This window comes from Arenibaculum pallidiluteum (assembly GCF_017355985.1).
Lineage (GTDB): Bacteria > Pseudomonadota > Alphaproteobacteria > Azospirillales > Azospirillaceae > Arenibaculum > Arenibaculum pallidiluteum.
Genome location: NZ_JAFIQU010000004.1, coordinates 1 through 113715, shown reverse-complemented (window position 1 = coordinate 113715; position 113715 = coordinate 1). Strand labels below are relative to the sequence as shown.

Sequence of the window (113715 nt, the reverse complement as noted above, 5' to 3'; positions counted from 1 at the left end):
CGTCGACGATCAGTGTCAGCTTCTTGGCGCGCAGCTCCGGCGAGAGCAGGACCTTGAGCGGCACGATGGCCGCATCCTGCGCGCGCTTCGGGGCCTCGAGCCCAAGCAGTTGCCCGGCATCTTCGATGGCGCGATCGGCGAAGTAGGTCGCGCGCAGCAGCTCCCAGCGCTCGTCCTCGACCGGATCCGCGGCGGCGGCGCCGGCCGCGGTCAGAAGCAGCAGGGCACCGAAGGGAGCCGCGCCGCGCCGATACCGGATGCTTGAGGGATCTCCGCTCATCCTCTCCTCCTGGGTCATTCCCATTCCAGCTCGGCGTAGACCGCCGTCACGTTCCGCGGGTGATAGGTCTCGAACAGGGCCCAGCCCAGCCCCTCGGCGGTGGCGGCCCGCTCCACCGTCTCGGACAGGCCGCGACCCGCCTTGAGGGCTTGGCGGACCTCGGTCACCAGCGAGTCAAGGTAGCGCCGCTGCGCGGCGAGCGACGCGGGCCAGCCCTCGAGCGTCGGGCCGTGGCCGGGCACCACGCGTGCGGCCGGCTGCGCCGCAAGCGCGTCCATGGCGCGCAGCCAGCCGAGCGCGCTGCCGTCGACGGCGGGCACCCGCTCCACGAAGAGCAGGTCTCCCGTGAACAGCGTGCCCGTTGCGGGATCGAGGACCGTCACGTCGTTGTTGGTGTGCGCGGTCGGGAAAGCCTGGATCTCCAGGGCGCGCCCGCCGAGGTCCAGGCGCAACCGGTCCGCGACCGCGACATCGACCTCGGGTGCTCCGATGCCGGCCGCGGCTTCGGGGCCCAGCTCCTCCGCCAGCCGCGCCTTGTAGGTTTCGAGCCGGCGCGCGAGCGCATCGGCCAGATTGGCGTGGCCGACCAGCTCGGCCTCCGGAAAAGCGCCGTTCCCGAAGACATGGTCGGGATGCATGTGCGTGTTCACGACATAGCGGACGGGCTTGCGCGTACGGCTCTCGACGGCCGCACGCAGGCGGCGGCCGATCGCGGGCGATCCGCCGGTATCGATCACCGCGACCGCATCCTCGCCGACGACAAAGCCGATATTGGCGATGTCGCCGCCATTCCCCGGCGCCGTCTCCTCATGCGCGCCCTCATGGACGAAGACGCCGGGCGCCACCTCTCGGACCGGGAGCTCCTGGGCTGCACCGGCGCCGGCCCAGAGCAGCGCCAGCGCCGCAGCGGCGAGCGTCGGAGCCGCCCGGGCGGCGGTCATGGCCGGTGGAGGCCGCATCGCGTTCGGCTCCGTTGATGGCGCGCTCGCCGCCGGATGCGCGATGCGCGGCGTTCCGGCCGCTGATGCGACGGCAGACGATTGGTCATACTGATGATGGTGCCGGGCGGCCGGCTATGCAAGCGTTCGGGCAGGCGCCCGGCGCCGCGGGCATCATGTGCCCGGAGCGCCATGCGCGCTCTCCGCCGCCAGCATGGCCACGGCGACGGCCGGCGCGCAGCGCCCGGCCTCCTCGTGCAGGTCGGGCGTGATCGCGAGCAGGTCCGCGTAGTCCAAGTAGGGCCGCCTGGCGCGATCGGCCAGGCGGCGTGCCAGGAACCGGCCGACCCCCGCTCCGACGACCGGCGCGTCCTCTGCCGCATCGCCCCTCGAAGTCACCTGCGCAAGCCCGTCCTCGATCGCACGCAACTGGCAGTCCGCGAGATACCTGGCCAGGCGTGCCCAGTCGGTCGCGCTGCCCTCGGCCTCGTCCGCGCCGATCATCCGCGCAAGGCGCCGTGCGCTCGACAGGCGGCTGCGGTCGCGGCCGTCCGCGGTCGGGTGCTGGTCCGCGTCGGCCGGCAGCTCGCCCGTCAGGCGGTGCACGTCCGCCATAGTGGCGAAGTACTCGGCCATCACGCCGCGCCACAGCCCGCGAAGCGGGACCTTCGGCGTCACGGCCATGACCGGCGTGCGGACGACGCCGGTATAGACGAGCTCGCCACGCTCCAGGCGCTCGGCGTCGCTCGTCCCCGCATGGCGCGGCATTCCCGCGGCGAAGGGTACGATGTCGGTCGTCGTGCTACCGATGTCCACGAGGATGCCCTGGTCTGCGCGCCGGGTCACCACATGCGCCGTCGCAAGCCAGTTCGCCGAGGCGATCTGCGCCTCCATCCCCCGCGTCTCGGCGATGTCCAGGAAGCCGGCGACGCCGCGGTAGACCGCCACATCCGCGCCGCGCAGCGTTGGCCCCAGCACCTCAAGGATCCCGGCCACGCCCGCAGCCCGGTCCTCGAACAGGTCGACCAGCTCGCCGGTCATGGTGACGGCGACGCGCTGCGGCGTGGTCCGGCCGCCCAGGATGGTCGAGAGACCCTCCCGAAGATGGCCGAGCCCTTGCCAGAGCGGCGTCGGGACCTGCGCCGCCGCGATGAGCCTGCCGTCCCGGCGGACCCATGCCGCCTTGAGATGGGCGCCTCCGATATCCAGTCCGAGGATCATGCGCGCACCAGGTCGATCTCCACGGGAACCGGGGCACCGCGCCGCTGCGGCAGGGCAGGGGGGCCGTCCAGGAGGTCCAGGACGAGCGAGGCGACGTTCAGCCCCGTGGCGCGACCCAGCGCCGCATAGGAGGTGGTCAGGCGGGGGTTCACCTCGATCACCACGGGGCCGGCCGGCGTCTCCACGAAGTCGACGCCGACATGGCCCCAGAGGCCGGGCAACGCTGCCGCCACCGCCGATGCGAGCCGGGCATGGGTCTCGGTCACCGGCAGGCCTGCGACGGTGCCGCCCGCATAGACGAAGCGGTCGTGGTCGAGGCGCACGGCCTGCCGGTTGACCGAGAGCAGCCAGCCGGTCCCTTCGCGGCAGATCATGGAGAGGCTGGCCGGAACACCCGGGACAAAAGGCTGCAGCACGAAGCCGCGCCGGTCGCGCGTGGCGCGCCAGCGCGCCCATGCAGCAAGATCCTCGAGCAGGACCGTCTCCTCGCACCCGGCGCCGTCGTCCGGTTTGGCGACCCACGGGCCGACCCCGGCCGGCGGCTGGGACGCCGCGCTGGTGGGCGCCACGGCGATGCCTGCGGCGCCCAGCCTTTCCGCGGTGCGCGACTTGCGCGCGGTGACGGCCACGGCGTCCGGCCGGCTGTTGAGGAGCAGTGCGCCCGCGGCAAGGGTCAGGCGGCTCAGCCGCTCGAGCTCGCCGGCGGTCTCGGGCGCCACCGGCCAGACCGCGTCCACGGTCCATGCGAGCCGGGCCCAGGCATCCCAGGCATCGCGGCCGCCGGTCACTTGGTGGACGGTGCCGGCGGAAAGGCGGGGCAGGCGCGCGTCGCGGGTGGTCACGACCTCGATGCCGGGGACCCGACCGAGGTCGCGCAGCAGCGAGGTCAGCATCAGCTCGCCTTCGCGTGCCAGGGACGGCGGCAACGGGTCGCTGGCCGGTATGCCGCCGCCGGTGATGAACTCGACGACGAGAACGCGCATCATCCGCGGCCGGAGGTGAAGCTCATGGACGTCATTCCGGTCATCGACCTGCGTGGCGGGGTCGCCGTCCATGCCCGACGCGGGCAGCGGGACCTCTACAGGCCGCTCGAATCCCCGCTGTGTCGCGGGAACGACGCCGCCGCCGTCGTCGAAGGCTATCTCGGCCTGCATCCCTTCGGGACGGTCTATCTCGCGGATCTCGACGCCATCGAGGGCCGGGGCGGCCATGCCGTGGGCGAGCTCGCGCGCGGCTTCCCGGATCTTCGATTCTGGGTCGATGCGGGATTCGCCGATATCGAGGCGGCCGTGGCCTTCCTCGCAGATGGTCCCCCGAACCTCCGCGCCGTACTCGGCACCGAGAGCCTGCGTGCCGACGGGGCCTTGTCTTTCCTTTCCGCACATGACGGACGCCTCGTGCTGTCGCTGGACCATCGGGATGGTGCCTATGTGGGGCCTCCCGGGCTTCCGGAACGGCCGGACCTGTGGCCGGACGACGTGATCGTGATGACGCTCGCGCGCGTCGGCTCGGGCCTGGGACCCGATATGGAGGCGCTGCGCACCTACCGGGCCAGGGCCCCGCGGACCCGCCTTTTCGCGGCGGGCGGCGTTCGCGACGGCCGGGATCTGGCGGTGCTGGCGGCCCTGGGCATCGACGGCGCGCTCGTGGCCACCGCCCTGCACGAGGGCCGGATCACCGCCGGCGATCTGGCTGGGCTCGGGCAGGCGCCGTGACGCCGTCCCCCGCGCCGGAGCGCGGGGGACGGGAGCGGTTGTCAGGCGGCGAAGGGGTGCTTCACCTTGTCCTTCTGTTCGACCATCTGGCGGGCATTGGGGAAGCCCGAGACGGCGCGCTCGATGGACTCCTTGGTCGCACGGTAGTTGTAGTCCTGGATCTTCGCGTCGTCAGCGGCATCCCAGTGGATGAAGACACCGACGCAGATGAAGATGTTGTCGGCCTCGTCGGCGGGGATCGTGCCGTTCTCGACGCAATCCGCCACCGCCTTGGCGACGCCATGTTGGGCCGGGCCGAACATCTGCACGGCCTGCTTGGCGCCCTTGATGGTGACCTTGTTGAACAGGATGGTCGCCGGCTTGCACATCAGGTTCGGGGCGACCACCGCCAGCAGGGACGTGAATCCGTCCTTGTTGTTGGTCAGGGCGTTGCAGAAGGCCGTCTCGGCGGCGCTTCCGCGCGGGCCCATGATCAGGTCAATGTGGGCGACCTCGTTGCCGTCTCCGACGAGGGACTCACCGACCAGCACGCGATCGATCTTTGCCATATGATCCTCCCTTAGGGATGTGAAGGCGTTGCCGAGGAAAGCCTGTCCTCGGCGAAGACCGCAAACAGGGCGCAAACCGCCAGGTCCGCCGACGTCCCGGGATTGATCCCGCGGCGCTTCAGGTCCTCGTCGAATTCCAGGGCGATCCTCTTCCGTTCCAGGGGCGACGCGGTCTCGTCGAGCCGCCCCCTAATCTCCCGAGCGCCGCGGAGGAGCCAGGCGGCCGTCGCATTGCCGTGCTTTCGGGCCACGTGGCTGTCCTCGAAGGCGGTCAGGAAATCCCAATAGGCGGCCTCGACCGCGCGGACCGGATCCGCTGCGGCCTGCCGACTGTCCTCGACTGCGCGCATGCCGATCTCGAAGACATCGGCATAGTGCCCCGCATACTGCGCGGCGATCCGGTCCCGTCCGGCTGCTTCCTGCATGGCGGCGAGCAGCGTCACCCGCGGCTTCTCCGCCACGTCGTGGTTCCCGCTGCGGCCAAGCCCGCCCGGCGACGCGATGCGGATGGCCTCGTAGGCCTTCTCGGCGGAGCCGACCGTGAGCCCGTCGAGGACCCGTGCCAGCGGCTGCCGCAGCGCCTCGCCGGGCCGCGCCTCCTCGAGGGCCTGCGCGACAGGCGCCGTCAGCAGGACGATGCCGAGATTGGTGTTGCAGCCCGCGACCGCTCGCGTGGCCCTGACGGCGTCCAGGATCCGCTCGCCGACCGTGCGGCCGGGTGCTGTCAGGGGCGGGGCGGCTGCCTCGGCGCTGTCCAGGAACTGCTGCGCGGTCATGCCGTGGCCGTCCGCGTGCACATGCACGTTCCCGGGCTTGAGGGCCAGGATCTCCGCCCTGCATGAGGCCACGAACAGCTCCGCCACCGGCGCGTCCGCATCAGGCCAGCTCAAGAGGTCGTCGTGCGGCACGTATCACCCGTTCCACGAAGTCCTCGGCCAGCGCCTCGGCGACGTCGACCGGGGCGACGCCCTGAAGGCCCTGCCAGGCCGGCATGCTGTTGACCTCGAGCACGAGCCATCCGCCGCGCCCGTCCTCGATCAGGTCGACGCCCGCATAGTCCGCGCCCAGCACGGACGCCGCGGCCACGGCCAGCTCGGCATGGGCTCCGGATGCGGGGGCGGGCTCGCAGGCAGCCCCCTGGTGCACGTTGGTGATCCAGTGGGTTCCCCGCCGGGTCATGGCGGCAATGGCGCGCCCGCCGACGACGAAGACGCGCCGGTCGCGCCATGCGTCAGCGGAGAGCGGCGGCACGAAGCGCTGGAGATGATAGACGCCGGCGACCTCCTCCTCCGGCGGCAGGTCCCCCGGGGTCGCGATGCGCATCAGCCCCCGCCCCTGGGCGCCGAAGAGCGGCTTCAGGACGAACTCGCCGCCGAGTTCGGCGATGACGGCCGCCGCACCCTCCCGGCCCTGCACAGTCACGGTGTCCGGCGTCGGGATGCCCGCCCGGGCAAGCAGGAAGCTGGTCGTGCTCTTGTCGACGCAGCGCTCGATCGCGCGCGCGTCGTTGTAGACCGGAACGCCCAGCGTCCCGAAGGCATGCAGGACGCCGAGCCGGAGCGTGACCTCCTCGAAGCTGCCCTTGCCGACCGCGCGCACGAAGACCGCGGCGGGCAGCCGGCCCCCCATGCCGGGCACGATCACGCCGCCCCCGTCAGCACCGCCGACGAGAGCGCATTCCCGGGGCGAGGCGATCCGGCACGCGATGCCGCGCGCCTCGATGGCCCGGTGCAGCCGAGGCGTGTGCCAGTCCGGCCGCTCGGCCAGGAGCAGGGCGGTCCGGTGCTCAGCCATGGAAGGACCGGTCGAGCACGTCGGGATCGAGCTTCCCCGCATGGAAGCTCCGGCCGCTCTCCACCGCCGTCACGATCACCCGGCCGGGGCTGAAGAGCATGGGATCCACTGCGTAGAAGTCGCACTTGTAGTCCGCGAAGACCTCCGCGAAGGGGCGGCCGTAGTCGCGCGAGGCGGAGCTCGGAAGCTTGAGGGCGAGTTCCTCTGCCGCGTCGTCGGGCCCCTCGACGAACAGGTGCACCGTTCCGCCATAGAGAATCGCATCGTTGGTGCGGCCCATGGCGGGCAGGAAGCCTGCGCCGGGCGGCGGAACCGGGGCGGTGCCGACGCCATCGACCACGCGCTCCAGCGGGAAGCCCAGGCTGTGGGTCTTGTGCAGCGCCACCTCCAGGACCCGCGCGACAATCTGCACGGTGCCGGCCAGGCTGCGCGTGGGCGTCAGCACCAGCGTCAGGCGCTCCGGCGCGACGCCGCAATCGGCGGCGATGCGGGCGATCAGCGCTTCCGGCGGCACCTTGTCGGTTTCAAGGACGATGGCGGCGGCATCGCCGGTGTCGCCATAGCCGATCTCCTCGAAGATCTTCTCCTTGCCGGCCAGGGCGCGGCCAGGCCCCGAGCCCAGGGCGAAGAACTTGCCCTCCGGGCCCTCGTGCGACAGCGCCCAGCCGGCATACTGGCTGCCCAGGCAGGCGAGGACCGGATCAGTGCTGTGCACCGTCAGCGAGACAGGCCAGCGGCCGGTGGCCTCGCCCGCGACGCTGACGCGGCCGAGGCCGCCCATGCAGAGCTCCGCGATGCGCCGCCCGGCCTCGATTCCGCCCCGGTGCCGGATTCCGGCGTCGACCACGGCGGCGCCGCCGACGCGCTCGATCCCGATCCGCAGGACTTCCGCATCCGCGAGCAGTCCGCGGGTGATCGGCCCCGCCAGCGTTGCGAGGCTGGGCCGGCTTTGCGCGGTCATTGCGCGAACTCCTGCGCGGCCAGGGAATGCCCGCGGGGCCGCGGCCGCGCGCCGCGCGGTCCCCCGAGCTGCACCCTCAGACGGTCCAGCCGCTCCCGGACCAGCCGCCGGGCATCGCGTCCCTTGGCCATCACCGTGCAGACCGGGGCGCCAGCCGGGATCGTGGCGCCGGGCGCAGGCCAGTCGGCCGTCCATGCGGGCAGGCGGTCCGGGGCCAGGAGGCTGCGCCTCGCGTAGAGGATCGCCGCCGCGCGCTGCGGACGGGCGTCGGTCGCGTCGGGCAGGTCCGGGATTCTGCCGTCCCTGCAGGCGATCACATGAAGGCCGAGCAGGGGCAGCGTGCCCCCGTCCAGGACGTCCAGCGTCGCCCCCGGCCGCGGGTTCACCTCGACGAGGTGGAAGGACGGCCCGTCGACCAGGAAATCCGCCGCGTTGAGGCCGACCAGGCCGAACTCCCGCGTCACGGCACAGATTGCCGCCGCAAGCGCCGCGCCGAGGGTTTCCGGGACGCGTACGGGGCCGAACGCTCCGCCATACCGGAAGGGCGCGCGGGCCGTCGGCGCATGCCATTGCGCGCTGAAGCCGAGCAGCCGCGCCCGCTCTCCGTCGGCGACGAAAAGCGCCGAGAGCGGGCGACCGCCCACCCGCGCCTGGAGGTATCGGCCCGAGCTCGCGGCCGGGGCGCTGGCAGGGCGGACATGGGCGCCTCCGCTCGCGCCGATGCTCTTGGACAGCCAGCCCGCGGGATCAGCGACGCGCCGGGCCACCGCGGGATGCGGGATCCCGTGACGCGCCAGCGCCTCGGAGAAGGCGAAGGGGTCCTTGAGGCGCGAGACGGTCGAGGGCGTGTTGCCGATCACGGGGCGCCCGCGCGCCATCGCGGCCAGGAGGTCCGGATCGTGCTCGAACCCGGCTCCGTAGACCAGGGGCAGCCCTCGGAGCTCCGGCCGGTCGAGGATGCGCAGCAGCGCATCCCGGCGGAACGCGGCGCCGTCGCCCTCCACCCGGAATGCCGGGACCGCAAGCGCGCAGGTGTCGAGGTCGCCGAAAAGATCGATGGCGACCGGCGCGAAGCCGGCCCGCCGGGCCGCCGCCGCCAGAGCGCGCGCGGAGAGGGCGACCACGAGCATGCTGGCCGGCAGCACGCCGCCGGGCCCGGATTCAACGGACGAGTTCCCGGGCGGCATCCAGGGCCTCCTGATGACCGAAATGGACGGCCTTCTCCGCCTTGCCCATGCGCTCGAGCAGGGCATGCTGGACCCGGAACTTGACGTTGCCGACTGCCAGGGCGCCGATCCCGATGCCGTTTCCGGCCGGCAGCGGCTTGCCCTCGTCCTTCACGCCCACGCCCTCGATCCCGAGGGGCGGCACGGCGTTGACGTCGGCCGCGACGCGCAGGTTGCGGGCCTGCGCGAGCTCGGTCGCCGAGATGGTCATGACGCCTGCCTTGCCGCAGGACAGGATGACCTCGACATCCGCCATCAGCGCGTCCTTGCCGCCGGAGCTGTCGGCCGTCCCGAGCGGCACGCCGAAGCGGGTGCCGAGATCGGCCGCGGGCTTTTGGACGGCCTCGATGCCGCGGTGGCTGACCATGGTGACATCAGCACCGGACTGGGCCGCCATCACCGAGACGATGCCGCCCACGATGCCGGTCGCGCCGTAGACATGGACCTTGCGGCCCTTCAGCCCGTCGGCACCGGACTTCGTCAGGGCGTTCTCGACCACCGCCACCATCGCGGCGGCGGTGGTGAAGGCGCCGGACGGGTCCGCGAAAACCGAGATCATGAAGGGCGGGAACATCGCCTTGGTCGCGGCATCGAGCATGTCGATGGCGCCCAGCGCGTCGCGCCCGCCGATGAAGATGCCCGTGCGCACGGCGTTGCGCGGCTCGCGCGAGAACATCGCGTCCTGCGTCAGCGCCGTGACCTCGTCGAGCTTCACGTGAGTGTAGGGCACGATCACCGTCATGCCGGCATCGGCCGCCATGTTCACGTCAAACGGGCTCATGTTCCCGAGCGGCGTGATCATGTGCAGCACATAGGGTGCGTTGCCCGCGCTCATGCCCGTGCCCTCATGGCCAGCGGCCCGTAGGCCATCACCTCGGCGCCGGCATTGCGGCCCCGGCAGACCTGCACGCGTAGCGGCGTTCCGTCCCAGAGCCGCCGCGCCTCGCCAGCCAGCCTCTCGGCGTCCGCCTCCTCGACCACGGCGAAACCCGTCGGGCCCCAGGAGCTCTGCCCGATGCCCGAGACACCCTGGCGCTCCAGCCAGCCAAGGGCCTCGGCGACCAACGGACTGGTGAAGCGGCCGCCCTGGGCGGGGGCGAAGTGGTCGCCGACGACGCGCTGGACTTCGCCGATCGCATCCCCGAACCGGCGGAGGTCCGTCTCCGCCAGCGCGGGAAGCGCCACCATCAGCACCATCCGGCAGAGATGGCCGGCGCGCTCGGCGGGGAAGGGGGGCAGGGCCCGGAAGGCCTCGATCTCCTGCGTGCCGTGAAGGCCGCTGCCGCCCTCGTGATGCAGCAGCAGGATGCGCCAGCGCTCCGGAAAGGGCATGCGCGCGATCACCGGCGGAACCTGGGGCGTCGGGCCGACGCCGCCGTCGACGATCAAGCCGCCCAGCTCGAAGGCGCCGATGCCGATACCCGAACGCGCGCCCCGGCCGAGATGGCGCGCGAGGTCGCGGCTGGATTCCGCACGGCCGGTGAGACCCGCCATCACCGTCGCGACGGCAAGATCCATCTGCGTGCCTGAGCCGAGGCCCACATGCTCGGGAATCGCCTGCTCGACGGTGACGGCGATCTCGCCGGGCAGGCCTGTTTCCCGCTGCAGCCGGTCGATGCTGCGCAGGACGCGCTCCGCCGAGGGGCCCTCGGCACGCGGCCGCGAGCCGGGCGCCCGCGATCCACGCAGCACGGTCGCAACGTCGTCCAGCGTGATCCCGATGCTGCCGAAGCGACGTCCCAGCCCGCCCTCGAGGTCCAGGAACCCGGCATGCAGCCGCGCCGGAGCCCGGACGCGGATGGTGGTCGGGCTGTCAGCGGTCCCTGGCATGGCCCCCCTTGCCTTTCACGATTACCCAGGGGAAACGATCCCATGGATGTGGGGGGGCGCAAATTGTACGAGAGGACAATTTGCACCCCTCCCGACGGCGCCTTTACTGAAGCAAACCCTGGGGAGGTCGGCGCCATGGCCGAGGAAGCGGCGCGGGTCTACGGCGAGGAAGAGGCCGCTGCCCGCCTGAAGGCGGAACTGCCGCATTGGACGGTGCGCGACGGCTGGCTGCGCCGCAAATACAAGACCAGCAGCTGGAAGGGCACGCTGATGGTCGTGAACGCCGTCGGCCACCTGGCCGAGGCCGCCTGGCACCATCCCGACATGACGGTCTCCTATGCCTGGGTGGAGGTGCGGCTGATGACGCACACCGCCAAGGGCATCACGGACAAGGATTTCGAGCTCGCCCGCAAGATCGAGGAGGTCGTCCAGTGGCGTCCGGCCGCGGGCGGCGCGCTCGAGGGAACCCCGCAGGGCGACCTGCGCTTCGCATATATCAAGTACGACTGAGGTCCGCGGCATCATGGCGCTGCACGAGGACGTGACCTGCCCGCTCTGCGGCCTCGGCTGCGACGACCTGGCGATCGAGGCGGACGGGGCGACGACCTCGCCGGTGCGCACCGCCTGCGCGCTCGCGGACGGCTTCTTCCGCCGCGGCGCGCCGGCCGTGGGTCCGCGGGTAGCCGGCAAGGCGGCCACGCTGGACGAGGCCATGGACGCCGCGGCCGAACGGCTGGGCCGCAGCCGCTCGGCCCTGATCGGCGGGCTTGCGGCCGATGTGGACGGGATCCGGGCGGCACTGTCGCTCGCCGAGCGCATCGGGGCCACGGTGGATCACGGCGGATCGGCCGCGCTGTTCCGGAACCTTGCGGTCCTTCAGCGCACGGGCTGGAGCGTCACGACCTTCGCCGAGCTGCGGAACCGCTGCGATCTCCTGGTCGTGGTGGGCCCCGATCCGACCCCGCGCCACCCTCGCTTCTTCGAGCGCTGGGTGGCGCCCCCGCTCGCGCTTCTGCCGGAGGGCGCCCGTCGGCGCGTGGTCTTCCTGGGAGGGGCGCCGAGCGCGGAGGCACGCCAGCAGCTTGCCGGGGTGGATGTGTCCGAGGTTCCGCTCGCCGGCGGGGACCTCCCCGATGCGATCGCCGCGATCAGGGCCGCCCTGCGCGGTCATGGCGCGGAAGGGCCGGCCGCCGCGCTCGCGACCGAGCTTCGCGAGGCGCGCTATGGCGTGATCGCCTGGTCGGCGGGGCAGCTCGACACCCTGGGGGCGGACCTCGCCATCGAGGCCGTCATGCGCCTGGTGCGCGAGGTCGACCTGATCACCCGGTGCTCCGGGCTGCCGCTCGGTGGCATGGCGAACGCGATGGGAGCCAACCAGGTCTGCGTCTGGCGCACGGGCTTCCCGCTGCGCACGAGCTTCGCCGGCGGCACGCTGCGGCACGACGCCGGCGCGCTGTCCTGGGAGCACCACATCGCCGAATGCGATGCCGCCCTGTGGATCTCGGCCCTGGGGGCCGGTCCGCCCGACCAGAATCCCGACGGGCCGCTGATCCTTTTGTGCGGGACCGGCGAGGAGCCCCCGACGGAGCCCGACGTGCTGATCCCCGTCGGCACCCCCGGGATCGATCATCCGGGTCATGTCTTCCGTGGCGACGCGGTGGTGGCGCTGCGGGTGGGGGCGCTGGTCTCGCGAGGCCTGCCGAGCGTCGAGACGGTCCTGCAGGGGATCGAGGCGCGGATTGCATCGGTTCCTGCCGCGGGCGGGGCGGCATCATGAGGATCCGCTTCAGGAACGGGCGCGTCTATGATCCCGCCAACGGACGCGAGGACGCCACCGCGGACATCCACGTGCTGGACGGGCGCGTCGTCGAGGCGCCCGGGCCGGGCGAACGGATCGACGAGGAGCACGACCTCGGTGGCCGCATCGTGATGCCCGGCGCCATCGACATCCACAGCCACATTGCCGGCGGCAAGATGAACCTGGCGCGGATGCTGATGTCCGAGGAGCATCACGCGACGATCGTTCCCGCCGAGGGGGCTTGCCTGTGCGGCAGCGGCATCGTGACGCCATCGACCCACGTCACGGGATGCCGCTACGCCGAGATGGGCTACACGGCCGCCTTCGAGCCCGCCATGCTGGGCTCGAACGCGCGCCATGCGCATCTCGAGATGGCTGACATCCCGATCATCGACACGGGCGGCTATCTCGTGCTCGGCAGCGACGACCTGCTGCTGGACCTGCTGGCCAGGGGCGAGCGGCCGGAGACCATCCGCGACTATGTCGGCTGGATGCTCACCGCGACCCAGAGCATGGCGATCAAGACCGTCAATCCCGGCGGCATCAATGCCTTCAAGTACAACGCGCGCCGGCTCGATCTGGACGAGGCCGGGCCGCGCTACGGGCTGACGCCGCGCGCGATCCTGACGGCGCTCGCCCGCGCGGTGCACGACCTCGGCCTGCCGCACCCCCTCCACGTGCACGGCTGCAACCTCGGGGTTCCCGGCAACGTCGCGACCACGCTGGACACGATCGGCGCCGCGGCGGGGCTGCCCCTGCACCTGACCCATGTGCAATTCCACAGCTACGACACCGAGGGGGACCGGCGCTTCTCGTCCGGCGCGGCGCGCATCGCCGAGGCCGTGAACCGCACGCCGACGCTCTCGGTCGATGTCGGGCAGATCGTCTTCGGCCAGACGGTGACCGCCTCGGCCGACACCATGACCCAGCGGGGGACGGCACCGCTCGCTCATCCCCGCAAATGGGCCGCCATGGACATCGAATGCGACGCCGGCTGCGGCGTCGTGCCCTTCCGCTATCGCGACAAGTCCTTCGTGAACGCCTTGCAATGGGCGATCGGGCTGGAGCTGTTCCTGCTGATCGAGGATCCCTGGCGCGTCTTCCTAACGACCGACCATCCCAATGGCGGCCCGTTCACGAGCTATCCCGAGCTGATCCGGCTGCTGATGGACCGCGACTACCGTCTCGCGCGGCTGGCGGAGATCCATCCCGAAGCATCTGCGCACACCACCCTCGGCTCGATCGCCAGGGAATATACGCTGGCCGAGATCGCGATCATGACGCGGGCGGCACCTGCGCGCAGCCTCGGGCTGCGGGACCGCGGGCATCTCGGGCCGGGGGCGGCGGCGGATGTCGTGGTGTACGACGACCTGCCGGATCGGCGCGCCATGTTCGAGAGGCCGCGAATGGTCTTCAAGGACGGTGTCCTGGTCGCGCGGGACGGGCGCACCGTGACGGTGACGAAGGGCAGCACCCACGTGGTCCGGCCGGGGTTCGACGATGCCATCGGGCGCGTGGTGGCCCGGCATTTCGAGGAGCGGATCGGCATCAAGGCGAAGCACTTCGCGATCTCGGACGACGAGATCCGGGGCGGCGACGGCCCGGTCCGCCACGGCGCACGGGGACAGGGCTGAGGCCATGGAGATCAACGGCGTCACCATCGTCGACACCTTCGCCGAGGCCTTCCCGATGAAGTTCACGCGGCTGGTGGTGACCGCCGACACGCCCGAATGGGTGGCGGCGGCGACCACAAGCATGACCGGCTTCGCGACCTCGGTGATCGCCTGCGGCTGCGAGGCGGCCGTCGACGAGATCCTGCCGCCGGAGCGCACGCCCGACGGGCGCCCGGGTGCCTCGGTCCTGATCTTCGCGGTCTCGCGCGACGAGCTGGCCAAGCAGGTCCAGCGGCGGGTCGGTCAATGCGTTATGACCTCGCCGGGATCGGCCTGTTATGCCGGCCATCAGGAGGGCAAGCGGATACCGCTCGGAGACGGGCTGCGCTATTTTGGCGACGGCTGGCAGATCGCCAAGCGGCTCGGCGGGCGCCGCTACTGGCGCGTTCCCGTGATGGACGGCGAGTTCGTCTGCGAAGGCTCGGTCGCCGTGGGCGAGGGCATCGGCGGCGGCAACTTCATCCTACTCGGCCGCTCGCGGCCCGAATGCCTGCGGGCGGCCGCGGCGGCCGCGGCCGCCATCCGGGACGAGCCCGGAGCCATCCTGCCGTTCCCGGGCGGCGTCGTGCGCTCGGGGTCCAAGGTCGGGTCCAAGTACAAGGGGCTGATCGCCTCGACCAACACCCGTTTCTGCCCGACGCTCAGGGCCGTCGAGCCGGAGACGCGCGTGCCCGATGGGGTCGAGGCGGTGCTGGAGCTCGTCATCGACGGCATCGACGAGGAGGCCGTGCGCCGCGCGACGCGCGCCGGCATCGCGGCGGCGGCGGCCCTGGGGCCGGCCGGCGGGGTGATCGCGGTCGATGCCGGGAACTACGGGGGCAAGCTCGGCAAGTACCATTTCCGCCTGCACGAGGTGATGGCATGACCGGCTTCACGCTGCAGCCGCGCGCCGGCGTGGCGGGTCCGGTGGAGCTATTGGCGCTGGCGCCTGGGCGCCTGCGGGGCCTCGGCGCCGATGCAGTGCGCAGGATCGTCGTCACCGTGGGCGGGCTGCCGGTTCCGTTGGGCGACGCGTTCGACGTCGCCGAGGGCGGGGACGAGGATACGCTGGTCCTTCGCACCGAGGGGTTTCGCGCCGATGGGATCGGCCAGGGCATGGCCGAGGGGCGGATCGTCGTGCAGGGCGATGCCGGCGACAGGCTAGGCGCGCGGCTGCGTGGCGGGCAGGTGACGGTCGAGGGGCGCGCGGGATCCCATGCGGGCGCGGCAATGGCCGGCGGCATCGTGGAGATCCTCGGCGATGCCGGAGATTTCCTCGGCGCGGCGATGCCGGCGGAGCCCCGCGGCATGACGGGCGGGTTGATCTCGGTGCGCGGCTCGGCCGGCGCACGGGCTGGGGAGCGGATGCGGCGCGGCACGATCATTGTCGACGGTGCCGCCGGCGAGTTCTGCGGCGCGTTCATGGTGGCGGGGACCGTGGCCGCCGGTGGCGCCTGCGGGGCCCATGCCGGCTATGGCATGCGCCGGGGCACGCTGTTGCTCGGGCGTGCCCCGGCAGCCGCGCCCGAAGGATTCGTGGATGCCGGAAGCCATGACTGGGTCTTCCTGTCGCTCCTGCAGCGCCATGTCGGCGAGCCGTCGGGATGGCTGGGCTCACGGCCGCTCGCGCGCGCCCGGCGGCTGATCGGCGACATGGCCGAGGGCGGGCGCGGCGAGATCCTGATCCCCGAGTGACGGACGGTGCCCGCCGCGCGGGGCGCCGCGGTCCCGGCGATTGGCCCGGGACGGGAGGGCGGCATCGGGAGCCTCGGCGTCGGCGGCGCGCCCTAAAGCGTCGTCAGGTCACGAGCGCCAGATCCCGCACGCCCGCGCCGGGGCCCCTCGTGCCGACGTTCAGGCCTGGCGGCCCTTGTCGGCGTCGGACTGCGGCGAGTTCTCGCCCATATGGCCGATCTCGTCCTTGGCGTTCTCGTGCGGGCCCTTGCCCGCCGGCGCGTCATGCTTCTCGAAGCTCTCGGGATTGCCGAGGACGCTGTCTTCGCCCTGCGGCCTGTCGCGGTCCGGCTTGTCGGACATGCGGTTTCCTCCTTGGCTGGGCGCGGAGGATGTACGCCACCGCGCCCCCCGTTCAACCGGCCGGGCGGGTCGCGGTTCCGCCACGCAGGAAGCGTTGGATCTCGGGCAGGAAATCGGCGACCCGGTCGGTCACGAAGCGCTCGAAGGCCGCGGTTGAGGGGGATGGCGTCCGGTCTGCCCTGCGCACGACGAACCATTCCCGCATCACCGGCGTCCCGACCACGTCCAGAACTGCGAGCCGCCCGCTTTCCAGCTCGGCTCCGATCGTATGGCCCGACAGAAAGGCGACGCCCAGCCCGGCCATCACCGCCTGCTTGATGGTCTCGTTGCTGCCCATCTCCGAAAAGCGCAGGCCCGCCGCCAAGCCCAGCGCCTCTGCCAAGAACCCCTCGAAGGCGGTCCGGGTCCCGGATCCGGTCTCGCGCAGCAGGAAGGTCTGCCCGTGCAGCGACTCGCGGGGGATCGCCTTTGCCGCGGCCAGCGGGTGGTCGGGATGGGCGATGACCACCAGCGGGTGCGGTCCTAGCAGCGCGTGGACGAGATCGATGTCGGCTGGCGGCCGGCCCATCAGCACGATATCGGCGCGGTGCGTGCGCAGCGCCTCGAGGATCTCCAGTCGGTTGCCGACCAGGAGGCTCGTCTCGATGCCCGGATGCATCTGGGCGAAGGCTGCGATCGCGCGCGGGGCAAAGTACTTGGCCGTGCTCACCACGCCGATGGAGACATGCCCGGCGTCGAGCCCCTTCAGCGCGGCGAGGCGGTCCGCGCATTCGGATAGAAGCCCCTCCACCTTGGCGGCAGTCTCGATCAGCGCGCGCCCGGCCTCGGTCGGCAGCATGCCTGCGCTCGTGCGGTCGAAGAGCGGCAGGCCGACCTCCTCCTCGAGCTGGCGGATCTGGAGCGTTACTGCGGGTCCCGTCAGATACAGGTCGCGCGCGGCGTGGGCGACGGTACCCCGCCGCGCGATCGCAAGCATGCTCCTGAGCTGACGGAGGGAGACGTTTCGCACGAGGCCACAATAAGGAAAACTTACCGTGATGGGAAGTTTAATTGCTTTTTCTAAGTGATAGTTGGCCTGCACACTCGATGTGCAGCCGAAACATTGGCCAAGCCCCGATGCGGGGCGGCAGACCTCCGGCCCGGTGCCGGTGAGCAGCCACAGAGCCAGGAACGGCGGGGGGAAAGTACATGGAACCAGCCCAGTCGCTCGATTTCCACCTGGAGGGCTTCGCCGCGGGAGACCCGCAGCGCCTCGCGCTTGTTCGGACGGTACGTGCCCTCGCCGATGCCAGCATCGTGATCCGCGCCGCCATTGCCGGCCGGCATCCCGAGGGCACCGACGGATCGCCGTCCCAGCGCAACCTCGACGGCGACGTCCAGAAGCCGCTCGACCTCGTCGCCGACGCCGCAATCCTGCAGGCCCTGCGCGGGGCGCCGGTGGCGCTCTATGCCTCGGAGGAGCAGGCCGGGCCCGTTCTCCTCGATCCGGCGGCGGCGCTGGCCGTGGCGGCGGACCCGCTGGACGGATCGGCCAACCTGGAGAACGAGGTCTCCGTCGGCACGATCTTCTCGGTGCTGCCCTGCGCGGGGACGGAGATCCCCGAGAGCACTTTCCTGACGCCGGGCAGCGGCCAACTCGCCGCCGGCTTCGTGGTCTACGGGCCGCGGACGGCCCTGGTGCTGACGCTCGGGCAGGGGACCCGCGTCTTCATCCTCGATCCCGACGGCGTCTACCGCCTTACCGGCGCCGGCCGGGCCGTGCCCGACCGGACCTCGGAGTTCGCCATCAACGCTTCGAACTACCGGCATTGGGACGACTGCATCCGGATCTACGTGGACGACTGCCTGAAGGGCGAGGACGGACCGCGCGGACGCGACTTCAACATGCGCTGGATCGCGTCCCTGGTGGCCGAGGCCTACCGCATTCTCGTGCGCGGCGGCGTCTTCCTGTATCCCGCCGATTCCCGCAGGGGCTATGGCCGCGGCCGGCTGCGCCTGGTCTACGAGGCCAATCCCGTAGCCATGGTGATGGAGCAGGCCGGCGGCATGGCGACCGACGGGAACACGCGCATCCTGGACCTCCAGCCACTCGCCCTGCACCAGCGCATCCCGCTGGTCTTCGGCTCGGCCCGCGAGGTCTCGCGTATCCGGCGCTATCACCTCGATCCCAGCTGCATCGGGGAGCGTGCGCCGCTCTTCGGCCATCGCAGCCTGTTCCGCGCCTGAGGAGGAAGATCATGTCCGCCAGGCACCCAATCATTTCGGTCACGGGCTCCTCGGGCGCCGGAACGACGACCGTCCGCGGCACCTTCGAGCAGATCTTCCGGCGCGAGCGCGTCAACGCTGCCTGCGTCGAGGGCGACGCCTTCCATCGGTACGACCGCGCCGAAATGAAGGTGCGGATGAAGGAGGAGGAGGCCCTCGGCAACCCGAACTTCAGCCATTTCGGACCGGCCTCGAACCTCTTCGAGGATCTCGAGGAGCTGTTCCGGAGCTACAGCGAGACCGGCACCGGCCGCTTCCGCCACTACATCCACAACAACGACGAGGCCGAGCTCTACGGGGCCAAGCCCGGCACCTTCACGCAATGGGAGCAGCTCCCGGAGGGCAGCGACCTGCTGTTCTACGAGGGCCTGCACGGCGCCGTCGTCACTGACACGGTGGACGTCGCGCGCCACGCCGACCTGAAGATCGGCGTCGTCCCGGTCATCAATCTCGAATGGATCCAGAAGATCCACCGGGACCGCTCGACCCGCGGCTACTCGACCGAGGCGGTGATGGACCTGATCCTGCGCCGGATGCCGGACTACGTCCGGTACATCTGCCCGCAGTTCACCTGGACGAACATCAACTTCCAGCGGGTGCCGGTGGTCGACACCTCGAACCCGTTCATCGCCCGGTGGATCCCGACCGCCGACGAATCCATGGTCGTGATCCGCTTCGCGAATCCCAGGGGCATCGATTTCCCCTATCTGCTGTCCATGATCCACAACAGCTTCATGTCCCGGGCGAACTCCATCGTGGTCCCGGGCGGCAAGCTGGACCTGGCCATGCAGCTGATCCTGACGCCGATGATCCTGCAGCTGATCGAACGCAAGCGCCGCGCAAGCTGAGCGCGCGAGCCCCGGCGCGCCCGGGGAAGGAGATGTGACGTGACCGCGACCATCGATATCGACGCGCGGCGCCCCGGCGCCGCCGAACGCTCCCACCTTGCCAACGCGATCCGCGCCCTGTCCATGGACGCGGTGGAACGGGCGGCCTCCGGCCATCCCGGCATGCCCATGGGTATGGCCGACGTGGCGACGGTGCTCTTCACGCAGTTCCTGAAGTTCGACCCCTCCGATCCCCAATGGCCGGACCGCGACCGCTTCGTGCTTTCCGCGGGGCACGGCTCGATGCTGCTCTACGCGCTCCTGTACCTCACGGGGTACAAGGGGGTGACGCTCGACGACCTGAAGTCGTTCCGCCAGCTCGGGTCCAAGGCGGCAGGGCATCCCGAGTACGGCCACATGCCCGGGGTCGAGGTCACCACGGGCCCCCTGGGGCAGGGCATCGCCACCGCCGTCGGCATGGCGCTGGCCGAGCGGATGCTGAACGCGCGCTTCGGCGACGCGCTGGTCGACCACCGGACCTTCGTGATTGCCGGCGACGGCTGCCTGATGGAAGGGTTGAGCCACGAGGCCATAGACCTTGCCGGCCACCTGCGCCTGTCGCGCCTGATCGTCCTGTTCGACGACAACGGCATCTCCATCGACGGGTCCACGGCGCTCTCGACCTCCATGGACCAGGCAGCACGCTTTCGTGCCGCCGGCTGGTCGACGCGCACCGTCGACGGCCATGATCCCGAGGCGGTGGCCGCGGCCATCGCCGCCGAGCTGGAGACGGACCGGCCCTCGCTGATCGCGTGCCGGACCGTGATCGGCCGCGGCGCGCCGGGCAAGCAGGGCACCTCCGCAGCGCATGGCAGCCCGCTCGGCGAGTCCGAGATCGCCGCGGCGCGCGCCGCGCTCGACTGGCCGCACGGGCCTTTCGAGGTGCCCGAGCCGGTGCTGTCGGCCTGGCGCGCCGCGGGTGCGCGGGGCGCCGCCGACCGGGACGCCTGGGCGGGCCGTCTGGCCCAGTCCGCGCTGGGCGATGCGTTCCTCTCGGCGCTTGCCGAGCCGCTGCCGGCCGGAACCGTGGAGACCGTCAACGCGCTGAAGGCCGCCTTCGCCGAGACCCGGCCGAACCTCGCGACCCGCCAGTCCTCCCAGCGGGTGCTCGAGGTGCTGGCCGGGTCCGTGCCTCAGCTCGTCGGCGGCTCCGCGGACCTTACGGGGTCCAACGGCACGAAGGTGAAGGCGCAGCGCCCCGTCACCGCGGACGACTTATCGGGCGCCTACATCCATTACGGCGTGCGCGAGCACGGCATGGCCGCGGCCATGAACGGCTTGGCGCTGCATGGGGGGCTCATCCCCTATGGCGGCACCTTCCTGGCCTTCGCCGACTATGCGCGGCCGGCCATCCGCCTGGCCGCGCTGATGGGGATCCGTGTCATCCACGTGATGACCCACGATTCCATCGGCCTCGGCGAGGACGGGCCGACGCACCAGCCCGTCGAGCATCTGGCGAGCCTGCGCGCGATGCCGAACCTGCTGGTCTTCCGGCCCGCCGACGCCGTCGAGGCGGCCGAGAGCTGGCTGTGCGCCCTGGGCCATGCGACCGGTCCCTCGATCCTCTGCCTGTCCCGCCAGGCGCTGCCGACGCTGCGGACCGAGCACACGGCCGTCAACCGCGTCGCACAGGGCGGATACGTGATCCGCGGACCCTTCACGGGCAGGGAGGTCACGCTGATCGCGACGGGTTCCGAGGTCGCGATCGCCTGCGAGGCGGCCGACACGCTGGCGGGCGAGGGCATCCGGGCGGCGGTGGTCTCCATGCCCTGCCGCGAGCTGTTCCGGCGCCAGCCGAAGGCCTATCGCGAGACGGTGCTGGGCCCGGCGCCCCGCATCGTGGTGGAGGCCGCGGTCGAGGACGGCTGGTGCCGCGAGCTCGGCCCCGACGGCGTCTTCATCGGCATGGACGGCTTCGGCGCATCGGCGCCGGCGGAGGCGCTCTACGAGCACTTCGGACTGACCGCAGCGCGGGTCGCCGAGACGGCGCTCTCGCTGGCCCGCTGACCCCTTCGAGACAGAGGACAGACCCATGGCCCGCATAACCCTGCGCCAGCTCCTGGATCACGCGGCCGAGCACGGCTACGGCGTTCCCGCCTTCAACATCAACAACATGGAGCAGGGCATCGCCGTGCTCGAGGCGGCGCGCAGCATGGACGCGCCCGTGATCCTCCAGGCCAGCCGCGGCGCCCGCTCCTATGCCGGCGACGTCATGCTCGCCAAGATGATCGAGGCGCTCGAGACCGCCCACCCGCAGATCCCGATCTGCGTCCACCAGGACCACGGGAACGACGAGGCGACCTGCATGACGGCGATCCAGCACGGTTTCACCTCGGTGATGATGGACGGATCGCTGCTGGCCGACGCCAAGACGCCGGCACCCTTCGACTACAACGTGGCCGTGACCCGCCGCGTCGTGGACATGGCGCACTGGGTCGGCGCCTCGGTCGAGGGCGAGCTCGGCGTGCTGGGCTCGCTGGAGACGGGCAGGGGCGAGGCCGAGGACGGGCACGGCGCCGAGGGAACGCTGTCCCGCGGCCAGCTCCTGACCGACCCCGACCAGGCCGTGGAGTTCGTGCAGGCCACGGGGGTCGATGCCCTCGCCATCGCCATGGGCACAAGCCACGGCGCCTACAAGTTCGCGCGGGAACCCGATGGCGAGATCCTCGCCATGGACGTCGTCGAGGCGATCCACGCACGGCTGCCGCACATTCACCTCGTGATGCACGGCTCCTCCTCGGTCCCGGAGGAACTGCAGGAGATCTTCAACGCCAATGGCGGCAGGATGCCCAGGACCTGGGGCGTGCCGGTCGCCGAGATCGTGCGCGGCATTCGCCACGGCGTGCGCAAGGTCAACATCGACACCGACTGCCGTCTGGCCATGGCGGCCGCAATGCGCCGGGTCGCCCACCGCGACCCCGCCGAGTTCGACCCGCGGAAGTTCCTGAAGCCCGCCATGGAGGCCATGCGCGACCTGTGCCGCGACCGCTTCGAGCAGTTCGGCGCCGCCGGCAACGCCTCGCGCATCAAGGTCCTGCCCATGGCGGAGATGGCGCGGCGATACCGCAGCGGGATGCTCGATCCCGCCGAGGCGGGCGCACGCGCCGCCTGAGCGATCGAGGCACCGTCCAGGACCGAAGTTCGCGAAGCAGAAGCCTGCAAAGCCCAAGCCACGCGCGACCGGCTCGCGCCCCACTTCACCCGAAGGAACCCGATCATGAAGACCGCGACCACCACCGTCACCGGTGCCGACCGCTACCGCTCGGGCGTCATGGAATACCGCAAGATGGGCTACTGGGAGCCCGACTACGAGCCCAAGGACACGGACGTGATCGCGCTGTTCCGGGTCACGCCCCAGGATGGTGTGGATCCCGTCGAGGCCTCCGCGGCGGTCGCCGGAGAATCCTCCACCGCCACCTGGACCGTGGTCTGGACCGACCGGCTGACGGCCTGCGAAAAGTATCGTGCGAAGTGCTACCGCGTCGATCCCGTGCCCAATGCACCGGGCCAGTACTTCGCCTACATCGCCTACGACCTGGACCTGTTCGAGCCGGGCTCGATCGCGAACCTCTCGGCCTCGATCATCGGCAACGTCTTCGGCTTCAAGCCCCTGAAGGCGCTGCGGCTCGAGGACATGCGCCTGCCCGTCGCCTATGTGAAGACCTTCGACGGCCCCGCGACGGGAATCGTGGTCGAGCGCGAGCGGCTCGACAAGTTCGGCCGCCCGCTCCTGGGCGCGACGGTGAAGCCGAAGCTCGGCTTGTCGGGCCGGAACTACGGACGCGTCGTGTACGAGGCGCTCAAAGGCGGGCTCGACTTCACCAAGGACGACGAGAACATCAACTCGCAGCCCTTCATGCACTGGCGCGAGCGGTACCTGCACTGCATGGAGGCGGTCAGCAAGGCGCAGGCGGAAAGCGGCGAGGTCAAGGGGACCTACCTGAACGTCACCGCCGCCACCATGGAGGACATGTACGAGCGGGCAGAGTTCGCGCGCGAGCTCGGATCCGTGATCGTCATGATCGACCTGGTGATCGGCTACACGGCGATCCAGTCCATGGCGAAGTGGGCGCGCCGGAACGACATGATCCTGCACCTGCACCGCGCCGGCCACTCCACCTACACGCGGCAGAAGACCCACGGAGTCTCGTTCCGCGTGATCGCCAAATGGATGCGCCTCGCCGGCGTCGACCACATCCATGCCGGGACGGTCGTCGGAAAGCTGGAGGGCGATCCGGCGACGACGCGCGGCTACTACGACGTATGCCGGGCCGACTTCATGCCGGCGCGGCTCGAGAACGGGATCTTCTTCGACCAGCACTGGGCCAGCCTGCGCAAGACCATGCCGGTGGCATCGGGCGGGATCCATGCGGGCCAGATGCACCAGCTTCTGGACCTGCTGGGCGAGGACACGGTGCTGCAGTTCGGTGGCGGCACCATCGGGCACCCGATGGGCATCCAGGCCGGCGCCACCGCGAACCGCGTCGCGCTCGAGGCCATGGTTCTCGCCCGCAACGAGGGCCGGGACTACGTGAACGAGGGGCCCGAGATCCTGCAGGCTGCGGCACGGCACTGCCTCCCGCTCCGCCAGGCTCTGGATACCTGGAAGGACGTCACCTTCAACTACGCCTCTACGGACACGCCGGACTTCGTGCCCACCGCGACCGCGGCCGAGTGAACGCCTCGCAGCCCCACCGATCGACCGAACTTGCGGGGCCGGCGCACCTGCCGGCCCCGACCAGACAGAGGAGAGCGCCATGCGCGTGACACAGGGAACCTTCTCCTTCCTGCCCGAACTCACGGACGCCCAGATCGCCGCCCAGGTGCAGTACTGCATCGACAATGGCTGGGCCGTGAACATCGAATTCACCGACGACCCGCACCCGCGCAACACCTTCTGGGAAATGTGGGAGCTGCCGTTGTTCGACGCCAAGGACGCGGCCGGCGTGATGCTGGAGCTGGACGCCTGCCGCAAGGCCTATGGCGACCGCTACATCCGAATCTCGGCCTTCGATGCCAGCCATGGATGGGAGTCCGTCCGGCTCTCCTTCATCGTGAACCGGCCCGACGAGGAGCCGGGTTTCCTCCTGGAGCGCCAGGAGATCGCCGGGCGCGCCATGCGCTACACGCTGCGCCATCGCTCGGCGACCATCTGACTGCTGGAGGGGAAGGACGACATGGACGGAGCCACAGCCGAGCCGGTCGCCGATCAGGGTCCGCCGCCCGTTGCCGTCGATCTGCAGGCGGAGTTCGAGGCGACCGGCGTCGCCGGGATCCTGCGCGAGTTCGACCAGGACCTGATCGGGCTCGGACCGGTGAAGCGGCGCGTGCGCGAGACGGCGACGCTGCTGCTGGTGGAGCGCGCGCGGCGGCGCATGGGCCTCGCGCACGAGACGCCGACCCTGCACATGAGCTTCACCGGCAATCCCGGCACAGGCAAGACGACGGTGGCCCTGCGCATGGCCGAGCTGCTGCACCGGCTGGGCTATGTGCGGCGCGGCCATCTCGTGGCAGTCACCCGCGACGACCTGGTCGGGCAGTACATCGGCCATACCGCGCCGAAGACCAAGGAGGTCCTGAAGCGCGCCATGGGCGGCGTGCTCTTCATCGACGAGGCGTACTATCTCTACCGGCCCGAGAACGAGCGCGACTACGGGCAGGAAGCGATCGAGATCCTGCTGCAGGTCATGGAGAACCGCCGGGACGACCTGGTGGTGATCCTGGCCGGTTACGGGCCGCGCATGGACCGCTTCTTCGAGAGCAATCCGGGCTTCCGCTCCAGGATCGCGCACCACATCGACTTCCCGGACTACGGCGACGACGAGCTCCTGGCCATCGCCGAGCGCATGCTGGAGCGGCAGAACTACCACCTAGACCCCGGAGCCCGAGAGGCGCTGGCACGCTATGTCGGCCTGCGCAGGACCCAGCCGCATTTCGCCAATGCGCGTTCCATCCGCAATGCGCTGGACCGGGCGCGGCTTCGGCAGGCCAATCGCCTGTTCGAGACGGCGTCCGGCCCCCTCGGTGCCACGGAGCTCTCGACCATCTCAGCGGAGGACATCCTGGCGAGCCGCGTCTTCGCCCAGGGCGCCGAGGGGGCGCGCTCCGCCATCGGAGACCAGCCATGAGCCGTTCCGATCTCCTGATTGCGCCATCGATCCTTTCGGCGGATTTCTCGCGGCTCGGCGAGGAGGTCCGTGCCGTGGACGCGGCGGGAGCCGACTGGATCCACCTGGACGTGATGGACGGGCACTTCGTGCCCAACATCACCTTCGGTCCCGGTGTGGTGAAGGCGATACGCGGCTGCAGCGCCAAAGTCTTCGACGTCCACCTGATGATCGCGCCGGCCGATCCCTATCTCGCGGCCTTTGCCGAGGCCGGGGCCGATGTGATCACCGTGCATGCCGAAGCTGGCCCGCACCTGGACCGATCACTCCAGGCGATCCGCGGGCTCGGCAGGAAGGCTGGGGTTTCCATCAACCCGGCGACGCCGGAATCCGCGATCGAATACGTCCTCGACCGCGTCGATTTGATCCTGGTGATGACTGTCAATCCCGGCTTCGGCGGCCAGAGCTTCATCGGGCCACAGGTCGAGAAGATCCGGCGGATCAGGACGATGATCGGCCGCCGTCCGATCCTGATCGAGGTGGACGGGGGCGTTTCGCCCGAGACGGCCGGGGTCGTCTCGGGGGCGGGAGCGGACGTGCTCGTCGCCGGCTCGGCGGTCTTCCGAGGAACCGGGATGGCCGACTACGCCGCCAACATCGCGGCGATCCGGCGTGCGGCTGGCGCCGTTGCCCGCAGCTCCGCAGCCTGATAGCCTCGAGGCCTTCACCGCTACAGAGGTCGAAGCCAGACGCGATGTAATCCCGCCGTGCTGCCGGCGTTTCGAAAGGACCGCCGGGTTCGGACCCGACACTTCCGATAGGGTTCTTCTTGGCCGAAAGGTCCATTGTCCTGACAGGACTCTGCCGGCACGCTGAACGATGGCGCCGAGGTCACGAGCCTGAAGCAGCCGGCGTCCAAGACGGGAGGTCATCGCCGATGGGTTACATCATGGAGGCCGCGCAGCGGGCGGCGGCTCTGATCCGCAATGCGATCGCCGGGTCGCCCGCCGCAAAGCCGCAGGCGCCGGAGCCGGCGCAGTTCTCGCCCACACCCTCGACACCCGCCTCGACCCCACCCTCGACCACTGCGGCGAAACCACCGGTTCGTAGCGCAGCGGATGACGGGCAGGAACGGGCACGCAGGCAACTCGCGGAGAGCATCGTGCGCCAGCATCGCGCAGTCTTCGTGCAGCTCTTCTCGGAGGGCCAGGCGGGTGCCGTGCGGAGTTCCGTGACGGGCGCCGCCATCGAGCGGGCCTTCTCGGCCGGTGCGGGCGGCAACCTCTCGCCCCATGCCTTCCGCATGGTCGTGGTCGGAAGCGGGATCGGCAGCGCGCCGAACGACGGCATCACGCTGACAGAGATGGGCGCCGCCGTGCTGCGGGAGCAGCTTGGGAAGGGCAGCTCGACCGTTCATTGATCCGGTCATTGATCCCTTGGGCGCCGGCGCGGAGCGCGCCGGCGCCTCATCCCGCGCGGAGCCGTGTGCCGTGGGCGCGGACGGCCGCCGCCACGGCTGCAACGGCAGCGGGGTCGATGGCGGCGGTGCGCCCGGACGCCCCGCACAGCGCGCCCCTGAAGCCGAGATAATCCGCCCCGCATTCCGCCAGGACCGGCACGTCGGTAAGGCTCAGCGAGCCCGCGAGCCCAGTCATCAGGCCCCGGTGCCGCGCGTCGTCGACGAAGCGGCGAAGCTGGTCCGCCGTGCGGTGGGCGGGCAGCCCGCGCCCCTTCATCGCGGTGTCCAGCATCACCCCGGTTAAGCCCGCCTGCTTCGCCGCGGCAACTGGGACGTCCTCCGGCCAGAAATCGGCGAAGAGGACCGCGACCACCTGGACGCCCGTCGCGCACAGCGGCGCCAGCTCCGCCAGGCAGCCGAGAGGATCGCCCGAGGGAATCAGGCCGACCTTCACGTAGTCGACCCCCGTCCGCGCCATTTCCGAGACGGCAGCCGCGACACGTGCGGGCTCCATGGGGAGGTCGCCGACCGTCGCGCTCGCCAGCGGCGCTGCTGCCCGGGCGCGCAGGTCCCGCACGGCGCGGGCGACTGCGGGAACGGGCCAGGCGCCCAGCGCGCCCGCCGAGGGATCCTTGAGATCCAGGATGTCCGGGACAGCGGGCAGGACCGTCGCGATCTCCTCCGCCGAGGCGACGCTCGCAAGCCAGCGCATCAGACCGCCACCTGGCCGCGGTGGCGCGCCAGCATGTCCATGATCCAGCCCCAGGCCTCCGCCTCTAGGGGGCCGGCCGTCTTCTCGACCGCGATGGTCAGGTAGGCGACCTCGCGCTCCACTTTCTCGGGCGGCAGCAGGTGCAGGCGCGTCGCGAGGATCGCGGCCTCGATCACGGCGGCCTGGGCCCTGTTGTGGCCGGTCGCAGCCCGATGCACCTCGACATGGCGGAGGCGGCAAGTCAACCGGGGGCGGGCCGGGTCCTCTTCGATGCCGACGACCTCGACCTCCTCATGGGACAAGGCGCCCGCCAGCACGGGTGCCGCCACGTGCCGCGCGGCTCCGGTCGGCCAGTCCCGGCGCCGCCCGGTGACGCATCCGGCGAAGACGCGCACGTCGTCGGTGTGATTGATCACCGCGCACCGCGTCTCCAGCAGGTTGTCGAGCGTGCGCGATGGCCGGAACGGTGCCAGGAGGTAGACGCCCTCGTCCAGCACGGTGACTCCCATGGGCGCCACGTGGACGATGCCCGCGGCGCTGCGGGTGGTGACGATGGTCTCGCGGATCAGGGGCATTCCATAGGGTCCTCAGGGCTTTGCCTTGGTCGCTCCGACGGCGTGGAACCCGCCGAGATCCTCCTCCGGCGCCTCGACCGCGACGCCCCAGCGCAGGGCCGTGTCCTGGGCGTAGCGCTTGCCGAGCTGCCAGGCGATCTGCGCGCGCGCCGTCTCGACGCCGAGATAGAAGGCATGGCCGGTGTCGCCATTCAGCGCCAGATGCGGATACAGGGCGAAGGGGTCTGTCGCGCGATGGTGGCCGTCGCGGTTGTAGAGATGGATGCCGTCGTCGCTGACCTCGACCCGATAGTTGCGATCACGAATCATGGCGGCCGTCGCCGCGATCTCGTCGGGCGGGACGGGGAAGGGGCGGCGGTCCCGCAGGCACAGCAAACCCGTTCCGACCCCCCGGGGCGTGCTGCCGATCTCTCGCGCGGCAAGGAACTGCCGGCGCGCCGCGTCGAACTCCCGGATCGCCCGGCGGCAATGCGGGCTGACCTGCACCGCCAGGACGTGCTGGATGCCGAGCTCCGAGATCACGCCCATCAGCACGGCATTCACGCCGGGGGTGTCGGCGTCGGTCAGCTCCGTGACGTTGCCGATCCCCATCAGGATCTCCGCGTCGGGCAGGCGCGCGCGGACGGCGTGGTAGCGCAGCAGCGAGGCCGTGAAGCCGTGATGGATCGGATCCAGGACAGGGTCGACGATGCAGCGCCGGCCCTTCGCGGACAGCGCCTCGACGGCACGGAAGAGCGAATCCATGTCGCCCGGCGTCGCGGGGATCACCACAGGCGTGGCGGGTCCCTCTCCGGCGATCCAAAGCGTGTTCTCGGTCAGGCTCAGCAGGTAGTCGACTTCAGCCCTCTGGGCGCGGACCAGGTCGTCGGGCTCCAGGGAATCGACGCTGACGCGATGGCCGGCGGCCTTCAGGGCGGCAATCGCCTCCTCGAGATGCGGGAAGGGCGTGTCCGGAAGGCAGCCAAGGTCGATCACGTCGGCCCCGTCCGCCCGGTACGCAGCGGCGGCCTGCAGGATGCCGTCGACGTCGCGCCGCGGGGCGTCCACGACCTCCGCGAAGATGGTGGTCTCGTACCGGTCGAGGGCGATCGGCGCGGCTTGGCGCTTGAAGTAACCGGGAAGGTCGTCGATCTCCTCCGGGCCGCGCTCGAAGGGGATGCCGAAATGCGCGCCAAGCCGGTCCAGGTCCCCGCGGAAGCGACCAGGCAGCATCACAAGGTCGGCGTCCTGGGTCGATCCGAGGCGGCGAAGCACGATCTCGGTCGTCATCAGCGCGGCGACCTTCACGCCGATGTTCACGATGCTCGTCCGGAAATCGAGCGGGCCGAGCGCTTCCAGCATACGCCTGAGCCGCGGCTCGGCGAGATCGCCGGTCAGGAGCAGGACGTGCTGTGGCATTCCTGCCTTGCCTCAGGCTTCGTTGCGCGCCCCGGAAGCACCACCGTGCCAAAGGCCGTGCCGGCCTGGCAAGCCTCTGCGAAGCGCGCCGCGTCATGGCTCCCGACGCAGCGCGTCTCGAATGCCGCATGCGCGATGAGGTCAGGCATCGCCGCGTCGACGATCCCCGCCGCCGCGAGGTCGGCCGCCTTGATGGGGCCGGGCGGCAGCGCCGCCGACTTCACCAGGACCAGCCTCCGGGCGCCGAGCTCCCCTGCCAGCCATGCGGCCAGGCTGTCGGAGGTGACGGACCAGCTTTCGGGCACCCGCGCCGCCGTGGCCAGCGCGGCCGGCAGCCAGACGAGGGTTCCGTCGGCAGTCGCCAGTGCGTGGCGGGTTGCAGCGGGCGAGAGGCGGGGCTCCAGATCGAGGAGGGCGTGGGCGTACTGTTCCATGCCGAGTATCGCCATGCGATGGGCCGCGGCGTCGCCGAACCCCATGGGCACCTGGGCCTCGCGCACGGCGTCGGCGAAGGGGCCGCCGCCGGGAACGATCGCGATACGGGCCGCCCGGACCTGCGCCAGCGCGGCGAGCCAAGCCTTCAGGTCGGGTCCGGACCAGAGGCTGCCGCCGATCTTGACGACCCAGAGCGGCCGGCCGGAGCCATTGTCCGGGGTCAAGACCATTGCTCGCGGGTGCGCTCGATGCGGATGCCGACGCCGGCGGCTTCGGGGACGACCTCGGGCTTCTCGACGGTGACGCTGGCCCGGGTGACCCTGGGCTCCGCGAAACAGAGATCCAGGATCCTGATCGCCAGGGTTTCCACCAGCTCGACATGGCCGCCCGATGCAAGGCGGCGCACGCCGTCCACGAGGTACTCGTACGAGACGACCTCGCGCAGATCGTCCGCGACCGGCCTGCGCGGCAGGCTGACCGAGGCCACGATGTTGATGCGCACGCGCTGGCTGCGCAGCTTCTCGTGGCCGTGGACGCCAATGCGGCAGTCGAGTTCCAGATCGCGGACCACGAGGTCATAGACCCAGCAGACCTCCTTCATCCAGGATCCCGCGCTCCAGGCGTCGTCGAATTCCGCAGCATCGGCGTGGTGGCGCATGTCCATGTCGTCCATGGGGAGTTCCTCGTTACCGTCCGGCGCGCGGCACGATGCGGCCGCCGTCACGACGTCCTTTCAACCCGGTCAGCCTTCGCCGGGGTACCGGGCCGGCAGCAGCCTGTGGCGCACCAGCCATTCGGTGCCGCGGACCCACGAGCGGTCGTTGTCGCCGCGGATGTCCGCGGACGCAACCAGCGCCGTGCGTCCCGATGCGGCGTCCACAACGGTCATGGTGATCGAGAGGATCAGCGAGCTGACCTTGTGGACCATGCTGGTCAGCGCAAGGTCGGCGCCAATACGCCGGGCAATGTCGACCTCGCATCCGTTGCAGGTCCGGATCCGCGGCGGCAGTTCGCCGGCAGGTGGGGCCGGCGGCCCCACGAGATCGAACCGTCCGCTTGCCGCCAGGCCGTCGCGGAGCGCCCGGGTGGCTGCCGACAGACGGGCCGCATGCCCCGGCGCCTCGCCCTCGCCGCTGGTATCCAGGATCTCCATTTCGAAGACCAGCAACTTGGGTCGCGCTGTCGCCGGCGTCGCGCCGATGCTCCATGCCAGGGCGAAGATTGCGAGGCTGCAAAGCCGGTGCGCCATTGGTGATCCTTCTTGGACGAAGGCATGAATGCCGCGGGCGTGTGGCCGTCGTATCCTCGGCGGTCGTATCACGCGCGCCCTGTCCGCGGCCCGGGAGAGGCACGGGCGCGCCGAGCCGGAGAGGGGTCATGAAGCCAGGATCGATCTGCATCGCCGCTGCGCTCGCAGCCGGATTCATGACGGCGGCAGCCGCCGGCGCCCAGCCGGCGAAGGATCCCGACTGGCCATGCATCCAGGTTCTCGTGCCGGCATTGTCGCCGGGCCAGCTCTGGGCCGGCCCGCCCATCGACGAGGCCGACGCGACCTGGGCGCAGGACCCGCGCATTGCCTCGCTGCGCGAGCGGGCGACAGGGCGCGCCGTGAAGCCTGACGCGATCGAGAACGATGTGCAGGCCCTTGCAAAAGAGGCCGGACCGGACAAGGACAAGGCGCTGACGGCTCTCTTTGCGGGCGTCTTCGAGACCATGGACAGTCGGCGCGCGAAGGAGATCGCCGCGATCAAGCGGTACGCGCGCCAGCAGCGCGAAATCCAGGCCGAGATCGCCGCCACCCTGCACGAGCTGGACGGGGCGCCGAAGGACAGTCCCGAGGCGGCGCGCATCACCGACCGGCTGACCCTGCTGCGCCGCGTGCTGGACGAGCGCCGCAGGTCGCTGACCGCCGTCTGCGACCTTCCCGTCGAGACGGAGCGGCGGCTGGGCGAGATGGCGCGGGTCATCGCCGCCTACCTGGAGTGAGGCTCAGCTCGGGAAGTCTTCGTGTGGCGCGACCGGCTCGAGCGTGAGGCCGGCCTCGCGCCAGCCGTCCGTCCCCTCGGGATACCAGTGGACGGCGCGATATCCCCATTCGACGGCACGCTTGGCGGCATTCCAGGACATCCAGCAGTCGCGCTGGCAGAAGAGAACCACAGGTCGGTCGGGGTTTCCGCCCGTCAGCCGGTCCAGGCCGCGGCGCAGCAGCGCCTCCTGTTCGGGCGACGGGGCACCGTAGCCGACATTGGGCAGCCAGATCGCGCCCGGCAGACTGAGATGCGTCGGCGGCAGCCACAGGCTGCCCGGGGCGAGCCCTGAAGGCCTGGGCGGGGAGGGCAGGACGTCGATCAGCACGGCCCTGCCCGACTCCGAAAGGGCGCGCACCTCCTGCGTGGACGCGACCTGGGCGCCGCGCAGGCTTGCTGGAACGGCGGCCCGGTAGGCATCCATGCGGTAGCCATCGGGCTCCGCGACCGCGGGCGGCTCCAGCGCCGCCTTCCGCTCGGGCGACGGACGCATCGTGCCGTCTGCGTTCACGACGGGGATGTTGTATTCGGCCAGGAGCCGGTCGATGTCGCCCTGGCGACGGACGATGAAATCGTTCAGCCAGTGCTTCCAGGCGGTCTCGCCGGCCCGGATGCCCATGGAGATGTAGTACTGCAGCCGCGCGCCCGGCAGCTCGGGCAGCGGCGTCAACGCCAGCGGCACGTCCTGGCGCGCGGCGTAGTAGCCGGCGATCGGGCCCCAGATCGCGGCGGCCTCGGTCTCGCCCGAGGCGACGTCCTCGATGGCCTGGCGTGCCGGCTGCTCGGCGCGCGTGTCGACGTGCAGCTGGTAGGGCGCGATGTTCAGGATGCCCCGGCGCGGCAGCAGGTTGGCCGGCGGCGTGGCCGCAACGACGCCGATGCGCGCCCCCTTGTACGCGGGATCGTCCAGCCCCTTGCCCGCAAGTGCCGAGTCCTTCCGGGTCACCAGCACATAGGTCGAACGGTAGTAAGGGTTCGTGTTCTGCATCAGGTCTTCGCCGGCGGCGGCCCCGACGACGAGATCGCACTGGCGCGCCCGCAACGTGTTGCGCACGAAGCCGATCGTCTGCGGCCACCAGAAATAGGTCACCGGCAGCTTCAGGTCGTCCCCGATCATCTGCGCGATCTTGTTCTCGAACCCCTCGAGCTTGTCGTTGGAATAGGGCAGGAGGTTCGCGTCTGCACAGACACGGAGCGAGCCGCTGGGCATCCATTCGTCCGCCCGGGAATCGGAGGCCGCCAGCACGGACAGCGCCGCGGTGGCGAGGATGGTTGCCAGGGCCCGCACCATGTCATTTCCCTCCGTCAGGAACCGATACGCTGCGGACGGCCACGCTCGAGGGCGCCATCCGAGCGCGCCTTGAGATAGCGGTAGATGTCGTCCAGGTGGCTCATGACGTTGGCATCGGTGCCGAAGCTCGGCATCACCCGGTCTCCGCTGGCACCTTCGGACTTGCGTCCGGCCGCGACGGTCTCCGCGAACTTGTAGTAGTCGAGGCGCTTGAGCGAATCCGTCAGGTTCGGCGCGAAGGTGGAGCCGAGCCCGTCCGGTCCGTGGCATACGTGGCAGGAGTTGTGATAGCGCCGGTAGCCGTTGTACGTGCCCCTGTCGACCTTTCCGCCCTCGACTTTGTAGGTCGGGAGCCCCTCCTTGTCGACGAGCGCCTCCTCTTCGGCCGGCTGGTTCTGTGCATGCGCGGGACGCGAGGCCACCTGCCATGCCATGGCCGCGATGAAGGCTGCGAGCAGCGCCGCTCCCGTCCAGTTCCTCACCATCGTTCTCACGATCTCTCCTTCGATCTGTTCTCTTTGGACGGCGCGGCGTGCCGTCGGCTCCCGTGAACTTGAAGCGAAAAATTGGCCGGCGCCCCCAGGGGAGCGCCGGCCTTCGTTTTCGAAGATTACCGGGCGGGCAGCTCGAAGACGGTCAGGACGCCGCCGAGCTGGGTGTACTCACCGAGCGACTTGTGTGCGCCCACCGCGCCGAGGCCGGCGGTCGAAACCGCGTCGCCGGATCCGGAACGGCCCGGGTGCACGGCCTCATGCCATCCGGCGGCGCCGCTCTCCTGCGTCAGGCCGGCAGCGAGACCGATGCCCGCCCATCCGCCGACGCCCGAGAGCACCGCCACGTACTGCTTGCCGTTCTGCATGTAGGTGTTGACGTTGCCGATGATGCCGGAAGGCGTCTTGAAGCTGAACAGCTCCTTGCCGTCCTTCACGTCGACCGCCTTCAGGTAGCCTTCGAGCGTGCCGTAGAAGACGATGTCGCCGGCCGTGGCCAGAGCACCGCTCCACACCGCGAAGCGCTCGGGCTTGGACCAGACGATCTTGCCTTGGGCCGCGTCGAAGGCGATGAAGTTGCCCATCCCGCCGTGGGAGTTCGGCGTCGGGTACATGGCGACCGTGGAGCCCACATAGGCCTGGCCGGCGGAATACGAGACCTGGAAGGGCTCGTAGTCCATGCAGATGTGGTTGGTCGGGACGTAGAACATGCCGGTCTTCGGGCTGAAGGCGGCCGGCTGCTGGTCCTTGCTTCCGAGCGCGGCCGGGCAGATGCCGGTCGTGTTCGTGTCCTCGCCCTGGGCGAAGGTGCTGTAGCGGTCGACGACCTTGGGCCGCCCCGTCTTCATGTCGACCTCGGACGCCCAGTTGACCTTCGGGTCGAACTTCTGAGCGACCAGCAACTCGCCGGACTCGCGGTCGAGGGTATAGGCGAAGCCGTTGCGGTCGAAGTTGACGAGAACCTTGCGGTTCTGGCCGTTGACAGGAATGTCGGCCAGGATGTTCTCGTTGACGCCGTCGAAGTCCCACTCGTCGAAGGGGGTCTTCTGATAGACCCACTTCGCCTCGCCCGTGTCCGGGTTGCGCGCGAAGATGGTCATCGACCACTTGTTGTCGCTCTTGGCGCGGTCGCCGTCGACGGCGCGCTGGACCGGGTTCCAGGTTCCGGGGTTGCCGGTGCCGTAGTAGATCAGGTTCAGCTGCGGATCATAGGTGTACCAGCCCCAGGTGGTGCCGCCGCCGATCTTCCACTCCTCGCCCGGCCAGGTCTTGACGCCCAGGTCCGCCTCGCCGATGGGCTTGCCCATCATCAGCGTCTTCTGGGGATCGATCTTGACGTCCTTGTCGGGGCCCGTGGAGTAGGCGCGCCAGACCTGCTTGCCGGTGTTGATGTCGTAGGCCGTCAGGTGGCCGCGCACGCCGAACTCGCCGCCCGAGATGCCGACGAAGACCTTGTCCTTGACGATCAGCGGCGCCGCGGTGAGCGTCTCGCCCTTGGTATGATCGCCGTTCTTGGCCTTCCAGAGCTCCTTGCCGTTGTTCGCGTCAAGGGCGACCAGCGTGTTGTCGGCCTGAGCCAGGAAGACCTTGCCATCTGCGACGGCGATGCCGCGATTGACGGTATCGCAGCACATCACGGGGATCACGGCGGCATCTTGGCGCGGCTCGTATTTCCACTTGACCCGGCCCGGCTCCTTCAGGTCGAGCGCGTAAACGATGTTCGGCACCGGCGTATGGATGTACATGGTGTCGCCGATGACGATCGGGCCACCCTCGTGGCCGCGCAGCACGCCGGTCGAGAACGTCCAGGCGACCCGAAGATCCTTGACGTTGTTCTTGTTGATTTGGTCATGCGGGCTGTAGCGCTGCCCTTCGTAGTTGCCAAGCTGCGTCGCCCAGTTGTTGGTGTCCTTTATGTTCTTCATGACGCTGTCGTTGGCGTATGCAGTGCCGACCAGGGCAACTGCGGCGCCCCCCATCAGAGCGCTCACCAAATACTTCATAGCGTCTTCCTCCCATCGATTAAAAACGGGGTACCACCTCGTGGGCCGCTCCGCCTTTTCGGCAAGACGTCCAGCAAGGCACGCTGCTTCCTGTACTGAAAACGCTATCCAACACATGCGGTATTGGCAAGACGGGCTCCCGCGCGGATTCTACGATTTCGTTCAAAGGTACAATGCCGCGTTTGTCTGTATTGCGCTGCCGCATGGCGCATCCAAGCAAAGAAGCCGTTTTCGGATAAAATGCAGTGCGGTGCAGCACGATTTTACGGCGTTTTTACCACCGTCCGCCAACGCAGGATGCCATGTATTCGGAAAATGAAAGCTCGGGAGAGCCACGAACCGGCCGGTCGTAATCGCAGTTTCAATCGGATGATCCGATGAGGATCCATACAGAGCGCTAAGTCATCGCGCACGCTGCGTGTGTGCTTTACATTGCTGGCAGTTGGTGCATCTGGACTGGCCGACGATGGCCGGCCACCCCGGTCCTCCGGGGGGACTGCCGATAGTTGGGGTGGCTGATTACGCAGGCGAGCGGCGCTGGGACGGTTTGGCGGTCGGGCTGTTCATCCCCCGAGGGCCCCGGGCGAACGAGCGGCCAGGACTACCAGCCATCCGCTCCCGGCCGCGGCACGGGGTTGCAACCGGGATGGCGGAAATGGAGACGGGATGATGAAGACAGCTTTTGTAGCGGTCCTGTTCGGCTCCCTCGCGCTTGCTGTGCCGGCCTTTGCTCAGACGGCCGGCTCCCAGGGGCAGGGGGGTGCATCCGGCAGCACGACCGGCAACCTGCCCCAGGGCTCTCTGGCGAAAGAGCGCCAGGGCGCCATCGGCGACACCCCGGCCGGCGTGCGACAGGGTAACCAGGACGACGACCAGGCGGCGGCCGACAGCGCGGCCACCGGCAAGCTTCCGCAGAACAGCCTCCCGGCACAGCGCGAAGGGGCGATCGGCGACCAGCCGGCGCCGGTCCAGCAGGGCGGCGGGCAGTCTTCGAAGTAGCCCCAGGCGAACAGCCTCGGGGCGACGGGGGCGGGCAGGGCCGGACACTGGCCGCCGCCCCCGTCATCGCGCAGCGGAAAGCTTTGTCACCACCGTTCTCAGCTGCGCCGGCCGGATCGGTTTGCTGAGGACCGGAAGCCCCAGTTCCTCGGCCTCGTCGCGCAGCTCGGCGGTGCGGTCCGCCGTCACCAGAACCGCCGGCACCGCCCGGCCGAGGCGTGCCCTCAGGCTCTGGATCGCCTGGATCCCCGTCTCGCTGCCCTCCAAGTGATAATCCGCGATCACCAGATCCGGGCCGAGCGGGCTGCCGCAGGCCTCGAGCGCGGTCAGCGCCCCCATGGTCCCGGTCGCCGTCACGATCTCGCAATGCCAGCGCCCCAGCAGCGCGCGCATCCCGTCGAGGATCTGTTCGTCGTTGTCGATCACGAGCATTACCCGCCCGGCGAGGGAGAGATCCGGCCTCGGCGCCGCGGAGGCCTGCTCCGGAGCTGCCGCCGCGCGGTTTCCGCGCGGTACGGCGACGGAAAAGACGGACCCCTGGCCAATGCTGGAGCGGAGCTGCACGGGGTGCCCGAGCATCCGCGAGATACGCCGTACGATCGCCAGGCCAAGCCCCATGCCCCGGTCCGCGCCGCCGGGGTGGTTGTCCAGGCGGCGGAACTCCTCGAACACCTCGTCCCGCTTCTCGTCGGGGATTCCGGGGCCGGTGTCCCAGACCTCGAAGCTGAGCGTGTCACCCCGGCGCCGGCAGCCCAGCAGCACGCGGCCGCGGCGGGTATAGCGCAGGGCGTTGGACAGGAAGTTCTGGAGGACCCGGCGCAGGAGCTGCGGGTCCGAGCGCACCACCTCGGAGCAGGACTGAACCTTCAGGACGAGGCCGCGCTCGGCGGCTACGGGCGCGAATTCGCGCTTGAGATCCCGGAGCAGCGTGCCGACCCGGAAATCGGAGATCGCGGGCTCGATGACGCCGCTGTCGAGCTTGGAGATGTCGAGCAGCGCGTCGAGCAGGCCCTCGACCGAGCGCAGGGACGCGTCGACATTCTCGAGCAGCCTGCCAGCCTCGGCCGCGAGCGGTGCCTCCTGAAGCGCGGCCACGAAGAGGCGCGCGGCATTCAGCGGCTGCAGCAGGTCGTGGCTCGCTGCGGCCACGAAGCGGGTCTTGCTGAGATTGGCTTGGTCAGCCTCTACCTTCGCGTGACGCAGCCGGGCGTTCATCTCAACGAGCTCGGTCGTCCGCTCGGCCACGCGCTGCTCGAGGCGTTCGTTGATCTCCTGCAGCGCGGCCGCCGCCCGGCGCCGCTCGGTCACGTCGGAGAAGGTCAGGACGAAGCCGCCGCCCGGCATCGGGGCGCGGCGCGCCTCGAGTGTGGTGCCGTTCTCCAGGGTCCGCTCAAGGGCGGAGGGCATGCCTGAGCGCTGCTGGACGAGCTGCACGACCAGGTCGCCGTTGCGGCCCACCGCCGCCTCGTGGGCGACGAGGTCCGCGAAGCGCAAGCCGCGGTAGACGAGATCCGGCGGCAGGTCGAGCAGCTCGATGAAGCGATCGTTCCAGGCCACGAGCTCCAGCCTGCGGTCGTACACGCAGATGCCCTGCGCGATGCTGTCGAGCGTCGCCTGGAGAAGGGCCGACTTCTCGGCGAGTTCGCGTTCGCGCCGGCGCGTCTCGGTCTGCTTCACGGCCGTGATGTCCGTGTAGACGCCCACGGTTCCCCCGTCGCGCGTGCGATGCTCGCTGATCTGGATCCAGCGCCCATCGCTGAGGGCATGGACCGAAGGGGTGCCGGGCTGCGCGTGCTGGGCCAGGCGTTCGCGCAGCCATTCCTCGGGGCGCCGATAGGCGTCCAGCACCGTGCCTGAGGTGACCGCCAGCCGGGCAATCTGGGCATAGGGCACGCCGGGGCGGATCTGCTCGGCGGATTCGTGCCATAGCTGAAGATAGCGGCTGTTGCAGAGCACGAGCCGGTCCTCGGCGTCGAACAGCGCGAAACCCTCGGTCACCGCTTCGATCGCCTCGGCAAGCCGCGTCTGCGCGGTCAGCGCGGCCTCGGTCGCGAGTGAAAGGTCTCGGTTGGTCTGTTCCAGGCGCCGCAGTGTCTCCTCGAGCTCGCTGGTGCGCTCACGGACCTTCTCCTCCAGCACGATGGCGGTCTGGAACAGCGAGTAGGCGTTCCCCTGGAAGTCCATCGACCGCTCGACCCGGTCCATCAGGACTCGGTTCACGCGGGTCAGCTTGGCGTTCGCCTCAAGAAGCGCCGCCTTTTCGGCCTCCAGGGCGCGGCAGCGCTCCTCGGCGTCCAGGCTGCCGGGACGCATCACGCGGATGCGGTTCGTCATGCAGCACCTATGGCGACGCCGGTGATGGTCTGGCTCAGATGCATGCCGTTGTACTGCTCGCCATAGGTGCTGAAGCCCATCACCGCGTTTCGCGCAAGCACCCTCGAGACCACGCGCGTGAGCTGCTTCTGCTCGATTTCGATCCGCCGCAGGATGCAGTCGAAAGCCAGGATCGCGTCCGCGCTGCCGATCTCGGCGTGAAGCGAGGCCAGCAGGCTCTCCAGGTTCTCCACCAGGTCGCCGCCCTGCGCCACCGTCAGCACGACGCCGGTGTCGATGGCGCAGTAGAAGGTCAGGCTCCCGTCCGTATTCACCTTCTGGATCGCGCGCACGAAGTACTTGCCGCCGACCCTCACCACCACCGGGTGGTTCGCGAAGGCCGAGGGCGTCAGCTCGGTCCCCGCGAGTCCGACCAGGCGGGCGTACTCCTCCGCGGCCGGTTCGGCGTTGATCTCGCGCACGATGCGCCGGATCGGGTCGGCGTCGGTGACGACCATCTTCTGGGCCGTCGGCACGAAGTGCTGGGCCTGGAAGACGCGGAACGGGCGAGGGGTCGTCAGCAGGAGCGCCAGGGCGGCGTCGGAATGGAGCTGGCCGTCGCGCAGCACGAAGCTCCGTCGGAAGTCGAGCCCGTCGCCGGCCGATCCGCCCACCAGCGGGATGTCCCCGAGCTCGGCGTGCATGGCGCTGACGAACATCTCCTCCTTGGTGCTTGTCCCATCGACCAGCAGCACGGCGAAGCTCCGCGGATCTCCCGCCGAGCGCATCGTCGGCCCGTGCCAGGCCGAGCCGAGCAGCTCGTGCACGATGGCGCGGCCGTTGGAGACCTCGAAGCCCGACAGGTTCTCGACAAGGGCGACGCGCGCGGCGAACCCGTCTTTGGGAAAGCCGAGCCCGGAGATCCCGCCGTTCAGATAACCCTTGGAGCCGATCTCTCCGGCGGTCGTGCAGCCGATCACCGGGACGTCGCCGAAGGCCTCGACCAGCGCGGCGGCCAAGGCGGGGAGGTCGTAGTCCGGCGAGAAGAAGACCAGCGCGATCTCGACCCCGGCCCCGCCGATCAGCGCGGCCATCGCCGCAGCCGCGCGCCTGGGGTCGTTTTCGACGGTCGAGCCGCGTCGGATGCGGGCGCCGGACGGCCTCTGCGCCGGCTGCACGTCGGGATCGCTGATGGTGCCGCCCTGCGCCGTCATTCGTCCTACCCTCGAACCTCTCCGCCACGCGGTCTTCTGAACTATTCGTGATCACGATGAAAGTAGGAACCGCCATAAAGTACGATATCGGCGAGCATGTCCGGACCCTAGGATTTCGCGAGGAGTGACGAAGCTGCGCGCGATTCCATGGAAGCGGACCGTTCCGGCCGCGGGACGACACGCGCGTGCCGGCGTCTGCGCCTTCCGCGCCCTCGTCGCGTCTAGCGCCGTTTGATAGCGTGCGGCAAAAGGGCAGGGGAACTCGGGCGGATGGGGCGATGTCGGAACCGGTGATCGAGATCCACGGGCTGCGCTATGCCTACGGAAAGCGCGCCGTGCTGCACGGCGTGGACCTGACGGTCGCCCGCGGCGAGTTCGCGGTCCTGCTCGGGCCCAACGGGGCAGGGAAGACCACGCTGATGGCCCTGATGACCGGCCTTTTCAATGCGCGCGACGGCCGGATCATGCTCGAGGGCTCCGATATCCGGCGCGACCCGACGCGGGTTCTCGGGCGCCTCGGTGTCGTCTTCCAGCAGCCGACGCTGGATCTCGACCTGACGGTTCGGCAGAATCTCCGCTACTTCGCGGCCCTTCAGGGCCTGACGCCGCGCCGTGCCGAGGAGCGTGCCGCCGAGGAGCTGGAGCGGCACGGGCTCGCCGAGCGCCTGGGCGACCGCGTGCGCGACCTCAGCGGCGGGCAGCGGCGGCGCGTCGAGCTCGCCCGCGCCCTGCTGCACGAGCCCACGATGCTGATCCTCGACGAGCCGACCGTGGGCCTCGACCTTCGGTCGCGCCGCGCCATCGTGGAGCATTGCCACGACCTTGCGCGCGACCGCGGCCTGACGGTGCTCTGGGCGACCCACCTGATCGACGAGGTCTGGCCGACCGACACGGTCGCGGTGCTGCACCAGGGACGGATCGTCGCCCGCGGCGGGGTCGATGCGATCAAGGACTCCATGGGCTCGTCCTCGCTGGTGGAGGCGTTCGAGCACCTGACGAGGACCGCGGCATGACGGAACGCAGGAGCTGGTGGCTGCCTCTCAGGGGTATCGTGGCCAGGGAGGTGCTGCGCCTGGTGCATCAGCGCGAGCGGCTCGTCGCGGCGCTTGTACGGCCACTGATCTGGCTGCTGGTCTTCGCTGCGGGCTTCCGCGCAGTGCTCGGGATCTCGATCATCCCGCCCTACGAGACCTACATCACCTACGAGGTCTACGTCCTGCCCGGCCTCGTGGGCATGGTGCAGCTCTTCAACGGGATGCAGAGCTCGCTGTCCATGATCTACGACCGCGAGATGGGCAGCATGCGCGTGCTGCTGGTCAGTCCGTACCCGCGGTGGTTCCTGCTGAGCGCCAAGCTGCTGGCCGGCACGGTCCTTTCGATCCTGCAGGTCTACGCTTTCCTTCTGGTGGCCGCGGCCTTCGACGTGGTCGTCCCCCCCTCTGGCTATGCCTTCGTCCTTCCCGCGCTGCTGGCGACGGGGATGATGCTGGGCGCGCTGGGCATGCTGCTGTCCTCGCTGATCCGGCAGCTCGAGAACTTCGCGGGGATCATGAACTTCGTGATCTTCCCGATGTTCTTCCTGTCCTCCGCCCTCTACCCGCTGTGGCGGATGCGGGAATCGAGCGAGCTGCTCTACGCGATCTGCTCCCTCAATCCGTTCACATACGCGGTCGAGCTGATCCGCTTCGCGTTTTATGGCCGGCCCGAGCCGCTGGCCACCGCCGTGGTGCTCGGCTGCCTGTTCGTCCTGCTGCTGCTGTCGTTCCGCGCCTACGATCCGGCGCGCGGCTTCCTGCCCATGCGGCGCGGGGCCCCGGAGTAGCCTCGATCCCGAGCGACATCATCCTTTCGAAAGGGTATCGGCTGGAGGTCATAAGCTTGCCGCGCCGGGCAGTGATTGTTGTCGCGGCGGATGTTCCGCCCTATCATCCGTAGCAAGGCGGCGGGACCACCCCGGATGACTTCCGGTCCCGGGCGATGCCAACGAAGCCCGCCGCGGGAGGATGACGGAATGAAGTTCCTGGTCGCCGACGATCACCCGATGTTCAGGGAGGCGCTGAAGACCGCTCTGTTCGGGGCCTACGGTGAGGGCGAGGTCTTCGAGGCGTCCTGCCTGCTGGAGGCGCTGCGCCATGCCCGGCGCCATGATTCGTTCGAACTCGTGCTGCTCGACCTCGACATGCCGGGGATGAATGGCTTCGCGGGGCTCGTCGAGCTCCAGAACGCCAGCCGTATCTCGCCCATCGTGGTGGTGTCGGCATACCAGGCCTGCACCCATGCCCGCGATGCGTCGATCTACGGAGCCATCGGCTACGTCCCTAAGTCGCTGGGGCGTGCCCAGATGATCGAGGCGTTCCAGACGATCCGCGACGGCGAGCCGTATTTTCCGACGCTGGCCGGAAAGACGCCGCGGGATGTGCCGGTCCGCAGCGAGCGCGACGAGGTCATCGAGCGTCTTCGCACGCTCACGCCCCAGCAGCGCAAGGTGCTGGAGCTGCTGGTGGCGGGCCGCTACAACAAGCAGATCTGCGAGGATCTCGGCATCACCGAGACGACGGTGAAAGCCCATGTCTCGGCGGTGCTGCACAAGCTCAACGTCACCAGCCGAACACAGGCGGTGATCCTCGCCAACAAGATCCATTTCGGTGCGATGAGCAGCGTCGGGTGACGCGACACGCGCTTCTGCCTTCCATCCCCGGAAGCGGGGACGGGCAGGGGCGCGCACTTCACCTTGCGCCGGTGCGTCCGGCGCCTTCATCAGGAACGGCATCGACCCGCCGGCCGGGCTCCTCCTGCCCGCTGCCGACGGGTGACGTCCTCAGACCTTCGCGCTGGCGTAGCAGTTGATCTCCATGCCGCACGCGATCTCGACGACCTTCGGGGACTTCCAAACCTTCATGGGGCTCCTCCTTCTGCAAGGTCCGGCGCCGGCAGGGCGCCGGCGTCGGCTTCAGACTTGGGAACGCTATCGGCTTCCTGCAAAGGGGTGACTTGCCAATTAGTACCGAATCGTCAGCGGCGCGGACGATCAGGCCGCCTGGCCGGGCGCGGGCACTCCGATTCAGGCGACTTCAGGCGACCGGGTCGCCATGCCCGTGTGGGGCCGGATCGAGCGGCTCAAAGCGTGCGAACCACTGCCCGGTTCCCTCGGGCGCCGAGGAATCGTAGCGCAGGGCCGATAGCCTCATCCGCCCGGTGGCGCCCAGGGTCGGGCCGGTGATCATCGTGTGGAAGCCTTCGCCCCCGATCAGGCGGTGCGCGATCGTAAGATAGAGCCGGGAGAGCGCGCCCGCACGCAGCATGGTCTCCAGCATAAGCGGGCCGGCCATAAGGTAGGATCGCACCAGGCCGCGATCGGCCAGCGCTTGGACCAGTGCGGCGCCCTCTACCAGCGTCTCGCCCGCGACGAAGACGTCAAACCCCTGCGCGCGCAGCTGCGCGACCCGGGCCCCGGGCGCCTGCGCGACGGTTGCGATCATCACGCGCTGCCCATGGGCGGAAAGGGAGGCGGGCAGGGGGAAGTCGAGGCTGGCGCTCGCCACCACCACGGCCGGCTGGGGCGCAAGTCCGCTGGCCAGGCGCCATTCGGCGAGATCGCGCGTCGCCTCGCTGATGCCGACCTGCAGTATGTCGTCCAGGTGCCCCGCAGCGACGGCGCGCAGATAGCCGCCATGGGTGATCAGGCAGTCGGCCTGGGCCTGCAGCTCCAGGAAGAGGCGGAAGTCGTTCCCGCTGTTCAGCCCGGGCGGAAGAATACTGGCCTTCCGGTCGGGATCGTCGATGGCGATGCGGCCATCGAGGCTCGTGACGAAGTTCGCATAGACGAAGGGCTCCGTCGTCGTGCCCAGCGCATGGATGCCTTCGGCGAGATAGGTTCCCCGCAGCGGAGCCTCCTGTGGCGGCCCGGGAAACAGCTTGAGAATACGCGTTGCCATGGAGCGATCCTAGTGCAGCTTGCGCCGGGCAACGAACGGCAAATCGCTTCCGGGTTCGCGGGCCCGGATGATGAGCTGCAGGTCGGCGGCGGGGCCGGGCAGGGGGCCGGGCAGGGGGCCGGGCAGGGGGCCGCGTCGGTTCAGCCGCAGCGATGGACCTCGACGCTGAGGTGCCGGACGGCGAGATGCGGGGGAACCAGACCGTGGTAGTGTCCCGGCGGCCTTGGATCATGCGTGACGATGCTGACGATCGCCGCGTGGATTCCGGGACCGATGGACCAAACATGCAGGTCGGCGACGCGGTCGCCGTCGCGTTCGACGGATCGGCGCAGCGCCTCGCTGACGTCCGGAGGGGCCTGCCAGTCCAGCAGCACGCGGCCGCTGTCCCGGAGCAGGCCGCGCGACCAGTTGGCGACCAGGACCGCGCCGACGACACCCATGAGCGGATCCAGCCAGTCGGCGTCCATGTACTTGCCCCCGAGCAGCGCCGCGATTGCTAGGACCGAGGTGACCGCGTCGGCGACGACGTGCAGATAGGCCGAGCGCAGGTTGTGATCGTCATGCTCGGCCGCTCCATGGGAATGACGATGTGCGTGTCCGTCGTCGTGATGGTGAGCGTGATCACGATCATGATCGTGGGCATCGTGATGATGGCCGTGACCGTGTCCCAGGATCAGCGCGCTCGCGACATTCACGGCAAGCCCGAGCACCGCGACCATGATTGCCTGGTCAAAGGCGATGTCGGAGGGCGCATAGATCCGCGCGGCACTCTCCCACAGCATGCCGAGCGCTATGATGCCGAGCAGCAGGGCGCTCGCGAACCCCGCCAGCGTGCCGACCTTGCCGGTGCCGAAGCTGAAGCGGGCGTCCCGCGCATGCCGTCGCGCGTAGACATAGGCGAAGACCGAAATCCCCAGTGCGAGCGCATGGGAGGCCATGTGAACGCCGTCGGCGAGCAGGGCCATGGATCCGAAGGCGAACCCGCCCGCGATCTCGGCCAGCATCGTTGCGAGCGTCAGAACGACGACTGCCAGCGTGCGCCTTTCCCCGGCGGACTGACGCTCCTGCCCGAAGCTGTGCTCGTGCTGCCAGGGCTGCAGCGAATGTGTGTGCATGACGTAGCCTCATTCTGAAGCAACCGACGCCGGTAGCGTGGGCTCGCGCGCAGTGTCGCGGCGTCAAGCCGCGAGATGCTGGACCAGGATCTGGGTGCCCATGCCGATCAGGACCAGCCCTCCGGCGATCTCGGCGCGGCGCCCCATCAGAGGGCCGACGAACCGCCCGATCAGCACGCCACAGGTCGCCATCAAAAGTGTCGCGATCCCGATCGCCGCCGCGGTGTGGATGATGTCGACGCCGAGCAGGCCGAGCCCGGCGCCGGCCGCCAGCGCGTCCAGGCTGGTTCCAATGGCGGTGGCGATCAGCAGGCCGAGGGGATGGCGGCTGCGCGTCGGCGCCTCGTCGGACGTTCGCCGCGTGCCCGCGTGGATCATGCGGCCGCCCAGCGCCAGGAGCAGTACGAAGGCCAGCCAGTGATCCCAGTCCGCGACGTGCTCGCTCGCGGCAGCGCCGAGCGCCCAACCGAGAACCGGCGTCGCGGTCTCGATGGCGCCGAAAACCATTCCGGTCCTCAGGGCCTCGGTGAGGCGAGGGCGGTGTAGGGCGGCGCCCTTGCCGACGGAGGCCGCGAAGGCGTCCATCGACATGCCGAATGCGAGGACGGCGGTCGCGGCCATGTTCATGGCTGAATTTCCCAAAGAGCTCGGCGGCTTGTAGCCCTCGCACTTAGAAAAGTCAAATTCCGTAGCGATCTCAAAGGGTTGTGAGCCATTCCTTCATTGTTTAGCCCAGGCTGGGTTTGAAAGCCAGGGATTGCCGGGGTCACCTTTGGGAGCCCGCGTTGCGATAAGGAAGCGGCCAGGCACGAAGGAAGCGGTCAAGCACGGGCTCCGCCCAAGAACCTTGTTGTGAGGCTCGCTGGGCGACGAGGTCGAACCGGGATTGCGGCGCCGGCATCTGCGCGAAATTCGGGGCGGGATGTGCGCCACAACGGAGACGGTCAGGTGTGCGCGATGGGGGGCCGGACAGAACCCGGAAACGCAGGTCCGGCAACAAGGGAGCGCGCCCGCAAGTCCGGAAGGGCGCCTAACGGAGATCGCATAAGATATATTATGGAAAATAAATGGTGCGGGTGAGGGCTGGGCTTTTCCGATCGCTCAGGCCGGCTGCTGGCGGCTCTTATCCCAAGCCCGCCGCTACGGCATCCACGCCTGGATGCCGCTCCCTCCGGTCCAGGAGCCCGGCCCGAAGATCCCCGGTTGGAGGATCCTGCGCGTTCCCGGCGGTGACAGGCCGCCCATCCTGCACCTGGGCCGGATGAACGCAGGGGCATCTTAACGGCGGCGGCGTACGGGAGCCAGCGCCGGCTCCCTTCGTGCGACGCGACAGCGGGCATCGCCGCAACTCGGTGTTTATGGCCCAAAGCCAAGAACTTGCCGGATTATCCTGAAACGCCGCGTCCGGTTAGGTGGACCGCATGCTGGGCATACGGGGACTAGTCTGCCCTGCTCCGCCCGCGATCGATCCCGACCGTGAGCGCACGTGCTCGATAAACGCGGCGAACGTGCGGGTTCGATGTCGGCTTCGGGGATAGTAGAGGCAGTGCCCTTCAAAGGACGGAGAGAACTCCGCGAGCAGCTGAACGAGCTCACCGGATTCAAGGAACGGCCTGACATGGTGGGATGGCGCGAAGCCGATCCCAAGGCCGCGCAGCGCCGCCAGCACGATTAGACCGAGATTGTTGCAGGTCAGCGGTCCCTGCGGGTCAATCGCGACCGCGCGTCCGTCGCATTCGAACTGCCAGCGGTATATGGCGCCCGTCGCCAAGCGTTGACGTATGCACCTGTGGGTCAGCAGGTCACTCGGCACGGCGGGATGGGTTCGTCCGTCGAGATAGCCCGGCGAGGCGAAGGCCACCATCGAGACCGGTGGGCCGATGGGAACCGCGACCATGTCGGGCGGCACCTGGTCGCGAAACCGGACGCCGGCGTCACATCCGCTCCCGACGATATCCACGAGCGCATGATCCACGCAGATCTCGAACTCCACCTCCGGATGGCTGGCCTGGAATTCTCCGATGACGTCGCCGATCAGGAGCCGGCCGCCATACTCCATCGTACTGATGCAGATCCTTCCCACGAGCCTGTCGCCGTCTTCGGCAAGCTCGGAGATCGCCTCGGCGATGCTCGTGACGGCGGGCCTGAGCCGCTCCGCCAACCGCAGCCCGGCTTCCGTCAGCGCCACGCTCCGCGTCGTCCGGTTGATCAGCGGCGCGCCCAGCCGCGCCTCGAGCCCCCTGATTGTGTGGCTCAGGGCGGAGGGCGACAGCCCCAGCGCAACGGCTGCCCGACGAAAGCTCAGGTGCTCCGCGACGTGGAGGAACGCTGTCAGCTCGGCAAGCGTGGGCTGCTTCATAGATGCAGGATCCTCATGCGAGGGGCGGCGTTGCGGCCGATCATGCGAATGTGACCAACAATCTGCACGTCGATCCGGCGCCGGCTCGGGGACGAGGCCGGCCTCGGTCGCCCGCCGACGCAAACTGGTTCCGGGACGGAACTCCGGCTGGAGACCCGAGCATCAGGATTCCTGCGCCCGAACCCGTCGCATTGATGAAAAGTGCTCAACTGGGTGTTGGAGCCATCGCCGATTGTTCATGAATGTCGCATGGGCCAGATCGGTCATGGGCCGGCATGAAGGCGGAGAGGTTCTTCGGCGCTCAATGCTGCCCACCCTTCGATGACGTGACGAAATGAGGAGCAGATGATGTCCGCCCGTCCTTTTGTCCTGGCCGTCCTGATCGGCGCATCGGCGGCGAGCGCTCATGCGCAGGTGCCGCCCCGCAACCAGGTTGTGGGGACCTGGCGCTTGGTCTCCGCGCAGATCGACCCTGAAGGACGGAACCAGCCGGCTTACGGCGAGCGGGCCGACGGCCTGCTGACCTTCACGCCGGACATGCGCTTCGTCGAGGTGCTGGTGGACGGCTCGCTTCCGAGATTTGCCTCGGATGTGCGCGGGGAAGGCACCGACACGGAGAACCGCGCCGCCATGTCCCGCAGCCTCGGCCTGTTCGGCACCTACACCATCGATGAGAACGGCGAGTTCAGCGGCAATCGCATCGAGGGTTCCACCTTCCCGAACTGGGTCGGCAGCGTCCGCACGCGCAACGAACTGACCTTTACCGTCTGGGGCGACCGGATGACGGAGAGCTTTCGGCGCCCCGAAGGAACCAGGATCCTCGTCGAATGGCAGCGCGTGAGGTGAAGAGCATGTCGATCCGCCCTATCCTTCCCATCCTCCTGGCCGTTCTGATCGGAGCGGCCGGCACCGCCTCCCATGCTCAGTCGCCGGCGCGCAATCAGGTCCTGGGCACTTGGCGGCTGATCTCGGCGCAGATCGATCCCGAGGGACGGAACCTGCCGGCCTATGGTGAGCGGCCGAACGGCCTGCTGACCTTCACGCCGGACATGCACTTCGTCATCGTGCTGACGGATGCCAGCACGCCGAAATTTGCGTCCAACGTGCGGGGCGAAGGCACCGATGCCGAGAACAGGGCTGCCATGGCGCGCAGCATCGGCTTCTTCGGCACCTACACCGTCGATGAGAACGGCGAGTTCAGCGGCAATCGCGTCGAGGGTTCCACCTTCCCGAACTGGATCGGCAGCGTCCGCACGCGCAACGAACTGACCTTTACCGTCAGGGGCGACCGGATGACGGAGAGCTTTCGGCGCCCCGAAGGAACCAGGATCGTCGTCGAATGGCAGCGCGTGAACTAGCGCGGTGACGCGCGGGCGGGACCGTCGCCTCCATTGCCGCGTGCGCGGCCGTCGCGGCCCGCCCCTGCCCACCGTTGGGCGCCGAGCGGTCCAGGCCCCTGCCCTGCCCTGCTCCGCCCGGTTGGTTCGCGGGGCCGGGTATCCGACCTGCGATCCGGCGGGATCACTCGTCCTGCGGGATCCAGGTCTTGATGATCCGGGCGAGCGTGCCGTCGGCCTTGATCTCCTCGAAAGCGGCCTGCAGCATCTCGGCCTTCTCCTTGCGCTCCTTCGGGACCGCGATGTAGCGGGGCGTCACGTTCAGGGGCTTGGGGAGAATTCGCACCGCATCGGCATGCCCGTCGGATTCCGCCTGGAACTTCAGCACCTCGCGGTCGCCGACGATCGCGTCGACGCGGCCGAGCATCAGGCGGCGGAAGTTGATTACGTTGCCGCTGGAGACCAGGCGCGTGAAGACGTCGGACCTGTCGAATTCCGGCGAATAGTCGAAGCCGCTGACGACGCCGATCTTGAGCCCGCGCAGATCCTCGATGCTCTCGAAGACGATGGGCGAATCCTTGCGCGTCATGATGACGGTCGTGCTGTCCCGGTAGGGGCCGATCATCGTGTGGATCCTGGCGCGCTTGCCCGAGCCCAGGAACTGGAAGGCGATGTCGGTCTGGTTCGTGTCGAGGTCCTTGACGACGTCCGACCAGGCCCCGGGCCGGTGGACCGGTGTCTTGCCGAGACGCGCCAGCATCGCCTCGACGATCTCGGTATCCATTCCCGTGCGCTTCCCTTTGAGGGTGAAGTTGTAGGGCGGGAAGTAGGATTCCGACGAGACGGTCCAGAATTCCGCCATGGCCGGGCCGGACGCGAAGCAGGCGAGGACCGCCAGCAGGAGCGCCAGGAGGCTGCGGTTCCGGGATGAGCGGGCTTCCCGTCTGCGGGAGGTCCCTTCAATCATTGTCGTGTCCATTCTCTGAAGGAGGCCATGAATGCGTTGCGGCAGGCTTATCCGGGGAAGCGGTCCGGGAAGACCGGGAGCCGTGTCGCTGCGGGCTCGCGCCCCGGGAGGTCGGCCAGCAGGCGGATCCCAAGGAAGACGATCGTATCCGGTGCCGGCGCACCCGAGAGCATGCGGGTCGGGATCGCGATGCGGACCAGGTCGCCGCCGCCGTCTCTGCTGCCGGCCCCTGCCGGCCGCTGCCGCATCAGGCGCAGCAGCGCCCATGGCCCCCGCTCGGAGATGACCGCGGTGTCGTCCGAGACGGAGGTCGAGCCCGCATCGCCATATCGGCCCGGCCGGTAGCGCGATCCCGCGGCCCAGCGGAAGGAGAGCTGGATCCGCTCGCCGGGCGTCCAGTCGAGAACCCCGTCGGTCCCAGAGCCGGTCGTCGCCTGCCCTGCCCGGATCGACCAGTCTATGATCTGGCTGGCGCCGGTGGCGCCGGGGTGCCCTGCCTCGAGGGCGAACCTGGCGCGCAGCGGCCGCGGCGCGCGTCCGCCCGAACCCAGGATGCCGTCCAGGAGCGGACGCGTCGCCTCGATCCGCTCGAAGAACAGGCGGAGCTCGACGGCCCTCTGCGGCCCGCTTGCGGCGATCTCCTCGCGGAGCTGCGGCTTCAGCGAGTCGTACAGGCGATAGAAGCGCCGAACCTCGTCGGGATCCGCCTCGGACGCCGGAGCCGGACCTGCGGAGGCGACGAAGGGGAACCTGCCCGACAGCGGCCGGAACGCGGTCGCGATCCTTGGCAGCGCAGCCTCGACCGCCTGCGGCGGCTGTGCGGATCTGGGCGGGGTCGTGCAGCGGTCTAGAAGGCTGGCCAGCGCCTGGCCATGCGTGCGCGCGAAGACGTCAGTGCCCCCGGGGCTCCGAAGCTGCGCAAGGCGCTCGCCGCAATTGTCCGCGGTCAGGCCGTCGGCCGTGGAGACAAGGCGTTCCAGCGCGGCGAGGCTGCCGCCGGAGGCGTCGAGTGCCGCCAGGGTGGCGCGCCATCGCTGCGCGGCCTCGGGTTCGCCGTCGCCCTTGCCGAGGAATTCGAGCGCCGGTCCGACGAGCGGCCGGATCTGCCGGCCGAGGCGGTCGCGGATCTGGGCAAGATGGGCTGGCAGGTTTCCGGCGGCGCCGACCTCGAAGGCCTTCGCCATCGCCCCCGCCTCGCCGTTCCATGCCTTGGCGCCGGCCAGGGCCGGGGCGTAGGCGGCGTCCAGGCCTGTCGATGCATCCGCCTTGGCGAGCAGCTTGGCGGCCAGGGTCCGAAGCTTCCGGTCGATCGCGACCGGAGCGTCGGTGCCGGCAAGAGACCGGACCTCGGCGGAAAGCGCATGTGAGCGCGCCATGATGCCTGCCAGCACGGAGGGATCCTCCCCGGCCGGCTGCTGGTCCCCCAGGAATGCCTCGATGCGGGCGAGCACGTTCTCGGCCATGCGCCGCCCCGCCGTCTCGCGCAGGCTTCTGCCGAGCGGCTCGGGAAGCCGGATGGCGGCCATGAACTCGCGGTGCTCGGCCCTGATCCGCTCGGCCGCCTCGATGCCGGCAGCGCCACGGGACGCGCCGGCCTCGGCCATGAAGGACTGGCGCGGCAGCGCGTCCATCACGCGCCCGAACGAGACCAGCTCCTCGGAGAGGCGGTACGCCCCCGCTGCCGTCCTGGTGAAGAGCGGCCCGGCAAAAGGCGCCTCCGACCCAAGCAGGTCGGACCGCAAGACGCGCCCTGCCCCGCCGAGCAGCTCGCGGACCTCGGCCACAGTGCCGGGCCCCGGCAGGTCCGCATTCGCGGCCCGGTCCAGGATCGCCGCGACCGGCGGCGGGAGGTCCGGTCCTGCCGCGAGGGCCATGGCGCCGGCGGGGTGCTGCACGGAGGCCTCGAGCTCCCGGACCGCGTGAGCGACGGCCTCCATCGCCTCGAGCGAAACCGGTCCGCGGCTCGCCTCCTCGCCGAGACGGCGCAGAGCGCCAACGGCCTCGTCCCGTCGCGCGCGCAGGCCGTTCCGGACGAACAGGTCCTCGGCCAGGATCCCGGCAAGGCGCCGGGTCTCCGCGCGCACCTTCCCGGGGAGATCGTCCGCGACGTCGTTGGCCGGCAGTTCGGCCCCGCGGAGGAGGTCGGCGATAAAGCCTTCATCGGCGGCGGGAAGCGCCGCCGGGTCGACGCCAGCCAGGATCGCGAGATCGGAGAAGCTCCCCGTCCGGCGCAGCCGCTCGAGGTGCGCAGAGACGTTCCGCAGCGAGGCGCTCCGCTCCAGATGCTCTGCCAGGAGACGGTAGGACGGCAGCTGATCCAGGTCGCGGAGGACGGAAGCGTCCGCGGCCCCGCCGCCGGACACGCCGGCATCCGACCCTTGCCGGATGTGCCTTCGCGCGGGATCGAGAACGAGGCGCTCCACTGCGATGCCCGCGATCCCGCGCCTGTCCTCGTCCAGCGTCGACAGAAGCGATGTCGGGAGCCATGGCGTCGCGAGGCGGGCGCTGCTGATCGCGGCCACGGCGGGAAGGATGCTCTGTGCGGCCTCCGGGTCGGGGTGCTGGAGATTGCGCCGGATCTCCGCGACCGCACCGCCGAAGCCCGCGGCTCTCTCGGTCAGGCGTCCTGTCTGGAGCCACGCGATGCCGGCCAGCACCGAAGCCGTGACGGCAAGGGATGCTTGCGCCGCCCGCACGCGGCGCCGCGCGGCGGAACGGGCGCTCCGCGTCGGCTGGCCGAGGCCCGTCTCGACCAGGAGCTTGCACGGCAGAAGATCCCGGGAGAAGACCGGGCGCGCCCCGTCGGGCTCCGGCAACTCGCCGGTCATGTAGACCCCGTGCAGCGCGATGGGCTCCTCGGCCGGATCGGTGCGCAGGAGATCCTGCAGGAAGCCGCCCAGCCGCGGCGTCAGCGACCGGATGCTCGCCGGAAGCCGGAGAAGAGATTCGTGCCCGCGGTCCCAGGCATCGCTGGCGAGGAGCTCGGTTTCCAGCGCCTCGATATCCGTGGCGATTGAGTTCAGCACGGTGCCGGCGGGATCGGGCCCGATGGGCTGGTCGGCCGACCAGCCAAGGAGCGTCTCCGCCAGCTCGTTCGGCAGGGCGCGGGCGAATTCCGGGAGCCCCGCCAGTGTCTCGCACCCCGTCAGCACGATCGACACCGGGCAGGTGGTGCCGAGGTGCCGGCGGAGATCGCGGATCCTCGCGTTCAGGACGGCCCCGGGCTGGCGCTGGGAGGCCGCGGCCGCCGCGGCCGGAAGCAGGTCCCCGACACCCACGAAAAGGAGAATCCCGTCCAGCGGCCGCCCGAACCGGTGGTCGGCGAGGGCATCGATAAGGTCGCGCCAGTCCGCGCCGGTCTCGCCACCGAATCCTGCGACGCGCGCGGAGACATCGAAGACCACCCCACCCTCGCAGAACCACCAGGTGCAAGGGGCCTCGGGGGGGCCGGGCCAGGCTATATTGGCGGGATTCCGGGTGAACACGGCGTTCGTCCCGGCATCGCCGGACGCCCCAAGGGACAGGAACCAGGGGACCTGGGCGGCGTGAATCTGCTGGGGCACCTGCCCCTTCAGGACGGACCAGCCGTCCCAGTAGATCTCGACCGGCGACGCTGCACCGGACGCTCCGGCCGCATGCCGCTCGGGCCCCGTGGCGGGCACGGCCGTCCTGACATTGAGCGGGAGCTGAGTTGCGGCGGCCCGGGGCTTCGGCCCGGCCGGGACAGGCTCCGATGGGGCGAGGACGGGCTCGCGACGCTCCGGATCGGGTGTCCGGCTTCGCGGGCGGGGCCAGCCGGGAAGCTTCCAGGAGCGGCGGGCGGGCTTGCGCGCCGGTGCTGCAGGCCGACGCGGCGGCGCCCGACGTTGACCGCCCATAGCCGCCCCGATCCCGCGCTTCATGCGGCGCAGCCCGGCATAGGCGAGATACGCCGCCCCGGCCGGAAGCGCAAAGGGGAGAAGCATCACGGTCGCCGAAAGGGCGGCGGACAGCAGGCCGCCGACAAGCGTCAGGATCAGCGCGACCATGTCAGCCCCTGGTTTTCCGCGATGGCGCGGGCGGCTGCGAGATCGCGGGCGATCCCGGCCGTCGCGCCGGTCCAGACGAGATGCGAGGCGACCAGGAAGGCGAGGAAGGTCGCAGCCACGGCACCCCACCAGCCCCGGGAGGACGGAAGACGGGCCGGCATGGCGGGTGCGGCAGCTCCATCCTGCTGCGCGTAGGCCTGCGCGCTGATGCGGGTGGCCGGCACCTTCTCGCCGCTCAGGAGATGATGAAGCTGCAGCCGGCGTCCCGACGCGGCTTCCTGCCCGGCCGCCGCCTGCGCGGCGGGAAATCCGAGGGTGAGCACGGCGAGGTAGACCGATGCGAGGTCCGGCTCCGAGCTCCCCCGGCGGAGGAGATCGTTGATGTGGCGGAACAGGAGCTCGACCGTGGCGTTCGGCCCGAACAGCAGAGCCTTCAGGTCGGATGGTGCGCCCGCGGCCGCGAATGTCTCGTCCGCATAGGCGGCAATCGCGAAGACCGCCCTCGCCCGCTCGACATTCTGCGGGGCCTGCTCCACCGCTTCGCGCAGGAGCGCCCCGACGCGCTCGATGTCGGGGGAGCCGGGTATGCCGGCGGCGCGGCCGTCGACTATTATCCCGTGAACCGCACGGAACAGGTCCATCAGCCTCGTGCCGTCCGCCGATGCCGGGCCGGCCGGCGCCGTTTCAGCCAGTGTTTCCGCCGTCATGACCGAACGTCCTAGCGTGCCTGACCTGCCGTGGTCCGGAAGTCCCGGGCGCCCAGGGCGAGATGCACGGGATCCTCCGGCGACAGGCGGAGCCGGTGCGTGCCGGGAGTCTGGTACAGGGCGAAGACGACGACGGAGACCGGCGTGCCTTCGAACGGCGGAAGGCTGCGCAGCGAGATCCGCTGTCCCGCCACGACCTCCCAGGACGTCACGGCGAGCAGGCCGGGATTGTCCCGCAGAAGCTGCTCCCGTGCCCGGAACCAGCGCGCGGCGTCCATCTCCGACAGGCGCGCGTCCAGGCCCACGTCCGCGACCCGGACTACATCGATCGCGAGCGGCTGCCCGCCGTTGGAATCGGCGTCGGCTACCAGCGAGACAAGGCTCCCCTGCGCGATCTGCTCGGTCGACGGGGCGGCGGGCGTCCCGGCGCAGCCCTGCAGGGCGAGCGCCGCCGCGAATGCGGCCACCGCCGGGACGGACCGTCTCCGGACATCGGGCCCGCTGCTTCGCCACATGAACATGACGCGGGCCCCCGTCACCGGACGGAACCGGAGATGCCCGCCACCGGCGTGACCTGGGCGACGCAGACGTAGCCCAGCGGCGTGTGGCGATACCAGTTGCCGGCATCCGGCCTGCAGCGCTCGACCACGCGGTCCGCCTGCTGGAGGTCGGCCGGAGGCGCCGCGGTGGCGTGCGGTCCCGGATCCGTCGCGGTGGCCACGGGGCTCATGGTCACGCTCAGCACCTCGCCGTCGTCCTCGACGTTCATCACATACCGGCTCCGGCGCGAGGGATAGCGGATGCCGATGTCGTAGGCGCCATCGGCGACCCGCTCGACGAAGCCGGCTCCTGCACGGCCGGCCGGCGCCTCGGCCGGCCGGAACGTGCCGCACGCCGCCGTCAGGAGGGCGCCTGCCGCAGCGGCGGCCATGCGCGCGGAAAACCGGTAATTCGGATGGTGCTTCATCGGGGATTCCAGCAAGAGGTCATGCCGGGACGGGCTGAGCATCCTTCGCGATGGCCAGGCGCGCCTTGGCGCCGGCATCGGAGGATTCGATCAGGCTCTGTGGCGCGGGATCGATGCCCTTCTCGGCCAGGGTCCGGTAGATCGAGCGCCAGACGTGCTCGGGAACCGAGAAGCTGGCGTCGTGGTCCTGCACCCAGAAGCAAAGGTTGTACTTGGAGAGCCACTGGCCGTTCAGGTTTCGCGTCCCGTCGTACCGGACGAAGGGCGCGGTGCCCGTCGGGCTCGGCAGCGCCCCCTGGACGCTGCGCAGCGCGCTCGACAGCAGGGCCGACATGAACCCGGGCTCGTAAGCGGGATCGGCATGGTATTCCAGCCGAACGAACACACGCTCGACGCTGCTGAAGTTGATGACGGTCGCCTCGGAGACCTTGGCGTTCGGCATCGCGACCGTGTAGCCCGCCGCGTTCCGGACGCGGACTGTGCGCCAGGTCATGTCGATGACCTCGCCCTTCACAACGTCCGTGATCTGGATCGCGTCGCCGATCTTGAAGGGCCGTTCCATGTTCAGGATAATTCCCGAGAACACGTTGGCGATGTTGGCCTGGATGGCTAGGCCGATCACCATGCCGACGAGGCCCGAGGCTGCCAGCAGGCTCGTGATCGGCTGCTTCAGCACGAAGGCCACGATGCCGCACACGGCCAGGCCGAAGACGACCAGCGTCGAGGAGCCGCGCACGATGTTGGGGATCCGCCGCTGGCTCTTGATCTCCAGCGGCGTCCAGAGGAAGCGCTCCATGGTGCGGCTGACGAGGATCGCGGGAACGATCCACCAGAGCGCGTCGAAGGCCTGCTCGACGATGCGGATGCCGCTGCCAGGCAGGTTCTCCACGGCGCTGTCGAGCGCGATGTTGCCCGTCGCCATCAGGAGCAGCGGCCAGGACGCCATGCGCATGAACAGGGTCTGGATGCGCCAGAACTGGCCGCGTTCCTTGCGGTCCATGAAGGCCGCGAAGACTGCCAGGACCAGGCCGAAGATCGCGAAATACACGAAGAAGTCACGCCGTATGACGTCGCGCGCCGCAAGCGCGTCCGGAACGGCGACGACTCCGAAATCGACGCGCGAGAAGTCCGGCAGCGGCCGGCCGAAGCCGACGTAGTTCGGATCGCCCTCGGTGCTGACCGAGACGACGTCCTGCGAGATCCAGGCGCGGGACAGGCGCCACCCCGGCGAGCCGGCCAGCACGCGCTTGCCCCGGAGCTGGTCGAGCAGCGTCGACCCCTCGGATTGCCCGTCCAGCATCCCCCGGAGGCGTTCGCCCCAGCCGGGATCGACGGCGACGCCGCCTTCCGCCGCTGCCGTCGCCTTCACCTTCTTGACGAAGTCTCCGGTGTCGACCAGCGACATGCCGAGGACGTCGGTCACGAACATCACGTTGTTCCGGTTCAGCGTCCGGTGGCGGAAGCTGAGACCCGCGATATGGCTGCCGTGGGGATGGCGGACATCGGCGAAGTTGAGGGAGAAGCGCTCCTCGACACGATAGGCCACGTAGGTCGTGACCTCGCCGCGCTCCTCGCGGTACGGCCGGCCGAGATCGATGGGCTTCAGCGCATTGACGAAGACGACGTCGGCCGGATTGAAGTTGCCGCGATACCGGAACCAGACCGTCAGGTTCAGCGTCGCCTCATTCCGGTCGGGATTGAGGTCCCGGATCTCGTTGAGCTGGACGCCGGTATAGATGACGTCGGTCTTGTACATGAACCGGTCGTTCACGTAGAGCGCCCGGCCGCGCGAGACCTCCTCGAGGAAGTTCGAGACGCCGACCTCGCGGATCGGCTGCAGCTGCGTCAGGGCGGCGACCGGGTTCAACCCGTTGTAGGTCGCCATCATCACGGGAACGCCGGCGGCTCCACGGGCATCGAAGGTCCAGGTCCCGACATTGCCCTGGAACGCCGCCTCCGCCCGGTCGTGACCGGCGATGTGCGCCCTAACCGCGTCGCCCGCCCTGTCGTCGGGCGCTCCGGCCTGCACGGCCTTGCCGATCGCGTCGATGATCATGTCGACGCCGTCGTAGCCCATCGCCGACATCGCGTCGGGCACGGCGCTGAATCGCTTCTCGTACTGGCCGTAGAACCGCTGGGCACGCTCGTTCGCGGTGTCGAAGAGGATGGGCGAGGATACCAGCAGCCCATGCCCGTAGGCTTCAGGCGCCTGGTTCCTCGCGCGTTCGACGATCTCCGCGCGGAAGGCCGCCGTCGCCATGTCGGACGGGCCGACGATCAGGTTGCGCAGGCTGGCATCCCGGAGCGCGACCACCATCCGGGCGGAATCGACGGGGCCTCCCAGCACGACGATGGCGCCGGTCGGCATCTTCTCCTTCACGGTGCGGGCGAGCGGCTCCAGGTTAGCCGGGGCGGTGTCGCCGGGCTTGAACGTCCACTGCTCCACGAGCTTCGTGCCGAAGCGCTGCAGGATCTTGTCGAACTGCGCGGCGAGCATGGCCGCCTGCTCGGTGTCCTCGCGCACGATCGCCACCGTCGGCTCGCCGACCACGTTGCGAACGTAGTTGGCGAGGAACCGCGCCTCGTAGAGCCGTTCGAAGTTGAGGTGGAAGAGCCAGGGGTTGACGGGCCCCTCGGTCGGACGGACCGCAGGGCGCGTCGAGATCACGGGAATGCCCTTGCTGGCATAGAGCTCGGACGCCCGGCCGATCGTGTCGGGATGCTGCCCCAGCACCGCCCAGACGGTCCCGTCGCGCGCGAGCCGGCGGGCGATGTCCAGCGACTTCGTGGGATCCCCCTCGTCGTCGAACGCCTTGAGCACCACCGGCCGGTTTGCGATTCCGCCCGCGGCATTCAAGGCGTCGACGCGCAGCAGGGCGCCCTGCCGCATGGCCTGTCCCACGAGCGCGTCCGAGCCGCTGAGCGGCCCGACCAGGGCGAGCGTGATCGGCTTGCGATCGTCCTGGCCCATGAAGCCACTGACGACGAGCGAGGCGGCGACTGCGATGGCGACCGCCGACAGGAGGATCAGGGCGAAGCGGACCCTTTTGGTCAGCCGCGAGAAGCGGAACGCCATCTGCTTCAGGGGGATCAGCGCCATGCTTGGCGGGCGCTCCTTGGAGCCGTGTTTCGTGGATTAGGGCGAGCCGAGGCGTCGCCGGCGGCGGACGGCGCGGTTAGCAGCGCCGTCCCTGTGCCTATTACGCCGACGATCGGAAATACTAAGTTAACCGTGCAAAATCGAATCTAACGCTCCTGGAGTGCTCTTCCGAAGCCGCTGAAAAGCGGCGAGAAGACGTAACCCAGGATTGTGCGCGTTCCAGTCAGTATGCTGCAGACAACCTTTACGCCGGGCGAAATCTCGTATTTGTTTCCACCATATTGAAATGTTCTGGATGGCAGCTCGACACGGACCTTGTAGTAGGGCTGCTTCTTCTCATCCAGAAGCGTGTCTGGGCTGATCGTAAGGACATGGCCCTCGATATGGCCGAAGCGCGATGCGTCGCCTCCGGCGAGCGTCACGACAACCGGCTGTCCGGGCTGGACATAGCCGATGTCCTGGACCGGCAGATGCGCGTCGACGACGAGCTTGCCGTCGCGGGGGACGAGCTCGACCACCGTCTCGCCGGGCTTGACGACGGCGCCGCGCGTCGAGACGGCCAGCGTCTTGACGATTCCGTCGACCGGCGCGCGCATCGTCGAGCGGGCGAGATTGTCCTGAAAGCGGGCAAGCCGCTGGGACAGCTCGGAATGGTTCCGACGCGCCTCGTCGAGCGCGCTCCGGGCCTCCTCCTCGTACTTCCTCGCGATCCAGAGGAGCTTGGAACGCGCTTCCGACAGGGCCGCCTCCGCGCGCAGGACGGCAGCCCGGTCGCTGGCGATCCCGCTCGACACCGTGACCTCGTCGCGCAGAAGGTCGATATGGCGCATCCGGTTCGTGATCTCGCGCTTGAGCAGCGTGTCGCTGATGGAGAGCTGCTCGCGGATCAGTCCAAGTGTCGTCTGCGCGCCGGCGATCCGGGCCCTGACCTGCGCGACCTCCTGTTCGCGCTGCGCGATGTCCTGGCGCTGTATCTCCACATCGGAGGCCAGGCGCTCGCGCCGGGCCCGGAAGAGCTCGCGCGCATGCGCCGTCAGCTCCGCCTTCTCAGTCAGGAGATCGGTCGGAAACACGACGGTCTCGCGACCTGCGACCTCGGCCTCCAGCCGCGCGATGTCCACTCGCAGCGACGATAGACGGACCTGGAGCTCGTCGAGCTCTGCGCGCGTCTTCGTCTCGTCGAGCTCGACGAGAGCCTGCCCCGCCCGGACCGCATCGCCTTCCGCGACCAGGATCTCCCGCACGATCCCGCCTTCGAAATGCTGGACGCTCTGGTTGTAGGACAGCGGCACGACGTCCCCGGGGGCGGTGCTGGTGACGTTCAGCTCTGCGAAGGCCGCCCAGCCGAAAAGGACCGCGACGAGGGCGAAGCTGGCGGCGAACAGGCCGTCCGTTCCGGGATGCGGATCGTCGCCGGTGGCGGTCGCCTGTCCGGGAAGGACGTTCGGCGCGGGCTGCGTCGCGGCCCCGCGCCGCAGCGGCAGGGCCGCGACCGCCGGGAAGCTTCGCAGGAACTCGGCGGCCGTCTTGCCGCGGCGGGGAGGAAGTGCCGTCATGACGCGCTCAGCGACGGTTCCGGGGCCGCGCGCGAAGGCTGACGGCCCATCTGGTCGAGGTCGAGGATCAGCGAGGCGCCCTGCAGGATACGGGGATCGTGCGAGGCGATGACCACGGTATGGCCGGACCGGGCAAGGTCGATGAGGATCCGGTAGATGACGGCGGTCCCTTCGGCATCCAGCCCGTCCGTCGGCTCGTCGAGCACCACCAGCCGCCCGCCTCCCGCCAGCGCGCGCGCCAGCGCCAAGCGCCGCCGGTGCCCGACCGCCAGCTCCATCCCGTGGCTTCGCAGCTTGGTGTCGATGCCCTGCGCGCAGGCCGCGACGGCGCGGTCGGCGCCGGTCCTCTTCAGGAGGGCGTGGATATCCTGGTCCGAAAGCCGGGAATTGACCGCCAGAAGGTTGTCCCGGATCGTCATGTTCAGGAAGGTCGGCTCCTGCGGCAGATAGGCGACTTGCCTGCGCCACCAGTCCGGCTGGAGGGTCCGGATGTCGACGCCATCGGCGAGAACGGCGCCTTCGCGCGGCTCGGCCAGTCCGACGATCAGCCGCGCGGCCGCGCTCTTCCCGGAACCGTTGCGGCCCTTGAGCGCGAGGACACCGCCGGCCGGCAGGATGAAGCTGACATGGCTGAAGAGCGGCGCCGCGGCGCCCTGCGGCGCGAATCCGACGTCCCGGAACTCCAGCCCGCCGCTATAGCGCATCAGCGTCGCGCCGCCGCCGGGCTCGACCGGCGTCCGTGCGAAGGCTTCGAGCTTGGTGCGGGCCTGCCGCGCCATCGCCATGCTCTCGCCGATCTGCGCCAGTCGGGAGAACGGCGCCAGCGCCTTCGAGGCCAGCAGATTTGCGCCGATCAGCGCACCGACGTCGAGCTCGCCGCGAACGACGAGCACGGCGCCGACCGCGATCACGAAGACGCCCTGGAGCGCCTGGAGGCTCTGCGAGAGCGCCTGGGCGCGGCCCTGCGAGGACGACAGGCGCTCGCGCAGCGCCCGCAGGGCGCGCTGGTTCCGCTGCCACTCGGCCATCAGGGGGCGGGCCCCCGCGAAGGCCGCGACGGTCTCTCGGTTCTGGATCGCCGTGTTGACGAGGCCCTGGGCCTCCGCGGCCGACTGGGACAGCTCCGCGCCGGCGGTGCGCATGTCCGCCTGGGCGAGAATTCCGGCCGCGGTGGCGATCAGGATGCTGAACGCGCAGATCAGGGCGAGCGGCCAGCTGATCAGCATGACGAGCACGATGAAGACGGCCGCGAAGGGCAGGTCGAAGAGCGCGGCCAGATTGGCCGGCCCGTATACCGTATCGATCGTGTCGGCGGCGCGGGCGGCCTCGCGCTTCGACGCATCTCCCTGCGCTTCCGCCGAGGGACGGGCGGTCAGGAGGATCCCGAAGACTCCCGTCGCCGTCCGCTCGTTGTCGGCCCGGCCGAAATGAGCGGCGGTGCGCAGCCGGACGCGGCGGAAGACATGCTCGAAGCAGATCGCCAGAACGACCCCGGCCGTCAGCGCGGCCAGCGTCGCGTCGACGCCGTGCGAGACGTACCTGTTCAGGACGAGCATGACATAGAGGGAAGCGGCCACGCCCAGGAGGTTCGCCGCGAGGGACGCGGCGAGCATGCGCGCGACAAGACGCGGGCTCGACCGCAGGCGCAGAAGCAGCATTCTCATGGCGCGGCCATCCGATCCGTGCAGCCCGTCACCTCGCCCTCCCCGTCCGATCGCGGCCCTGTGCGTTGCTGCCGCGCGCTCCGGGGGACTGACGCTCCACCAGCGCGCGAGTCTGGATGTGGCCGGCCTCGAGCTGGCCGATCGCAGACAGGAGCCGGTAGGCGGCCAGCACCTCCTCGGTCTCGGCCGCCAGGGCATCGCTGCGCGCGTTGATCAGCGTCGTCTCGCCGGCCAGCAGGTCGATCAGCGAGCGCGTTCCCAGCTCGCGCTCGGACCGCGCGACCTCGAGAAACCCCTCGGCCAGGCTCGCCTGGTCGCGCAGGAGCTGGGCCTGGAGCCGTGCGCTCTGGAGGCGCGACCAGCTGTTGCGCACGGTCTCCAGAACCTGCCGCTCCTGGTCCGCCCAGGTTGCGTCCGCAAGGCGCAGCTCCGCTTCCGCGATGCGGAGCGTGTTGACCGCGGTCAGTCCCGCGTTGAGCGCGAAGGTGACCTGGACCTTGAACACCGTCTCGGACTGCCGGCCGAGCTGTCCCGTGACGTTGTCCTTGAGGTTCCGCTCCACGACGCCTTCGACGCGGGGATAGAGGCTGCGACCCCGCACGGATTCGATCCCCTCCTTCGCGGCCGCGGTGCTCAGCGCCAGCTCCTGCAGAAGGGGGTTGTGCTTGCGCGCCTCGTCGATGGCCTGGTCGAGCGTCAGGGGCAGAGCAGCCTTCGGCGGCGCCAGCACGTCCCTTGTGTCCGTCGCGAGCTCGACATGTCCGTAGAAGGCCTGGAAGCGGTTGAGGGCATTCTGCATCGCCTCCTGCGCGGCGACGCGCCTCGCCTGGGCGCCCGCGAGCTGGCTCTTGGCCTGGAGCACGTCTGTGCTCTGGCCGAAGCCTTCGCTCAGGCGAACCTCCTCGAGGCCGGTCTGGCGCTGGATGTTCGCCTCGGACTGGCGGGCATAGAGGAGCAGGTTATGCGCCCGGGCGAGGTTCGCGTAGGCGCTCAGCCCTTCGATCAGAAGGTCCTGTCGGGTACGCTCGATCGCGACCTCGGATCGGATCAGGTTCCACTGGGAGCGCCTGACATCCGCATTCGTCGCGTCGAAATCCCAGAGGAGCTGGGTCGCGCGGAACGAGACCTGGTTCGCGTTCAGATCCGTCCTGGTCTGCGGCGACGGCTTGTCCGTGACCTCGCGCCCGCCGTTCACCGCGACCGACACCGTCGGGTACCAGCCACCGTGGCTCACCCGCAGCGCGTTCCTGGCGCCATCGGCGGCGGCCTCCGCCGCGCGCATCCTGTCATGGGATTCGGCGGCCTTCTCGATCAGCGCCGCGACGGCATCCCTGTCCGCGGCATGCACGCCGGGCGCGCCGAGCAGGAACCCGGCCAGGACGGCCGCGAGAGGGAAGGACATGCGCATTGGCGTCTTGGAGTCTTCGTCGGATCTGTGCAGAGACTAAGCCGATGGCATTACCACAAAGGGATAGGACCCCCCGTGACATTGCGCGGCAGCGGCCGTGGACCTCCGCCTCAGGAATGATGGCTCGCGGCGTAGTCCGCCGATGACGGCTGTAGGCCGGTGCGGTCATGGGGCGGGTCAACGGGGATCTCGGTGGATGCAGCGGTGGCCGCGGCGATATCGATCGTCGCGTCGGCGCCGTCACCGGGGGGCGCCAGCCCGACCGAGGTCGCAAGCATCCGGGTGAAGTCGTTCGCCGCCGCAGGAGCGTCGTTCCCGACCGCGATGCCATGGGCGGCGACCAGGGACTGGACGGCGTGCCGAACGTCGAAGGACAGGCCGGCGACCTCGTGGACGCTGCCGTCGGTCAAAGTCATCGTCGTCCGCCCCAGGATGCGGCTGCCCTCGACCACTTCGGTACTCGGCGTGGACACGGCATCGAAGGACTGGATTCCGGCCTCTGCCATGGTCCTGAGTTCGGTTGCCGCGCTGACGCCGTCTCCGTCCGCGTCCTCCCAGATCAGGAGGCGGGAGAAGTCCGCATCGCGGTCGTCGACGAGGCCGTTGCGGTCGGTGTCGAGGCTTGCCAGGGCCGCAAGGCTGTCCGGGGCCCCCGAACGGAAATGCTCCGAGACCAGCTCGCTCGCGTCGGCGATCCGGCCGTCGCCGTCCGTGTCGTAGGCCAGCAGCGCGCTTCCCTTGCCGATCCAGGCAGTCTCGTCGGCGGCGCCGTCGGCGTTCATGTCGAAGAGGACGCCGTCCGACCGGGACGTCAGGTTCAGCCCGTGCCCAAGGAGATCCAGCACCACGGGATCCCCGTTCTGTGGGATCAGCCTGAAGTTGTCGACATGCAGGTTGGGGCTGACCGATGAATCCCCGTAGTCCGAGACGCCGAGGCCGAGGTTGAGAGTCGTGCCCGCCGCTACCAGGAGCTTGAAGGTGCCGCTCGCGCTCGCGCCCGTATTCGCGCTGGCGATGATCCGCGCCGAGCCGTTGACGACGACGAAGGCGAAATCGTTGAAGGAGCCACTGTCCTGGGTCGTGAAGCTCCAGTCGAAGGTAAGGAGGGAGTCCTTCGCGACGTAGTATCCTGCGGCCAGCTTCATGGCGCTGCCGGTCGTGGCCCCGCCGCCGGCCAGATTGTTGAGCGTCGACGGCGCCAGCCCGAGGAATCCGTCGATGTTCGCGATGAGCTGCCCGCCGGTGGCGTCGATCACCGCTTCCTTGGTCGGACCAGCAACCGTAACGGTCCCGATCGAGGCCCACTCGTCCAGCCCGCCGCTGTCGAAGGAGCCGTTCGGCAGCAGGGTGTTGCCGATCAGGGCGACGGTGTCGCTAGCGACCGAGAAGGCGCTCGTCCCGCCTCCGGCATCGATGGCGACCTTGGAGCCAGCGACCCCCGAGGTCTGGTCCCAGGCACGGATGGTCAGGGCATTGGGGATGCTGGCGGGCATGGAGCTGCCGGGCTCGAAGTACAGCCGGTCCGTCGAGCGGAGAAGAAGTGCATTGGCGGAGTTGTCGACGCCCCCGACCCGCTGCCAGCTCGCCCCGCCATCCGTCGAGAACCACCAGGTGCCGAAGGTCTCGTCGCTCCCGACGATGGCGATGCCGGCGGCGGACCCCGGGTCGAGGTCAGTCACGTTCCCAGGGGACGACCCGCTCAGGCCCACGAGCGCCCCGACCGACACCCCGGCCGTGCCGGTGGGCTGTCCCGACGCCCCCCCGGCGGTGACCGTCAGGTCGGCATCGGCGAGCACGGGCGCGTCGTTGACGTTGACCCCCGTCAGCGCGACGGTCGCCGCGCTGTAGGGCGTGCTGCCGCCGGTTCCTGTCGCGCTCAGATCCACCCTGCCGCCGGTGCCCACCGCTCCGGCGGAATCGTCGATCAGGCGCACGGTCAGCGCCGGCGTGCTCCCGTTCCAGCTCGCTGCGGGAACGAAGCGCAGGCTGTCCGCCGCTTTCACCAGCAGCGCCGAGGCGCCGGAGACCGTGCCCACGTCCGCCCAGGCCGATCCCGTCCAATATTGCCAGACACCCTGGCTTGCAGTCGCCGCATTGCCGACGATGGCGATGCCCGCGAAGCCGTTGCCGGCGGTGTCGCCGGGGACCGCGTCCGCCGCGTCGGAGAACAGGCCCGAGAACAGGGAGGAGACCGTGGCACCCGGCGCCGTCGTCGGATCCGCCTGGATGACGGGCACGACCGCGGAGGATCCGGTCGCGACCGGTGCGTCGTTGACGGCGGCGACGGCCCCGGTCAGCGCCACCGTCGTGGCGCTGTAGGGCGTGCTGCCGCCGGTTCCCGTCGTGCTCAGATCCACCTTGCTGCCGGTGCCGACGACGCCGGCGGAATCGTCGATCAGGCGCACGGTCAGTGCCGGCGTGGTTCCGTTCCAGTTCGCTGCGGGAACGAAGCGCAGGCTGTCCGAGGCCTTCACGACCAGCGCTGCGGCGTTCGAGACCGCGCCCACATCCGCCCAGGCCGACCCCGTCCAGTACTGCCAAACGCCCTGGGTGCCGGTCGCCGCGTTGGCGACGATGGCGATGCCCGCGAAGCCGTTGCCGGCGGTGTCGCCAGGAACCGCGTCCGCCGCGTCGGAGAACATCGAGGAGAAGACCGACGCGACAGTCGCTCCGCCGGGCGACGATGCATCCTCGACCATGTCCGGCATGGCGGCGGAGGATCCGGTTGCGACCGGCGCGTCGTTGACGGCGGTGACGGTGCTCGTCAGGGCGTTCGTCGCCGCGCTGTAGGGCGTGCTTCCGCCAGTCCCGGCGGCGGCCAGGTTCACGACGTTTCCGGAGCCGACCGCGCCGGCCGAATCATCGATCAGGCGCACGGTCAATGCCGGGACCGTGCCGTTCCAGTTGGGGGCGGGAACGAAGCGCAGGCTGTCCGAAGCCTTCACGAGCAGTGCTGCGGCTTCGGAAACGGCGCCGATATCGGCCCAGCCGGACCCCGTCCAGTACTGCCAGGACCCCTGCCCCGCGGCGCTCGCATTGGCAAGGACGGCCACGCCGGCGAAGCCATTGCCCGCAGACCCGCCGGCGACGGCGTCCGCCGCATCGGAGAACATCGAGGAGAACAGTGACGAGACCGTCGCGCCCGGCGAGTCCGTACCGTCCTCCAGCCCCGCGGCGAGGACCGCCGCGGATCCGGTCGCGACCGGTGCGTCGTTCACGGCCGCGACGGTCCCGGTCAGGGCCACCGTTGCTGCGCTGTAGGGCGTGCTGTCGCCGGTTCCCGCGGATCCGAAATCCAGCCTTGCGCCGGTGCCGACGGCGCCGGCGGAATCGTCGATCAGGCGCACGGCCAGCGCTGGCGTGGTCCCGTTCCAGTTAGGGGCGGGAACGAAGCGCAGGCTGTCCGAGGCCTTCACGACCAGCGCTGCGGCGTTCGAGACCGCGCCCACATCGGCCCAGGATGATCCCGTCCAATACTGCCAGACCCCCTGGCTTGCATTCGCTGCATTGCCGACGACCGCTACGCCCGCCAGCGCATTGGCCGCCGAGCCGCCGGCAATCTGGTCGGCGGCATCCGAGAACGTGGCGGAGAAAAGCGTCGAGACGCTCGCTCCCGCCGGGCTGGCCGCATTCTCGGCCAGGGTCTGGAGAGTAGCCGTGGTCGTTGTCGCGACCGGTGCGTCGTTCACCGGGGTCACGGCAAGCGAGAACCCCGCGGCCTGTCCGGAGATCGCCGTGAACCCGCCGACCTCGCCAAGGGCGATCAGGGGCTTTCCTGCGTCGCTGAAGCCGCCCTTCCAGGCGGCGTTCACGGCGCGCGCGCCAAGGGCGGGCGCATCGCCGTTGAAGCCGGCGATGGGAACGAACCGCAGCATGGCCGAGTTCAGGAGCACCAGCGCCGCCTGGTCGCTGACTGCGCCAAGGGCCGACCAGGTCGAGCCGTCCAGGCTGTACTGCCAGGTTCCTCCGTCGGAGCCCGGGTTGGAGACGATCGCCAGTCCCGCCAGGCTCGTGCCCGCATCGGCGGTTCGGAAGATCTGTTCGACCGCCTGGAGCACCGTGAACCCGGCCGGCGCGGCGCTGTCCTCCGCCAGCGCCAACGCCTTGGCGAATGCGGCCGCATCGAAGTCCGCGGCAAGATCCGGCGCCCTGACCTGGACCTGAACGGGCGGCGGCGCCTGCTGGAATGCCTGGACGGCGCTCGCCGGGCCGGCGGCCGATGCCGTCGTGAAGCCCGTCTTGTAGGCCGTCAGCGGGGATCCCGCGGCCTTCGTCGGCGCGGCGGGCGCGTCGAAGGAGGCCGGCGCCTGCAATCCGGAAGCGGACTCGGACTGCGATGGGGCCTTGGCCCCGGCATCCGCCGCATGCGTCTCGGGTTGCCGGCCCTGCTGCGATCCCGTCGCCGCACCGGCACCCGCGTCGCCGGCATCGGCGACCTGGGCCGCCTGCACCTGCGGGCCATCGGCCTTCCCCTCGGAATCGGCGGCCTCGGCCACCTTCTCGGCCTTGCCTTCCTCTCCGTCCTCGGAGGCCGCTTCGCCATCGGCCTGGGCTTCCGTGTCCTCGGCCTTGGCCTCCTCGCCCTCGGCGGCCTGCTCCTCGGAGGCCTCGCCTTCCGCGGCCTGCTCCTTGGAGGCCTCGCCCTCCGCCTCCGTCGTCTCGCCGGATTTCTCCTCGGACGCACCCGGAGTCGACATGGCCGCGAGGGCCTGGTCCTCGGCCGACACGGGGACGGATGCCGCCGCGGCGTTCGCATTCGCGACGGCCGTGGCGCTATGGGCAGCGGCCAGCGCCTGATCGACCGGTCGCCCGCTGGCGAGCGCCTCGGCCAGGGCGGCGCTCCCGCCCCCTGTGACGCCGAGATCCTGCAGCGCCTGCTGCACGTTCTCGCCGCTCGACAGGGCGACCGCCAGGGGATCCGCCGTGACGCCCCTGCCCGCCGCGTCGGCATTCGCCGCAACCGTCATCGCGCTCTGCTGTGCGCCGACCACGGCCCGCGCCGGATCCGCGCCACCGGCAAGCGTGGGGCCGAGCGCCGCGGCAAAGGCGCCGGCAGCCCCGGGATCCACGCCGGCCGTCGCTGCGAAGGACTGGACGGCTTCCTCGACCCGTTGGCCCGATGCAAGGGAGGAAACGAGCCTGTCGGTCGCGTTCAACGGGACCTCGACGCCTTTCTCGACCGCGGCGGCTTCGGCCTGCGCCTGCCGCGATCCGGCGAGAGCCGCCTCGGCATCCGTGCCTTGACCAAGCGCCATGTTCAACGACGCGGCGAACGCCGCATCGTTGATCCCCGCGGGACCTGCCGTGAATTCCGGCGCCTTCCCGGTAGCGCCATCGGCCAGGGCCGCCAGCATCCGGTCGCCGTCCGACTGCGAGACCTGCAGCGTCTCCATGCGCTCGACGCTCCGGGCCGCTTCCACGGTGGCGGAGGCAAACGCATCCGGGATGTCGGCACCGGAGGAGAGCGCCGATTCGAGCGCGGCAGCGAAGGCGTCCTGGCCTCCCGGCGCCCCTGACGCCGTGGCGGTGACGGCACCCGCATCTCCTGTGGCCAGGGACTGGGCGAGCTTCTGGGCCGGCGAAAGCTCGGCCGGCTCCATGGTGGCCAGCGCATCCTTCACGCGCGCAACCCTGTCGAGCGCACCGGAAAGCGCGTCGCCGGCCTGAGCCGGCATGTCCTGCGAGCGCGCGAGTCCGTCCGACAGCTCATCCAGGAGAACGCGGCTCAGCCGCTCGCCCGCGCCCGAGCCGTTCGGCGGCAGAACGCCGGCGTCTAAAAGGGCCGTCGCGACGTCGCTTCCCTGCGCGAGCGCGAGCGCCAGGTCGTGGTCGACGGAGGCCGGAGCGGAAGCCCGGCCGCTCTGGGCTAGCGCCGCCTGCACCAGCGAGGAAGCCGCCGCGGAGGCGGCGTCCGGAGCGGCGGATGCGCCGACCTCGGCCGTGAAGGCCTGCATCCACATATCGGCGAGCTGCCGGGCTCCGTGCTCGGGCAGGCCCTGCGCCGCCAGTGCCGACGCCATCTTCTGTGCGACGGCACCGATATCTCCCCGCCCTCCGAGAATCGCCGCGGCGGCCTCGTCGGCAAGCCCTTGCGGAACCGAGGCACCGGCCACCGGGCTCCCGTTCACCAAGCCCGTCTCCCCTGCCCCGCCGCTCTGGCGCACGTCGTCCGGCATCGCGATCCCTAATCCCCGGGGTCAATGAGGCTGTGCGGAACGGCCGCGCCCGTGCCGGGCATGCCGCGCCATCCATGTATCCAGGAAAGTCAAAGGGCGGGTGGCATTAGCATTGCGTTAACGGGGCGAACAAAAATCAGGCGCGCGCGGCCGGAAGGACGACTACTGGCCCCATTACATCTGCGCAAACATATTCATATCGGCCAGCGGAACATTCTTTCTGTCGTGCGCGAAGTTGATTGCGGCCGGCAAATTCGACGGCGGCTCGGGGCGGCGGCACCCCACGCGATAATGATGCGAATTTTACTATTGGGTTATTTTTTACCCATCAATATGCGCGCCGTACTGTGGATGTCTGCCCTCCAGGGGCGCCTCACCAGCCGAACTTCCAGCAGCCACAGCACGTGGCGGAGATGACCATGGCCGAGCAAGAAGAGATGCGCGCACGCGCGAAGACGATCGTGAAGCACCACGCCGCGATGGCGGCAGGCTTCGGAATGATGCCGGTGCCGTACGCCGATATGGCGGCCGTCGTGGCGGTTCAGATCAACATGATGCGCGAGCTCTCGACGCTCTACGGCGTGCCCTTCGAGAAGGAGCGCGGCCGGATCATCATCGCCGGCCTCCTGGGCGGCGGCCTGCCCTTCGCGGCCACCGGCCTCCCCCTGCTTGGATCCACGCTGAAGCTGGTCCCCGTGGTCGGCTCGGTGCTCGGCGCCGCGATCATGCCGGGCCTGTCGACCGCCACCACCATCGCGCTCGGCCGGATCTTCACGAAGCACTTCGAGGGCGGCGGCACGCTCCTGGACTTCAACATCGAGTCCATGCGCAAGGCCTTCAAGGGCGAGATGGCGAAGGCCAAGCAGGACGCCACCGACATCGAGGCGGAGGCCGCCCGCACCGCCGAGACGCCGTCGGCAGCCTGATTTTCACCCTTCCTCCGCCCCGGCGCACCGGCCCCATGCCGGCCGCCGGGGTGGAGCCCTGGACCTACGACATGACAAGCCTCTTCCCCGCGCTGTATTTCGCTCTCTGCATCCTGGTCGCGCTCTTCGGCGTCGGGCGCAGGGGCGGGTTCCTCCTGTATTTCGTGATCGCCTTCCTGGTGACGCCGATCGCGGCCCTTCTCCTCCTGATCGTGACGTCGCGCCGGCGGAAGCCGGCCGTCGCCTGACGATCCGGCCTCCGCGAGAGGATCACCAGCATGTCGACGCTCCTCTTCCTCCACGTCCTGGCCTGCGTCATCGTGGCACTGTGCGCCTTGGACCGCCGAGGCGGGTTTCTGCTGTACTTCCTCGCCTCGCTCTTCCTGACGCCCCTCGTCACGCTGGTGTTCCTCGTCGTCACCAGCTCGGCGCCCAAGCGCGAAGGGGTGCCGTCGCCCCGCCCCTGAAGGCCCCTCCGCCCCGAGTTCCCTTTCGGGGCTCGCGCGGGCCGGTGGCCGTGTTGAGCAAGAATTAACCATAACGTGATCAAAACGGCCGCCCGGGCCGGTCCGTCGGACGGGACTCTCCCGGCTGGGGCTTCCCGATGGTGGCCGGACCGGGCGGGCGCAGGACCGTTTCCGCCCCTGAGGATCCCCGGACCCGGATCGAGAAAAGGAACATCGGATGTCTGTCACCGCGGACGCGGAAATTGGCACAAGCCCCACGCCGGAGCAGGCCGCGCCCAGCCGCAGTGGCGCAGGGAGCCGGCTCGTGTCCTGGTTCCGGCGGCAGCAACGGAACCTGATGATCGGTCTGCTGGTCGGGCTGTTCGGGCTCGTCTACTTCCTGCCGTCGATCGTCTACTTCATCCCCGCGGGCCATGGCGGCGTCCTCTGGAAGCGCTTCCACGGCGGAACGCAGATGCTTCCGGCCCTTCCGGAGGGGATCAACCTGACCTACCCCTGGGACCGGATCGAGATCTACGATCTGCGCCTCAAGGAGGATTCCCGCTCCTACGAGTCCATCGCCAATGACGGCCTCGTGGTGACCACGGACATCACGATCCGCTACCGGCTCATCGGCGACTATCTCGGCACGCTCCACCAGACGGTCGGATCCGAATACCTCACCAGCCTGATCGTTCCCGAGGTGGGCTCCGTCGTTCGCGAGATCATATCCCGCTACAAGGCGGACGAGCTGTATGCCCAGCGCCGCCAGAAGATCCAGGAGGAGATCTACGATCAGCTCGTGGATCGCCTGATGTACCGCGGGGTGATCGGGGCGCGGGCGCCGCAGCAGACCGCGAGTGTCGCGGGTACGGACGAGGCCCTGCGCGGCTATGTCTTCGTGCAGGACGTCCTGATCCGCAACGTGGTCCTGCCCGAGGCTCTCGTCACCTCCATCGAGCGCAAGGTCCAGCAGGACCAGTTCGCGCAGGAATACGAGTTCCGCCTGCAGCGCGAGGCCTTCGAGAGCCAGCGCAAGCAGGTCGAAGCGCAGGGCATCAAGAGCTTCCAGGACACCGTCAACACCGGCATCACGGAGAACTATCTGCGCTGGCGCGGGATCGAGGCGACCCTGGAGCTGGCCCGCTCGCCCAATGCGAAGGTTGTCGTGATCGGCTCGGGCCAGAACGGACTGCCCCTGATCCTCAACACCGGCAACGAGGCGGGCGCGGCCCTCGACGCCGCCGCTCCGCAGCAGCCCGTGGACGGCCATCCGCCGGCCAACACGCCGCCTTCCGCCCCCGCAGCCAGGGCCGATCTGCCGGGCAAGACCGCCGAGCCGTCGCGCCCGGCGGAGCTGGCCGAGACCGCGGGACGGCGCAGCGATGCCGGCGCGAAGCCGGGTGCGGCGGGCTATCAGGGCGGCGAGCAGGCCGGCAGGAGCGAGCAGCCCGGCAAGGGTGATCAGCCGAGCGGGGGCGACCGCAGGCAGGCGGCGGAGAAGACCGTAGAAAAGTCGAAGTGACGGCTGCAGACGACCTGTCGGAAGGCGAAGAATGCCCCCTCTCCTGGAACTTCTCAGCCGGCATCTGGCACGGCATCGCCGCAGCCTGGCCGTGATGGCCTTCCTGGCAGGTCTCTCGAACACGCTGGTGCTGGCCACCATCAACGCCGCGACGGGCGTCGTCGGCGACCGCGACGCGACGCTCCGCTTCGCGGTGATGTTCGCGATCGCGATCGTGCTGTTCGTCCTCGTCCAGCAGAAGCTGATGCGCCGCGTCGCGACCGACGTCGAACGGACGATCGAGGACTATCGCGTCGCGCTCTTCGCGGCAGTGCGCAAGACCAGCCTGCCCAGCATCGAGGGCATCAACCGCGCCGAGCTCTTCGCCTGCATCAGCCGCGAGACACGGGTCCTCAGCCAGGCTACGCCCGCGATCGTGGTCGCGGGCCAGTCGGCGGTCCTCGTCCTCTGCACGCTGGTCTACATGGCCTGGCTGTCCATGACGGCCTTCATCATGTGGTCCGCCTGCACGGTTGTGGGCGCGATGGTGCATTACGGCCGGTCCAAGGAGATCCGGACCCGGCTGGCCGAGGCGTACCGGAAGGAGAACCAGCTCGTCACGCGGACCAACGATCTCGTCGACGGGTTCAAGGAAGTGAAGATGAACCGGCTGCGCGGAAGCGAGCTGGAACGCGACTTCACTGCCCTTGCGACGGAGGTGGCCGAGCATCGCGTGACGACGCAGATGCTGCACTCCCGCCACTTCGCGCTGTCCCAGGTGATGTTCTTCATCCTGGCCGGGCTCATGGTCTTCGTCGTGCCGATCCTCAGCCCGACCTTCGTCGACGTCGTCGTGATGACGACGACGGCATCGCTGTTCCTGATCGGCCCGCTTTCCTCGGTGGTGTCGGTCCTGCCGACCGTCGCCAACGTCAACGCGGCGGCGAGCGCAATCCTCTCCCTCCGTCGCCGGCTCGCGGCCATGGATGCGGAGGCCGCGTCGGACCAGGAGCCGTTCCGGGAGTTTCGGACGCTGCGCCTGGAGTGGCTCCTGTACCAGCACCGCGACGCGACCGGCGAAGGCGGCTTCACCGTCGGCCCGATCACGGTCACGATCGAACGCGGACAGACCGTGTTCATCACCGGCGGCAACGGCTCGGGCAAGACGACGCTGATCCGGCTGCTGACCGGACTGTACTCGCCGGACCGGGGAACGATCTGGCTCGACGGAAACGTGATCGACGCATCGAACCTGCCGGCCTATCGCGACCTCTTCTCCGCGGTCTTCTCGGACAACCACCTGTTCACGGAGCTGTACGGCATCGAGGAGATCGATCAGGCCTACGCCGACAGGCTGTTCGAGATCCTGGAGATCGGCCACAAGGCCCAGATCAGGGATCGCCGCTTCACCAACGTCATGCTGTCGGGTGGCCAGCGCAAGCGCCTGGCCCTGATCGCGGCGCTGCTCGAGCGGCGGCCCGTCTGCATCTTCGACGAATGGGCGGCGGACCAGGATCCCTATTTCCGCGAGAAGTTCTACCGGGTCGTCCTTCCGATGCTGAAGGATGCCGGCGTGACGGTGATCGCGATCACGCACGACGACAGGTTCTTCGACATCGCCGACATGCACCTGCACATGGAGGACGGCCGGCTGCACGTCGTCCGCGCCGCCCCATCCGGGGCGGTGAGCGCCGACGCCGGGCCGCCTGCCCTCGCGCCCGTCGAAGCAGCCTGAGGGACGACCGGCCATGCACCTGCTGATCCTCCTGCGCCGCCATGCGCCGCCTTCCGTGCTCTGGATGGCGGCCGCCTTCGTCGCCATCGCCGCGCTGGAACTCGGGCTGGGGCTGACCGTGACGCTCGCGGCGGACGCCGCGCCGGAGACGCGGTGGGCTGCCCGCGATCTCGGTGTCCTGCTCCTGGGATGCCTGCTGTTCTACGCCGCGCAGACGTTTCTGCTTCGGCGCGCCATGGACACCCTCGTCCAGAGCCTGCAGTCCGCGGCCGAGGCGGTCATCCATGGCATCGGGCGGAACGCGGGCGCCGGCAGCCGGTCCGGAGCCGATAAGTCCCGGGCGGACCATGCGGCCGAGGCCGTCAGCCTGCTGACCGATCCGGCGATCCCGTCGGCGTTGGCCGCCTGCATCGTCGTCGCCGTCCAGTCCTTCGTGCTCGTGCTCTGCGGTCTGGTCTACCTGGCAGCGGTCTCGAAGATCGCCTGCATCCTCGCATCCGTGATCCTGCTCCTGATCGCCGCAAGCCGGACGCTCGGGCGATGGGGCACGGCGGCACCGTTCGAGGCCATCCGGGATCATCAGCGCTCGGCCTACCGTACCCTGCTGAGCCTGTCGTCGCAGAGGCGGCGGCTTGCGCTCGACCAGGGATCCAGCGGGGGGCTGAAGGGCCGGCTGCTGGCCGACATCCACGCGATCGCCGCCTTGCACCGCTCGACCCACCGGGACATCGCGCAGGACAGCACGGTGCAGCAGATCCTCTACTTCCTGCTGCTCGGGGGCCTGATCTTCATGGTCCCGCTGGTGGACCCCGGATTCCAGGACAGGATGCTGGGCGCGGCGGCGGTGGCCATCTTCCTGTTCGGGCCCCTCTCGGCCGCGCTCAACACGATGCCTCTGTTCGACGCCGCCGACGTCGCAGCCAGGCAGATCATGGATCTCGGACGCGAGGGCGGTCTTGCGGAGGCCCGGCCGGACGACCGCTTCATGGCCTTCGCGGAACTGCGCCTGGAGGGGATCCGAACCGACGCCCCCGAAGCGGCGGGAGCGGAATCCGCCCCGCTCGACATCACCATCGGCCGTGGACGGTTCGTCGCGATCGTGGGTCCCGCCGGTTCCGGGAAGACCCGGCTGGCCGACGTGCTCATGGGCCTGGCCGAGCCCGCATCGGGCAGGATCTGGGTCGACCGCGCGGTGGTCGGACCCGAGACGCGGCCTTCGCTTCGGCAGCTCTTCGCCCTCGCCGAGGAATGCGGCGGCCAGGGCATGGGCGTCGCGCCGGCCGGCACCGCCGAGGCCTCCGCGTTGCTGGACCTCATGAGGCTCGGCGCCAGGGAGCGCTCGGCGCTGCGCGACGGCATCGCGTTGTCGGCGGCCGAGCGAATGCATGTCGAGGTCGCGCGCTCGGCCCTGTCGGACCGTCCCATCGTCGTGCTCGACGGCATCCTCGACGGCGCGGATCCCGCCTGGCGGGCGAATTTCCTGGCCTCCGTGCTTCCTCGCCTGACCTCGGCCGGGCGCACGATCGTCCTGCTGACCCGTCAGCCGGACCTTGCCAGGTCCGCCGATCTGCGCGTGGATCTCGCGCGCGAGGCGGTCCCGGCGTGATCCCTTTCGCACGCAAGGCATGAAGGCGCGTTCGTGAAACACCTGTTCCCTATCCGCCGGATCGGCCGCCTCGCGGCGGCGGCCGCGCTCCTGCTGGGCATGGCCTCGGCCGGGGCTTCTGCGACTGAGCTCTGGACAGTCGCGTCGGACCAGAACTTCCCGCCCTACAACTTCACCCTGAAGGGCAAGCGCACGGGCGTCGATACCCAGATCATCGAAGCGGTCCTGAAACGGATCGGGGTGTCGCCGATCCACCGCCCGATGAGCTGGTCCGAGGTCGTCGAGGCCGTCGACACCAACCAGGTTGACCTGGCCTTCCAGTTCATCGCCTCCCCCGAGCGGATGGAGCGGTACCGGATGGTCGGTCCCTTCCGGACGGGCGAGACCGTGCTGCTGACGACGAGCAACCGGAATTTCGACATCAAGGACATCGCGGACCTCCGCGGCTATCGCGTCGGCACCATCCGCGGCTTCACCTACGCCCCTTCCTTCGACAACGATGCCGAGATCGCGAAGCTCGCCGGCGCGAACGCGACCACGAACATCCGCCGGCTGATAAACGGCCGCGTCGACATCCTGATCGGTGACCGTCAGAGCTTGCTCTATTCCGCCGACGAGGACGGCAAGCTCGAGCGTGTGAAGATCGTCGGCATGAAGGTCGGCGACTTCCCGCGCTATGTCGCCTTTCCGAAGCAGAGGGCCGCGAAGGCCGAGCGCTTCGAGAAGGCGATGAACGAGCTGATCGCCGACGGCACGGTGGACCGGATCATCAGGTCCTGGCTGTCCGAGTGAGGGCGCGCGGCGCCTGCTCCATTCGGCAGGCGCCGCGCAGCGCGCGAAGCGCAGATCAGGCGGGTTGAGGAAGCCCGCCGACCTCCTGGACCGAGACGACCATGCCGCGCTCGACGTGCCAGTGGACGTCGGCGGCCGACAGGTATTCCCGGTCGTGGGTGATCGCGATGACCGTCATCCCGAGATCGCGCAGCCGGGGCAGGACTTCGCGGTAGAACTTGGCGCGGAAGTAAGGCTCCTGGTCGGCAGCCCATTCGTCGAGAACGCAGATCGGCTTCTTTTCAAGGATGGCGGCGATCAGCGCCAGGCGCTTGCGCTGTCCTCCCGACAGCTTCAGCGTGCTGAAGCTCCGCCCCTCGATCCTGGCCTTGTCGCTGATCTCGAGGAACTCGAGCATGTCCCTGGCAAGCTCCGCATCGATGGACTGGATGCCGTAGAGCTCCCGGAACAGGTGGTTGTCCGAGAAGACGACCGCGAAGAGCTTCCTGTACTGCCCGAGGGTGCTCGGCTCCACGACCATGGAATCGACCGTGATCCGGCCGTCGTAGAGCCTGTACAGGCCCAGGAGCATGCGCAGGAGCGTCGACTTGCCGGAGCCGTTGCCCCCCGTGACCAGGATCACGCGGCCGCGCTCGATCGTCAGGTTGACGGGGCCGATCCAGTACTCGCTTCCGTCCTGGCTGCGATGCCCGAAGAGCGCGTCCTTGAGGTGGATCGCCTTGAAGTTGTCGAAGCAGGATTCGGCCCCGTGGCTTTCGACGATCCGCGGAACCGGCAGCCGGTTCTCGAGCGCCAGCACGTTCATGGCGGCATTGTTGGCGCCCATGTAGCTCGGCAGGCTCCCCACGATGGTCAGGACGGGGCCCGCGACGAACATCAGCGCCAGCGCGATAGAGACGAGCTCGAACGAGTAGCTCGCGATCTGCGGCAGGACGAAGATCACGAAGAGGATGAGGATGTTGAAGGCCGCCTGCGATTCCACGACGGACCGGACATAGGCGTCGATGGCGACGTGCTTCCGCCGGCCAATGTCGTGCGCGACCTCCATCACCTTCCTGGACAGCTCGGAGGCGCGGCGGTCGTCCATCCGCAGCTCCTTGGCGCCGTCCATCATGTCGCCGACATGGCCGAGAAGGACGTTCTCCAGCTCGCTCGCCTCGGTGAAGATCTCCTCGGCCTGGACGCGCCGTGCCGCGACGATTGCGATGCTCGCTGCGACGAAGGCCAGGCAGCACAGCGCCGCCAGCGGCGAATGGACGAAGATGTAGAGCGTGATGGCCGCGATCACGAAAACGGAGTGCAGCATCTCCGCGATGATCGGCGAGCAGTACGAGATCGTCCGCATCTCGGCGCTGATGCCGGAATAGAAGGCAGCCCGGTCGATCTTGTCGGCCTGGAGGAACTCCGCATGGCGCAGCCGCGTCAGCAGGCGTTCCCGCAGATCGATGATGATCGCCTCGAACTGCCGGGACACCCGCCGCATCGCCTGTCGGTGCACGAGGGCATAGACCAGCGTTGCGCCGGCCCCGAGGACCAGCAGGTGGTGGCGCTCCTCGGATTCGAGCGCGGGATCGATGCCGGCATTGACGATCACGAGGATCGCCACGGCCGCCAGGGCGGAGACCGCCAGGCACAGCACCGTCCATTTCAGCATGCCGCCGGCATGCCGGATCAAAAGCATCAGCAGCTGCATGGCACGCCCCCGGCCGGCACGGTTTCGGCTCGCCGGGCCGGGGTGCCGCCCGGGACGCCGGCAAGAACGCCGCTCTGTGCGAGCCAGCGCCGCGCCACTTTCGTCGCGTTGTCCTCCGACAGGCGGGCCTGGCAGATGATCTCGACGGCCTCGGCCCAGCGCGGGTTGACCTGGCGGAAGGCGGCGATCGCCGGGCTGTCGAGCTTCGCCTCGTTGATCTCCAGCGCCATGCCGGACAGCCCGTAGCCCGCCCAGTTCCAGTCCACGACGCCCTCGGCGGGCTTGTAGTACTGTCCGAAGTAGCGATGCCCGACCCAGTCGCGGACCTCGCGGTCGAAGGCGTCCGTGGCATGGTCGAGCCGGGGCGTGTAGCGCTCGAACAGCATCGGCATGTACCGGTAGGAGCGATACCCCACCGCGCTGTAGTGCCAGTACCAGGGAAGCTCCGGCCTGACCCTCAAAGCCTGGTCGAACATGAAGGCGACCATGCCGCGGAGCAGCTCGTTCGTGCCCCAGTACGCACGGTCGACCACGCAGTGCGGCGTGTGGAAGATGCCGACCGTCCGGCCGGCGACCGCCGCGACGGTCTGGTAGAGCGTGGCGAAACCCACCAGCTCCGATGTCGCCTCGTCGTGGAGGAGGATGCAGTGGTCGAGCGCCTCCGCCTCCTGCGCGAAGTAGTCCTCGCCGTATCCCTCGAACCACTGGCCGAAGAGCGCGAACATCCTGCGCCGATCGTCCGGGCCGAGGCTGCCGCCGGCGACGATCGAGGTGCTGACGGGGCGGGAACTCATGTCGCGGTCTTCTCCGAACTCTTTTCCAAGCCCATTTCCGACATCCGCGGGCGCGCCGTCGGGGCGCTCACGCCTCGACCAGGCCCAGGTAGCGGCCTGCGCCGATCGCACGGACGGCCGAGCAGATCTCCTCGTAGTTGCAGGTGAGCTCCTCGCCGGCCGCAATCGGGCGGAGCGCACGAAAGACGCGCCAGTCGTCGGCCACGGCGCGGCCGATGTTCGGCGCGTCAGCATGGTTCACGAAGCAGGCGTGATCGCCGAACACGAGGATCGAGCCGTTCCCGAGCTCGCAGCAGTGGCTTTCCAGGATGCGTGCGAAGGTCGGGAAGCTGCGCCGCATGGCGTCGTCCGGCACGATGATCCGGTCGATCCGGTCATCGAAGGTCCAGACGGGCGTTCCGGCCGGAAGGAACTCGGTCGCGAACAGCCCCTGCCCCTCGATCGTGCTGGGGCCGAGGCGGGTGTCGATCATAAGCGGCATCGTGGCTACCGGATTTTCGGGCAGAAGGCGGAACGGGGCGGGCCTGACCGGCCCACCCCTTCGCGGGTCAGGCGGGCACCTTCGCGGCGGTGCTCGCGTCGAACCCGAACATGCCGGCATCGGTCAGGAACTGCTCGGCGATCGAGGCGTCGATGCTGTTCAGGCAGGTGCCGACATAGTCGCCGAACCGCGGCGGCGGGGCGAAACCCTCGGCGAGCAGGCGCGTATTGTCGAAGGCGATGTCCTGGGCCGTGAACCGGTGGTACTTCCGGGCGCCCATCGCCATCGTCCTGTGCATCACGTCGCGCTGCGGGAACCGGCGCCGGAAGGCCTCGTCGAACGGCTTCCAGCCGATGGCCGCCCTGTGGTCGAAGAAATCGTAGGGACGGGTGCCGTCATGGCCCGCGGCGGCGAAGGCCGCGGCGAAATCCGTCCACGACATCCGTGCGCCCACGCCCGCCGACACGTGGTAGAGCGCATGCGCGAGGTCCGGCTTGCGCAGGAGGTCGTGCAGGCGCGCCGAGACCCAGTCGACCGGCACGATGTCGATGAAGCCGTTCTCGTGGCAGGGCAGGATTCCGGTGTGGTCGACCAGCCGGAAGAACCAGAAGATGCTCGAGCTGGGCTTGCAGCCGAGCCGCGTGTGGCCGGTCACGATGGACGGCCGGGCAACGACGATCGGCAGGTCCGGGAATGCCGCTGCCAGCGCCATCTCGGCCGCCGCCTTGCTGCGGGTGTAGTCGACGATGTGCGGGCTCCCGTTCGGCGGCGGGGCGGCTTCGACGACGGTCTCCAGGTGGCGCGACTCACCGCAGCAGAAGGCCGTGCCGACATGGAGGAAGCGCCGCAGGTGCTTCATGCGCCGTGCGCGGGCCGCGAGCGCCAGCGTCCCATCGACATTGATGTGCCAGACGGATCCCTTGCTCTCGAACGAGGTGTCCGCCGCGCAGTGCACGATGTGGGTCACCGCATCCAGGCGCGGATCGGCGCTCAGGGGCAGCGATTGCAGGTCGCCTGGCAGGATCTGGCACTGGCGGGCCGCGATCGCCGCCGTCTCGGGGTCGCTGTGGAGCGCCAGGTTCTCCTCGAGCCGCCTGCGGCAGGCTTCCACGTCGGATCCGCGCACGAGCAGCAGGCAATCCTCCGCGGAACCGTTGCGGAACGCGTCCATGTAGAAGGAACCGCCAAGAAAGCCTGTCCCGCCGGTCAGTAGAATCATAGTCCCGTCACTTTCTCAGGAGGAAAGCAGATCCTCCGGCACCGGCGAGACGGGCCCAGCGCTCCCTGGACACGGCGGCTCTCGGTGGCGTCGGATCGCCCATGGTGAATCGCCGTACGAGCGACGAAATGCAGTGCGGGAAGCTAGTTCCATTGGCTTAATCGCAAGTTAACTGAACCCCAGGCACGTTAATAACTGTCAATCATTCGTAATTCGAATGAGCCCAGGTAATAACGAAGCGCCGCTGTATCTGGAAAGTAACTCCGGCCGAGCCATCTGGCTGAAAGACGATTTTCCTCGTCGCGATTAACCGATCGTTCACGCGCGACATAGATATGTTTATTTCGTCGGTAACATCCGAATTGGTGTGCGCACCTGCTTCGTAACGGCCGCTCCCGTGCGAAGCGCCGCATGCGCCTGCCGAAACGTCGGGCCGACGCCCATGTCGCGTGAACCGGAAGACCAATCTGAAATGATCAAGCATATCTCGGCCGCGCTGCTCTGCGCCTGCGTCGCCGCTTCGAACGCTTCGGCCGCCGAGGATGGCGGCAGCTATTTCGGAACGTTCTCGGGGAACGCCGCCCTGGCCACGGAATACGTCGCCCGCGGCATCAGCCAGACAGGCGTGCGCCCCACCTTCCAGGGCGGCCTCGACTGGAAGTACGAGGCTGATGGCATCACTCCCTATGTCGGAGGCTGGGCGTCCAAGGTCGACGGTGAGGGTGCGCTCGGGATCCCCGGCGCCAACTACGAGCTCGACCTCTATGCGGGAACCGTCTTCAGCTTCGGTGGCGCGGACCTGGACCTGGGTGCGACCCGGTATGTCTACCCCGGCGAGAATGCCTCGGGATACGACCCCAGCTACTGGGAAACCAAGGTCGGGCTGAGCTACACGATCGGCGACTTCGCCCAGCCTGCGCTTACCTATAACTATACGCCGGACTATTCGGGCACGGGCTTCGTCGGCCACTACGTCAAGGCGGAGCTGACCATCGCCCCGCCCGAGCTGCCGCTCGGCCTGTTCTTCAACGGGTCCTTCGGCCGCAGCATGTTCAGCGGCGACACGATGCTGGACTACAACGACTGGTCGCTCGGCGCCGGCGTCCAGATCGATGGCGCGACCATCACCCTCATCTACACGGACACGGACATCGGCAAGGACAGCTGCCCGAAGTTCTGCGACAGCCGTGTGGTCGGAACCGTCCAGTTCGTCTTCTGAGCGCGACCGCCGTTCTGAAGGTGGGGCGCGGGCGTGACATCGCGGCCCGCGCCCTGCCCGTGCGCTCCGGGATCAGTAAGGCTGGTCGCCGAGAACGGTTGCCCTGTGGACGATCCGGCGGTGCGGCAGGTAGTCGTTGACCGCGTAGTGCTGGGTCGAGCGGTTGTCCCAGATCGCGAGATCCCCCACCTTCCAGCGCCAGCGCAGTGTGAACTCGGGCTTGCTCGCGTGCTCGAAGAGGAAGCGCAGCACAGCATCGCTCTCCTTTTGGCCGAGCCCCAGGATCCGCGTGGTGAAGCCCTCGTTGACGAACAGGCCCCTGCGCCCGCTGACGGGATGGGTCCGGACGACGGGATGCTCGACCGGCGGGTTGGCCGCCCGCGCCCGCTGCCAGTCAGCCGCGGCCTCGGGCGTGGCAAACCGTCCGGGCGGGAAGGATTTCTCGAAGTCATGGACGGCGCGCAGCCCGTCCAGCAGGCGCTTAAAGGGCTCCGACAGTGCCTCATACGCCGCGAATGAGCTGGCCCATAAGGTATCGCCGCCGCCGGGCGGGATGAGCTTCGCGGACAGCACCGCAGCTTTGGGCGGTGTCCGGATGAAGGTCACGTCGGTGTGCCAGTTATCGTTGTCCGTCGGGTTCTCGGCATGGGTGTCCAGCACGATGATCTCGGGCTGGTCCGGAACCCGTGGATAGATCGGGTGGATGTGCAGGTCGCCGAAGCGTGCCGCCAGATCTCGATGCTGCCGCGGCGTCAGCGGCTGGTTCTCGAAGAAGAGCACCTGGCGCTCGACCAGCGCCCGGTCGAGCGCCGCGACCGTCTCCTGCGACAGCGGGCGCGTCAGGTCGAGGCCAGTGACCACGGCGCCGATCGCGGGGCTGATGGGAGTCACGGTGAGGCTCTGAAGCAGCGTGTCCGGCATGGCGGGGTTCCCTTCGAAAAGTGTCACCTGTGGCCCTGCCAGGGCACGCAGGCGCGTTGGATGAGGCGGAGGAGAACGTCCAGGACCAGCGCGACCGCGGCGATGACCAGGATGCCGAGCACGACGACGTCGGTCGCGAGGAACTGGGCCGCGGACTGGACCATGAAGCCGAGGCCGCGTGTGGCCGCGACCAGTTCGGCCGCCACCAGCGTCGACCAGCCCACGCCGAGGCCGATGCGGATCCCGGTCAGGATCTCTGGCAGGGCCCCGGGCAGGACGACTAGGCGGACGACCTGCCCGCGCGAGGCGCCCAGGGACCGGGCGGCATTGATGCGCTCGCGGTCGACGGACCGGACGCCCGCGGCCGTCGCTAGCGCCACCGGCGCGAACACCGCGAGATAGATCAGCAGGACCTTGGAGATCTCGCCGATCCCGAACCAGATCACCACGAGGGGCAGATAGGCCAGCGGCGGGATCGGCCGGTAGAACTCGATGGGCGGCTCGAGGATCCCGCGAGCGAAGGGGTTCAGCCCGATCGCCAGGCCAGCCGGGACCGCCGTCAGCACCGCCGCGAGAAGAGCCGCGAACACGCGTCCGAGGCTCGCCAGCAGATGCTGGGCAAGGGTCGCGTCGACATAGCCGTCGGCAGCGACGCGTATGGCCTGGGTTGCGACGGCCTCGGGGCTCGGCAGGAAGAGCGGCGGCACCAGGCCGGCATGGGAGATCGCCCACCAGAGCGCAAACAGCACGACCGTCGTCACGATCGCCGTCGTGCCGAAGACCCGCCGGCGCACGCCGGTTCTCCGCCGCGTCGAGGCCTGCCCCTGCCCTGCCGGCTGTTCGGCCCGCCGTTCCGCCGCGGCAGCGGCCCAGAGAATAGCGAAGATGTCGGGCATGGCGTCAGACCTGGGCGTTGGCAAAGACGAGATCGCGGACCTGCTCGCGCGCAGACACGAATGCCGCATCGGACTTGACGCGTCGGGCCGAGGTCTCGGCGGCGGCCTCTCGGCCGAACTCGAGATCGAGCTCCGCCGTGACGCGGCCCGGCCGCGGGGACATGATGACGAGGCGCGTTGCCAGCAGGACCGCCTCCTCGATCCCGTGCGTGATCAGGAAGATGCCCTTCCCGGTGCGCGCCCAGAGATCGAGGAGAAGCTCCTGCATCTGCTCCCGCGTCATGGCGTCGAGGGCGCCGAGCGGCTCGTCCATCAGCAGGAATTCGGGGTCGGCCGCGAGGGCCCGTGCGAGGCCGACGCGCTGGCGCATGCCACCGCTGATCTGCCAGACCTGATGGTCGGCGAAGCCTGCGAGGCCGACCAGGTCGAGCATCGCGCGTGCGCGCTCGCGCCGCTCTTTCCTGGGCATGCCCCGGAGCCGAAGCCCGAACGCCACGTTGTCGATCACGTTCAGCCAGGGCAGCAAGGCATCGTTCTGAAACACGACGCCCCGCTCCGCGCCCGGCCCGAGAACCGGATGATCCCCGTGGGTGACCCGGCCGGAGGTGGGTGCGAGGAACCCCGCCATCAGGTTCAGCAGCGTGGTCTTGCCGCAGCCAGAGCTCCCAAGCGCGACGACGAAACTGCCGGGCTCCACCCTGACCGAAACCCGGTCGAGGGCGGAGACCGTTCCGCCGTCCGGAGCGTCGAAAAGCACTGTCGCGTTCTCTACCGAGAGGATGGCCATGATGCGCGTTTCCGTTCCGGTCGACGGGACCCTGGCCGGGACTAGCGGGCCGCTATGGCGTCCTGAACGAAGCGCGGCTCCACAAAGGCCCCGTAGTCCGGAAGCAAACGGTCGATCCGCCCCTGCTCCTTGAGGAAGGCGGAGGTCCGCTGGATGGCAGCGACTGTGCCCCCGCCCAGGAGCGACGGGCTCGCCTGCTCGGCGGCGGTGGGAAACGCGTTGCCGGCCAGCACTGCTGGGACGTCCTCGGCCTTGGCGCCCGTCAGCTTGGCGATCTTCGCAGCCTGCGGCGACGAAACCGTCCAGGCGGAGGGGTCCCTGTGATAGGCGGCGTAGGCATCGTCCGTCACGCGGACGAAGGTCCTGACCACGTCGGGGTTAGCCGAGGCGAAATCCTTGCGCGCGATCCAGGCGTCGAAGGTGGGTGCCCCCCAGGATGCGACCTCCTTGGAGGTCACGAGGACATCGCCGCTCTCCTTGATCTTGCCGAGGGCGGGATCCCAGACATAGGCGGCGTCGATGTCGCCGCGCTGCCAGGCCGCTCCGATCTCCGGTGGCCTCAGGTTGACGATCCGGACCTGCTTCGGATCGATGCCCCAGTGCTTGAGCGCGGCAAGCAGGCTGTAGTGGGTCGTCGACACGAAGGGAACCGCCACCTTCCTGCCGACGAGATCCCCGGGCGCCTTGATACCGGCCCCGTGGCGCACGACCAGCGCCTCCGCCTCTCCGATCAGCGTCGCGACATGGATGGTCTGGATCGGCAGTTCCCGGCTCGCCGCCGCGGCGAGCGGGCTCGAGCCGACATAGCCGATCTGCACGTCGCCTGCCGCGATGGCCGTGATCACGTCAGCCCCGGAATCGAAGCGACGCCAGTTGATCTTCCATCCTATCGCCTTCTCGTAGGTGCCGTCTGCCTGGGCCACCTTCGCGGGGTCGATCGTCGTCTGAAAGCCGATGGTCACTTCGCGGTCCGCGGCGCGGGCGGCTCCCGCCGCGAGAAGGACCGCGGTGGCAGCTGCGAGAATTCCGCCTATTCTGTTTGCCATGATGGTTCTCCCCGATGCGGGGGCGGGTATTCCCTGCCCCCTGTTGTCGCTAGTTGTGGGCGTTGCGTTCGCCCCCGGCAGCGGCAAGGTGCCGGGCTGCGCGCTGGGCCTGGTCGACGCGCCGGAAGAATCGCCCGTCGAGTTCGCGGAAGGCATGGTCTGCCACGAAGAACGTGAAGCCGCCGCGCTGGGCGACGACGATCCCGGCTGACCGGCCCTGAACCTCGATGGCGTAGGCATTGCTGGAAACGTGCATGGTCATACCCCTGGGAGGGCGCCGCGCGGGCGCCCATCCTCGACTGGAATGCTGTGTGACCGGCCGACAGGCCGGCTCAGGCGGATCCTGCGACCGGCGCGGTCAGCGACAGGACCCGCGACACATCCCGGGGGTGGTGACGGAAGTGTGGGAAAGGCACGAGCGCCGCCGGACGGCAGGCGCAGAGGTGTCGAACGTCATCCGGTCTCTCCAAGGTTCCACGACCGGTGATCGTGGCGCTTAGCGTTTGGTGTCGCGGCGCAAGCAGGGGCCGAAAATTCCCGCGGCGATACGTCATCGCGTAGAACAGTATTTAATACCATATGCGACGAGTCAATGCTGCAGAATTAACGAGACGCGACTGTGTAACTGACGGGCGTCGGTACAGACCGGGATCGCGGTTGGACCGGGCAGGACGGGGCTGCGCGATCCCATGCTTGCTACTGGGGAGGGCCGGCCTCGGCGTGAACGGCGTCGATCAGCCGCTTGTCGACCCATCTTCCATAATCCACCCTGCCCTTGAGGAGGCCTGCCGCGATCATGACCTGCTCCTCCTCCTGGAAGGAGCGGAGCGTTCCCTCGGTGATCCTGGGATCCTGGTTGAACACGCCGCCGCGATAGGTCGCCCGCACCGAGGCTTCCGAGCCGGTGTGTTCAGGGTGATGGGATTGGACTGCGTCTGCGGCATCGCGCGCTCCCTTCCGTGGACAAATCCTGCCGTGTCGCTGGCGCGGGCCGAAGCTTTTCGCAGCCTGCATTGGGCTCAGGGGTCTTTAGTTACATTCTTTGAGGTGCGCGTTTTTCCGTCAATGGAACGGTTTTTCTGATTTCTATGCGATGGAAGGATGTTGTTTTTCCAAAATGTCCCTACAGGACCGTTTTATCCTCTTGGCCGTCGTCAGGACGTCTCGGCACTCGTTCCCCGATTGGTCGGTTGCTGCCCCGCAGGAATCAAGGCGGAGATCGGCAACGACCTGCCCTACCTCCAGGCATCGCGGTGACCCCCGGCTTGCCGAGCTGCGCCGTCAGACGCTGGCGCAGCTCGGCCTGGATGCGGTCTGGCAGCCCAGGGATCACGCCAGGACCGGAGTCAGGTCCGGGTCGCTCTTGGCCATGGCCCGCCTGTAGGCCGGCCGTTCACCGATGCGCCGGAGATACGCGCGTATGCTGGGATAGGGCGAAAGATCGACGGGTTGGAACAGCCGCATCGTGGTTAGCGAGAAGACACTCATGATGTCCGCCGCGGTGAACTCAGCGCCGGCGAGATGGTGGTTCTGCGCCAGCCGCGCCTCGATCAGGGCGAGCACGCTGTTTAGCCGCTCCTGAGCCGAGGCCTGGACCGGATGGTCCGGCGCCAGCCCGCAGCGCCCCACGGTCAGTGACCGGAGCATGGCCGGCTGAAGATTGCCGTTGGCGAAATGGAACCAGTAGAGATAGGCCGCGAAGTCGGGATGCTCTGGCCCGTGCTGCAGGCGGCCGCGACCGTGCTGCGCGAGGATGAACTCGACGATGGCGGCCGATTCCGCCAGCAGCATTCCCTCGGCTTCGATTAGGGGCGCCGCGCCGAGCGGATGCAGCGCCTTCAGCTCCGGTGGCGACAGGCGCGTGACGGGATCGCGGGTGTACTTCTCGAGCGTGTAGGGAACGCCGAGCTCCTCGCAGAGCCAGACGATCCGTTCCGACTGCGAGTGGCCGAGATGGTGGATTTTCAGCATTGGGCTCTCCTCGGAAGCCATGGGGACAGGCGCGTCCGCTCGCGCGACATGCACGGGAATGCAGCTTCGTTGATGGGGCGATCGGCCCTCGCCCGGACGCCGCACCGCGGGTGCCGGCTGTCCTGCGAAAGCCGGCGGCGTCAGGTTGCGTCGGCCATGCGTTCGACCGGGATGGAGGAGGACGGACGCCCGCGGCTCTGTCCGCGGATGTCGGTCGGCAGGTAGCCGAAGCGCGCCCGGAACCGCGCCGTGAAGCGCGATGCCGAGGCATAGCCCGCGGCCAGCGCGACATGCAGCACGGGAGCATCGGTGTTCTGCAGGAGGGCAAGCGCATGCGACATGCGGACGTCCTGCAGGAGGTCGCGAAAGGCAACGCCCTCGGCCGCGAGCCTTCTGCGGAGCGTCGGGACGCTGGTTGCGGCCTCCCGCGCCACCCGTTCCATCGACCAGTCGGCGGACGGATCGGCCGAGAGAATACGGCGGACCTGCTGCCCGATCGACTCCGGCCCGGGAGGCGCGAAGCGGAAGCCCCGCTCGCCGAGCCAGAGCAGAACCTCCTGTAGGCGGTGCGTGGCGATGCTCGCCGGCAGGGCGTCGGCGTCGCTCAGGGCGTCGAAGGCGCGGTGGAACGATGTGTGGAACGCCGCGTCCAGGCCGCCGTGCAGCGCGACGCGCGGGCCTGCATGGCGTCCGGCGACGGCGGCGGTGGCAAGCAGCTCGGGGAGCCAGGCGATCCAGAGCGCCCGATAGGTGCCGCCGCGGCCTGGCGTGTTGGCGATGTCCACCACCTCGCCCGCCTGGAGCGTCAGGGCTTCGGCGGCGCCCGCGGTGCATTCCCCGCCTGACCAGCGGATGCGTTTGCGCCCCTCCTCGACGAGGATCAGCGTCGCCTGCTCCACCATGACCCGACGCGACGTCAGATCGGAGCGCTGCACGATGTGCCCGGCCGCTCCCACGCCGGGGCGCGCGAGCACCATGCGGGGCCCGGACGCGAGCCGGACGCTGCTGGTTGCGCTACCTTGGGGCAGCCGGGAAATCATGCCTGCCTCGGGCTCGGGTGGGCGATGACCCAATCTGTCAGCAAAAGCGCCGGCGGTCGCGCCTCTGACGCTCAATCTTTGTGCCGATCCGATCAATGCGGCGCGATCGGAGCCCGAGGGATGCGGGCGGGCCCCGCCCCACTCCGGCCCTCCATGTGAAGCTTCGGAGTCCAGATCCGACGGCTTGCACATCGCGTTTACGTGGAATATCGCGAAAAGCGCTTCTGATAAGCGGTAAATGCAGAGGCAGCTCTCTTGCCTGGAACTGTGCTTCTAAGTAGCGTGCCCCGAAACCGCTGGTACCGCGGCTGCGCATCGCAGAGGCGGCATTTACGGCATCCCTCTTCCACAAACACGGGGCATCAGTATGAAACGCCTGAAATCGCTGCTCATCGCGGGCTTGCTGCAGGTGGCGGCCCTGTCCGCGGCCCACGCCCAATCGGATCTTGAGCGCATCAAATCGGAAGGCGTGCTGAAGATCGGGACCGAGGGCACCTATGCCCCCTTCACCTATCACGACACCTCCGGTGCACTCGTCGGCTTCGATGTCGAGCTTGGGCGCGAGGTCGCCAAGCGCATGGGCGTGAAGGCGGAGTTCCTGGAGGGCAAGTGGGACGGCCTGATCGCCGGTCTCGATGCCCGGCGCTACGACGCCGTGATCAACCAGGTCGGCATCACCGAGGCGCGCAAGGCGAAGTACGACTTCTCCGAGCCCTACATCGCCAGCCGCGCCGTGCTGATCGTCCGCGGCGACAACGAGAGCATCAAGAGCTTCGCCGACCTGAAGGGCAAGAAGTCGGCTCAGAGCCTGACCAGCAATTTCGGCAAGCTCGCCGAGGCCTCGGGCGCGCAGCTCGTCGGGACCGACGGTTTCGACCAATCGATCCAGCTCGTCCTCAACGGCCGGGCCGACGCGACGCTCAACGACAGCCTGACCTTCCTCGACTTCAAGAAGCAGAAGCCCAACGCCAACGTGAAGGTCGTGGCGACCGAGGACAAGGCAAGCCATTCCGGCATCATCGTCCGCAAGGGCGAGACGGCGCTGGTGGCCGCCATCAACCAGGCGCTGGAGGCCATCAAGGGCGATGGCACCTATAGCAAGATCTCCCTGAAGTATTTCGGCGCGGACGTCTCGAAGTAGGAGCGGCTTGCGACCTGCTCCCTCTCCGCTGGAGAGGGAGCCAATGACGCCGGGCGAGGGTGGCAGTGACGAAGTGCGTCTTTCTCGCCAGACGCCTCGCCCGGTCCGAGCTGCGCATGTTCTTCTGTTCCCCTCCAGTGGGACGGGCGTGCCCGCCCACATTCCGCCCCCCGAAACGCGAAAGGCCCCATCGCCGTGCTGCACTGGCTGACCCTGATGGCGGATTCGCTGCCGTCGTTGCTGTGGGCGGCACTGGCCTTCACCGTGCCGCTGACGCTGGCCTCCTTCGCGCTCGGTCTCGTCGTGGGGCTGATGACCGCTGTGATCCGGCTTTTCGGGCCGCCGCCGTTGGCCGCCATCGTCCGCTTCTATGTCTGGATCATTCGCGGCACGCCGCTGCTGGTGCAGCTCTTCCTGATCTTCTACGGCCTGCCGAGCGCCGGCATCGTGCTGGATGCCTTCCCGGCGGCGCTGATCGGCTTCACGCTGAGCGTCGGCGCTTACACGTCTGAGATCATCCGCGCCGCGATCGGCTCCGTTCCGAAGGGCCAGTGGGAAGCCGCCTACTCCATCGGAATGAGCTGGACGCAGGCGATGCGGCGCACCGTCCTTCCGCAGGCCCTGCGCGTCGCGGTGCCGCCGCTGTCCAACAGCTTCATCTCGCTCGTCAAGGACACGTCGCTGGCGGCCGCCATCACGGTGCCCGAGCTGTTCCAGGCGGCTCAGCGCATCGTGGCGACGACCTACGAGCCGCTCATCCTCTATGTCGAAGTGGCGCTGATCTACCTGGTGCTGAGCTCGGTTCTCTCCGCGATGCAGGTCCGGCTGGAACGGCGGCTGGCGCGGTACGGCGGATTTCTGGAGGCCAGGTCGTGATCGGACTGTCGAATATCGAGAAGCGCTTCGGCGACGTGCCGGTCCTGAAGGGCGTGTCGCTGACCGTGGCGGAGGGGTGCGTCACCGCACTGATCGGTCCGTCGGGCGGCGGGAAGAGCACGCTCCTGCGCTGCATCAACCTCCTGGAGATCCCGAACTCCGGCACGCTGCGCATCGGCGAGGAGGAGATGTCCTTCCAGCCCGGCGTCAGGCCCGGCTGGAAGGACATCCAGAGGCTGCGTGGCCAGACCGGCATGGTTTTTCAGAACTTCCAGCTCTTTCCCCACCGCACCGCCATCGAGAACGTGATGGAGGGGCTGATCACGGTCCAGAAATGGCCGGCGGAGAGGGCGCGGGAGCGCGCCGTGTCCCTGCTCCGCAAGGTCGGCATGGACCATAAGGCCGATGCCTGGCCGGCGACGCTGTCGGGCGGGCAGCAGCAGCGCGTCGCCATCGCGCGGGCGCTCGCGCCGTCGCCGCGCGTGCTGCTGTGCGACGAGCCCACCTCCGCCCTTGATCCGGAGCTGTCCGGCGAGGTCGTGGAGGTGCTCGGCAAGCTGGCCGAGGAGGGCACCACCATGGTCATGGCCACGCATGACCTGCGCCTCGCCGCCACGATCGCGCACGAGGCCGTGTTCCTGGAGGACGGGCAGGTCGTGGAGACCGGTCCCTCCCGCGAGCTGTTCGCCCGTCCCGCGCGTGAGCGCACCAGGCGCTTCGTCGCGACCCTGACCCAGCAAGGGCAGCACGGCGAAGGCGTCTAGGGCACGCGCAGGTCGCCCGCGGGTTCGTCACGCCGGCCGGTCGTAGCCCTGGGCCTGCGCCTCGGACTCCCATGCGGCGATGAGGGCATAGTCGGGCAGGTGCACCGGAGCAAATCCGGCGAGGCACAGCCTCGCCGCGATATCGGCGCATTCGGGCGCCTCGGCGAAGCCCAGCAGCGCCGCCCGGAGCTGCGCGACCGTCTCGTCGGGACAGCCGGGACCTGCCACCAGGAACGGGATCGGGGCAGGATCCGTGGTGGCCACGATCCGGATGCGCTCGTCCAGCGTGGGATCATGGCGTCGCATCAGGTCGAGGGCGTAGCCGTCGGCGGGACCTATGTCGATCTCTCCCGCGAGCAGCGCGCGGATCACGTTGCGCGGCGTATGGAGCGGGCCGACGCTGTCCCGGTACAGCGCGCTCGCCCTCGCCTGCCGGAACGGCAGGAGGTGATGGCGCAGCGCGTTGTAGCCGGAGTGCGAGTCCTCCACCGTGTAGCCGAGCCGTCCGCCGAAGGTGTCCTCGAGGGTCCGGAATGGGGACGCCGCCTGCACGACGAGATCCGTCACGTAGACCGGACGGCCCCCATTGCGCCCGGCCGCCGGTATTGGCGCGGCGACCGGCTTGGGGCGATCGCGCGCGCGCAGGTATGGCAGCCCGCACATGAACGCGCAGGCGAGATCGGGTCGTGCCCAAAGCTCGGAAAGCGGCGCGGGAAAGGCGTGTTCGATCACCGTGAGCGGGACGCCCGCGCGCTCGGACAGCCAAGCGAAGAGGTCCTTCCAGGCGGCCGCCGCCTCGGGGGCAACCGCGTACATTCTCGCGTTCGCAATCAGCATCAGCCGCGCATCCCGCTCCCGCCGGGCTCCTCTGCAGACCGCCCTTCGAAGAAGGCGTCGCGGTTGATCTCGCCGACCGGCGTGCCGTCCGCCGCGACCACGATCAGGACCGGCGCGCTTTCGGCGAGGACCACTGACAACGCATCGCGAAGGTTCGTGCCGCGGGGAACGGAGGGGCCCCTGCTGCCCGTCGGCGGCGTCATCACGTCATCGACCCGGCGCAGGCCGAGGCGGCGCAACGCCCTGTCCTGCCCCACGAAGGAGCGGACGAAGTCACCCGCCGGCCGGGCCAGGATCGCATCGGGCGTGTCGTGCTGGACCAGGCGGCCGTCCTTCATGATGGCGACGAAGTCGCCCATCTTCACGGCCTCGTCGAGATCGTGGGTGACGATCACCACCGTCTTGCGCACGCGACGCAGGATCTCCTTGAACTCGTCCTGCAGGCGACCGCGCGCGATCGGATCGATGGCCCCGAAGGGTTCGTCCATCAGCATGACGGGCGGATCCGCAGCCAGCGCGCGTGCCACGCCGACGCGCTGACGCTGGCCTCCGGAGAGCTGCCGCGGGTAGCGCGCCCGCACCGTCGCGGGGTCGAGCCCCACGAGGGCCAGCAGCTCGTCGACCCGGGCGCGGATCCGCGTCTCCGGCCAGCCGAGGAGCTGAGGCACCGTCGCGACGTTCTCGGCGATGGTCAGGTGCGGGAACAAGCCGACCTGCTGGATCACGTACCCGATCCGCCGCCGCAGGGTGACGGGATCGCTGCGGGTGACGTCCTCGCCCGCGATCACGATCCGGCCGGAGGTCGGCTCGATCAGCCGGTTGATCATCCGCATCGTGGTCGTCTTGCCGCAGCCCGACGGGCCGATCAGCGCGGTGGTCGTGCCCTCGCCCATCACGAGGCTGAGCTCGTCCACGGCCGGCGCCAGCGCTGGGGAGAAGCGCTTGGTGACGGCATCGAGAAGGATCATCGTCATGGCAACCGCCGCGTCATGGCATCCGCCTGGGCTTTCCGAAAATCCACCGCTCTGTCAGCGCCAGCCCGACCTCGACGCCCAGGGCGAGGAGCGCGATGGGGATGGCGCCCGCGAGCACGCGGCGCATGTCCATGATGGCGATCCCTGCGGTGACGAAGTCGCCGAGCCCCCCGCCGCCGATGAAGCTGGCGAGCGTCGCGCCGGATATCACCTGGATCGCCGCGGTCCGCGCCCCGGCGAAGATCGCCGGTGCGGCGAGCGGGATCTGGATCCGCCACATCGTCTGGCGCGCTGTCATTCCCATGCCGGTCGCGGCATCCACCACCTCGGGGTCGACCTCGCTCAGGCCGACATAGGTGTTGAGCAGGATCGGCGGCATCGCCAGGACCACGAGCGCCGCGACGGACGGGGCGAAGCCGATGCCGAGGATCGGCAGGGCGGCTGCCAGGATCGCGATGCTCGGGATCGTCCGGAGCGCGTTCACGGCTCCGATGGCAAGCGCGGCGGCGCGGGGGCTCCGGGTCACGACGATGCCGAGTGGTATGCCGGCCACGAGGGCGATTCCAAGCGCGACGGCGCTCATGAGCAGGTGCTGCTGCAGGGCCGTCCAGACGGTCGGCCAGTTCGCGGGGATCCACTGCAGCGCTTCGATCAGCACGGCGAACTCCTCACGCGGAACGGTCGGCGCGCAGCCGGCGTTCGACCCGGGTCAGGACGAAATCGGCCCCGATCGCAAGGAGTGAGGTCAGAAGCCCGCCGACGATGATCTTCTCGGGATAGCGCTGGTCGATGCCCGCGAAGATGATGGCGCCCAGACCGCCGGCGTTGATGTAGGCCGCGACGGTGGCGATGCCGATCACCGTAACGGTGGCAAGGCGGATGCCCGCGACGATGTGCGGGAGCGCCAATGGGAGCTCGATCCGCCAGAGCAGGCCCCACCGGCCATAGCCCATGCCGAGCGCCGCATCGAGGACGTCCGCCGGGACCGCGCGCATCCCGGTCGCGACATTGCGCACGAGGATCAGGAGGCAATAGGCCACCAGACCAGCGACCGCCGGCTTCGTGCCCAGTCCCATGAACGGGATCATCAGCGCGAAGAGGGCCAGGCTCGGGATGACGAAGATCGCTCCGGTCACGGCGAGCACGGCCGCGTAGACGGCCGGACGCCGTGCGCTCCATATCCCCAGCACCAGCGCGATCGCGAAGGCGATGCCGACAGAAAGCCCGACCAGCAGCAGATGCTGGCCCAGCGCCTCCAGGATGTCGGGGATGTGGGTGGGCGTCCAGCGCATCAGGCCGGATTCCCGTCCGCGGCGAAGGCATCGTCGAAGGCGCCACTTGCGACGAGTGAGTCGAGCGCGGCGATGTCCGGCGCCGCTGGCCGGTCCTCGTGCAGCGGCTCCACGGCGGAGCGCACGGCGTCGTGGACGCGGCCCGTGCCCAGCCCGAGCGTCGAGCCCGGACGGAGATCGCGGGCCTGCGCGGCGACCATGAGCTCGATGGCCGCAAGGAGCCGGACCCGGCGGGCGATCGCGGCGGTCTTCTCCACGCTCGAGAGCGCCATCGTCGCGTAGTCCTCGACACCGTCCGCGACGGGCATGACGAAGAGCGGCATCGGCATTGCTCGATGCTGGATCTCGGCGAGAAGTGCCGAAACCGTCTTCTGCACCGTCGCAAACCCGTTCCGGCCCTGCTGGATCGGACTGAGAAAGCGCGGCAGCCCGCTCGAATCCGAGGACATCAGCTTCATGATCCGTTCGCCGCTGGCCGCGGCGATGCGGCCGAGCGCGAGGCCCAGCCCCTCGAAGGCGAGCGCCAGATGGGTGGTGTCGAAATTCGCGTTGGGCACCGCCCGCCCACCCTCTTCCGCCGGCAGGATGGCGGGGTTGTCGTCGGACGAGGCGAGCTCGCGCAGGACGGCGTCCCAGGCGCCGGACAGGGCCGTCTGGGCGGCGCCGTGGATCGGGGCGACGCACCGGAAGCTCAGCGGATCCTGGAGGCGCCGCGCCGTCCCCGGCTTCGGCAGGTCGCCGCCGTGAAAGGCCGCCATCAGCGCACTGGCTGCCGCCTGCTGGCCCGGGACCGGGCGCAGGCCGACGGCGACGGCAAGCAGCGGCGAGACGTTGGCTCGATAGCCCTCGAAGGACAGCGCTGCCGCGGCGAGCATCCCGGCCAGGGTCCGGCGGGCGTCGACGAGCGCGAGCGCTGCGAGCCCGACCGAGGCCGCGTTGGACGAGACCAGAGCCAGGCCGTCCTTGGGGCCCGGCACCAGCGGCGCCAGCCCGGCACGGCGCAGGGCGACGGCCCCTTCCAGGATCTCGCTGGCATGCTCGGCTTCGCCGAAGCCGAAAAGCACCGATGCGATGTGGGCGAGCGGCGCCAGGTCCGCCTCGCCCACCGATCCGGTCATGGGGACGATCGGATGCACGCGCGTGTTCAGGAGGTCGGCAAGCGCGCTGACCGCGGCCGGCGAGGCGCCTGAGCATCCCGCCGCGAGGCGGGCCAGCCGGACGGCCATGATCGCGCGCACCTCGTCCTCCCCTGCCCGGCGGCCAACGCCGACCGAACGGGCGAGCGGGATGCGTTGCTGCATGCCGGGATCGCCGGGCGTCACTGCCGTGTCCGCCGCGGCGCCCAGGCCGGTGCTGACCCCATAGATCGCGGCTCCGCTGCCGGTCAGCGACAGCATCGCGCCATGGGATGCGGCGATGCGGTCCCAGGCTGCCTGGGCGATCCGGACGGCGGCACCGCCGCGCGCGATCGCGGCGACCTGGACGGGCGAGAGCGGCGAGTGGCCGATCTCGACCATTCCGTCTGCTCTCTCGTGCGGCGTCTCCGACATCGCAGGTGGCTACTTCAGCAGCCCTTTCGATTTCAAGAATGCGCGCGCTACGTCCCGGGGCTCCTCGCGCTCCTGTTCCACCTTCGCGTTCAGGGTGCGCATGGTCTCGTTGTCGAGCACCGCGTTGACCGCCTCGAGAACGCCCGCGATCTGCGGGTTGGCGGCGAGAGCGTCCTGGCGGATGACCGGGGCCACGTAATACGGCGGGAAGAGGTTCCTGTCGTCGGCGAGGACCACCGCCTTCTGGTCGGCGATCTGCCAATCCGTGGCGAAGCCGTTGGCGACATCGATCTGCTTGGCCGACAGCGCGTCGTAGCGCAGGCCGAGCTTGGCGAACTGGCGGAACTCCTTGAACTCGGCCCCGTAGACCGACTTCAGACCCGGCAGGCCGTCCTTGCGGTCCGCGAATTCGGGCCCGGCGCCGATGACGAGCTCCCCAGCGTTCCGGCCGAGGTCGCTGAGGGTCTTGAGCTGGTACTTGGCGGCGATGTCCGGCCGCACGATCACGGCATAGCCGTTGTTGATCCCCGCGGGCTTCAGCCAGGTGATCCGGTACTCCTTCTCGTAGAAGCCCTTTACCTGCTCGTAGACCTTCTGCGCGTCGCTGGATACCTCGCCCTTGAGCACCGCGACCAGTGCCGTGCCCGTGTATTCGGGATAGAGGTCGATCTCCCCGGTCGTTATGGCCTGGTGCGCGATCAGCGTGCCGCCGAGATTGATCTTGCGCTCGACCTTGAGACCTGAGTTCTCCAGCGCGGCCGAGTAGAGCTCGGCCAGGATGAACTGCTCGGTGAAGTTCTTGCTGCCGACCTTGACGGTCTGGGCCTGAGCCGGCGCCAGGAGCGCCGAAATCAGGAACGCGCCAGCCACGGCGCTACCGAACCGAAACCTCCACATCGCGCTGTCCTCTCTGCTCTTGTTGTCGAACCCGTCGGTGGAAATCCACAAACTCAGGCGAAGCGAAGGCGCTGGCCGATGCCCATGCGTTCGGCCTTCTCCAGCATCGCGTGGCCCAGCGCGATGTCTGAAAGCGAGAGGCCGCGGTGCCAGAACAGGTTGGTCTCGTCCTCGCTCTCGCGTCCGGGCCTGGAGCCTGCCACGATCTGGCCGAGCTCCCCATGGAGCGTCGCATCGGTGAGCCTTCCCGTCTCCACATGGGCGCGGAGGCTGCCGAACTTCCCCGTCCGGCATTGCCCCCAGTCGTCGACGACGACCTTCGTCATGATGTCGGTCAGGGAGAGTTCGACGGCGCTCATCGTGCCGTAGGGGACGACGAGAGCCCCTTTCTTGATCCACTCGGTCCTGAGAAGCGGTTCCGGCTGCACGAGGCGGGACGCCTCGACCACGATATCCGCGCCTTCGACGCAGCTCCGCCAGTCCTCCGTCGCGACGACGGGTTTGCCGAGATCCCGGCTCAGCCGCTCGGCGAAGGCATTCCGGCTCTCTGGCCGTCGTGAATGGACCCGGATCTCGTCGAAGCCGAACAGCCGGTCGAGGAGGCGGACATTCCAGTAGGCGGTGCCCCGGGCACCGATGTGGCCGAGGACCTTCGATCCTGCGCGGGCGAGGTGCTTGGCCCCGATTGCGGTCACGGCCCCGGTGCGCATGTCTGTGATGCCGCTGGCGTCGAGGAAGGCCTTCGGAATGCCGGTGTGGGGATCGAACAGCAGCAGGACCGCAAGCTCGGACGGCAGGCCGAGCGTGTAGTTGTCGACGAAGTCGCCGACGACCTTCACGCCGGCGGAATCGATCGGCTCCCTGATGGCGCCGCGCAGCACGTTGAAATGCCCGCGCGCCACACCGGGCTCCAGATGGACCCGCGGCTCGATCACGGTCTCGCCTCGCCCCTGGGCGGCCAGGCTTGCCTCGACGGCGCGGAGGATCTCGTCGTCATCGAGCTTCAGCTCCTCGATGTCGAGGCGGTTCAGATAGGAGATGTAGATGGGCCGCACGCTCTCAACGCTCCCGCAATGGGCCACGATCGGCAATGCGATGATCGCCCCGGCGCCATACCGCCGGGGCCGGGCACATGCCTGCGTATTTTGTATAGGCAAAATCGCGCGGCGCAAAATGTTATTCGATACTTTTTACGCTGACGGATGTCCGGCAGGCGGATTAACTACACGAAAGAAGTGCGTATTGCGCTTTGCGAGAGGCATCTCCATCCCACGTGTGGCCTCCATGCTCCTCGACACGGACCGTTTGCAACAGGCTTGGGCGCATTGGGTGTTCGTGTAGCGCTCTCGTGGTGGGGCGCAACCGACAGTGGAATTCACGCGCAGGGTATGATGCGTCCTAGCACTTCCACAAACGACAAGATGCAACCCGCACCGGCGACATACTCCCATCAGGAACGGCAGCGAACAAGGCCAGGCGGGGTTTTAACGGCATTCTTTCAGATCACTCCGCAGCCTCAAACTCAACCATTGGACTGCTGACGCCGACTTCAGAACGGGACGGTTCCCGGTTGAGGCCGACTGCGCCCAGCCGCGTCATGCGGGCAGTGGAGGGCAAGATGCTTGCGGCTGCGGTATTCGCAGGGAGAGGAGCTTCATGAGCTGGGCTGGCGCCGACCAGGTTGACATCAGAAGGCTTCGCGGACACACGATCCAAACCTCCGACGCCCCCCGCGCCAGCGGCGCGGTCCCCCGACAAGGTCAGGCCGAGCAGGTCCTGATCTGCCTTTCCCACCTTCGCTGGAACTTCGTCTACCAGCGACCCCAGCATCTGATGGAGCGCTTTGCCGCGGCGCATCGCGTGATCTTCTTCGAAGAGCCGGCACCCACCGACGCGGCGCAGCCATGGCTCGACGTCCAGGAAGGGCATGGCGGCGTCGAGGTGGCGGTGCCCAGGATCCCCGGATGGATCCAGGGGCCCGACGTGGAGCGCGTTCAGCGCTTCCTATTCGATGGATTCATTCGCAGCGAGGGCATCGAGGATCCGATCCTCTGGTACTACTCGCCGATGATGCTGCCCTTCACCGAGCACGTGAAGGCGTCGCTGGTCGTCTACGACTGCATGGACGAGCTCTCGGCCTTCCGCGGCGCGCCGCCCGAGCTCGTGGAGCGCGAGCGCCGGCTGCTGCAACGGGCCGACCTGGTCTTCACCGGCGGCGTCAGCCTCTACGAGGCCAAGCGCCACCTCCATGCCAACGTTCACGCCTTCCCGAGCAGCGTCGATGTCCGCCATTTTTCGGCGGCCAGGGAGCAAAGCCGGCCCGAGCCGGAGGACCAGGCGGGGATCCCCCATCCGCGCCTGGGCTTCTACGGCGTCATCGACGAGCGGCTCGACATCGCGCTGATCGGCGCCCTCGCCGACCTTCGGCCCGACTGGCAGATCGTGCTGGTCGGGCCGGTAGTGAAGATCGATCCCGCGGACCTGCCCCGGCGCGAAAACATCCACTATCTCGGCCCCAAGCTGTACGAGGAACTTCCCGGATATCTCTCCGGTTGGGACGTGGCGTTGCTGCCCTTCGCGCGGAACGAATCCACCCGCTTCATCAGCCCGACCAAGACACCGGAGTACCTCGCGGCGGGACGTCCGGTCGTCTCCACCCCGATCACCGATGTGGTCCGGGGCTACGGCGATGCGGGCCTGGTGAGGATCGCCGAGACGCCGGAGGACTTCGTGGCCGCCTGCAGCGCGGCGCTTGAGGACGCACGGCGTCCCGAGGCATGGCTGGGCCCGGTCGATCGGGCGCTTGCCGGCATGTCGTGGGACGTCACCTGGGCACGGATGAAGGAGCTTATGGAATGCGCGGCCTGATCCCCGGCACCCCCTCGGGACCGATTCCCACCCCGAGCCTGAGCGCGCCGGACAGCAGCCATGGTGGCTCCGGAGCGGGTCCCATCCTCCGCAGCGGACCGCATTCCCCGGCCATCGGGCGGCGCGTCGGCTTCGACTATCTCGTCGTCGGGGCCGGCTTCGCAGGCAGCGTCCTCGCGGAGCGGCTGGCCGCGGGCTCGGGCAAGCGGGTGCTGGTCGTCGACCGGCGACCGCACATCGCCGGCAACGCCTATGATCACTACGATGATGCCGGCGTGCTCGTGCACCGCTACGGGCCGCACATCTTCCACACCAACTCGCCAGCCGTGGCGGAATACCTATCGCGCTTCACAAAGTGGCGACCCTACGAGCACCGCGTGCTGGCGCAGGTCGGGCGCAAGCTCGTCCCCATGCCCATCAACCGCACGACGCTGAACCTGCTCTACGGGCTCGACCTGCGCGACGAGGCGGAGACCGAAGCCTATCTGGCCTCCCGGGCCGAGCCCGTGGAGGAGATCCGCACCTCGGAGGACGTGGTGATCTCCAAGGTCGGGCGCGAGCTCTACGAGACCTTCTTCCGGGGCTATACCCGCAAGCAGTGGGGGCTCGACCCGTCGGAGCTCGACAAATCCGTCACGGCGCGGGTGCCGACGCGCACCAATACCGATGACCGATATTTCGGCGACAGCTTCCAGCAGATGCCGTTGCACGGATATACGCGGATGTTCGAGAACATGCTCGACCATCCCAACATCAAGATCATGCTGAACACCGACTTCCGCGAGGTCCGGAACGAGGTGGCCTATGACAAGCTGATTTTCACCGGACCGGTGGACGAGTATTTCGACTACCGCTACGGACAGCTTCCCTACCGCTCGCTGCGCTTCCGGCACGAGACCGTGGACCAGGAGCAGTTCCAGCCGGTGGCCGTCGTGAACTACCCGTCCGAGGACGTCCCGTACACGCGAATCACCGAGTACAAGCACCTGACCGGCCAGCGCCACGCGCGGACCAGCGTGACCTACGAGTATCCCTCGGCCGAAGGCGATCCCTACTATCCCGTGCCGCGACCGGAGAACGCCGAGCTTTACCGCAAGTACCAGGCACTCGCCGATGCAACCCCGGACGTGGCCTTCGTCGGACGGCTGGCGACGTACCGCTACTACAACATGGACCAGGTGGTGGCCCAGGCGCTTGCGACCTACGCCCGGCTCGCCAAGTCCGACCAGCGCGTCAACGGCACCGCTGAGGCCGCCCGCGCCATGTCCGCGCTGGCCCGCGGCCTTCCTACCGGGCAGCGCGTCCATATGGGAAAGTGACCGATGCGTGAGGAGCGCGGGTCCTTGATCCCGGGGACGGAGAGGACAGGGGACTCACCTGGCATGTTCGAGAGCTTCTTCCTGGGCGGGTTCGAGTGCTCGACCCATCGCCGGGCGGATGGCCGTCGCCTCGACCTGATCGCGGCGACGAGCCACGACCGGGTGGCAGCGGCCGATTACCGTCTCATGACCGAGCACGGGATCCGGAGTGTCCGAGACGGGTTGCGCTGGCACCTGATCGAGACATCGCCCGGCCGTTACGACTGGTCCAGCCTGCTGCCCATGGTGCGGGCGGCGCGCGAGGCGGGCGTTCAGGTGATCTGGGATCTCTGCCATTACGGCTGGCCCGACGACCTGGACATCTGGCACCCCGAGTTCGTCGAGCGCTTCCGGCGTTTCGCGGCCGCGGCGGCGATCGTGATCCGCGACGAGACCGACGCTGTGCCGTTCTACTGCCCTGTGAACGAGATCTCCTACTGGGCCTGGGCAGGAGGCGATCAGGCGCGCTTCAACCCCATGGGCAGGGGCCGAGGTTTCGAACTCAAGCACCAACTCGTGCGGGCGTTCATCGCCGGCGTCCAGGCGGTGCGCGACGTGGATCCCCGTGCCCGCATCGTGCAGGTCGACCCAGTGATCAATGTCCGGGCGCGGCCCGACCGCCCGCGGGATGCGCGCGACGCCGAGAACTACCGGCTTGCCCAGTACGAGGCCTGGGACATGGTTTCGGGCCGCGTCTGGCCCGGGCTCGGCGGACGGCCCGAATATCTCGACATCATCGGGCTCAATTTCTATTCCGACAACCAGTGGTTCCACGGCGGCGGCACCATTCCTCTGGGCGATCCGCACTACCGTCGGTTCCGCGAAATGCTGGCGGAGGTGCACCGCCGCTACGAGCGGCCGATCCTGATCGCGGAAACGGGGGCCGAGGGCGACGCCCGGGCACCCTGGCTACGCTATGTCGCGGGAGAGGTTGGCGCGGCGCGCGCCATCGGCATCCCGGTCGAGGGCATCTGCCTCTACCCCGTGCTGGATTATCCCGGCTGGACCGACGACCGGCATTGCCCGGTCGGGCTTTACGGCAACCTTGACGAGACCGGTCAGCGACCGGTTCATGCCCCGCTGGCGGAGGAACTGGCGCGGCAACGCCACGCCCTGGAGCGAGCCATGGAGGCAGCGCCCCCCTGGCAGCTTTCCGGCGCTGCCGCTAGCTGACGACCGGCTTCCGAAATCTCCTGCATGCCCTGCCGCGAGGACAGCTCCCGATGTCAGCCGCCCCCCGCTATCTGAGGCGCTCGGCCAGCTTCCTGCTGCACTATGTGCGGCGGCGGCCTGGGCACTTCCTGGGCCTGCTCCTGATCGGCGCAGGCGCGTCGGCCTGTGCTGTCGCGCTCCAGTACGCCATGAAGCTGCTGGTTGACGCCATGGCGACGCCCGATCGCGCTGCAGCGTTGGTCTGGTCGCCCCTGATCGTCTTCATCGTGCTGATCGGCGCCGAGAACATGCTCTGGCGGCTGAACGGATGGCTGTGCTGCCGCACCGTGGTGTCGACGGGCGTCGACATCCGCCTGGATCTCTTCGACCATCTCATCGGCCACGCGCAGCGCTTCTTCGCCGAGCATTTCTCCGGGGCCCTCGGGAACCGGATCACGGCAACCGCCGGAGCGGTGGGTGGCCTGATCAACACATTCACCTGGAACATCCTGCCGCCCTGCACCGACTTCGTGGGCGCGGTGATCGTGCTGAGCACGGTCCATTGGCAGATGGCAGTGGCGCTCGTCGCTTTCGTCGCCCTGGTGGCCGCAGCCATCGCCATCTTGGCGCTGTGGGGTCGCAATTTCCACCGGACCTATGCCGAGCAGGCCTCCTATGTCGGCGGCGAGCTCGTTGACATTGTCGGGAACACCTGGGCGGTGAAGGCTTTCTCGGCACGCAACCGCGAGCGGGACCGTCTCGCGAGGAAGTTCGCCCAGGAGGCGGACACGCAGCGCCGGAGCTGGATGTATCTCGAGAAGACGCGCGTGCTGCATGACATCTGCCTGTGGCTGATGGCAACCGGCATGCTGATCTGGGCGGTGACGCTTTGGAGCCGCGGCACCATCACGCCAGGAGACGTGGTGGTCGTCAGCACCCTCACCTTCCGGATTCTGCACGGATCCCGCGATCTCGCCTTCGCGCTGGTCGGCAGCACCCAGAGCCTGGGCCTGATCTCGGAGACGCTGCGGGTGATCGGACAGCCGCACGGCGTCACCGACCGCCCAAATGCGCCGGCCTTCGTGCGGCGCGGTGGTGCGATCGAGTTCCGGAACGTCACCTACGCCTATCCCGACGGACGCCAGATATTCAACGGGTTCTCCCTGCGCATCCGGCCGGGCCAGCGCGTCGGTCTCGTCGGGCCGTCGGGCGCCGGAAAGTCGACGCTGGTGGGCCTGATCCAGCGCCTGGACGACCCGTCGATGGGGCAGATCCTGGTGGATGGCCAGCCCATCGCCGCCGTGTCCCAGGACAGCCTTCGGGCCGCCATCGCCGTCGTCCCGCAGGAAATCCCGCTGTTCCACCGATCGGTGATGGAGAACATCCGCTACGGCCGGCCCGATGCGACCGATGAAGAAGTCTACGAGGCTGCGCGCCACGCCTATGCAGACGCCTTCATCCGAGGACTGCCCCAGGGATATGACACCCAGGTCGGCGAGCGCGGTGTGATGCTGTCGGGCGGCCAACGGCAGCGCATTGGCATCGCGCGCGCCTTCCTGAAGGATGCCCCGATCTTGATCCTGGACGAGGCGACCTCGGCCCTCGACACCGAATCCGAGCTGGAGATTCAGCTCGGGCTTCGAAAGCTGATGCAGGGCCGCACGGTGGTTGCCGTGGCCCACCGGCTGTCGACGGTCGCATCCTTCGACCGCGTGATCGTCATGGTCGAGGGGCATGTCGTCGAGGACGGCGCCCCGATGGAGCTGCGCAGGCACGGCGGCATCTTCGACAGCCTCTGGCGCCTCCAGGCCGGCGGCCTGTCGCTGGACGAGATCGATATCGGCGATCTGAAGGCGTCCTGACCTCGCTCAGCACTCCGACCTTGCCGGCGCGCGGCGGCGCGCCGGCCCTTTGCCGCGCGTTCGCATCATGCACGGCTGGGCGGGGCCAGTTGCTTCATTACATCTGGTATTAACGTGGTTCTGTCACGGTCCGCCGGATTGCGACAGAGGTCTTATCTTGGTATGCTGCTGCCACTGCGGCAGTGAGCCCTTTCCGCCTCCTGCGCGCCGGCCGTCACCAGCTCGACAGCGAGAGAAAGGCCATGACCGACACCTCGCCCCCATCCCTTCCCCTGATGGCGCTGGAAGCCGCCGAGGCGCCGGACGCGGTCGCGCGACAGACAGAGCGTTGCGGAGCCGCCTTCGCGGCCCTTGGCGCCGAGCTGCGCCGCCGGCAGCCGCGCTTCGTGGTGACCTGCGCGCGTGGCAGCTCCGACCATGCCTCGGCCTATGGCAAGTATCTGATCGAGACCCATCTGGGCCTGGCCGTCGCCTCGATCGGACCTTCGGTCGCCTCCGTCTATTCCGGCCGGCTCGATCTCGCAGGCGCCCTGTTCGTGGCGGTCTCGCAGTCCGGCCGCAGCCCGGACCTGCTGAGCCTGGTCGAGACGGCCCGCAGGGGCGGCGCGCTGGTCGTCGGGATCGTCAATGCCGAGGACTCTCCGCTCTCCAGGCTTTGCGACCATTGCATGCCCCTGTCCGCCGGGCCCGAGCGCAGCGTCGCCGCGACGAAGTCGTGCATCGCCTCGTTCGCGGCCTTTCTGCAGCTCGTCGCGCACTGGCAGGATGATGCGCGACTGCTCGCCGCGCTGTCGGCGCTTCCCGAGGCGCTGGCCGGAGCCCAGAAATGCGACTGGCAGCCCGCGCTCCTCCAGCTGGCGGGCGCGACCGGACTCTACGTCATCGGGCGCGGCATCGGCTATGGCGCGGCCCTCGAGGTCGCGCTGAAGTTCAAGGAGACATGCCGCCTGCATGCCGAGGCATTCTCGGCCGCGGAGGTCGCGCACGGTCCGCTTGCGCTGGTGGGGCCCGGATTCCCGGTCCTCGCGCTGACGCAGCCGGACGCCGCCGCCCCCAACACCCGCGCGGTGATCGAGCGCATGCTCGGACTGGGCGCCCCGGTCATGACAACGGAGGCCGGCCTGGAGGGGGCAACGCTTCTGCCAAGCGTGCCGGGCCTTCCGGCGGAGACGGCGCCACTGGCGGCCCTGCAGAGCTTCTATCTCGCCGTGCACGAGCTGGCGCGGATGCGCGGCCAGGACCCGGACACCCCGCCGAACCTTCGCAAGGTGACGGAGACGATCTGATGCGGCATTTCCTGACGGGGCCGAAGCTCTTCACCGGCGACGAGGTGATCGAGGGGCACGGCATCTTCGTTGAGGAGGGGCGCATCGCCGGCGTGCTGCCGGTGGGCGGCGATCCGCCGGCCGGGGCGCAGCTGGTGCCGCTCGAACCCGGCGCCCTGATCGCGCCGGGCTTCATCGACATCCAGGTGAACGGCGGCGGCGGGGTGCTGTTCAACGACCAGCCGACGGTGGAGGGGGCGCTTGCCATCGCTGCCGCGCATCGGCGCTTTGGGTCGACGGGCATCCTGCCGACCATCATCACCGACGCGCCAGAGCGAATGCGCGATGCCGCGCAGGCGGTAGTGGAGGCGGTGCGCCGGCCCGCGAGCGGCGTGCTGGGCATCCATATCGAGGGCCCCTTCATCAATCCCGAGCGTGCGGGCGCGCATGACCGCCGCTTCATCCGCAAGCCGACCGAGGACGACCTTGCATTCCTGTGCGGCCTGTCGGAGACGCTGCAGGGCCGTGTGCTGCTGACCCTTGCGCCCGAATGCGTGGAGGATGCTGCCCTCGTCCGGCTCGTCGAGGCCGGGGTCGCCGTCTCGGTTGGGCATACGGCCGCCAGCGCCGAGCGCGTGGCCGAGGTGCTGCAGCTGGGCGCGCGCGCCTTCACCCATCTATTCAATGCCATGCCGGCGATCGTCAATCGCCAGCCAGGCCCGGCTGGCGCAGCGCTCGCCGACCGCGGGGCATGGGCGGGGCTGATCGTCGACGGGCATCACGTGCATCCGACGCTGCTCCGCGCGGCGTTGGCTGCCCGCCCGCGCGAGCGGATGCTGCTGATCACCGACGCCATGCCGCCCACGGGCACGGAGCAGACGAGCTTCGCGCTGAACGGGCGCACGATCTTCCGCCGCGACGGCAGGCTGGTGCTCGCCGACGGAACGCTGGCCGGCGCCGACCTCGACATGGCGGCTGCGGTGCGGAATGCCCGGAACCTGCTCGGCCTCCCGCTCGAGGACGCGCTGCGCATGGCTTCGCTCTACCCCGCCGAGTTCCTGGGAATGGAGCGCGAGCGCGGGCGCATCGCGGCCGGCTACCGGGCGGATCTCGTGCTGCTGGGGCCGGAGGGCGAGGTGCGCGCGACCTGGATCGATGGTCGCCGGCGCGATGCCGGGGATCCGGGGGAGGCCCTCAGCGCGGAGCGGCGGTGAACTCCAGGCCGTCCCCGTCCAGGCGGACGGTCAGCGCGGAGAGGTCGTGCAGCCAGTCCTGGCCGTCGAGCTCCGCGGGCCTCAGGGTGGTGGCCAGCGCGATTACGCGCGCGCCCGCCGCGTGGCCGGCCTCGAGCCCGGCCGGTGCATCCTCGAACACCACTGCGTCACGAGGATCGAAGCCTAGCCTGCGCGCAGCCTGGCGGTAGCCTTCGGGGTCGGGCTTGCCGGAGGACACGTCCTCGGCGGCGACAAGCACCTCCGGGACCGCCAGCCCGACGGAGCGCAGGCGCGTCTCGGCCATGGCCCGGCCCGCCGAGGTGACGATGGCCCAGCGTCCCGCAGGAAGGGCGGCCAGCAGCTCGGGCGCGCCCTTGATGGGAACGACGCCGTCGGTATCGCCGGAGGTGGCGGCGTCGAGCTCCAGGCATTCACGGTCGAGATCGAGACCCGGTGGGGCGAACATGCGCACGGTCTCGATGGTGCGCCGGCCGTGCGCGACCTGGAGAATCGCATCGGGATCGAGCCCGTGCCGTGCGGCCCAGCCGCGCCATGTCCGCTCGACCGCGGCCGTGCTGTCCACCAGCGTGCCGTCCATGTCGAACAGCACAGCCTGCGCGCGAAAGCTGGTTCCCGAGAGGATACCCATGATGTCCTTCTGTTTCGGATCAGGCGGGGCTGGCCTTCAGTGACAGGGAATTGGCCGCCGGCGCTACATCAACGAGAGTTCCACGACGAAGTCGTAGGCATCCCCGCGATACTGCGAGCGCACGAACTCCAGCGGGGTCCCGTCCTTCAGGAAGGTCCGCCGCTCGATATAGAGCGCGGGAGCCCCTTCGGGAACCGCCAGCAGATTGGCCTGCTCGCCGGCCAGGCGCACCGCCGAGAGCCGCTGCAGCGCGCGGAAGGGCGAGTGTCCGAGTGACCTCAGCGTGTCGTAGAGGGACGTCTCGACGAGACTTGGCACCGGAAGAAAGCGGGTCGGCACGCTGCTGAGCTCGATCGCCAGCGGCGTGCCATTGGCCGAGCGAAGCCTGTGCAACCGGACGACCTCGGCACCAGGCCGCAGCCCCAGCGCCATCGACTCGTCGGGCGTCGCAACGGCGAGGGTGCGGCTGAGCCAGACGGAGCCCGGCGTCAGTCCCCGGGAGCTCATGTCCTCCGTGAAGCTCGTCAGGGCCGAGAGCCTTTGCTCCAGGTGCGGGCTGCGGTTGATGAAGGTGCCGGCGCCCTGGCGCTGGCGCAGCAGCCCTTCCGCGGTCAGCTCCCTTAGCGCCTTGCGTACGGTGACGCGGGAGATGCCGAAGGCTTCCGCCAGCTCGCGCTCGCCAGGCAGCGCATCCTTCTCGTCGAGCCGGCCGTCCACGATCAGGTTCCGCAGGTGCCGCGCGAGCTGAAGGTACAGCGGCAGAGGCACGGAGTCGGACAGCACGCTCGGGTCGAACAGCACCGCGGCGCGGCCGTCGCTGGGCATCTGCGGCTGGCTCCAGGTCTCCAGGAGATCAAGGCCGTGATAATACCAGTTTGGCACCTGCGTTCAAGCATTCGGACAAGGACAGATCAAGGCAGACTCCGCAATCCACCGTCTTACATCGGCGGTGAAGTGTTTTCGTGTTGCGCGGACAAGGGCATTTGGTATCCTGCGCGCAAACGCCAATCTGATACCACTTGTGGTCGCTGCGCCACTGGCTTGGAGGACGTCCATGTCAGGCACCACCGAGGACGCGACCAGCCGCTTCCGCGGCCTGGACACCTGGGCGACGGCGGATGTGCTGTCGGCGCTCTTGGACGGTCAGATGCGTGCGACCGCGGCCTGCCTACCGGCCCTGCCGGGCCTCGTGCGGGCGACGGAGGCTGCCGCGGCGCGCCTGGCTCAAGGGCCGGACGCGCGGGGGCGGCTCGTCTACGCCGGTGCTGGATCCTCCGGGATGATCGCGGCGCTCGACGCACTGGAACTTGGTCCGACTTTCGACTGGCCGACCGACCGGCTGCTGGTGCTGCTTGCCGGCGGCCTCGACCTTTCCCGCGGGCTCTCCGGCGCCGCGGAGGATGACGAGGGCGCCGGACGCGCCGAGGTCGCGGCGAAGGGCGTCGACGCGGCCGACGTGGTGGTCGGCGTCTCCGCGAGCGGCAGCAGCGCCTATACCGTCGGGGTCGTGCGCGAGGCGCGCGAGCGCGGGGCCGTCACGTTGGGGATCGCAAGCATGCCGGGATCGCCCCTGCTCGCGGCGGCCGAGCATCCGATCCTGATCGAGACCGGGGCCGAGGTGATCGCGGGGTCGACCCGGCTCGGGGCGGGCACCGCCCAGAAGGTCGTGCTGAACCTGTTCTCGAGCGCGCTGATGACGGCGCTCGGCGCCGTCTACGACAACCTGATGATCAACGTCCGCCCCGAGAACGCGAAGCTGCGCCGTCGCTGCGTCGCCATGGTCGCGCGCATTGCCGCGGTCGACGAGACGGACGCGGCGGAGGCGCTGGCGCGCCACGGTGACGTGCGGCGCAGTGTGCTGGGGCTTGCCGGAGTTCCAGAGGACGGGATCGATGGCGTCCTCGCGGATGCCGGCGGCAACCTGCGCCGTGCCCTGGCGGCGGCGCGCGTGGACAGGAGGGCACGATGACGTCCCCGACCGAAGCCGGCCGGATGGCTGTCGAGCTTGGCGCGCCGATCGCTGGCTGGGCCATGCCGCTGGCCGAAGTGCCCGACCCCGCATTCGCGCAGGGCCTCGTCGGTGACGGGGTCGCCATCGATCCGACCTCGAACGAGCTGCGCGCGCCCTGCGACGGCGTCGTGATCTCCGTCCACCGGGGGCGCCACGCATGCACCCTGCGCGCGGCGAACGGCGCCGAGATCCTGCTGCATTTCGGCGTCGACACCGTCGGGCTCAAGGGCGAGGGCTTCTCCGTCCATGTCGCGGACGGCAGCACCGTCCGCCTGGGCGACCTGCTGATCACGGTCGATCTGGACCTGGTTTCGCGGAAGGCGCCGAGCCTTGCGACCATGATGGTGGTCGTGGCCCCCGAGGATGCCGTCGTCTCGCAGCACGTCGCGGACCGCGAGGTTGCGGCGGGCGAGCCCGTGCTGGTCGTGAGCTCCTCCGCACCGGCGTCGGCGCCGACACCGACGGCTGTTGCGGCCGGCGTCATGGGCTCGGAAGGCATGGGCGAGCGGCGCGTGCGGCTTCCCATCGCCAACGGGCTGCATGCCCGTCCGGCGGCGGCGCTGGCCGAGATTGCGCGCAGTCATGACGGACCTGTGACCGTGTCCTGCCGGGGCAAGTCCGCGAACGCCAAAAGCGTGGTCGCGCTGATGGCGCTGGCTACGGCGCACGGGGATGAGCTGACCCTGGCAGCGTCCGGCCCGGGTGCCGCTGGACTTCTCGACCGGATGGCGGCGCGCATCGCGTCCGGCCTCGGCGATCCCGTCACACCGCTTCCGCAGTCGGTCCCGGTCCCGGCACGCCCGCCGGCTTCAGGCCCGGGCGCCGGGCCGCCCTTCGCGCCGGGAGTGGAGGTGACTCTCAGCGGCACGCCGGCGGTTCCAGGCCTGGCATCCGGCATCGCCGTCCGATGGCTCCGCGATCCGGTGCCCATCGCCGAGCGCGGCGCGGGCGCCGCGGAGGAGCGCGCCCGCCTCCATGCGGCGCTGGAGGTCCTGCGCGCCCGCCTGGCTTCCGCCGCGGCAGACGGCGCCAGCATTCTCGCTGCGCACCGGGTGCTCCTGGAGGATCCGGAACTGCTGGACGCCGCTGACGCAGCGATCCGCGATGGCGCCAGCGCGGAATGGGCCTGGCGGGGAGCCGTGGAGCGCCAAGCCGCCATGGTGGCCTCGCTGGCCGACCCGCGCCTTGCCGAGCGGGCCGCCGATCTCCGCGACCTCGAGCGTCAGGTGCTGGACGTGCTGGCTGGGCGGGATCCCGAAGCCACCTTTGCCGCCCTGCCGCAGGACGCAGTCCTCGTGGCGTACGAGATCCTGCCCTCGGAGCTTATCGCCGTGCCGTCAGGACGGCTCGCCGGCCTGTGCATGGCGCAGGGCGGCCCGACCTCCCATGCGGCGATCATCGCGGCGTCGCTGGGCGTCCCGACCATCGTCGCCCTCGGGGCGCCGGCGCTGCGTATTCCGGACGGCGCGCCGCTCCTGCTCGACGGCAGCCGCGGCCGTGTCAGGGTCTTCCCGCCGCAAGAGGCCGTCGATGCGTCGCGGCGCGACGCCGCTGCCCGCGCCGACCGGCGCTCGCGCAACCTTGCCGCCGCGCACGAACCCTGCCGGACGGCGGCGGGAACGCCGGTATCGGTGCTCGCCAATCTCGGCAAGGTCGGAGATGCCGGCCCGGCGGTCGCGCTGGGCGCCGAGGGCTGCGGATTGCTCCGCACGGAGTTCCTGTTCCTCGACCGCGCCGAGGCTCCCGACGAGGACGAGCAGCTTGCACAGTACCAGGCGATCGCCGATGCCCTGGGCGGGCGTCCGCTGGTGGTGCGCACGCTGGATGCCGGCGGCGACAAGCCCCTGCCCTACCTGCCCCTCGCACGGGAGGAGAACCCCGCCCTCGGTCTGCGCGGCGTCAGGATCAGCCTGCGCGAGCCGTCGCTGCTGCGCACGCAGCTCCGCGCGGTCCTGCGGGTCAGGCCTGCCGGGATCTGCAGGATCATGGTGCCGATGATCGCCTCCCCCTGCGAACTGGCGGCGGTCCGCGCGATCCTCGATGAGGAGCGGCGCGCCGTCGGGCGCGCCGAGCCGATCGCGCTCGGCGCGATGGTCGAGGTGCCGACCGCGGCGGTGATGAGCGACCGGATCGCGGCCGTCGCCGACTTCCTGTCGATCGGGACCAACGATCTCTCCCAGTACGTGCTTGCGATGGACCGCGGCAATCCCGCTGTCGCCCCGCAGCTCGACGCGCTGCATCCGGGCGTGCTGCGCCTGATCCGCCAGACGGTGGAGGGCGCCTCGGCCCATGGAAGGGTGGTTGCCGTCTGCGGCGGCGCCGCCTCGGATCCCATGGCTGCGCCCCTTCTCATCGGGCTTGGCGTGACGCGCCTTTCGGCAGCGCCCACGGCGATCCCCGACCTCAAGGCCCTTGTCAGGACGCTCGACGACGCGCGGTGCCGCGAGGTCGCGTCGACCGCCCTGTCCCTCGACAACGCACAGGACGTGCGGCGCCTGGTCGCCGATGCCTGGCCGGATCTCTGAGCAGGCAACCGATCCACCAAGAAGGATCCCCAACCATGTCGACCGATCGCTTCTCCGGACTGCAACGGCTGGGACGCGCGCTGATGCTCCCCATCGCCGTCCTGCCTATCGCGGGCCTGCTGCTGCGGCTGGGCCAGCCGGACCTCCTGGACATCCCCTTCGTCGCGGCGGCCGGCGACGCGATCTTCTCCAATCTCGGGCTGCTCTTCGCGGTCGGCATCGCGGTCGGCTTCGCCCGCGAGAACCATGGGGCGGCCGGGCTCGCGGGCGCGGTGGGATACTTCGTGGCGATCAAGGGAGCGGTGGTCCTCAGCGGCGTCGCGCCGGAGCTCGCCGCCAAGATGACGAGCCGCATCAGCATCCCCGTCGGCATCCTGATCGGCATCATCGCCGGGCAGCTCTACAACCGGTACAAGGACATCAAGCTGCCTGACTATCTCGCCTTCTTCGGCGGGCGGCGCTTCGTGCCGATCGCCACGGGCTTCGCAGCGCTTGGCCTTGCGATCGTGTTCGGCATCGGCTGGCCCGTCGTGGACGCGGCGCTGACCGGACTCACCACGACGGTGCTGGGACTCGGCGAGGTCGGGCTATTCCTCTATGGCGTGCTGAACCGCGTCCTGATCGTCACGGGCCTGCACCACATCGTCAACAACATCGCCTGGTTCCTGCTGGGCGATTACGAGGGCGTGACCGGCGATCTCAACCGCTTCTTCAAGGGCGATCCGAGCGCCGGCGCGTTCATGGCGGGCTTCTTCCCCGTCATGATGTTCGGCCTTCCGGCCGCATGCCTGGCGATGTACCACACCGCCCGCCCGGAGAACCGGGCGGCCGTCGGCGGCGTGCTGGTGTCCATGGCGCTGACCGCGTTCCTGACCGGCGTCACGGAGCCCATCGAGTTCGCCTTCATGTTCCTCGCCCCGGCGCTCTATGCCGTCCATGCCGTTCTGACCGGCCTCTCGCTGGTCATCATGGACGTGCTCAACGTGAAGCTCGGCTTCGGCTTCTCGGCGGGCCTCTTCGACTATGTCCTGAACTACGGCAAGGCGACGAACCCGATCCTGCTCCTGCCGGTCGGGCTTGCCTATTTCGCGCTCTACTATGTCCTGTTCCGCTACGTCATCACACGCTACGACCTGAAGACGATCGGCCGGGACGATGCCGTCGCTCCGGCCATTCCGGCCGGCCAGGAGGCACCAACGCCGGCCGTCGTGGCGCTCCCCGCCGGCCGCGGGCCGGAGTATCTCTCGGCGCTCGGTGGCCCGGCGAACGTCCGGGAGGTCGAGGCCTGCACGACGCGCCTGCGCCTGACGGTCGCCGACAGTGCCAGAATCGACGAGGCGGCACTGAAGCGGGCAGGCGCCCGAGGCGTCCTACGGCTGTCGACGACCTCCGCCCAGGTGATCGTCGGCCCCATCGCGGACCAGGTCGCAAGCGAGATCGAAGAGGCCAGGCGCGCCGCGAACGCGCCGGTCGTCTCCGTGTCCGAATAGCGGACGGACAGGAGAAAGGGCAGCCGCGCCGCGGTCAGGAACCGTCCTTCCGAAAGGCGTCATCGGTCCGGGTCGCCGGACCGATGCTCGGCCTTCTCGGCACGGCTGCATCTGAACGGCCTCGCCGGGCTGCGTCGCCCGCGACCAACGGGATGCGCATGCCTCTCTCCGCGATGATTGGCGCGGCACCGCCGCATTGGATCCAGAAGCGGGACTGAAGTCCCCGGCTTCGCCATGAAGCGACGCCGAAGTCGCCACCTCGCCTCGTTCAGGTCCGGTTCAGGCACGGATGGCAGTGTCCACGCCGACACCGAGCCAACATGAGGCATGATCAACGTGACAAGCACATCCTTAGGCCGAGGGCCGCTCCTGGCGGCGGCCCTCTGCGCGGCCGCGGCCGTCCAGATGGTGGCGGGCAG

102 protein-coding genes (1 of these 102 only partly in view) are annotated in these 113715 nt (G+C 69.3%); 42 read left to right on the top strand and 60 right to left on the bottom strand.

All coding sequences use genetic code 11. From position 1 onward, the window contains the following. From JUB13_RS10520 to JUB13_RS10505, 4 genes are all read right to left on the bottom strand, one after another. A protein-coding gene (locus JUB13_RS10520) for a quinoprotein dehydrogenase-associated SoxYZ-like carrier (RefSeq protein ID WP_207478761.1) crosses the window boundary here: on the bottom strand, nucleotides 1-280 show its start. Its footprint begins 545 nt before the window's first position; the window shows 280 of its 825 coding nt (coding positions 1-280); its start codon is at nucleotides 278-280; the stop codon falls past the left edge of the window. A 14-nt stretch (nucleotides 281-294) separates the two neighbouring features. Then, complete coding sequence (locus tag JUB13_RS10515; RefSeq protein WP_236024874.1) at nucleotides 295-1239, bottom strand: quinoprotein relay system zinc metallohydrolase 2; 945 nt, start codon at nucleotides 1237-1239, stop codon at nucleotides 295-297. Between the two features lie 153 nt (nucleotides 1240-1392). Beyond that, nucleotides 1393-2439, bottom strand: coding sequence for a hydantoinase/oxoprolinase family protein (locus tag JUB13_RS10510; RefSeq protein ID WP_207478760.1), 1047 nt, complete (start codon nucleotides 2437-2439; stop codon nucleotides 1393-1395). Further along, nucleotides 2436-3422, bottom strand: a complete 987-nt coding sequence (locus tag JUB13_RS10505) for an ATP-grasp domain-containing protein (protein ID WP_207478759.1) — start codon at nucleotides 3420-3422, stop codon at nucleotides 2436-2438. The genes JUB13_RS10510 and JUB13_RS10505 overlap by 4 nt, the downstream gene beginning before the upstream one ends. Before the next feature lie 24 nt (nucleotides 3423-3446). Here JUB13_RS10505 and JUB13_RS10500 point away from each other — a divergent pair, with 24 nt between their 5' ends. After that, a complete protein-coding gene (locus JUB13_RS10500; RefSeq protein ID WP_207478758.1) occupies nucleotides 3447-4154 on the top strand; it encodes a HisA/HisF-related TIM barrel protein in 708 nt (235 codons plus the stop codon). Between the two features lie 41 nt (nucleotides 4155-4195). On the opposite strand, the gene fae is transcribed toward JUB13_RS10500, so the two are convergent. Genes fae through JUB13_RS10465 form a run of 7 tightly spaced genes read right to left on the bottom strand, consistent with a single transcriptional unit; the run spans nucleotide 4196 to nucleotide 10513 of the window. Further along, nucleotides 4196-4702 (bottom strand): formaldehyde-activating enzyme, encoded by a 507-nt coding sequence (gene fae, locus JUB13_RS10495; protein WP_207478757.1) that lies wholly within the window; start codon nucleotides 4700-4702, stop codon nucleotides 4196-4198. A gap of 11 nt (nucleotides 4703-4713) precedes the next feature. After that, entirely contained in the window at nucleotides 4714-5592 is an 879-nt protein-coding gene (locus tag JUB13_RS10490) for a triphosphoribosyl-dephospho-CoA synthase (protein WP_211115522.1), read from the bottom strand. After that, nucleotides 5579-6496 carry an ATP-grasp domain-containing protein gene (locus JUB13_RS10485; RefSeq protein WP_207478756.1) on the bottom strand — a complete coding sequence of 306 codons (918 nt, stop codon included), beginning with the start codon at nucleotides 6494-6496 and terminating at the stop codon, nucleotides 5579-5581. Before JUB13_RS10485 ends, JUB13_RS10490 begins: the two co-directional genes overlap by 14 nt. Then, complete coding sequence (gene mch / locus JUB13_RS10480) at nucleotides 6489-7457, bottom strand: methenyltetrahydromethanopterin cyclohydrolase (protein WP_207478755.1); 969 nt, start codon at nucleotides 7455-7457, stop codon at nucleotides 6489-6491. The genes JUB13_RS10485 and mch overlap by 8 nt, the downstream gene beginning before the upstream one ends. After that, nucleotides 7454-8644 carry an ATP-grasp domain-containing protein gene (locus tag JUB13_RS10475; RefSeq protein WP_207478754.1) on the bottom strand — a complete coding sequence of 397 codons (1191 nt, stop codon included), beginning with the start codon at nucleotides 8642-8644 and terminating at the stop codon, nucleotides 7454-7456. Before JUB13_RS10475 ends, mch begins: the two co-directional genes overlap by 4 nt. Continuing rightward, entirely contained in the window at nucleotides 8619-9518 is a 900-nt protein-coding gene (locus JUB13_RS10470; protein WP_236024873.1) for an NAD(P)-dependent methylenetetrahydromethanopterin dehydrogenase, read from the bottom strand. The genes JUB13_RS10475 and JUB13_RS10470 overlap by 26 nt, the downstream gene beginning before the upstream one ends. Then, complete coding sequence (locus tag JUB13_RS10465; RefSeq protein ID WP_207478753.1) at nucleotides 9515-10513, bottom strand: beta-ribofuranosylaminobenzene 5'-phosphate synthase family protein; 999 nt, start codon at nucleotides 10511-10513, stop codon at nucleotides 9515-9517. The genes JUB13_RS10470 and JUB13_RS10465 overlap by 4 nt, the downstream gene beginning before the upstream one ends. Nucleotides 10514-10648: 135 nt before the next feature. Between JUB13_RS10465 and JUB13_RS10460 the strand changes: the two genes are divergently transcribed. Genes JUB13_RS10460 through JUB13_RS10440 form a run of 5 tightly spaced genes read left to right on the top strand, consistent with a single transcriptional unit; the run spans nucleotide 10649 to nucleotide 15658 of the window. Beyond that, entirely contained in the window at nucleotides 10649-11023 is a 375-nt protein-coding gene (locus JUB13_RS10460) for a 4a-hydroxytetrahydrobiopterin dehydratase (RefSeq protein WP_207478752.1), read from the top strand. 13 nt (nucleotides 11024-11036) lie between these two features. Beyond that, complete coding sequence (locus tag JUB13_RS10455) at nucleotides 11037-12290, top strand: formylmethanofuran dehydrogenase (RefSeq protein WP_207478751.1); 1254 nt, start codon at nucleotides 11037-11039, stop codon at nucleotides 12288-12290. Next, nucleotides 12287-13945: a formylmethanofuran dehydrogenase subunit A gene (locus JUB13_RS10450; RefSeq protein WP_207478750.1), complete on the top strand. Its 1659-nt coding sequence runs from the start codon at nucleotides 12287-12289 to the stop codon at nucleotides 13943-13945. The genes JUB13_RS10455 and JUB13_RS10450 overlap by 4 nt, the downstream gene beginning before the upstream one ends. A gap of 4 nt (nucleotides 13946-13949) precedes the next feature. Next, nucleotides 13950-14849: a formylmethanofuran--tetrahydromethanopterin N-formyltransferase gene (gene fhcD, locus JUB13_RS10445; RefSeq protein WP_207478749.1), complete on the top strand. Its 900-nt coding sequence runs from the start codon at nucleotides 13950-13952 to the stop codon at nucleotides 14847-14849. After that, nucleotides 14846-15658: a formylmethanofuran dehydrogenase subunit C gene (locus tag JUB13_RS10440; RefSeq protein WP_207478748.1), complete on the top strand. Its 813-nt coding sequence runs from the start codon at nucleotides 14846-14848 to the stop codon at nucleotides 15656-15658. Before fhcD ends, JUB13_RS10440 begins: the two co-directional genes overlap by 4 nt. Before the next feature lie 159 nt (nucleotides 15659-15817). Here the strand turns inward: JUB13_RS10440 and JUB13_RS10435 are convergent, their stop codons facing one another. Together JUB13_RS10435 and JUB13_RS10430 are read right to left on the bottom strand one after the other, a co-directional pair. Further along, the gene (locus JUB13_RS10435) at nucleotides 15818-16000 is read right to left on the bottom strand and encodes a hypothetical protein (protein ID WP_207478747.1); all 183 of its coding nucleotides are present in this window, start codon (nucleotides 15998-16000) and stop codon (nucleotides 15818-15820) included. Between the two features lie 52 nt (nucleotides 16001-16052). Continuing rightward, complete coding sequence (locus tag JUB13_RS10430) at nucleotides 16053-17009, bottom strand: LysR family transcriptional regulator (protein ID WP_328702913.1); 957 nt, start codon at nucleotides 17007-17009, stop codon at nucleotides 16053-16055. A gap of 179 nt (nucleotides 17010-17188) precedes the next feature. On the opposite strand from JUB13_RS10430, the gene JUB13_RS10425 reads away from it, so the two are divergent. From JUB13_RS10425 to JUB13_RS10385, 9 genes are all read left to right on the top strand, one after another. Beyond that, nucleotides 17189-18226, top strand: a complete 1038-nt coding sequence (locus tag JUB13_RS10425; RefSeq protein ID WP_207478745.1) for a class 1 fructose-bisphosphatase — start codon at nucleotides 17189-17191, stop codon at nucleotides 18224-18226. A gap of 11 nt (nucleotides 18227-18237) precedes the next feature. Beyond that, nucleotides 18238-19113, top strand: coding sequence for a phosphoribulokinase (locus JUB13_RS10420; protein ID WP_207478744.1), 876 nt, complete (start codon nucleotides 18238-18240; stop codon nucleotides 19111-19113). Nucleotides 19114-19152: 39 nt separating this feature from the next. Further along, entirely contained in the window at nucleotides 19153-21159 is a 2007-nt protein-coding gene (gene tkt / locus JUB13_RS10415) for a transketolase (protein ID WP_328702912.1), read from the top strand. Between the two features lie 25 nt (nucleotides 21160-21184). Then, the gene (gene fba, locus JUB13_RS10410; RefSeq protein ID WP_207478743.1) at nucleotides 21185-22264 is read left to right on the top strand and encodes a class II fructose-bisphosphate aldolase; all 1080 of its coding nucleotides are present in this window, start codon (nucleotides 21185-21187) and stop codon (nucleotides 22262-22264) included. A gap of 105 nt (nucleotides 22265-22369) precedes the next feature. Beyond that, entirely contained in the window at nucleotides 22370-23830 is a 1461-nt protein-coding gene (locus JUB13_RS10405; protein WP_207478742.1) for a form I ribulose bisphosphate carboxylase large subunit, read from the top strand. Between the two features lie 79 nt (nucleotides 23831-23909). Further along, nucleotides 23910-24308 carry a ribulose bisphosphate carboxylase small subunit gene (locus JUB13_RS10400; protein WP_207478741.1) on the top strand — a complete coding sequence of 133 codons (399 nt, stop codon included), beginning with the start codon at nucleotides 23910-23912 and terminating at the stop codon, nucleotides 24306-24308. A 21-nt stretch (nucleotides 24309-24329) separates the two neighbouring features. Then, nucleotides 24330-25280 carry a CbbX protein gene (gene cbbX / locus JUB13_RS10395; RefSeq protein WP_207478740.1) on the top strand — a complete coding sequence of 317 codons (951 nt, stop codon included), beginning with the start codon at nucleotides 24330-24332 and terminating at the stop codon, nucleotides 25278-25280. Beyond that, a complete protein-coding gene (gene rpe / locus JUB13_RS10390; protein WP_207478739.1) occupies nucleotides 25277-25969 on the top strand; it encodes a ribulose-phosphate 3-epimerase in 693 nt (230 codons plus the stop codon). Before cbbX ends, rpe begins: the two co-directional genes overlap by 4 nt. Nucleotides 25970-26196: 227 nt before the next feature. Then, entirely contained in the window at nucleotides 26197-26679 is a 483-nt protein-coding gene (locus tag JUB13_RS10385; protein ID WP_207478738.1) for a hypothetical protein, read from the top strand. Between the two features lie 46 nt (nucleotides 26680-26725). On the opposite strand, the gene JUB13_RS10380 is transcribed toward JUB13_RS10385, so the two are convergent. The 6 genes from JUB13_RS10380 to JUB13_RS10355 form a co-directional block, all read right to left on the bottom strand. Next, the gene (locus tag JUB13_RS10380; protein ID WP_236024872.1) at nucleotides 26726-27430 is read right to left on the bottom strand and encodes a (5-formylfuran-3-yl)methyl phosphate synthase; all 705 of its coding nucleotides are present in this window, start codon (nucleotides 27428-27430) and stop codon (nucleotides 26726-26728) included. Further along, nucleotides 27430-28005, bottom strand: coding sequence for a DUF447 domain-containing protein (locus JUB13_RS10375; protein WP_207478737.1), 576 nt, complete (start codon nucleotides 28003-28005; stop codon nucleotides 27430-27432). Before JUB13_RS10375 ends, JUB13_RS10380 begins: the two co-directional genes overlap by 1 nt. A gap of 12 nt (nucleotides 28006-28017) precedes the next feature. After that, entirely contained in the window at nucleotides 28018-29403 is a 1386-nt protein-coding gene (locus JUB13_RS10370; protein ID WP_207478736.1) for a DUF6513 domain-containing protein, read from the bottom strand. Beyond that, nucleotides 29379-30062, bottom strand: a complete 684-nt coding sequence (locus JUB13_RS10365; RefSeq protein WP_207478735.1) for an amino acid kinase family protein — start codon at nucleotides 30060-30062, stop codon at nucleotides 29379-29381. The genes JUB13_RS10370 and JUB13_RS10365 overlap by 25 nt, the downstream gene beginning before the upstream one ends. Further along, nucleotides 30059-30511 carry a dihydroneopterin aldolase gene (locus JUB13_RS10360; RefSeq protein ID WP_236024871.1) on the bottom strand — a complete coding sequence of 151 codons (453 nt, stop codon included), beginning with the start codon at nucleotides 30509-30511 and terminating at the stop codon, nucleotides 30059-30061. Before JUB13_RS10360 ends, JUB13_RS10365 begins: the two co-directional genes overlap by 4 nt. Nucleotides 30512-30580: 69 nt before the next feature. Further along, entirely contained in the window at nucleotides 30581-31087 is a 507-nt protein-coding gene (locus JUB13_RS10355) for a DUF3280 domain-containing protein (protein ID WP_207478734.1), read from the bottom strand. Between the two features lie 128 nt (nucleotides 31088-31215). On the opposite strand from JUB13_RS10355, the gene JUB13_RS10350 reads away from it, so the two are divergent. Continuing rightward, nucleotides 31216-31824: a hypothetical protein gene (locus JUB13_RS10350; protein WP_207478733.1), complete on the top strand. Its 609-nt coding sequence runs from the start codon at nucleotides 31216-31218 to the stop codon at nucleotides 31822-31824. A 3-nt stretch (nucleotides 31825-31827) separates the two neighbouring features. Here JUB13_RS10350 and JUB13_RS10345 read toward each other — a convergent pair whose 3' ends face one another. From JUB13_RS10345 to JUB13_RS10335, 3 genes are all read right to left on the bottom strand, one after another. Next, nucleotides 31828-33156, bottom strand: a complete 1329-nt coding sequence (locus tag JUB13_RS10345) for a quinoprotein dehydrogenase-associated putative ABC transporter substrate-binding protein (protein WP_207478732.1) — start codon at nucleotides 33154-33156, stop codon at nucleotides 31828-31830. A gap of 14 nt (nucleotides 33157-33170) precedes the next feature. Continuing rightward, nucleotides 33171-33641 carry a c-type cytochrome, methanol metabolism-related gene (locus JUB13_RS10340; RefSeq protein WP_236024891.1) on the bottom strand — a complete coding sequence of 157 codons (471 nt, stop codon included), beginning with the start codon at nucleotides 33639-33641 and terminating at the stop codon, nucleotides 33171-33173. A 125-nt stretch (nucleotides 33642-33766) separates the two neighbouring features. Then, nucleotides 33767-35650, bottom strand: coding sequence for a methanol/ethanol family PQQ-dependent dehydrogenase (locus tag JUB13_RS10335; RefSeq protein ID WP_236024870.1), 1884 nt, complete (start codon nucleotides 35648-35650; stop codon nucleotides 33767-33769). A 666-nt stretch (nucleotides 35651-36316) separates the two neighbouring features. On the opposite strand from JUB13_RS10335, the gene JUB13_RS10330 reads away from it, so the two are divergent. Further along, nucleotides 36317-36649: a hypothetical protein gene (locus JUB13_RS10330; RefSeq protein WP_207478731.1), complete on the top strand. Its 333-nt coding sequence runs from the start codon at nucleotides 36317-36319 to the stop codon at nucleotides 36647-36649. A gap of 63 nt (nucleotides 36650-36712) precedes the next feature. Here JUB13_RS10330 and JUB13_RS10325 read toward each other — a convergent pair whose 3' ends face one another. Together JUB13_RS10325 and nosP are read right to left on the bottom strand one after the other, a co-directional pair. Then, nucleotides 36713-38983, bottom strand: coding sequence for a hybrid sensor histidine kinase/response regulator (locus tag JUB13_RS10325; protein WP_207478730.1), 2271 nt, complete (start codon nucleotides 38981-38983; stop codon nucleotides 36713-36715). Next, entirely contained in the window at nucleotides 38980-40176 is a 1197-nt protein-coding gene (gene nosP, locus JUB13_RS10320) for a nitric oxide-sensing protein NosP (protein ID WP_236024869.1), read from the bottom strand. Before nosP ends, JUB13_RS10325 begins: the two co-directional genes overlap by 4 nt. Before the next feature lie 278 nt (nucleotides 40177-40454). Here nosP and JUB13_RS10315 point away from each other — a divergent pair, with 278 nt between their 5' ends. From JUB13_RS10315 to JUB13_RS10305, 3 genes are all read left to right on the top strand, one after another. After that, nucleotides 40455-41189 (top strand): ABC transporter ATP-binding protein, encoded by a 735-nt coding sequence (locus JUB13_RS10315; protein ID WP_207478729.1) that lies wholly within the window; start codon nucleotides 40455-40457, stop codon nucleotides 41187-41189. After that, nucleotides 41186-41998, top strand: coding sequence for an ABC transporter permease (locus JUB13_RS10310; RefSeq protein WP_207478728.1), 813 nt, complete (start codon nucleotides 41186-41188; stop codon nucleotides 41996-41998). Before JUB13_RS10315 ends, JUB13_RS10310 begins: the two co-directional genes overlap by 4 nt. Before the next feature lie 189 nt (nucleotides 41999-42187). Continuing rightward, nucleotides 42188-42844, top strand: coding sequence for a response regulator (locus JUB13_RS10305; protein WP_207478727.1), 657 nt, complete (start codon nucleotides 42188-42190; stop codon nucleotides 42842-42844). A 150-nt stretch (nucleotides 42845-42994) separates the two neighbouring features. Here JUB13_RS10305 and pqqA read toward each other — a convergent pair whose 3' ends face one another. From pqqA to JUB13_RS10280, 5 genes are all read right to left on the bottom strand, one after another. Further along, entirely contained in the window at nucleotides 42995-43075 is an 81-nt protein-coding gene (gene pqqA / locus JUB13_RS32190) for a pyrroloquinoline quinone precursor peptide PqqA (RefSeq protein ID WP_207479020.1), read from the bottom strand. Nucleotides 43076-43247: 172 nt separating this feature from the next. Then, nucleotides 43248-44111: a RibD family protein gene (locus JUB13_RS10295; RefSeq protein ID WP_207478726.1), complete on the bottom strand. Its 864-nt coding sequence runs from the start codon at nucleotides 44109-44111 to the stop codon at nucleotides 43248-43250. Between the two features lie 140 nt (nucleotides 44112-44251). Then, nucleotides 44252-45226, bottom strand: a complete 975-nt coding sequence (gene dmeF / locus JUB13_RS10290) for a CDF family Co(II)/Ni(II) efflux transporter DmeF (protein ID WP_207478725.1) — start codon at nucleotides 45224-45226, stop codon at nucleotides 44252-44254. 63 nt (nucleotides 45227-45289) lie between these two features. Continuing rightward, nucleotides 45290-45853 carry a manganese efflux pump MntP gene (gene mntP, locus JUB13_RS10285; RefSeq protein WP_207478724.1) on the bottom strand — a complete coding sequence of 188 codons (564 nt, stop codon included), beginning with the start codon at nucleotides 45851-45853 and terminating at the stop codon, nucleotides 45290-45292. A gap of 781 nt (nucleotides 45854-46634) precedes the next feature. After that, on the bottom strand, nucleotides 46635-47585 hold the full coding sequence (locus tag JUB13_RS10280) for a LysR family transcriptional regulator (RefSeq protein WP_207478723.1): 951 nt from the start codon (nucleotides 47583-47585) through the stop codon (nucleotides 46635-46637). A 348-nt stretch (nucleotides 47586-47933) separates the two neighbouring features. Between JUB13_RS10280 and JUB13_RS10275 the strand changes: the two genes are divergently transcribed. Together JUB13_RS10275 and JUB13_RS10270 are read left to right on the top strand one after the other, a co-directional pair. Beyond that, entirely contained in the window at nucleotides 47934-48431 is a 498-nt protein-coding gene (locus JUB13_RS10275) for a lipocalin-like domain-containing protein (RefSeq protein ID WP_207478722.1), read from the top strand. After that, on the top strand, nucleotides 48413-48943 hold the full coding sequence (locus JUB13_RS10270; RefSeq protein WP_236024868.1) for a lipocalin-like domain-containing protein: 531 nt from the start codon (nucleotides 48413-48415) through the stop codon (nucleotides 48941-48943). Before JUB13_RS10275 ends, JUB13_RS10270 begins: the two co-directional genes overlap by 19 nt. A 163-nt stretch (nucleotides 48944-49106) precedes the next feature. On the opposite strand, the gene JUB13_RS10265 is transcribed toward JUB13_RS10270, so the two are convergent. From JUB13_RS10265 to JUB13_RS10220, 10 genes are all read right to left on the bottom strand, one after another. Beyond that, nucleotides 49107-49889 carry a substrate-binding periplasmic protein gene (locus JUB13_RS10265; protein ID WP_207478721.1) on the bottom strand — a complete coding sequence of 261 codons (783 nt, stop codon included), beginning with the start codon at nucleotides 49887-49889 and terminating at the stop codon, nucleotides 49107-49109. A gap of 47 nt (nucleotides 49890-49936) precedes the next feature. Continuing rightward, nucleotides 49937-53917: a type VI secretion system protein gene (locus JUB13_RS10260; RefSeq protein ID WP_207478720.1), complete on the bottom strand. Its 3981-nt coding sequence runs from the start codon at nucleotides 53915-53917 to the stop codon at nucleotides 49937-49939. Next, entirely contained in the window at nucleotides 53905-54624 is a 720-nt protein-coding gene (locus tag JUB13_RS10255) for a DotU family type IV/VI secretion system protein (protein WP_207478719.1), read from the bottom strand. The genes JUB13_RS10260 and JUB13_RS10255 overlap by 13 nt, the downstream gene beginning before the upstream one ends. 11 nt (nucleotides 54625-54635) lie before the next feature. After that, nucleotides 54636-55091 carry a hypothetical protein gene (locus JUB13_RS10250; protein WP_207478718.1) on the bottom strand — a complete coding sequence of 152 codons (456 nt, stop codon included), beginning with the start codon at nucleotides 55089-55091 and terminating at the stop codon, nucleotides 54636-54638. A gap of 68 nt (nucleotides 55092-55159) precedes the next feature. After that, nucleotides 55160-55591, bottom strand: a complete 432-nt coding sequence (locus tag JUB13_RS10245) for a hypothetical protein (RefSeq protein ID WP_207478717.1) — start codon at nucleotides 55589-55591, stop codon at nucleotides 55160-55162. Between the two features lie 19 nt (nucleotides 55592-55610). Then, nucleotides 55611-58691, bottom strand: a complete 3081-nt coding sequence (locus JUB13_RS10240; RefSeq protein WP_207478716.1) for an ABC transporter substrate-binding protein — start codon at nucleotides 58689-58691, stop codon at nucleotides 55611-55613. 146 nt (nucleotides 58692-58837) lie between these two features. Then, nucleotides 58838-60247, bottom strand: a complete 1410-nt coding sequence (locus JUB13_RS10235) for an HlyD family type I secretion periplasmic adaptor subunit (RefSeq protein ID WP_207478715.1) — start codon at nucleotides 60245-60247, stop codon at nucleotides 58838-58840. Continuing rightward, nucleotides 60244-61911, bottom strand: a complete 1668-nt coding sequence (locus JUB13_RS10230) for an ATP-binding cassette domain-containing protein (RefSeq protein ID WP_207478714.1) — start codon at nucleotides 61909-61911, stop codon at nucleotides 60244-60246. The genes JUB13_RS10235 and JUB13_RS10230 overlap by 4 nt, the downstream gene beginning before the upstream one ends. 28 nt (nucleotides 61912-61939) lie before the next feature. Further along, the gene (locus JUB13_RS10225; protein ID WP_236024867.1) at nucleotides 61940-63313 is read right to left on the bottom strand and encodes a TolC family protein; all 1374 of its coding nucleotides are present in this window, start codon (nucleotides 63311-63313) and stop codon (nucleotides 61940-61942) included. Nucleotides 63314-63429: 116 nt separating this feature from the next. Beyond that, entirely contained in the window at nucleotides 63430-69495 is a 6066-nt protein-coding gene (locus JUB13_RS10220) for a beta strand repeat-containing protein (protein WP_207478713.1), read from the bottom strand. A 419-nt stretch (nucleotides 69496-69914) separates the two neighbouring features. Here JUB13_RS10220 and JUB13_RS10215 point away from each other — a divergent pair, with 419 nt between their 5' ends. The 7 genes from JUB13_RS10215 (at nucleotide 69915) to JUB13_RS10185 (ending at nucleotide 76504) form a co-directional block, all read left to right on the top strand. Then, on the top strand, nucleotides 69915-70421 hold the full coding sequence (locus JUB13_RS10215) for a YcjF family protein (protein WP_207478712.1): 507 nt from the start codon (nucleotides 69915-69917) through the stop codon (nucleotides 70419-70421). A gap of 35 nt (nucleotides 70422-70456) precedes the next feature. After that, nucleotides 70457-70669: a hypothetical protein gene (locus tag JUB13_RS10210; RefSeq protein ID WP_207479058.1), complete on the top strand. Its 213-nt coding sequence runs from the start codon at nucleotides 70457-70459 to the stop codon at nucleotides 70667-70669. Between the two features lie 30 nt (nucleotides 70670-70699). After that, nucleotides 70700-70888 (top strand): hypothetical protein, encoded by a 189-nt coding sequence (locus JUB13_RS10205; RefSeq protein ID WP_207478711.1) that lies wholly within the window; start codon nucleotides 70700-70702, stop codon nucleotides 70886-70888. Between the two features lie 217 nt (nucleotides 70889-71105). Next, complete coding sequence (locus JUB13_RS10200; RefSeq protein WP_207478710.1) at nucleotides 71106-72392, top strand: prohibitin family protein; 1287 nt, start codon at nucleotides 71106-71108, stop codon at nucleotides 72390-72392. 31 nt (nucleotides 72393-72423) lie between these two features. Beyond that, nucleotides 72424-74106 (top strand): cyclic peptide export ABC transporter, encoded by a 1683-nt coding sequence (locus JUB13_RS10195; protein ID WP_207478709.1) that lies wholly within the window; start codon nucleotides 72424-72426, stop codon nucleotides 74104-74106. A 13-nt stretch (nucleotides 74107-74119) separates the two neighbouring features. Continuing rightward, entirely contained in the window at nucleotides 74120-75712 is a 1593-nt protein-coding gene (locus tag JUB13_RS10190) for an ATP-binding cassette domain-containing protein (RefSeq protein ID WP_207478708.1), read from the top strand. A 33-nt stretch (nucleotides 75713-75745) separates the two neighbouring features. Beyond that, nucleotides 75746-76504, top strand: coding sequence for a substrate-binding periplasmic protein (locus tag JUB13_RS10185; RefSeq protein ID WP_207478707.1), 759 nt, complete (start codon nucleotides 75746-75748; stop codon nucleotides 76502-76504). Between the two features lie 55 nt (nucleotides 76505-76559). On the opposite strand, the gene JUB13_RS10180 is transcribed toward JUB13_RS10185, so the two are convergent. From JUB13_RS10180 to JUB13_RS10165, 4 genes are all read right to left on the bottom strand, one after another. Continuing rightward, nucleotides 76560-78197 carry an ATP-binding cassette domain-containing protein gene (locus tag JUB13_RS10180; protein ID WP_207478706.1) on the bottom strand — a complete coding sequence of 546 codons (1638 nt, stop codon included), beginning with the start codon at nucleotides 78195-78197 and terminating at the stop codon, nucleotides 76560-76562. Next, the gene (locus tag JUB13_RS10175) at nucleotides 78185-78991 is read right to left on the bottom strand and encodes a hypothetical protein (RefSeq protein WP_207478705.1); all 807 of its coding nucleotides are present in this window, start codon (nucleotides 78989-78991) and stop codon (nucleotides 78185-78187) included. The genes JUB13_RS10180 and JUB13_RS10175 overlap by 13 nt, the downstream gene beginning before the upstream one ends. 67 nt (nucleotides 78992-79058) lie before the next feature. Next, nucleotides 79059-79463, bottom strand: a complete 405-nt coding sequence (locus JUB13_RS10170) for an SET domain-containing protein (protein WP_236024866.1) — start codon at nucleotides 79461-79463, stop codon at nucleotides 79059-79061. Nucleotides 79464-79539: 76 nt separating this feature from the next. Then, nucleotides 79540-80691: an SDR family oxidoreductase gene (locus JUB13_RS10165; RefSeq protein WP_207478703.1), complete on the bottom strand. Its 1152-nt coding sequence runs from the start codon at nucleotides 80689-80691 to the stop codon at nucleotides 79540-79542. A 472-nt stretch (nucleotides 80692-81163) separates the two neighbouring features. On the opposite strand from JUB13_RS10165, the gene JUB13_RS10160 reads away from it, so the two are divergent. Beyond that, on the top strand, nucleotides 81164-81910 hold the full coding sequence (locus JUB13_RS10160) for a TorF family putative porin (RefSeq protein ID WP_207478702.1): 747 nt from the start codon (nucleotides 81164-81166) through the stop codon (nucleotides 81908-81910). Between the two features lie 72 nt (nucleotides 81911-81982). Here JUB13_RS10160 and tauD read toward each other — a convergent pair whose 3' ends face one another. From tauD to JUB13_RS10120, 8 genes are all read right to left on the bottom strand, one after another. Further along, a complete protein-coding gene (gene tauD / locus JUB13_RS10155; RefSeq protein WP_328702911.1) occupies nucleotides 81983-82858 on the bottom strand; it encodes a taurine dioxygenase in 876 nt (291 codons plus the stop codon). Continuing rightward, on the bottom strand, nucleotides 82855-83727 hold the full coding sequence (gene tauC / locus JUB13_RS10150) for a taurine ABC transporter permease TauC (protein WP_207478701.1): 873 nt from the start codon (nucleotides 83725-83727) through the stop codon (nucleotides 82855-82857). Before tauC ends, tauD begins: the two co-directional genes overlap by 4 nt. A gap of 4 nt (nucleotides 83728-83731) precedes the next feature. Further along, a complete protein-coding gene (locus tag JUB13_RS10145) occupies nucleotides 83732-84514 on the bottom strand; it encodes a taurine ABC transporter ATP-binding protein (RefSeq protein ID WP_207478700.1) in 783 nt (260 codons plus the stop codon). Nucleotides 84515-84555: 41 nt separating this feature from the next. Further along, on the bottom strand, nucleotides 84556-85560 hold the full coding sequence (gene tauA, locus JUB13_RS10140) for a taurine ABC transporter substrate-binding protein (RefSeq protein WP_207478699.1): 1005 nt from the start codon (nucleotides 85558-85560) through the stop codon (nucleotides 84556-84558). A gap of 49 nt (nucleotides 85561-85609) precedes the next feature. Next, complete coding sequence (locus tag JUB13_RS10135; RefSeq protein WP_207478698.1) at nucleotides 85610-85816, bottom strand: hypothetical protein; 207 nt, start codon at nucleotides 85814-85816, stop codon at nucleotides 85610-85612. Between the two features lie 440 nt (nucleotides 85817-86256). Next, nucleotides 86257-86448, bottom strand: a complete 192-nt coding sequence (locus JUB13_RS10130) for a hypothetical protein (protein WP_207478697.1) — start codon at nucleotides 86446-86448, stop codon at nucleotides 86257-86259. 441 nt (nucleotides 86449-86889) lie between these two features. Beyond that, nucleotides 86890-87531: a glutathione S-transferase family protein gene (locus JUB13_RS10125; protein ID WP_207478696.1), complete on the bottom strand. Its 642-nt coding sequence runs from the start codon at nucleotides 87529-87531 to the stop codon at nucleotides 86890-86892. 140 nt (nucleotides 87532-87671) lie between these two features. Continuing rightward, nucleotides 87672-88508, bottom strand: coding sequence for a helix-turn-helix transcriptional regulator (locus JUB13_RS10120; protein ID WP_207478695.1), 837 nt, complete (start codon nucleotides 88506-88508; stop codon nucleotides 87672-87674). Nucleotides 88509-88938: 430 nt separating this feature from the next. Here JUB13_RS10120 and JUB13_RS10115 point away from each other — a divergent pair, with 430 nt between their 5' ends. The 3 genes from JUB13_RS10115 (at nucleotide 88939) to JUB13_RS10105 (ending at nucleotide 91352) form a co-directional block, all read left to right on the top strand. Then, nucleotides 88939-89712, top strand: a complete 774-nt coding sequence (locus tag JUB13_RS10115) for an amino acid ABC transporter substrate-binding protein (protein WP_207478694.1) — start codon at nucleotides 88939-88941, stop codon at nucleotides 89710-89712. Between the two features lie 195 nt (nucleotides 89713-89907). Continuing rightward, nucleotides 89908-90588 carry an amino acid ABC transporter permease gene (locus JUB13_RS10110; RefSeq protein ID WP_328702910.1) on the top strand — a complete coding sequence of 227 codons (681 nt, stop codon included), beginning with the start codon at nucleotides 89908-89910 and terminating at the stop codon, nucleotides 90586-90588. Beyond that, nucleotides 90585-91352, top strand: coding sequence for an amino acid ABC transporter ATP-binding protein (locus JUB13_RS10105; protein ID WP_207478693.1), 768 nt, complete (start codon nucleotides 90585-90587; stop codon nucleotides 91350-91352). The genes JUB13_RS10110 and JUB13_RS10105 overlap by 4 nt, the downstream gene beginning before the upstream one ends. Before the next feature lie 27 nt (nucleotides 91353-91379). Here JUB13_RS10105 and JUB13_RS10100 read toward each other — a convergent pair whose 3' ends face one another. From JUB13_RS10100 to JUB13_RS10070, 7 genes are read right to left on the bottom strand one after another with little or no spacing between them, the layout of a single operon-like run. Continuing rightward, nucleotides 91380-92189, bottom strand: coding sequence for a phosphate/phosphite/phosphonate ABC transporter substrate-binding protein (locus tag JUB13_RS10100; RefSeq protein WP_207478692.1), 810 nt, complete (start codon nucleotides 92187-92189; stop codon nucleotides 91380-91382). Then, nucleotides 92189-93163: an ABC transporter ATP-binding protein gene (locus tag JUB13_RS10095; RefSeq protein ID WP_211115521.1), complete on the bottom strand. Its 975-nt coding sequence runs from the start codon at nucleotides 93161-93163 to the stop codon at nucleotides 92189-92191. The genes JUB13_RS10100 and JUB13_RS10095 overlap by 1 nt, the downstream gene beginning before the upstream one ends. Before the next feature lie 13 nt (nucleotides 93164-93176). After that, the gene (locus JUB13_RS10090) at nucleotides 93177-93821 is read right to left on the bottom strand and encodes an ABC transporter permease (RefSeq protein ID WP_207478691.1); all 645 of its coding nucleotides are present in this window, start codon (nucleotides 93819-93821) and stop codon (nucleotides 93177-93179) included. 10 nt (nucleotides 93822-93831) lie between these two features. Then, nucleotides 93832-94455 carry an ABC transporter permease gene (locus JUB13_RS10085; protein WP_207478690.1) on the bottom strand — a complete coding sequence of 208 codons (624 nt, stop codon included), beginning with the start codon at nucleotides 94453-94455 and terminating at the stop codon, nucleotides 93832-93834. Further along, on the bottom strand, nucleotides 94455-96005 hold the full coding sequence (locus JUB13_RS10080) for an HAL/PAL/TAL family ammonia-lyase (RefSeq protein WP_207478689.1): 1551 nt from the start codon (nucleotides 96003-96005) through the stop codon (nucleotides 94455-94457). The genes JUB13_RS10085 and JUB13_RS10080 overlap by 1 nt, the downstream gene beginning before the upstream one ends. Before the next feature lie 9 nt (nucleotides 96006-96014). Continuing rightward, on the bottom strand, nucleotides 96015-96902 hold the full coding sequence (locus JUB13_RS10075) for a glycine betaine ABC transporter substrate-binding protein (RefSeq protein WP_207478688.1): 888 nt from the start codon (nucleotides 96900-96902) through the stop codon (nucleotides 96015-96017). Between the two features lie 53 nt (nucleotides 96903-96955). Beyond that, on the bottom strand, nucleotides 96956-97957 hold the full coding sequence (locus tag JUB13_RS10070) for an ornithine cyclodeaminase family protein (RefSeq protein WP_207478687.1): 1002 nt from the start codon (nucleotides 97955-97957) through the stop codon (nucleotides 96956-96958). 601 nt (nucleotides 97958-98558) lie between these two features. On the opposite strand from JUB13_RS10070, the gene JUB13_RS10065 reads away from it, so the two are divergent. The 6 genes from JUB13_RS10065 (at nucleotide 98559) to nagA (ending at nucleotide 106621) form a co-directional block, all read left to right on the top strand. Beyond that, nucleotides 98559-99770, top strand: coding sequence for a glycosyltransferase family 1 protein (locus JUB13_RS10065; RefSeq protein ID WP_207478686.1), 1212 nt, complete (start codon nucleotides 98559-98561; stop codon nucleotides 99768-99770). Further along, the gene (gene glf / locus JUB13_RS10060) at nucleotides 99758-101089 is read left to right on the top strand and encodes a UDP-galactopyranose mutase (RefSeq protein ID WP_207478685.1); all 1332 of its coding nucleotides are present in this window, start codon (nucleotides 99758-99760) and stop codon (nucleotides 101087-101089) included. The genes JUB13_RS10065 and glf overlap by 13 nt, the downstream gene beginning before the upstream one ends. Before the next feature lie 63 nt (nucleotides 101090-101152). Continuing rightward, entirely contained in the window at nucleotides 101153-102301 is a 1149-nt protein-coding gene (locus tag JUB13_RS10055; protein WP_236024865.1) for a beta-galactosidase, read from the top strand. Nucleotides 102302-102351: 50 nt separating this feature from the next. Next, nucleotides 102352-104142 (top strand): ABC transporter ATP-binding protein, encoded by a 1791-nt coding sequence (locus JUB13_RS10050; protein WP_207478683.1) that lies wholly within the window; start codon nucleotides 102352-102354, stop codon nucleotides 104140-104142. Between the two features lie 242 nt (nucleotides 104143-104384). Next, nucleotides 104385-105428, top strand: a complete 1044-nt coding sequence (locus tag JUB13_RS10045; RefSeq protein WP_207478682.1) for an SIS domain-containing protein — start codon at nucleotides 104385-104387, stop codon at nucleotides 105426-105428. Next, the gene (gene nagA, locus JUB13_RS10040) at nucleotides 105428-106621 is read left to right on the top strand and encodes an N-acetylglucosamine-6-phosphate deacetylase (RefSeq protein ID WP_207478681.1); all 1194 of its coding nucleotides are present in this window, start codon (nucleotides 105428-105430) and stop codon (nucleotides 106619-106621) included. The genes JUB13_RS10045 and nagA overlap by 1 nt, the downstream gene beginning before the upstream one ends. Here the strand turns inward: nagA and JUB13_RS10035 are convergent. Beyond that, nucleotides 106602-107270 carry an HAD family hydrolase gene (locus tag JUB13_RS10035; RefSeq protein WP_207478680.1) on the bottom strand — a complete coding sequence of 223 codons (669 nt, stop codon included), beginning with the start codon at nucleotides 107268-107270 and terminating at the stop codon, nucleotides 106602-106604. The genes nagA and JUB13_RS10035 overlap by 20 nt on opposite strands. A 63-nt stretch (nucleotides 107271-107333) precedes the next feature. Next, nucleotides 107334-108152, bottom strand: coding sequence for a GntR family transcriptional regulator (locus JUB13_RS10030; RefSeq protein WP_328702909.1), 819 nt, complete (start codon nucleotides 108150-108152; stop codon nucleotides 107334-107336). Nucleotides 108153-108324: 172 nt separating this feature from the next. Here JUB13_RS10030 and JUB13_RS10025 point away from each other — a divergent pair, with 172 nt between their 5' ends. The 3 genes from JUB13_RS10025 to nagE are packed head-to-tail and all read left to right on the top strand — an operon-like array spanning nucleotide 108325 to nucleotide 113296. After that, complete coding sequence (locus JUB13_RS10025; protein ID WP_207478679.1) at nucleotides 108325-109239, top strand: N-acetylmuramic acid 6-phosphate etherase; 915 nt, start codon at nucleotides 108325-108327, stop codon at nucleotides 109237-109239. Beyond that, on the top strand, nucleotides 109236-111806 hold the full coding sequence (gene ptsP, locus JUB13_RS10020; protein ID WP_236024864.1) for a phosphoenolpyruvate--protein phosphotransferase: 2571 nt from the start codon (nucleotides 109236-109238) through the stop codon (nucleotides 111804-111806). The genes JUB13_RS10025 and ptsP overlap by 4 nt, the downstream gene beginning before the upstream one ends. A gap of 35 nt (nucleotides 111807-111841) precedes the next feature. Beyond that, entirely contained in the window at nucleotides 111842-113296 is a 1455-nt protein-coding gene (nagE, locus tag JUB13_RS10015; protein WP_207478678.1) for an N-acetylglucosamine-specific PTS transporter subunit IIBC, read from the top strand. The last annotated feature ends 419 nt before the right edge of the window (nucleotides 113297-113715 follow it).

Coding starts and splice junctions, on each gene's coding strand:
- cbbX (WP_207478740.1), top strand. CDS start 24,330: ATGGACGGAGCCACAGCCGAGCCGGTCGCCGATCAGGGTCCGCCGCCC.
- JUB13_RS10455 (WP_207478751.1), top strand. CDS start 11,037: ATGGCGCTGCACGAGGACGTGACCTGCCCGCTCTGCGGCCTCGGCTGC.
- JUB13_RS10435 (WP_207478747.1), bottom strand. CDS start 16,000: ATGTCCGACAAGCCGGACCGCGACAGGCCGCAGGGCGAAGACAGCGTC.
- JUB13_RS10335 (WP_236024870.1), bottom strand. CDS start 35,650: ATGAAGTATTTGGTGAGCGCTCTGATGGGGGGCGCCGCAGTTGCCCTG.
- tauA (WP_207478699.1), bottom strand. CDS start 85,560: ATGGCAAACAGAATAGGCGGAATTCTCGCAGCTGCCACCGCGGTCCTT.
- JUB13_RS10220 (WP_207478713.1), bottom strand. CDS start 69,495: ATGCCGGACGACGTGCGCCAGAGCGGCGGGGCAGGGGAGACGGGCTTG.
- rpe (WP_207478739.1), top strand. CDS start 25,277: ATGAGCCGTTCCGATCTCCTGATTGCGCCATCGATCCTTTCGGCGGAT.
- JUB13_RS10450 (WP_207478750.1), top strand. CDS start 12,287: ATGAGGATCCGCTTCAGGAACGGGCGCGTCTATGATCCCGCCAACGGA.
- nagE (WP_207478678.1), top strand. CDS start 111,842: ATGTCGACCGATCGCTTCTCCGGACTGCAACGGCTGGGACGCGCGCTG.
- JUB13_RS10245 (WP_207478717.1), bottom strand. CDS start 55,591: ATGAAGCACCATCCGAATTACCGGTTTTCCGCGCGCATGGCCGCCGCT.
- JUB13_RS10235 (WP_207478715.1), bottom strand. CDS start 60,247: ATGACGGCACTTCCTCCCCGCCGCGGCAAGACGGCCGCCGAGTTCCTG.
- JUB13_RS10080 (WP_207478689.1), bottom strand. CDS start 96,005: ATGTCGGAGACGCCGCACGAGAGAGCAGACGGAATGGTCGAGATCGGC.
- JUB13_RS10230 (WP_207478714.1), bottom strand. CDS start 61,911: ATGAGAATGCTGCTTCTGCGCCTGCGGTCGAGCCCGCGTCTTGTCGCG.
- JUB13_RS10345 (WP_207478732.1), bottom strand. CDS start 33,156: ATGGTGCGGGCCCTGGCAACCATCCTCGCCACCGCGGCGCTGTCCGTG.
- nagA (WP_207478681.1), top strand. CDS start 105,428: ATGCGGCATTTCCTGACGGGGCCGAAGCTCTTCACCGGCGACGAGGTG.
- JUB13_RS10275 (WP_207478722.1), top strand. CDS start 47,934: ATGTCCGCCCGTCCTTTTGTCCTGGCCGTCCTGATCGGCGCATCGGCG.
- JUB13_RS10460 (WP_207478752.1), top strand. CDS start 10,649: ATGGCCGAGGAAGCGGCGCGGGTCTACGGCGAGGAAGAGGCCGCTGCC.
- JUB13_RS10095 (WP_211115521.1), bottom strand. CDS start 93,163: ATGACGATGATCCTTCTCGATGCCGTCACCAAGCGCTTCTCCCCAGCG.
- mntP (WP_207478724.1), bottom strand. CDS start 45,853: ATGAACATGGCCGCGACCGCCGTCCTCGCATTCGGCATGTCGATGGAC.
- JUB13_RS10135 (WP_207478698.1), bottom strand. CDS start 85,816: ATGCACGTTTCCAGCAATGCCTACGCCATCGAGGTTCAGGGCCGGTCA.
- JUB13_RS10225 (WP_236024867.1), bottom strand. CDS start 63,313: ATGTCCTTCCCTCTCGCGGCCGTCCTGGCCGGGTTCCTGCTCGGCGCG.
- dmeF (WP_207478725.1), bottom strand. CDS start 45,226: ATGCACACACATTCGCTGCAGCCCTGGCAGCACGAGCACAGCTTCGGG.
- JUB13_RS10375 (WP_207478737.1), bottom strand. CDS start 28,005: ATGCCCCTGATCCGCGAGACCATCGTCACCACCCGCAGCGCCGCGGGC.
- JUB13_RS10180 (WP_207478706.1), bottom strand. CDS start 78,197: ATGCAGCTGCTGATGCTTTTGATCCGGCATGCCGGCGGCATGCTGAAA.
- JUB13_RS10360 (WP_236024871.1), bottom strand. CDS start 30,511: ATGGACGACATGGACATGCGCCACCACGCCGATGCTGCGGAATTCGAC.
- JUB13_RS10170 (WP_236024866.1), bottom strand. CDS start 79,463: ATGATCGACACCCGCCTCGGCCCCAGCACGATCGAGGGGCAGGGGCTG.
- JUB13_RS10210 (WP_207479058.1), top strand. CDS start 70,457: ATGCCGGCCGCCGGGGTGGAGCCCTGGACCTACGACATGACAAGCCTC.
- JUB13_RS10325 (WP_207478730.1), bottom strand. CDS start 38,983: ATGACGAACCGCATCCGCGTGATGCGTCCCGGCAGCCTGGACGCCGAG.
- JUB13_RS10165 (WP_207478703.1), bottom strand. CDS start 80,691: ATGATTCTACTGACCGGCGGGACAGGCTTTCTTGGCGGTTCCTTCTAC.
- JUB13_RS10425 (WP_207478745.1), top strand. CDS start 17,189: ATGGAACCAGCCCAGTCGCTCGATTTCCACCTGGAGGGCTTCGCCGCG.
- JUB13_RS10515 (WP_236024874.1), bottom strand. CDS start 1,239: ATGCGGCCTCCACCGGCCATGACCGCCGCCCGGGCGGCTCCGACGCTC.
- JUB13_RS10190 (WP_207478708.1), top strand. CDS start 74,120: ATGCACCTGCTGATCCTCCTGCGCCGCCATGCGCCGCCTTCCGTGCTC.
- JUB13_RS10160 (WP_207478702.1), top strand. CDS start 81,164: ATGATCAAGCATATCTCGGCCGCGCTGCTCTGCGCCTGCGTCGCCGCT.
- JUB13_RS10505 (WP_207478759.1), bottom strand. CDS start 3,422: ATGCGCGTTCTCGTCGTCGAGTTCATCACCGGCGGCGGCATACCGGCC.
- JUB13_RS10255 (WP_207478719.1), bottom strand. CDS start 54,624: ATGACGGCGGAAACACTGGCTGAAACGGCGCCGGCCGGCCCGGCATCG.
- glf (WP_207478685.1), top strand. CDS start 99,758: ATGCGCGGCCTGATCCCCGGCACCCCCTCGGGACCGATTCCCACCCCG.
- JUB13_RS10240 (WP_207478716.1), bottom strand. CDS start 58,691: ATGGCGCTGATCCCCCTGAAGCAGATGGCGTTCCGCTTCTCGCGGCTG.
- JUB13_RS10215 (WP_207478712.1), top strand. CDS start 69,915: ATGGCCGAGCAAGAAGAGATGCGCGCACGCGCGAAGACGATCGTGAAG.
- JUB13_RS10500 (WP_207478758.1), top strand. CDS start 3,447: ATGGACGTCATTCCGGTCATCGACCTGCGTGGCGGGGTCGCCGTCCAT.
- JUB13_RS10260 (WP_207478720.1), bottom strand. CDS start 53,917: ATGGTCGCGCTGATCCTGACGCTTGTCGGCGGCCTGCTGTCCGCCGCC.
- JUB13_RS10400 (WP_207478741.1), top strand. CDS start 23,910: ATGCGCGTGACACAGGGAACCTTCTCCTTCCTGCCCGAACTCACGGAC.
- nosP (WP_236024869.1), bottom strand. CDS start 40,176: ATGACGGCGCAGGGCGGCACCATCAGCGATCCCGACGTGCAGCCGGCG.
- JUB13_RS10295 (WP_207478726.1), bottom strand. CDS start 44,111: ATGGCAACGCGTATTCTCAAGCTGTTTCCCGGGCCGCCACAGGAGGCT.
- JUB13_RS10385 (WP_207478738.1), top strand. CDS start 26,197: ATGGGTTACATCATGGAGGCCGCGCAGCGGGCGGCGGCTCTGATCCGC.
- JUB13_RS10100 (WP_207478692.1), bottom strand. CDS start 92,189: ATGCTGATTGCGAACGCGAGAATGTACGCGGTTGCCCCCGAGGCGGCG.
- JUB13_RS10380 (WP_236024872.1), bottom strand. CDS start 27,430: ATGCGCTGGCTTGCGAGCGTCGCCTCGGCGGAGGAGATCGCGACGGTC.
- JUB13_RS10045 (WP_207478682.1), top strand. CDS start 104,385: ATGACCGACACCTCGCCCCCATCCCTTCCCCTGATGGCGCTGGAAGCC.
- JUB13_RS10470 (WP_236024873.1), bottom strand. CDS start 9,518: ATGAGCGCGGGCAACGCACCCTATGTGCTGCACATGATCACGCCGCTC.
- JUB13_RS10075 (WP_207478688.1), bottom strand. CDS start 96,902: ATGTGGAGGTTTCGGTTCGGTAGCGCCGTGGCTGGCGCGTTCCTGATT.
- JUB13_RS10475 (WP_207478754.1), bottom strand. CDS start 8,644: ATGCCGCCCGGGAACTCGTCCGTTGAATCCGGGCCCGGCGGCGTGCTG.
- JUB13_RS10085 (WP_207478690.1), bottom strand. CDS start 94,455: ATGCGCTGGACGCCCACCCACATCCCCGACATCCTGGAGGCGCTGGGC.
- JUB13_RS10035 (WP_207478680.1), bottom strand. CDS start 107,270: ATGGGTATCCTCTCGGGAACCAGCTTTCGCGCGCAGGCTGTGCTGTTC.
- JUB13_RS10280 (WP_207478723.1), bottom strand. CDS start 47,585: ATGAAGCAGCCCACGCTTGCCGAGCTGACAGCGTTCCTCCACGTCGCG.
- JUB13_RS10330 (WP_207478731.1), top strand. CDS start 36,317: ATGATGAAGACAGCTTTTGTAGCGGTCCTGTTCGGCTCCCTCGCGCTT.
- JUB13_RS10315 (WP_207478729.1), top strand. CDS start 40,455: ATGTCGGAACCGGTGATCGAGATCCACGGGCTGCGCTATGCCTACGGA.
- JUB13_RS10265 (WP_207478721.1), bottom strand. CDS start 49,889: ATGATTGAAGGGACCTCCCGCAGACGGGAAGCCCGCTCATCCCGGAAC.
- mch (WP_207478755.1), bottom strand. CDS start 7,457: ATGACCGCGCAAAGCCGGCCCAGCCTCGCAACGCTGGCGGGGCCGATC.
- JUB13_RS10115 (WP_207478694.1), top strand. CDS start 88,939: ATGAAACGCCTGAAATCGCTGCTCATCGCGGGCTTGCTGCAGGTGGCG.
- JUB13_RS10175 (WP_207478705.1), bottom strand. CDS start 78,991: ATGAGTTCCCGCCCCGTCAGCACCTCGATCGTCGCCGGCGGCAGCCTC.
- JUB13_RS10270 (WP_236024868.1), top strand. CDS start 48,413: ATGGCAGCGCGTGAGGTGAAGAGCATGTCGATCCGCCCTATCCTTCCC.
- JUB13_RS10485 (WP_207478756.1), bottom strand. CDS start 6,496: ATGGCTGAGCACCGGACCGCCCTGCTCCTGGCCGAGCGGCCGGACTGG.
- JUB13_RS10370 (WP_207478736.1), bottom strand. CDS start 29,403: ATGCCACAGCACGTCCTGCTCCTGACCGGCGATCTCGCCGAGCCGCGG.
- JUB13_RS10025 (WP_207478679.1), top strand. CDS start 108,325: ATGTCAGGCACCACCGAGGACGCGACCAGCCGCTTCCGCGGCCTGGAC.
- JUB13_RS10065 (WP_207478686.1), top strand. CDS start 98,559: ATGAGCTGGGCTGGCGCCGACCAGGTTGACATCAGAAGGCTTCGCGGA.
- JUB13_RS10310 (WP_207478728.1), top strand. CDS start 41,186: ATGACGGAACGCAGGAGCTGGTGGCTGCCTCTCAGGGGTATCGTGGCC.
- JUB13_RS10200 (WP_207478710.1), top strand. CDS start 71,106: ATGTCTGTCACCGCGGACGCGGAAATTGGCACAAGCCCCACGCCGGAG.
- ptsP (WP_236024864.1), top strand. CDS start 109,236: ATGACGTCCCCGACCGAAGCCGGCCGGATGGCTGTCGAGCTTGGCGCG.
- JUB13_RS10050 (WP_207478683.1), top strand. CDS start 102,352: ATGTCAGCCGCCCCCCGCTATCTGAGGCGCTCGGCCAGCTTCCTGCTG.
- JUB13_RS10055 (WP_236024865.1), top strand. CDS start 101,153: ATGTTCGAGAGCTTCTTCCTGGGCGGGTTCGAGTGCTCGACCCATCGC.
- fhcD (WP_207478749.1), top strand. CDS start 13,950: ATGGAGATCAACGGCGTCACCATCGTCGACACCTTCGCCGAGGCCTTC.
- JUB13_RS10340 (WP_236024891.1), bottom strand. CDS start 33,641: ATGGTGAGGAACTGGACGGGAGCGGCGCTGCTCGCAGCCTTCATCGCG.
- JUB13_RS10355 (WP_207478734.1), bottom strand. CDS start 31,087: ATGGCGCACCGGCTTTGCAGCCTCGCAATCTTCGCCCTGGCATGGAGC.
- JUB13_RS10125 (WP_207478696.1), bottom strand. CDS start 87,531: ATGCTGAAAATCCACCATCTCGGCCACTCGCAGTCGGAACGGATCGTC.
- JUB13_RS10205 (WP_207478711.1), top strand. CDS start 70,700: ATGTCGACGCTCCTCTTCCTCCACGTCCTGGCCTGCGTCATCGTGGCA.
- JUB13_RS10195 (WP_207478709.1), top strand. CDS start 72,424: ATGCCCCCTCTCCTGGAACTTCTCAGCCGGCATCTGGCACGGCATCGC.
- JUB13_RS10120 (WP_207478695.1), bottom strand. CDS start 88,508: ATGGTGCTCGCGCGCCCCGGCGTGGGAGCGGCCGGGCACATCGTGCAG.
- JUB13_RS10145 (WP_207478700.1), bottom strand. CDS start 84,514: ATGGCCATCCTCTCGGTAGAGAACGCGACAGTGCTTTTCGACGCTCCG.
- fba (WP_207478743.1), top strand. CDS start 21,185: ATGGCCCGCATAACCCTGCGCCAGCTCCTGGATCACGCGGCCGAGCAC.
- JUB13_RS10510 (WP_207478760.1), bottom strand. CDS start 2,439: ATGATCCTCGGACTGGATATCGGAGGCGCCCATCTCAAGGCGGCATGG.
- JUB13_RS10405 (WP_207478742.1), top strand. CDS start 22,370: ATGAAGACCGCGACCACCACCGTCACCGGTGCCGACCGCTACCGCTCG.
- JUB13_RS10305 (WP_207478727.1), top strand. CDS start 42,188: ATGAAGTTCCTGGTCGCCGACGATCACCCGATGTTCAGGGAGGCGCTG.
- pqqA (WP_207479020.1), bottom strand. CDS start 43,075: ATGAAGGTTTGGAAGTCCCCGAAGGTCGTCGAGATCGCGTGCGGCATG.
- tauC (WP_207478701.1), bottom strand. CDS start 83,727: ATGCCCGACATCTTCGCTATTCTCTGGGCCGCTGCCGCGGCGGAACGG.
- JUB13_RS10440 (WP_207478748.1), top strand. CDS start 14,846: ATGACCGGCTTCACGCTGCAGCCGCGCGCCGGCGTGGCGGGTCCGGTG.
- JUB13_RS10350 (WP_207478733.1), top strand. CDS start 31,216: ATGAAGCCAGGATCGATCTGCATCGCCGCTGCGCTCGCAGCCGGATTC.
- JUB13_RS10420 (WP_207478744.1), top strand. CDS start 18,238: ATGTCCGCCAGGCACCCAATCATTTCGGTCACGGGCTCCTCGGGCGCC.
- fae (WP_207478757.1), bottom strand. CDS start 4,702: ATGGCAAAGATCGATCGCGTGCTGGTCGGTGAGTCCCTCGTCGGAGAC.
- JUB13_RS10465 (WP_207478753.1), bottom strand. CDS start 10,513: ATGCCAGGGACCGCTGACAGCCCGACCACCATCCGCGTCCGGGCTCCG.